General features: G+C 65.5%; 90 protein-coding genes and 1 tRNA gene. 33 read left to right on the plus strand and 58 right to left on the minus strand.

The window, feature by feature from the left end:
• Positions 1-26: 26 nt before the first annotated feature.
• The 9 genes from CH276_RS01020 to CH276_RS01060 all read right to left on the minus strand — a co-directional run bounded on the left by CH276_RS01020 (position 27) and on the right by CH276_RS01060 (position 8,032).
• Positions 27-224 carry a hypothetical protein gene (locus CH276_RS01020; RefSeq protein ID WP_094628624.1) on the minus strand — a complete coding sequence of 66 codons (198 nt, stop codon included), beginning with the start codon at positions 222-224 and terminating at the stop codon, positions 27-29.
• 112 nt (positions 225-336) lie between these two features.
• On the minus strand, positions 337-747 hold the full coding sequence (locus CH276_RS01025; RefSeq protein ID WP_094628626.1) for a DUF2752 domain-containing protein: 411 nt from the start codon (positions 745-747) through the stop codon (positions 337-339).
• A 19-nt stretch (positions 748-766) separates the two neighbouring features.
• Positions 767-1,108, minus strand: a complete 342-nt coding sequence (locus CH276_RS01030) for a cupredoxin domain-containing protein (protein WP_094628628.1) — start codon at positions 1,106-1,108, stop codon at positions 767-769.
• Positions 1,109-1,130: 22 nt separating this feature from the next.
• Positions 1,131-2,105, minus strand: a complete 975-nt coding sequence (locus tag CH276_RS01035; RefSeq protein ID WP_094628630.1) for a HEAT repeat domain-containing protein — start codon at positions 2,103-2,105, stop codon at positions 1,131-1,133.
• Between the two features lie 9 nt (positions 2,106-2,114).
• The gene (locus tag CH276_RS01040) at positions 2,115-2,759 is read right to left on the minus strand and encodes a HEAT repeat domain-containing protein (RefSeq protein ID WP_094628632.1); all 645 of its coding nucleotides are present in this window, start codon (positions 2,757-2,759) and stop codon (positions 2,115-2,117) included.
• Positions 2,760-2,793: 34 nt separating this feature from the next.
• Complete coding sequence (locus CH276_RS01045; protein ID WP_094628634.1) at positions 2,794-4,851, minus strand: FUSC family protein; 2,058 nt, start codon at positions 4,849-4,851, stop codon at positions 2,794-2,796.
• A 21-nt stretch (positions 4,852-4,872) separates the two neighbouring features.
• Entirely contained in the window at positions 4,873-6,165 is a 1,293-nt protein-coding gene (locus CH276_RS01050) for a GAF domain-containing protein (protein WP_094628636.1), read from the minus strand.
• 44 nt (positions 6,166-6,209) lie between these two features.
• Entirely contained in the window at positions 6,210-6,977 is a 768-nt protein-coding gene (locus CH276_RS01055) for an acetoin reductase (protein WP_094628638.1), read from the minus strand.
• Positions 6,974-8,032, minus strand: coding sequence for a 2,3-butanediol dehydrogenase (locus CH276_RS01060; RefSeq protein WP_045198533.1), 1,059 nt, complete (start codon positions 8,030-8,032; stop codon positions 6,974-6,976). The genes CH276_RS01055 and CH276_RS01060 overlap by 4 nt, the downstream gene beginning before the upstream one ends.
• Before the next feature lie 182 nt (positions 8,033-8,214).
• On the opposite strand from CH276_RS01060, the gene CH276_RS01065 reads away from it, so the two are divergent.
• A complete protein-coding gene (locus CH276_RS01065) occupies positions 8,215-9,330 on the plus strand; it encodes a hypothetical protein (RefSeq protein ID WP_094628737.1) in 1,116 nt (371 codons plus the stop codon).
• A gap of 34 nt (positions 9,331-9,364) precedes the next feature.
• Here the strand turns inward: CH276_RS01065 and CH276_RS01070 are convergent, their stop codons facing one another.
• A complete protein-coding gene (locus CH276_RS01070) occupies positions 9,365-10,150 on the minus strand; it encodes a hypothetical protein (protein ID WP_094628640.1) in 786 nt (261 codons plus the stop codon).
• A gap of 237 nt (positions 10,151-10,387) precedes the next feature.
• Between CH276_RS01070 and CH276_RS01075 the strand changes: the two genes are divergently transcribed.
• Positions 10,388-12,229 (plus strand): flavin-containing monooxygenase, encoded by a 1,842-nt coding sequence (locus tag CH276_RS01075; RefSeq protein WP_094628642.1) that lies wholly within the window; start codon positions 10,388-10,390, stop codon positions 12,227-12,229.
• A 94-nt stretch (positions 12,230-12,323) separates the two neighbouring features.
• Here the strand turns inward: CH276_RS01075 and CH276_RS01080 are convergent, their stop codons facing one another.
• From CH276_RS01080 to CH276_RS01110, 7 genes are all read right to left on the minus strand, one after another.
• Complete coding sequence (locus CH276_RS01080) at positions 12,324-13,688, minus strand: NAD(P)/FAD-dependent oxidoreductase (RefSeq protein ID WP_094628644.1); 1,365 nt, start codon at positions 13,686-13,688, stop codon at positions 12,324-12,326.
• 63 nt (positions 13,689-13,751) lie between these two features.
• Complete coding sequence (locus tag CH276_RS01085; protein ID WP_094628646.1) at positions 13,752-15,224, minus strand: carboxylesterase/lipase family protein; 1,473 nt, start codon at positions 15,222-15,224, stop codon at positions 13,752-13,754.
• Positions 15,225-15,269: 45 nt separating this feature from the next.
• A complete protein-coding gene (locus CH276_RS01090; RefSeq protein ID WP_094628648.1) occupies positions 15,270-16,274 on the minus strand; it encodes an aldo/keto reductase family protein in 1,005 nt (334 codons plus the stop codon).
• A 22-nt stretch (positions 16,275-16,296) separates the two neighbouring features.
• Positions 16,297-17,532 (minus strand): hypothetical protein, encoded by a 1,236-nt coding sequence (locus CH276_RS01095; protein ID WP_094628650.1) that lies wholly within the window; start codon positions 17,530-17,532, stop codon positions 16,297-16,299.
• Between the two features lie 7 nt (positions 17,533-17,539).
• The gene (locus CH276_RS01100; protein WP_094628652.1) at positions 17,540-18,004 is read right to left on the minus strand and encodes a MarR family winged helix-turn-helix transcriptional regulator; all 465 of its coding nucleotides are present in this window, start codon (positions 18,002-18,004) and stop codon (positions 17,540-17,542) included.
• The gene (locus tag CH276_RS01105) at positions 18,001-18,600 is read right to left on the minus strand and encodes a DJ-1/PfpI family protein (protein WP_094628654.1); all 600 of its coding nucleotides are present in this window, start codon (positions 18,598-18,600) and stop codon (positions 18,001-18,003) included. Before CH276_RS01105 ends, CH276_RS01100 begins: the two co-directional genes overlap by 4 nt.
• 40 nt (positions 18,601-18,640) lie before the next feature.
• Positions 18,641-19,285 (minus strand): hypothetical protein, encoded by a 645-nt coding sequence (locus tag CH276_RS01110; RefSeq protein ID WP_094628656.1) that lies wholly within the window; start codon positions 19,283-19,285, stop codon positions 18,641-18,643.
• 92 nt (positions 19,286-19,377) lie between these two features.
• On the opposite strand from CH276_RS01110, the gene CH276_RS01115 reads away from it, so the two are divergent.
• On the plus strand, positions 19,378-19,737 hold the full coding sequence (locus CH276_RS01115) for an ArsR/SmtB family transcription factor (RefSeq protein ID WP_032395205.1): 360 nt from the start codon (positions 19,378-19,380) through the stop codon (positions 19,735-19,737).
• Positions 19,734-20,771: a TIGR03086 family metal-binding protein gene (locus CH276_RS28840; protein WP_094628658.1), complete on the plus strand. Its 1,038-nt coding sequence runs from the start codon at positions 19,734-19,736 to the stop codon at positions 20,769-20,771. The genes CH276_RS01115 and CH276_RS28840 overlap by 4 nt, the downstream gene beginning before the upstream one ends.
• On the opposite strand, the gene CH276_RS01125 is transcribed toward CH276_RS28840, so the two are convergent.
• The 4 genes from CH276_RS01125 to CH276_RS01140 form a co-directional block, all read right to left on the minus strand.
• Entirely contained in the window at positions 20,768-21,751 is a 984-nt protein-coding gene (locus tag CH276_RS01125; protein WP_094628660.1) for an ABC transporter substrate-binding protein, read from the minus strand. The two genes, CH276_RS28840 and CH276_RS01125, sit on opposite strands and share 4 nt — an antisense overlap.
• Positions 21,752-21,795: 44 nt before the next feature.
• A complete protein-coding gene (locus tag CH276_RS01130; protein WP_441344201.1) occupies positions 21,796-22,941 on the minus strand; it encodes an acyl-CoA dehydrogenase family protein in 1,146 nt (381 codons plus the stop codon).
• 69 nt (positions 22,942-23,010) lie between these two features.
• Positions 23,011-23,832 (minus strand): SDR family oxidoreductase, encoded by an 822-nt coding sequence (locus tag CH276_RS01135; protein ID WP_032395207.1) that lies wholly within the window; start codon positions 23,830-23,832, stop codon positions 23,011-23,013.
• A 72-nt stretch (positions 23,833-23,904) separates the two neighbouring features.
• Positions 23,905-24,726, minus strand: coding sequence for a sulfurtransferase (locus CH276_RS01140; protein WP_094628664.1), 822 nt, complete (start codon positions 24,724-24,726; stop codon positions 23,905-23,907).
• A gap of 65 nt (positions 24,727-24,791) precedes the next feature.
• Here CH276_RS01140 and CH276_RS01145 point away from each other — a divergent pair, with 65 nt between their 5' ends.
• Complete coding sequence (locus tag CH276_RS01145; RefSeq protein ID WP_176459061.1) at positions 24,792-25,937, plus strand: NADH:flavin oxidoreductase; 1,146 nt, start codon at positions 24,792-24,794, stop codon at positions 25,935-25,937.
• 33 nt (positions 25,938-25,970) lie between these two features.
• Here CH276_RS01145 and CH276_RS01150 read toward each other — a convergent pair whose 3' ends face one another.
• Positions 25,971-28,151: an HNH endonuclease signature motif containing protein gene (locus CH276_RS01150; RefSeq protein ID WP_176459062.1), complete on the minus strand. Its 2,181-nt coding sequence runs from the start codon at positions 28,149-28,151 to the stop codon at positions 25,971-25,973.
• A 141-nt stretch (positions 28,152-28,292) separates the two neighbouring features.
• On the opposite strand from CH276_RS01150, the gene CH276_RS01155 reads away from it, so the two are divergent.
• Complete coding sequence (locus tag CH276_RS01155) at positions 28,293-28,565, plus strand: hypothetical protein (protein WP_176459063.1); 273 nt, start codon at positions 28,293-28,295, stop codon at positions 28,563-28,565.
• Here the strand turns inward: CH276_RS01155 and CH276_RS01160 are convergent.
• Entirely contained in the window at positions 28,562-29,344 is a 783-nt protein-coding gene (locus tag CH276_RS01160) for an IclR family transcriptional regulator (RefSeq protein ID WP_176459064.1), read from the minus strand. The two genes, CH276_RS01155 and CH276_RS01160, sit on opposite strands and share 4 nt — an antisense overlap.
• A gap of 143 nt (positions 29,345-29,487) precedes the next feature.
• Between CH276_RS01160 and CH276_RS01165 the strand changes: the two genes are divergently transcribed.
• Both CH276_RS01165 and CH276_RS01170 read left to right on the plus strand, forming a co-directional pair.
• On the plus strand, positions 29,488-30,249 hold the full coding sequence (locus CH276_RS01165; protein ID WP_045198502.1) for a CoA transferase subunit A: 762 nt from the start codon (positions 29,488-29,490) through the stop codon (positions 30,247-30,249).
• Complete coding sequence (locus tag CH276_RS01170) at positions 30,246-30,887, plus strand: 3-oxoacid CoA-transferase subunit B (RefSeq protein ID WP_094628668.1); 642 nt, start codon at positions 30,246-30,248, stop codon at positions 30,885-30,887. Before CH276_RS01165 ends, CH276_RS01170 begins: the two co-directional genes overlap by 4 nt.
• A gap of 68 nt (positions 30,888-30,955) precedes the next feature.
• Here the strand turns inward: CH276_RS01170 and CH276_RS01175 are convergent, their stop codons facing one another.
• Positions 30,956-31,804 (minus strand): aldo/keto reductase, encoded by an 849-nt coding sequence (locus tag CH276_RS01175; protein WP_094628670.1) that lies wholly within the window; start codon positions 31,802-31,804, stop codon positions 30,956-30,958.
• Between the two features lie 54 nt (positions 31,805-31,858).
• Between CH276_RS01175 and CH276_RS01180 the strand changes: the two genes are divergently transcribed.
• From CH276_RS01180 to CH276_RS01200, 5 genes are all read left to right on the plus strand, one after another.
• Positions 31,859-33,532, plus strand: a complete 1,674-nt coding sequence (locus CH276_RS01180) for a phospholipase D family protein (protein WP_032395214.1) — start codon at positions 31,859-31,861, stop codon at positions 33,530-33,532.
• Between the two features lie 104 nt (positions 33,533-33,636).
• Complete coding sequence (locus CH276_RS01185; RefSeq protein ID WP_254923841.1) at positions 33,637-34,530, plus strand: 1-phosphofructokinase family hexose kinase; 894 nt, start codon at positions 33,637-33,639, stop codon at positions 34,528-34,530.
• On the plus strand, positions 34,527-35,276 hold the full coding sequence (gene surE / locus CH276_RS01190) for a 5'/3'-nucleotidase SurE (protein WP_094628672.1): 750 nt from the start codon (positions 34,527-34,529) through the stop codon (positions 35,274-35,276). Before CH276_RS01185 ends, surE begins: the two co-directional genes overlap by 4 nt.
• 94 nt (positions 35,277-35,370) lie before the next feature.
• Positions 35,371-36,423, plus strand: coding sequence for a M4 family metallopeptidase (locus CH276_RS01195; RefSeq protein ID WP_032395217.1), 1,053 nt, complete (start codon positions 35,371-35,373; stop codon positions 36,421-36,423).
• 10 nt (positions 36,424-36,433) lie between these two features.
• Positions 36,434-36,715 carry a protealysin inhibitor emfourin gene (locus CH276_RS01200; protein ID WP_052049464.1) on the plus strand — a complete coding sequence of 94 codons (282 nt, stop codon included), beginning with the start codon at positions 36,434-36,436 and terminating at the stop codon, positions 36,713-36,715.
• A gap of 14 nt (positions 36,716-36,729) precedes the next feature.
• Here the strand turns inward: CH276_RS01200 and CH276_RS01205 are convergent, their stop codons facing one another.
• The 3 genes from CH276_RS01205 to CH276_RS01215 are packed head-to-tail and all read right to left on the minus strand — an operon-like array spanning position 36,730 to position 39,811.
• On the minus strand, positions 36,730-37,389 hold the full coding sequence (locus CH276_RS01205) for an NADPH-dependent F420 reductase (protein WP_094628745.1): 660 nt from the start codon (positions 37,387-37,389) through the stop codon (positions 36,730-36,732).
• Between the two features lie 37 nt (positions 37,390-37,426).
• Positions 37,427-38,917: a flavin-containing monooxygenase gene (locus tag CH276_RS01210; RefSeq protein ID WP_094628674.1), complete on the minus strand. Its 1,491-nt coding sequence runs from the start codon at positions 38,915-38,917 to the stop codon at positions 37,427-37,429.
• Positions 38,918-38,944: 27 nt separating this feature from the next.
• Positions 38,945-39,811 (minus strand): SDR family oxidoreductase, encoded by an 867-nt coding sequence (locus CH276_RS01215; protein WP_045198492.1) that lies wholly within the window; start codon positions 39,809-39,811, stop codon positions 38,945-38,947.
• A 73-nt stretch (positions 39,812-39,884) separates the two neighbouring features.
• Here CH276_RS01215 and CH276_RS01220 point away from each other — a divergent pair, with 73 nt between their 5' ends.
• Entirely contained in the window at positions 39,885-40,529 is a 645-nt protein-coding gene (locus tag CH276_RS01220; protein ID WP_032395220.1) for a TetR/AcrR family transcriptional regulator, read from the plus strand.
• A gap of 8 nt (positions 40,530-40,537) precedes the next feature.
• Here the strand turns inward: CH276_RS01220 and CH276_RS01225 are convergent, their stop codons facing one another.
• Positions 40,538-41,539, minus strand: a complete 1,002-nt coding sequence (locus CH276_RS01225; protein WP_045198491.1) for an EamA family transporter — start codon at positions 41,537-41,539, stop codon at positions 40,538-40,540.
• A gap of 39 nt (positions 41,540-41,578) precedes the next feature.
• Here CH276_RS01225 and CH276_RS01230 point away from each other — a divergent pair, with 39 nt between their 5' ends.
• Together CH276_RS01230 and CH276_RS01235 are read left to right on the plus strand one after the other, a co-directional pair.
• The gene (locus tag CH276_RS01230; RefSeq protein WP_032395222.1) at positions 41,579-42,112 is read left to right on the plus strand and encodes a CGNR zinc finger domain-containing protein; all 534 of its coding nucleotides are present in this window, start codon (positions 41,579-41,581) and stop codon (positions 42,110-42,112) included.
• Positions 42,113-42,210: 98 nt separating this feature from the next.
• Positions 42,211-42,492: a hypothetical protein gene (locus CH276_RS01235; protein WP_094628676.1), complete on the plus strand. Its 282-nt coding sequence runs from the start codon at positions 42,211-42,213 to the stop codon at positions 42,490-42,492.
• A gap of 44 nt (positions 42,493-42,536) precedes the next feature.
• Here the strand turns inward: CH276_RS01235 and CH276_RS01240 are convergent, their stop codons facing one another.
• The 4 genes from CH276_RS01240 to CH276_RS01255 are packed head-to-tail and all read right to left on the minus strand — an operon-like array spanning position 42,537 to position 48,007.
• Positions 42,537-43,988, minus strand: coding sequence for an aldehyde dehydrogenase family protein (locus CH276_RS01240; RefSeq protein WP_094628678.1), 1,452 nt, complete (start codon positions 43,986-43,988; stop codon positions 42,537-42,539).
• Positions 43,989-44,005: 17 nt separating this feature from the next.
• A complete protein-coding gene (locus CH276_RS01245; RefSeq protein WP_094628680.1) occupies positions 44,006-45,550 on the minus strand; it encodes a carotenoid oxygenase family protein in 1,545 nt (514 codons plus the stop codon).
• On the minus strand, positions 45,543-47,162 hold the full coding sequence (locus tag CH276_RS01250; protein ID WP_254923842.1) for an FAD-dependent monooxygenase: 1,620 nt from the start codon (positions 47,160-47,162) through the stop codon (positions 45,543-45,545). The genes CH276_RS01245 and CH276_RS01250 overlap by 8 nt, the downstream gene beginning before the upstream one ends.
• A 59-nt stretch (positions 47,163-47,221) precedes the next feature.
• Entirely contained in the window at positions 47,222-48,007 is a 786-nt protein-coding gene (locus tag CH276_RS01255; RefSeq protein ID WP_045198486.1) for an IclR family transcriptional regulator, read from the minus strand.
• Positions 48,008-48,154: 147 nt separating this feature from the next.
• On the opposite strand from CH276_RS01255, the gene CH276_RS01260 reads away from it, so the two are divergent.
• Genes CH276_RS01260 through CH276_RS01275 form a run of 4 tightly spaced genes read left to right on the plus strand, consistent with a single transcriptional unit; the run spans position 48,155 to position 52,011 of the window.
• Positions 48,155-49,741: an MFS transporter gene (locus CH276_RS01260; RefSeq protein ID WP_094628682.1), complete on the plus strand. Its 1,587-nt coding sequence runs from the start codon at positions 48,155-48,157 to the stop codon at positions 49,739-49,741.
• A 1-nt stretch (position 49,742) separates the two neighbouring features.
• Positions 49,743-50,246 carry a DUF3237 domain-containing protein gene (locus CH276_RS01265; RefSeq protein ID WP_217901348.1) on the plus strand — a complete coding sequence of 168 codons (504 nt, stop codon included), beginning with the start codon at positions 49,743-49,745 and terminating at the stop codon, positions 50,244-50,246.
• A gap of 1 nt (position 50,247) precedes the next feature.
• A complete protein-coding gene (locus CH276_RS01270; protein ID WP_094628684.1) occupies positions 50,248-51,180 on the plus strand; it encodes a VOC family protein in 933 nt (310 codons plus the stop codon).
• Positions 51,181-51,183: 3 nt separating this feature from the next.
• Positions 51,184-52,011 (plus strand): fumarylacetoacetate hydrolase family protein, encoded by an 828-nt coding sequence (locus CH276_RS01275; protein WP_094628686.1) that lies wholly within the window; start codon positions 51,184-51,186, stop codon positions 52,009-52,011.
• Positions 52,012-52,043: 32 nt separating this feature from the next.
• Here the strand turns inward: CH276_RS01275 and CH276_RS01280 are convergent, their stop codons facing one another.
• The 3 genes from CH276_RS01280 to CH276_RS01290 form a co-directional block, all read right to left on the minus strand.
• Positions 52,044-53,270, minus strand: coding sequence for an AGE family epimerase/isomerase (locus CH276_RS01280; RefSeq protein ID WP_094628688.1), 1,227 nt, complete (start codon positions 53,268-53,270; stop codon positions 52,044-52,046).
• Positions 53,271-53,274: 4 nt separating this feature from the next.
• Positions 53,275-55,005 (minus strand): diguanylate cyclase domain-containing protein, encoded by a 1,731-nt coding sequence (locus tag CH276_RS01285; protein WP_094628690.1) that lies wholly within the window; start codon positions 55,003-55,005, stop codon positions 53,275-53,277.
• Between the two features lie 182 nt (positions 55,006-55,187).
• The gene (locus CH276_RS01290; RefSeq protein ID WP_094628692.1) at positions 55,188-55,745 is read right to left on the minus strand and encodes a dihydrofolate reductase family protein; all 558 of its coding nucleotides are present in this window, start codon (positions 55,743-55,745) and stop codon (positions 55,188-55,190) included.
• A 25-nt stretch (positions 55,746-55,770) separates the two neighbouring features.
• On the opposite strand from CH276_RS01290, the gene CH276_RS01295 reads away from it, so the two are divergent.
• Positions 55,771-56,220: a manganese catalase family protein gene (locus tag CH276_RS01295; protein WP_254923843.1), complete on the plus strand. Its 450-nt coding sequence runs from the start codon at positions 55,771-55,773 to the stop codon at positions 56,218-56,220.
• 55 nt (positions 56,221-56,275) lie between these two features.
• Here CH276_RS01295 and CH276_RS01300 read toward each other — a convergent pair whose 3' ends face one another.
• Entirely contained in the window at positions 56,276-57,367 is a 1,092-nt protein-coding gene (locus CH276_RS01300) for a spore photoproduct lyase family protein (RefSeq protein WP_094628694.1), read from the minus strand.
• 114 nt (positions 57,368-57,481) lie between these two features.
• On the opposite strand from CH276_RS01300, the gene CH276_RS01305 reads away from it, so the two are divergent.
• The 4 genes from CH276_RS01305 to CH276_RS01320 are packed head-to-tail and all read left to right on the plus strand — an operon-like array spanning position 57,482 to position 61,484.
• Positions 57,482-58,579, plus strand: coding sequence for a DNA alkylation repair protein (locus CH276_RS01305; RefSeq protein WP_094628696.1), 1,098 nt, complete (start codon positions 57,482-57,484; stop codon positions 58,577-58,579).
• A gap of 21 nt (positions 58,580-58,600) precedes the next feature.
• Positions 58,601-59,728, plus strand: a complete 1,128-nt coding sequence (locus CH276_RS01310) for a LolA family protein (protein ID WP_094628699.1) — start codon at positions 58,601-58,603, stop codon at positions 59,726-59,728.
• Positions 59,725-60,675, plus strand: coding sequence for an ABC transporter ATP-binding protein (locus tag CH276_RS01315; protein ID WP_094628701.1), 951 nt, complete (start codon positions 59,725-59,727; stop codon positions 60,673-60,675). Before CH276_RS01310 ends, CH276_RS01315 begins: the two co-directional genes overlap by 4 nt.
• Positions 60,672-61,484, plus strand: a complete 813-nt coding sequence (locus CH276_RS01320; protein WP_094628703.1) for an ABC transporter permease — start codon at positions 60,672-60,674, stop codon at positions 61,482-61,484. The genes CH276_RS01315 and CH276_RS01320 overlap by 4 nt, the downstream gene beginning before the upstream one ends.
• Here the strand turns inward: CH276_RS01320 and CH276_RS01325 are convergent.
• Positions 61,474-62,283, minus strand: coding sequence for a lipase family alpha/beta hydrolase (locus CH276_RS01325; protein ID WP_094628705.1), 810 nt, complete (start codon positions 62,281-62,283; stop codon positions 61,474-61,476). The genes CH276_RS01320 and CH276_RS01325 overlap by 11 nt on opposite strands.
• A 57-nt stretch (positions 62,284-62,340) precedes the next feature.
• Positions 62,341-62,940, minus strand: a complete 600-nt coding sequence (locus tag CH276_RS01330) for a TetR/AcrR family transcriptional regulator (RefSeq protein WP_094628707.1) — start codon at positions 62,938-62,940, stop codon at positions 62,341-62,343.
• A 117-nt stretch (positions 62,941-63,057) separates the two neighbouring features.
• On the opposite strand from CH276_RS01330, the gene CH276_RS01335 reads away from it, so the two are divergent.
• Positions 63,058-63,816 carry an enoyl-CoA hydratase/isomerase family protein gene (locus tag CH276_RS01335; protein WP_032395235.1) on the plus strand — a complete coding sequence of 253 codons (759 nt, stop codon included), beginning with the start codon at positions 63,058-63,060 and terminating at the stop codon, positions 63,814-63,816.
• A gap of 52 nt (positions 63,817-63,868) precedes the next feature.
• A complete protein-coding gene (locus CH276_RS01340; protein ID WP_094628709.1) occupies positions 63,869-64,660 on the plus strand; it encodes a maleylpyruvate isomerase N-terminal domain-containing protein in 792 nt (263 codons plus the stop codon).
• Positions 64,661-64,726: 66 nt separating this feature from the next.
• On the opposite strand, the gene CH276_RS01345 is transcribed toward CH276_RS01340, so the two are convergent.
• From CH276_RS01345 to CH276_RS01355, 3 genes are all read right to left on the minus strand, one after another.
• Positions 64,727-65,776: a zinc-binding dehydrogenase gene (locus CH276_RS01345; protein ID WP_217901350.1), complete on the minus strand. Its 1,050-nt coding sequence runs from the start codon at positions 65,774-65,776 to the stop codon at positions 64,727-64,729.
• A gap of 102 nt (positions 65,777-65,878) precedes the next feature.
• Positions 65,879-65,954: transfer RNA gene (locus CH276_RS01350), tRNA-Thr, on the minus strand.
• A gap of 66 nt (positions 65,955-66,020) precedes the next feature.
• Positions 66,021-66,716 (minus strand): SDR family oxidoreductase, encoded by a 696-nt coding sequence (locus CH276_RS01355; protein WP_094628753.1) that lies wholly within the window; start codon positions 66,714-66,716, stop codon positions 66,021-66,023.
• Positions 66,717-66,804: 88 nt separating this feature from the next.
• Between CH276_RS01355 and CH276_RS01360 the strand changes: the two genes are divergently transcribed.
• The gene (locus CH276_RS01360) at positions 66,805-67,323 is read left to right on the plus strand and encodes a CGNR zinc finger domain-containing protein (RefSeq protein ID WP_094628711.1); all 519 of its coding nucleotides are present in this window, start codon (positions 66,805-66,807) and stop codon (positions 67,321-67,323) included.
• On the opposite strand, the gene CH276_RS01365 is transcribed toward CH276_RS01360, so the two are convergent.
• The 4 genes from CH276_RS01365 to CH276_RS01380 all read right to left on the minus strand — a co-directional run bounded on the left by CH276_RS01365 (position 67,320) and on the right by CH276_RS01380 (position 72,593).
• Positions 67,320-68,507 (minus strand): DNA polymerase III subunit delta', encoded by a 1,188-nt coding sequence (locus CH276_RS01365; RefSeq protein ID WP_094628713.1) that lies wholly within the window; start codon positions 68,505-68,507, stop codon positions 67,320-67,322. The two genes, CH276_RS01360 and CH276_RS01365, sit on opposite strands and share 4 nt — an antisense overlap.
• A 44-nt stretch (positions 68,508-68,551) precedes the next feature.
• The gene (gene topA / locus CH276_RS01370; RefSeq protein WP_094628715.1) at positions 68,552-71,545 is read right to left on the minus strand and encodes a type I DNA topoisomerase; all 2,994 of its coding nucleotides are present in this window, start codon (positions 71,543-71,545) and stop codon (positions 68,552-68,554) included.
• Between the two features lie 109 nt (positions 71,546-71,654).
• Positions 71,655-72,242: a hypothetical protein gene (locus CH276_RS01375; RefSeq protein ID WP_032395242.1), complete on the minus strand. Its 588-nt coding sequence runs from the start codon at positions 72,240-72,242 to the stop codon at positions 71,655-71,657.
• Between the two features lie 147 nt (positions 72,243-72,389).
• Positions 72,390-72,593 (minus strand): cold-shock protein, encoded by a 204-nt coding sequence (locus tag CH276_RS01380; RefSeq protein WP_005248460.1) that lies wholly within the window; start codon positions 72,591-72,593, stop codon positions 72,390-72,392.
• A gap of 403 nt (positions 72,594-72,996) precedes the next feature.
• Here CH276_RS01380 and CH276_RS01385 point away from each other — a divergent pair, with 403 nt between their 5' ends.
• From CH276_RS01385 to CH276_RS01395, 3 genes are all read left to right on the plus strand, one after another.
• Complete coding sequence (locus tag CH276_RS01385; RefSeq protein WP_176459065.1) at positions 72,997-75,366, plus strand: DEAD/DEAH box helicase; 2,370 nt, start codon at positions 72,997-72,999, stop codon at positions 75,364-75,366.
• A gap of 266 nt (positions 75,367-75,632) precedes the next feature.
• Complete coding sequence (locus CH276_RS01390) at positions 75,633-76,169, plus strand: FAS1-like dehydratase domain-containing protein (RefSeq protein WP_094628717.1); 537 nt, start codon at positions 75,633-75,635, stop codon at positions 76,167-76,169.
• Positions 76,170-76,251: 82 nt separating this feature from the next.
• The gene (locus CH276_RS01395) at positions 76,252-77,514 is read left to right on the plus strand and encodes an alpha-hydroxy acid oxidase (RefSeq protein ID WP_094628719.1); all 1,263 of its coding nucleotides are present in this window, start codon (positions 76,252-76,254) and stop codon (positions 77,512-77,514) included.
• 233 nt (positions 77,515-77,747) lie between these two features.
• Here the strand turns inward: CH276_RS01395 and CH276_RS01400 are convergent, their stop codons facing one another.
• The 7 genes from CH276_RS01400 to ssd all read right to left on the minus strand — a co-directional run bounded on the left by CH276_RS01400 (position 77,748) and on the right by ssd (position 82,353).
• Complete coding sequence (locus CH276_RS01400; protein WP_094628721.1) at positions 77,748-78,113, minus strand: Rv3654c family TadE-like protein; 366 nt, start codon at positions 78,111-78,113, stop codon at positions 77,748-77,750.
• A complete protein-coding gene (locus CH276_RS01405) occupies positions 78,110-78,442 on the minus strand; it encodes a TadE family type IV pilus minor pilin (protein ID WP_230596755.1) in 333 nt (110 codons plus the stop codon). Before CH276_RS01405 ends, CH276_RS01400 begins: the two co-directional genes overlap by 4 nt.
• A 2-nt stretch (positions 78,443-78,444) precedes the next feature.
• Positions 78,445-78,648 (minus strand): DUF4244 domain-containing protein, encoded by a 204-nt coding sequence (locus CH276_RS01410; RefSeq protein ID WP_176459066.1) that lies wholly within the window; start codon positions 78,646-78,648, stop codon positions 78,445-78,447.
• Between the two features lie 63 nt (positions 78,649-78,711).
• Entirely contained in the window at positions 78,712-79,281 is a 570-nt protein-coding gene (locus tag CH276_RS01415; RefSeq protein ID WP_094628723.1) for a type II secretion system F family protein, read from the minus strand.
• Complete coding sequence (locus CH276_RS01420) at positions 79,281-80,060, minus strand: type II secretion system F family protein (protein ID WP_094628725.1); 780 nt, start codon at positions 80,058-80,060, stop codon at positions 79,281-79,283. The genes CH276_RS01415 and CH276_RS01420 overlap by 1 nt, the downstream gene beginning before the upstream one ends.
• Positions 80,057-81,241 (minus strand): TadA family conjugal transfer-associated ATPase, encoded by a 1,185-nt coding sequence (locus tag CH276_RS01425; RefSeq protein WP_094628727.1) that lies wholly within the window; start codon positions 81,239-81,241, stop codon positions 80,057-80,059. Before CH276_RS01425 ends, CH276_RS01420 begins: the two co-directional genes overlap by 4 nt.
• Positions 81,238-82,353 (minus strand): septum site-determining protein Ssd, encoded by a 1,116-nt coding sequence (ssd, locus tag CH276_RS01430; RefSeq protein ID WP_094628729.1) that lies wholly within the window; start codon positions 82,351-82,353, stop codon positions 81,238-81,240. The genes CH276_RS01425 and ssd overlap by 4 nt, the downstream gene beginning before the upstream one ends.
• 334 nt (positions 82,354-82,687) lie before the next feature.
• On the opposite strand from ssd, the gene CH276_RS01435 reads away from it, so the two are divergent.
• Entirely contained in the window at positions 82,688-83,533 is an 846-nt protein-coding gene (locus tag CH276_RS01435) for an HAD family hydrolase (RefSeq protein WP_254923844.1), read from the plus strand.
• A 403-nt stretch (positions 83,534-83,936) separates the two neighbouring features.
• Here the strand turns inward: CH276_RS01435 and CH276_RS01440 are convergent, their stop codons facing one another.
• From CH276_RS01440 to CH276_RS01460, 5 genes are all read right to left on the minus strand, one after another.
• Positions 83,937-84,683 (minus strand): hypothetical protein, encoded by a 747-nt coding sequence (locus tag CH276_RS01440; RefSeq protein ID WP_032395248.1) that lies wholly within the window; start codon positions 84,681-84,683, stop codon positions 83,937-83,939.
• A gap of 40 nt (positions 84,684-84,723) precedes the next feature.
• On the minus strand, positions 84,724-86,397 hold the full coding sequence (locus CH276_RS01445) for an ABC transporter ATP-binding protein (RefSeq protein ID WP_094628731.1): 1,674 nt from the start codon (positions 86,395-86,397) through the stop codon (positions 84,724-84,726).
• A gap of 1 nt (position 86,398) precedes the next feature.
• A complete protein-coding gene (locus CH276_RS01450) occupies positions 86,399-87,337 on the minus strand; it encodes an ABC transporter permease (protein ID WP_094628733.1) in 939 nt (312 codons plus the stop codon).
• Positions 87,330-88,253 carry an ABC transporter permease gene (locus tag CH276_RS01455; RefSeq protein ID WP_094628735.1) on the minus strand — a complete coding sequence of 308 codons (924 nt, stop codon included), beginning with the start codon at positions 88,251-88,253 and terminating at the stop codon, positions 87,330-87,332. The genes CH276_RS01450 and CH276_RS01455 overlap by 8 nt, the downstream gene beginning before the upstream one ends.
• A 147-nt stretch (positions 88,254-88,400) precedes the next feature.
• On the minus strand, positions 88,401-90,023 hold the full coding sequence (locus CH276_RS01460) for a peptide ABC transporter substrate-binding protein (protein WP_254923845.1): 1,623 nt from the start codon (positions 90,021-90,023) through the stop codon (positions 88,401-88,403).
• Between the two features lie 444 nt (positions 90,024-90,467).
• Here CH276_RS01460 and acs point away from each other — a divergent pair, with 444 nt between their 5' ends.
• Positions 90,468-92,411: an acetate--CoA ligase gene (acs, locus tag CH276_RS01465; protein WP_045198427.1), complete on the plus strand. Its 1,944-nt coding sequence runs from the start codon at positions 90,468-90,470 to the stop codon at positions 92,409-92,411.
• Positions 92,412-92,452: 41 nt separating this feature from the next.
• Here acs and CH276_RS01470 read toward each other — a convergent pair whose 3' ends face one another.
• A complete protein-coding gene (locus CH276_RS01470; protein ID WP_254925915.1) occupies positions 92,453-94,297 on the minus strand; it encodes a glycosyltransferase family 39 protein in 1,845 nt (614 codons plus the stop codon).
• Positions 94,298-94,516 lie beyond the last annotated feature (219 nt).

Below are 94,516 nucleotides of genomic sequence, written 5' to 3' on the forward strand. Positions count from 1 at the left end.
GCGGGGGGCGGGCGGGGCGGGGTCGGTCAGGGCACCCAGTGCCGTGCGGCGATGTCGTCGATCACCGGATCCCCGTCCTGTGCCGTGTCGAGTGCGTCGAGGTCGTCGCGCAGGGCGTTCAACCGTGGGTCGTCTCCCTCGGCCTGTTCGGCGGCGGTGCCTCCGTCGTCGGCGAGTTGTGCGAGGAGTTTTGCGCGGACGCGATCCCGCAGAGAGTCGCTCATTCGTCGTCACCTTTCTTGAACACGCGGCGGGCCGTGGGGATGAGCGCGATGAGCACGCCCACCAGCACGATGATCGAGAAAATTTCCAGCAGCACAGCTACTCCTAGTTGTGTCAGGTCGGGGCGATCGCGGTGCCCCATGGGGTGTTGCGCACCACGGTGAAGACGGCCAGCAGGGCGAGCATCACAGCGGCAGCCAGCCGATTCGGGCCAGGCAACGTCAGAGGCATCTGCATCCAGCGAGCCCTGAGCCACAGGCCCCACAGTCCGACGGCCACGACGACGCACATCACCGCAACGACATTGCTCGACGCGGCCGCGGCGACGTCTCCGCGAGTGAGGTCACCGAGCGCCCGGGTCGTGCCGCATCCGGGGCACCACAGTCCGGTCAGAGCGTGGAACGGGCACGGAAGATACGTGGATGTGCGTGGGTCGCGGACGTGCAGCAGTACTGCCCCACCGACAGCGGCAGCGGCCACGCCGAGGGGTGCGGCGATGCCGCGTCCTCGGGTCGGTGCCGTCATGCCCCTGAGCCTAGGAGTTTCAGGGCTCGACGACGATGGATGCCGTCATGTCCGGATGCGGAGTGCAGTGATACGTGAAGGTGCCCGCGGTGTCGAAGGTGTGCGTGAACTGTCCGGTTTCCATGATCTGACTGCGAAACGAGTTGTCGTCGGCGACGACGTTGTGGGCCATGCCGCGGTCGGCGAACACCCAGGTGACGGTGTCTCCCACCGAGATCGTCAGTGTCTTCGGCGAGTACATCCGATCGGCGACGGTCACCTGGTTCTCGGCAACGGGTTCGGCAGGTGCGGCGGGGGTGGTTGCGGTGGAGCACGCCGTCAACGTGATCGTCAGGACTGCGAGGAGTCCGAAAGCCTTCATACCGTCGACGGTACCCAAAGGGTCATTCCCGTCGGCCGAGCACGTATTCGGCCGTCAGCGCGATCGAGCGGTCGGTGTCTCGGGTCAGCTCCCGCAGGGCGCGCGAGGCTGCCTTCCCCGGAATACTCGCCAGTGCCTGGGTCACTCGCAGCCGCGTCGACGCATCACTCGGCCCGTCCATCAGTGCCGCCACGATCGAGTCTGCGGGTCCCAGCATGCCCAGGGCATCGGCGGCGTCCACGTCGTTGGTGCCCTCGAAGACCATCTCGATCAGCGTCGGGATCGCGTCGGCCACCCCGCGCGCACCGAGTTCCAGCGCCGCGATCCGCCGGACCTGGTCGTCGTCGTGAGTGAGCGCCTCTCGCAGCACGTCGGTGGCGTCGGGGTGAGCGATCTCGACGACGGTATCCACCGCGCGGCGTCGAATCTGGGGGTCCGGTGAACCGAGACCCTGCCGGAGCACCTCGAGAGAATCGCCGCCCGACTGCGCGAGTGCCCATCGAAGTGCCCCCGCGACGTTGGGCGCAGGCTCACGCAGCACGGCTTCGGCCAACGCGTCCGCCGGGATGGGCCGATCGCCGACCGAGGCCAGCGCCGCTGCCTGTCGGGTCCCAGCACTGACCGACTGCAGGTCACCGAGCAGCGCGACGGTTCCCAGTACGTCTTCCCAGTCCTCCGGCCGCGCGTCGCCGATTCGACGCAACCGCGTGAGCAACTCGGTATCGCGCGCGATTCGCTCCTCGGCTCGGGCGGCGAGCTCGTCGACGAGTCCGGAGGCCGCGAAACTCGGGTCGTCGAGGGCGCGACCGACGTCGCTCAGCGACAACCCGAGCGAACGCAGCGACTCGACGTGGAACAGGCGTCGAACATCCTCCGGCGCGTATTCGCGGTAACCGGTGCTGCTGCGCGAGGTGGGGCACACGAGCCCCAACCGGTCGTAGTGCCGGAGCATGCGCGCACTGACGCCCGACCGCTGCGCCACCTCACCGATCAACATCGCTCCATCTCACCCCGTCGTGTCGTCTACGCCAAGGGCATCGATGCGCTTGGCCTCGAACACTGCGAACCCCGCATCCGGGTCGCGGAGCAGCGCCTCGGTGGCCAGCGCGTGGGCACGAATCGAATCATTCGTGCTCGACGCGGCCCGGCGCACCATCGGTTCGATCACCGATCCGAGCGCAACCAGCGCACGGCTCAGGCTTCGCTGAACGTCGTACCCGCCTCGACCGAGTTGGGTACCCAGCATCGCCGCCAACTGCCCTTCACTACCGATCGGCACCAGGACCACCGCGGCTCGCCATGCGCTTCGTGCCACCTCGTCGTCGGGGTCGGAGATCAGATCCTCAGTGATCACCGGCCGCGCCGACGGGTCCTCGATCTTGGACAACGTGTGCAGCGCCTGGCTGCGAGCCAGAGCTCCACCGGATCGCACCTGATCGATCAGCCGCGGAACCGTCAGCGACGCGGGATGGCGAATCAGGGCCCAGGTCAACATCTCCCGCACCTGAAAATCCGGTTCGACGGCGCACCGCTGCACCAGGGCGTCCAGAAATTGCGGATCCGGTGTCGTACCGATGTCGAGCGCGGCCCGCAGCCGGGCCGACGGATTGCTGTGCTGAAGTGCCCCACCTACGAGATTCATCGAGTTCATGACGGTCAGCCAAGACCTTGTCACGGTGTGAAGGTCAAGCCCGAGTCAACACATCGGCGAGTGTTCGGTTCATCGTGTTCAGTGCCCGCACCGCGCCGCGCAGCGGACCGGGCGCGTTGGTCGAGGTGAGCAGTACATCCAATACCGTTGTCTCGGTGATCTTCTCGGGCGGTTCGACGTGATCCCCGGCGACAACTGCCTCCACCTGGCGTGCGGTCTCGCGTACCAGGGCCGCGGCGTCGCGTAGAGCTCCGGCGGTCTCTGCCGAGGGTGCCGTGTCCGGGTCGGCACGCGAGGCCAGCACACCGGCCCGGGCCAGTGCGTGCGCTGACCGACCGCTGACGGCCAGCACCCGCAACAGTCGCTTCGCGCCGCGTCTGCTGCGGGTCGTCGGCCCGAGTACCAGCGGCTTACCGGACGTCAGAACGTCTTTGAGGGCGTTGTCGAGTGTGCGCGTCGACGCCACCAGGTCGGTTGCACCTCCCGGCGCGAGAACGGATTCGACACTGGACTCGATCAACGCATCCAATTGCTCGAGGTAGGTGTCGACGTTGCTCACCAATGTCTTTCGGGTGCTGGTCGAGAAGATGAAGTAGGCCGACGCCATTCCGACGGCACCACCGACAGCAGTCTCGACGATGCGAAGCTCGAGCACCTCGATACTGAACGTGCCGAGCAACCCGTAGAGCATCGCGAGCAGGATGGTCACGAAGAACGACAGCAGCGCATACGCGACCGTCACCAGGTAGAACGCGAAGAAGACGCAGACCACGATCAGCACCAGTTGCACGGGCTGGTTGCTGCCCACCAACGCGGCGATCACCACCCCGGCGAGCACGCCCGCAATCGTTCCGAGAACGCGTTGGCCTGCCCGCTTGAGGATTTCACCTCGAGTCGACGCCCCCGTGAACACCAGAAAGGCCGTCAGCACCGCCCAGTACCAGCGGTCGGGAGAGACGAGTTCGCCCAGTACCGTTGCGGCACTCGTGGCGACGGCTACCTGAACGGCGGCCTTGGTGCTGGGATGCAGACCACTCGGGGTGTCCTCGGCCGCGGGTTCGGACGGGCCGATATCGGGGGCCGTCGACGCCGAGACGGCGTTGGTGGTGATGTGATGAATGGCTATGTGCGCCTGGACGGCTCGCTGCGCGGACACCGTCGCGATTCCGGCGGGGGTGGACGGATCGGCCCGCTCGGCCGCTGCAGCCGCCAACCGTCGAGCGGCCCGCAGCTGCTCCGAGGACGGCGTGTTCTGCAGACACGATCCGAGCGCGGTGGTCGCCTGCCCCAGGGCCGTCGGCCACGGCTTGGTGGGATCGAGAGCCCACAGTGAGCTGACGAGTTGCTCGGTCGCGATCTGGGCGTCGAACACTCGGAGCGACAGATCGGCGCTGGTGACGCTGAGCAGCTGTCCGGCATCGTGTCGGTCGAGCCAGTCGTCGATCATCAGTGCGGTGTTGCCGAGCCGGTCGAGTCTGCGGCGCACCAGGTTCAGGTCGCGGCTCTGCCCTGCCGAGGCCGCCTCGAGCACCGAGGCCGATACCGCTCGCATCGCGAACAGCAATCGGCGCACCTCCACGACCGGCCGGTCCGGGAAGACGACGGCCCGCACGAACAGGGCGATCAGCAAGCCGCCGAGGATGGCCGCGATCAACATCGGCAGTTGCTCCGGTGTCGCGCGCAGGAACAGTGCGAAGAAGTACGAAATGAACGACACCATCCCCAACGCCGTACCGCGAGGGCCGAATCTGCGCACCCACACCGCCGTGAAGAGGACCGCGATGAATCCGACGTCGGCAACCTTGCCGAGTTCGGAGAGCAACGCCGCCAACGTCACAGCCGCCGACGCAGGCAGTGCCATCAGCGCGGTGGTGATCAGCCGACTGCGTTGATCTCTGTCCTTCACCGCCGCCGACGCCTGCATCGCCACGACGGTTCCGAGCATCGCCACCGTCACCGGTTGGCCGATGGCGCGTGTGGTCAGCACCAGCGTCACCATCGCCAACAGCACCGTCAGCGTCGTAGCCGACGCACTGCGCAGCCGTACCTGCCCGGGGTCCGAGGCGTCGAGGATCCGGGCGAGGCGCTTCATTCCCCGATTCTGCGCTACGGCTCAGCCCCGTGCCGCCCGGATCGCAGGAGCCGACGAATGCGGGAGCAACCGACTCATCTCCGACGGCGTGATCACCTCAACGGTCGCCGATTCGTCCAACCGATACGGCTGCGTGGAGATGATGCCGGCGAGGTGTTTGCGCAGCCGCGACATCTCGGCCCGCACCGTAATCGCGCGGCCGTCGTCGCCGAAGAGATCGGCCGCCATCTGTGAGGCGGTACGTCCTTGGCGATGGGTGGCGAGCAGGTACATGATTTCGGCGTGCCGGGGTGTCGGTTCGTGGGTCCACTCCCCCACCTCGCTGCGCACTTCGATGCGAGGCTTCTGCGAATTGCGCAGGTCGATACGGATTCTCGTCGATCCGATGTCGGCGGCGCCGGAATCCATCGTGCTGGTGGGTCGGACGAGCCATCCACCGGGCAGGGGTTCGAAGTCGCACACGCCCAGGGTCGGCAGCCAGAAGCGTCCGGTCGCGAGATCCTCGGGCAGCAGGATGCGATTGCGCAGCGCTACCGATTCGACGGCCGCGACCCAGCCGTTCGCGTCGACGGCCAGGGCCGGGGATTGCAGTCGCGCGAGCATCGGTGCGGCCACCGACCGCAGTCGATCGAGTGTGCTCCGGTGCAGTTCTCGCAGTTGGGATTCGGCCAATCGTGCGACGGCGTCGACCAGCGCGATAGTGGTGGGGTGCACCGTTTTGGCCGGCCCACTGACGTCGATGGCGCCCAACACCTGACCGGTTCGCGGATCACGGATCGGCGCGCCGGCGCAGGTCCACGAATGATGGCTGCGCACATAGTGTTCGGCCGAGAAGATCTGGACCGCGCGGCGTGAGACCAGGGCAGTTCCGATGGCGTTGGTACCCACCGAATCCTCGGCCCAGTTCGCGCCCTCCACGAAGCCGAGGTCGTCGGCCCGGTCCAGCACCGAGGTCGATCCGCTGCGCCACAACACCCTGCCGTGCCGATCGGCGACCACGAGAATGTTGTCGCCGTCCTGCACCACCGACTCCAGTCCGCGCGCCAGGTCGTCGAGGATGTCGAACAATCCCGATTCTCGACGGCTGAGCTCGAGGTCGGAGACGTCCATCTGCGTCTCGGCGGGGTTACCCAACTCCGGATCGATACCCAGGGTCTGCAACCGCCGCCACGAGTCCCCGATGACCTCGCGGGGCCGTGCGGGCGACTTGCCGCCGGTCATGGTCGCGTCGTACACGGCCGTGAGAATCTGCGCGTAGCGGCGCGGGTCTTCGCCGGCCGCCAGCGCAGGTTCGGGGCCTGTCGACTGCGTCATCACAGCCAATTGTGCTCCAGCTCACAAATCGGAATGAACGGGGGTCACCGATAGACCAGACCACCGTCGATCAACGGTGCCTGGCCCGTCATGTAGTCCGAGTCGGGCCCGGCGAGATACGAGACGAACGCTGCGACGTCCTCGGGCGTCTGCGCGCGACCGAGGGCGATACCGCCGACGAATTTGTCGTACGTCTCGCCTTCGGCGGCACCGGTCAACTCGGCGAATCGCTTGTCGATGGTGACCCACATGTCGGTTCCGACCACACCGGGGCAGTACGCGTTGACGGTGATTCCCTCGGCGGCATACTCCTTCGCCGCTGCCTGGGTCAGGGCACGAACCGCGAATTTCGTTGCGCTGTAGACCCCGAGCATCGCGAACCCGTCGTGACCGGCGATCGAGGACGCGTTGATGATCTTGCCCTTCTGACCTAGAACCTTGAATTTCGCTGCGGCAGCTTGGATTCCCCACAGCACGCCGTCGACGTTGACGGCCCAGATCTTCGCGACGTCCTCGGGGCGCACATCGTCGAGTGGGGCGACCTGCGCGATGCCCGCGTTGTTGACGATCACGTCGAAGCCGCCGAGTGCCTCGTTGGTGTGTTCGACGGCGGCGAACACCTGATCGCGATCGCTGACATCGGCCACGAATGTCGTTGCTTTCGAGCCTGTTCGACGCACCTCGTCGGCCACGTCTGCAATCTTGTCCTCGTTCAGGTCGGCCAGGGCGATGTCGTGGCCGTCGTTCGCCAACCGCAACGCGATGGCCCGGCCGATGCCCTGCCCGGCGCCCGTCACCAACACCGCGCTCATGACGCTGCTCCGGTGGAGGGGTCGACCAGGACCTTCATCTTGGTGCCCGCATGCAGCGCCTCGAATCCGTCGTCGATGACGCCGTCGAGCGTGATCTTGTCCACCCACCCCGTCGTGTCGTAGTGGCCCTGGCTCATCAGGTCGATGACGGCCTCGTAGTCGGCGGCGGTGTAGCAGAGCGAGCCCTGAATCCGAGATTCGTTCATCACCAGCTTCTGCAGCGGTGTGGTCAAAGGCTTTTCGTAGATCGCGACGCTGACCAGCGGCTTGCGCGCTCCGATGCATCCGAGCGCGGTCTCGACGGCGGGTTGCACGCCTGCCGCGTCGTAGATGGCGTCGGCCCCGTTGCCGTCGGTGAGGTCGGCGATGAACGCGGGGACGTCGACGGCCGTCGGATCGAGTGTCTTCGCACCGAGTGCTTCGATCGATGCCCGACGCGTCGGCGACGGTTCGACGACGTAGACGTTGTCGAGACCCTTGCCGCGCAGGGCGAACCACAGTCCGATGCCGATGGGGCCGGCTCCGAACACCATCGCGGTGTCCTCGGGCTTCGGATCTCCCAGTGTCGCAGCGTGATAGGCGACCGACATCGGTTCTACGAGGGCTCCGAGTTCGAGCGAGACGTTGTCGGGCAAGGCATGGATCATGTCGGTGGGCACCACGGTGTATTCGGCCATTCCGCCGTCGGACATCAGTCCGTGGAAACCGATCTGCGCGCAGATGTTGTAGTTGCCGGCCCGGCACGGTCCACAGTGGCCGCAGCGGTACAGCGGCTCGATGGCCACGCGGTCGCCCACCGCGATGCCGGTCACGCCCTTCCCGAGCTCGGTGACCGTTCCCGAGAACTCGTGGCCCAGCACCAGCGGCATCTCCTGTCCGGTCAGCGGATGCGGCGAGGTGGGGATGAAGATGGGGCCCGCGTAGTACTCGTGCAGGTCGGTTCCGCAGATTCCGTTGAACCCGACCTTGACCTTGACTTGGCCTTCACCGGGACTGGGCTCGGGAACGTCGGTGATCTCCACCTTGTTGGGTCCGTAATACACAGCTGCGCGCATCGGTTCTCACTCCTGACTGGATCGGATATGCACACAGGTCTATGTGACCCGGAGCACAAGCGCCAGGGTTGCAGCGCGTTGCAGTGCCGCGGCCGGGCTGCAACCTGCCGCAACCCTGACGCGCGATTGTGATCGAGCTCATAGTGACGGCGACACTGTCGCCTCACGGAAACGAGCACCACATGACCGCAACCGCAGATCGACCTGTGAGAAATCCGAAAATCGATACCCCACAGGGCAACTGGCTCCTGTTCGGAATCGCCAACCTGGCCGTCGTAGTCGTCGTTTCTCTGGCGACCTGGTATCTGCTGGCCGACCCCACCACCAGCCCGTGGAACTTCTATCCCCTCCCGTTCAACGCGGCGCTGTTCTGGGCAATTCTGTTCATCGTGTTCATCGGATTCGATTGCGAGTTCGCCGGTTTCGACTCCCTGAAGCAACCGGTGCGCGGGCTCGCCATCCTCGTCTCCACTGGCGTCTTCGCCGTTGCGGTCACCTGGATCCTCGGCAACGGGCTCGGTGCGCTGTATCCGGATTTCGCCGGCTCTCGTGCGGGCGGACTGGGATATTTCGCTGGTGCTCTGTTCGTACTCTTCGGATTCGGCACCTGGGTGATGGTGGTCCTCAACTGGCAGCACTGGCCGTGGACCGTACTGCGTATGAAGCAACCGCTGATCGGGCTGTGCGAGATCGCCTTCGTCGCCGTCCCGACTCTCGCGTTGTACTTCGTGTTCGGATTGCCCTCGGTCTCGCTCTCGGCCACAGATCCTGTGATGTCCGTCGACACTGCCCTGGGTTGGTTCTATTCGATCGTCGTGTCGGTGATCCTCACCGGCCAGACCCTCGACAACTGGCCGTGGAAACTGGCAGGCGGCGGCGGACGTACCGCACTGGCGGCAACGGTCGGCAACGCCGTTCTCGGTACGGCGATCTACTTCCTGATGGTTCCACTGGCGAAGCTGCTCGTCGGGTCCGATGCCACGGCCGAACTCGGCTCCGTGATCAACCAGTTCCCTGCGCAGATCGGCGTGTGCTGGGCGTTCTGGATGATTTTCTGGGCCAACGGCTTCGGTAACCGATTCCCAGCGGCGGGGCGCGCGATGCTGACATTCGCCCTGGCCATCGGCACGTTCCTGGCCTACTACTTCGTCCTCGCCGAGCACATCCTGCACGAGCCCGCGGTTGCCGCCGGTATCTCTGGGAACGCGCTGGGGTTCGTCGACTGGCTGGTGCTGTGGACGTTGATCTACGTCGTCGGATTCCAGTCGTTGGGGTTGAAAAAGCTGTCGGCCGGCTGAGTTCGATCGGGGTACTCCACCACCGAAGACCCGATCAGTCGTCGAGCGCTGGACACTGAAATGTCAGTGCGGCCCTGATGAACTCGACCCGATCCCGTTTGATCTGCAGAAGATGTTCATCGGTTTCCTTCTCCAGTCGCCCGAGGATGTCCTGCAACTCGATCACATCATGTCGGGCACTGCGCCGATTCTCCGGAAGCTCACCCGGCTCCACGGGAGAGGCAAGGTAGTCGAGGCGGTCCTGCAGCGAGTTCCGGTGCATCGCTCTCATGAAGTCGACGGCACCGGCAGCGTTGTCCTCGGATTCGGCCAGCTCCTCATCGGCCCTGGCCAGGTAATCGACAGTATCGCCCGACATCTCGATGTCGGTGCAGAGTCGACGGCCCAGACTGCGCAAGAACCCCGGGGTCGAGACCACCGACTCGAACTCGCTGGACGACAGGCCTGCCTTCCACTCGAATTCGAGACCGCACGTGGCTGCGGCGAATTGCGCATCGCCGCCGGCAGGTGTGTTCGGGTACAGCAAGGCAGTCTTGCTTCCACCGGGTACGAACGCGCTCAGACGGCGCACGTCGAAAGGGTCGTCGGGCTGACCGTTACGCCAGTAGAACTCTTCCTCGAATTGCGTGCGCACTTTGCCCCGCACCCGCAGATACGGCGTGTGAAGAAGCGCGTCACCCATGACGGTCAACGTCGAGTTCTCGCCGACGGAGTCGATGCACGGGACCAACGGAGACCGTGTGCCGGAAGCGACGGCAGGCTCGTCCTGTGATGACGAGGAACACCCTGTCAGAGCGACCAGAACAAGAGCTGCAGCCATACGACGAATCATTGTTTCCCCCCGGAAATTTCTCGAACTCTAACGCCCCAGTCAGCGGGACGTGAAATACAACCCAGTGCGCCTGTCGCAAATCGGAAAAATCCGGTGCAGACGACCGCGGTGAGCGCGGTCGTCTGCACCCGATTCGCACTGCAACCCACTGCAACTCTGGACCCCTGCGCGCATCAGGAGTGTGCTGGGTCACATCGCCGGAACCACGAATCGCTAGGAGTTTTCATGACCCAGACCATCGAGCCGATCGAGATCACCCGCACGCACACCCCGCAGGAACGGGTCGACGCCTGGCTGTCGAAGTTCGAGGAAGCCCTGGTCGCACGTGATATCCCTCGCGTTGCCGGCATGTTCGCCGTCAGCAGCTTCTGGCGCGATCTCGTGACGTTCACCTGGAATCTCAAGACCGTCGAAGGCCGTGACGGCGTCAGCGACATGCTGTCCGAGCGCCTCGACGACACCGATCCCACGGGCTTTCACACCACCGAGGTTCCCGACGAGGCGGACGGCGTCGTCTCGGCGTGGATCGAGTTCGAGACCGCCACGAGCCGCGGCAAAGGACATCTGCGCCTGACGGTGGACGCGGACACGGGCGACGACGTGGCCTGGACGTTGCTCACCACGATGCAGGAGCTCAAGGGATACGAGGAACGGCAGGGCAGGACTCGCATCAAGGGTGCGGTGCACGGCTCGAATGCCGACACCCAGAACTGGGCGGAGAAGAAGGAGATCGAGGAGTCCGAGCTCGGTTACAGCGTGCAGCCGTACGCCCTCGTGATCGGCGGAGGCCAGGGCGGCATCGCTCTGGGCGCGCGGTTCCGGCAGCTCGGTGTGCCCGCGATCGTCGTCGACCGCGCCGACCGTCCCGGCGACCAGTGGCGCGGACGTTACAAGTCGCTGTGCCTGCACGATCCGGTGTGGTACGACCACCTCCCCTACCTGCCGTTCCCGCCGAATTGGCCGGTGTTCGCGCCGAAGGACAAGATCGGCGACTGGCTCGAGATGTACACCAAGGTCATGGAGGTGCCGTACTGGAGCAAGACCACCGCGAAGTCCGCCACCTACGACGAGGTGGCGAAGGAGTGGACGGTCGTCGTCGATCGCGACGGTGAGGAAGTGATTCTGCGGCCCAAGCAGTTGGTGATGGCTACCGGAATGTCCGGCAAGAAGAATATTCCGAACTTCCCCGGCATGGACGAGTTCGAGGGCGAGCAGCATCATTCCAGCGAACACCCCGGTCCCGACGCGTATGTCGGCAAGCGCGTCGTGGTGGTCGGTTCCAACAATTCTGCGCACGACATCTGCAAGGCACTGTACGAGACGGGCGTCGACGTGACGATGCTGCAGCGCTCGTCGACGCACATCGTCAAGTCCGATTCACTGTGCGAGATCGCGCTGGGAGATCTGTACTCCGAGCGGGCCGTGGAGTCCGGAATGACCACGGGCAAGGCCGATCTGACGTTCGCTTCCTTGCCCTATCGGATCATGCACGAGTTCCAGATTCCGGTGTATCAGCAGATCGCGGAGCAGGACAAGGACTTCTACGATCGGTTGGAGAAGGCCGGGTTCCAACTCGATTTCGGTGACGACGGATCCGGTCTGTTCATGAAGTACCTGCGGCGCGGCTCGGGCTACTACATCGACGTCGGCGCATCTGAGCTGGTCGCGGACGGGAAGATCAAACTCGTTGCCGGACAGGTGGAACGGATCAGCAAGACCGGCGTCGTACTCGACGACGGCACCGAGCTTCCGGCGGATCTCATCGTCTACGCCACCGGCTACGGCTCGATGAACGGCTGGGTCGCCGATCTGATCGATCAGGAGACCGCGGACAAGGTCGGCAAGTGCTGGGGACTCGGCTCGAACACCACCAAGGATCCCGGTCCGTGGGAGGGCGAGCAGCGCAACATGTGGAAGCCGACGCAGCAGGAGAACTTCTGGTTCCACGGCGGCAATCTGCATCAGTCCCGGCACTATTCGCTGTACCTGGCACTGCAGATCAAGGCGCGCTACGAGGGCATCGACACCCCGGTCTACGGGTTGCAGGAAGTGCATCACCTGCGGTGACTCATGTGAGCGGAAGTTCGTAGCCTGCTACGAAATTCGGAGTGGAGCCTGCGGAACGACCGCAGGCTCCGCGCTCACGTGCGGCGCAGCCGCTCTAGTCGTACAGATCGATTGCCTGAGCCTTCTTGATCAGCGCATCCTCGGATCGCACCTGCGCGAGGTTGACGACCCGAGTCGGCAGCACCGAGGAATACAGCCAGTCCGTCGCCACCCGCACTCGGGCGGAGACCGTCGGCAACGCGTAGAGGTGATATCCGCGCGCGACGAACTTCGCCACCGGTCCGGTCAGCGGAATGCCGAGTGGTTTTGCGACACCGTCGAATCCGCCGAGGTCGGCGACCAACCCCAGATCCTTGTGCTTGTACGGACGTGCCTGCCCGACGCCCATCGACGCCGCGACATTGCGTGCGACGGCAACGCCCTGCCGCTGGGCGTGCTGAGCCGTCGGTGGTGTCGGCTTCGACGGGTCGGCGGCGAGGTCGGGGACTGCGGCCGCGTCGCCGATCGCCCAGACTTCCGATACGTCGGGGACGGTCATGTCCGCCCGCACGACGAGGCGTCCGCCCGCTGTCGGTAGACCCAGCTGCGCGATGAGAGGGCTCGGTGCGACGCCTGCTCCCCAGACGAGAGTTCGGGACGGGATGACCTCGTCGTCGGTGAGCGTCACCGACGTTGCGGTGGCCGAGGCCACCGACACACCGAGCCGCACGTCCACACCCCTGTCGGCGAGCACGGCGAGCGCTTCTCGACCGAGTCGCTCACCGAGCTCGGGAAGTACCGCATCGGCCACGTCGACGAGCACCCAGCGCACCTCGTCGGGGTCGACGGTCGCCCATCGGGATGCGATACCGCGAACCCAATTCTGCATCTGGGCAACGAATTCGGTGCCGGTGTAGCCCGCGCCCACGGCCACCACGGTCAACCGCTCGGCGCGTTCGCTCCGGCCTTCAGGGGTGTCGGGCAGGGCATCGGCCGCGTCGAGTTGCGCGAGCACATGGTTGCGGATGTAGACGGCCTCGCTCAACGTCTTGAGCCCGTACGCGTGCTCGTCGACGCCGGGGATGTCGAACTGCTTGGTCACCGAACCGGGCGCGAGTATCAGCTTGTCCCACTCGAGCGTCGACTCACCGTCGGGGCCGGTCACCGTCAGCTCACGCGCCTCGAAATCGACGGTGGTGACGTGACCGAGCACCAACTTGACGCCCGGCAGTGCCTGACGAGTGGAGACGGCGATGTCCCGCGGATCGAGCACACCGGTGGCAACCTCGGGCAGCAGCGGACTGTAGAGCAGGTAGTCGGTGGGAGCCACCAACGTCAGCACGGCGCGGTCGGGCCCCAGCAGCTTCGTCAGCCGCTGCAGAGCGTTGAATCCGCCGAAGCCGCCACCGACCACCACGACGCGAGCAGGCCGCGCGGGGGCCGGAGAACTCGAACCGAAACCGGGAAGGAATCTGCGCATATCCGAGATTAACCCGACGGCGGGAGGCCTCGCAGACGACGTTCGGAGGTTGTGGAGCGGAGGTCAGCGCACCCCGTCCCACACCGCGCGTGTCGCCGGCCTCGGATCGAGGGCGACGCCGGGCTCGTTGCCGAACATCATCACGGCGCGGTCGGTGCCGTACGAGTCCCAGCCGGGGGTGCCGTCGCGCACGAAGTCGACCCAGGCGCGGTGCATCAGGTCGGCCACCTGCTGAGGCGGGTTCGGTCCCGTGATGCGCGAGGTCTCGGGCTTGTGCAACATGTCGAACACGAACGGGATCTCGAGTGCGTGGCAGGCACCGAGGGCACCGTCGAACAGCGATGAGCGCCAGGTGAATTCGTAGACGAAGGCGTTGCCGGAGCGGGCTTCGACCAGACGCGTCGCCGGGATACGGAAGAACCAGTCGGTCATGACGGCGATCATCAGCTCGCCGGCAGAGGCGTCGGGAAGCTGTTCGCGGTACTTCTCCAGCGCCGACGCATCGGCTCGGTACCCGGCGAGGACCATCTTCACGTAGTCCTCGGTGAGGTGCGGGACCAGCCCGGCCGGGACGATGAAGAAGGCGTGCTCTTCGCTGGTGGTCCCGATCAACACATCCACCTGCGCGCTCGCGCCGTCGCCGATACGCGAAAAGGGCAGTGCTGGAACGATATCGCCGTCGACGTACGGCTCGAAGGCCATCACGTTCAGGGCCAGCTCACCCCACGCTCCGGTCGGGGCCTCGGCAGTGATCCGATCCGACAGTTCGCGTTGAGCGTCGACCAACGCGTCCACCGGTACCGAACCCAGGCCGTCGACCGTGGCCTCGACGCCGAGCGAGGCCGCCAACGCCGCGGAGACCTTTGCGGCTGTCTCGGCGGTGATGACGTGGTGCCCGGCTCCGCTTTGCAGAATCGCCCGCTGGAAGAGCCCGTCGGCACGGGGCATCGACATCAGGGTGCCGACGCTCATCGCCCCGGCAGATTCTCCCGCGATGGTCACCTTCGCGGGGTCGCCGCCGTAGGAGGCGATGTGGTCACGTACCCATTCGAGCGCCGCGACCTGATCGAGCATTCCGCGGTTGGCCGGGGCACCGTCGATCAGTGCGAAACCGTCGACTCCGAGGCGGTAGTTGATCACCACGGCGACGACACCGTCCCGGGCGAAGGCGGAACCGTCGTACGTGGGAATGGCGTTGCTGCCGTTGACGAATGCGCCGCCGTGGATCCAGACGAAGACCGGTGCCGATCCCGCGACGTCGGGGGTGAAGACGTTGACGTTGAGGCACTCTTCGCCGGGTACCACCGGCTCGCTGAGGATCTCGCTGGTCGGCGGCCGGTAGCCCACCTTGGGGACGGTGGCCCCGAGTTCGAGGGCGTCGCGCACGCCGTTCCAGGTCGGCGGCGGCGAGGGTGCCTGGAATCGGCGGGGCCCGAACGGGGCCTCGGCGTACGGAACTCCGAGGAACGAGATGATGCCTGCGTCGGTCCGACCGCGAACCTGGCCCTGAGGTGTATCGACGGTGATCGTGTCCATACCTCATTACTACTCTGTTCGGATCGGACCGACGCCCTCAGGCGGTCAGACCAGACGTGCCTCGGGTGAACCCGTCTTGCCCGGGTCGCGCTCGACGGAATCGCCGAGGGCGTCGTCGATCTTGGCGAGCACGTCGGCGTCGAGCGTCACTTCGGAGGCCTTGATGTTCTCGGCGATCTGCTCGGGGCGGGAGGCCCCGACGAGTGCGGCGGCGATGTTGTCGTTGGCCAGTACCCACGCAACGGCCAACTGCGCCATGGTGATTCCGAGATCGTCGGCGATCGGCTTCAGCTGCTGCACTCGGGTGAGCGTCTGATCGTCGAGGTAGCGCGCGATCATCTTGTCGCCGCCCTTGTCGTCCTTGGCGCGAGAGCCGTCGGGCAAAGGCTGACCGGGGAGGTACTTTCCGGTGAGCACGCCCTGGGCGATGGGCGACCAGACGATCTGCGAGATGCCCAGTTCCTTCGACGTCGGGATCACCTGATCCTCGATGACGCGCCACAGCGCCGAGTACTGCGGCTGGTTCGAGATGATCGAGAAGCCGTTCTGGCGGGCGAGTTCCTGACCGGCCCGGAGCTGGTCGGCGGTCCATTCGGAGACGCCGATGTAGAGCGCCTTGCCCTGGCGGACGACGTCACCGAAGGCAGCGATGGTCTCTTCGAGCGGGGTCTCGACGTCGTAGCGATGCGCTTGGTAGAGGTCGACGTAGTCGGTGCCGAGCCGACGCAGCGAGGCGTCGATGCCTTCGAGGATGTGCTTGCGAGAGAGTCCGGTGTCGTTGGGACCCTTGGGCCCGACTGGGAAGTAGACCTTGGTGAAAATCTCCAGCGATTCCCGACGCTCGCCCTTCAGCGCGTCACCGAGGACGGCCTCTGCCGCCCCATTGGCGTACACGTCGGCGGTATCGAAGGTGGTGATGCCCGCATCGAGCGCCGCGCGCACGCACTGGGTTGCGATGTCGTTCTCCACCTGCGATCCGTGCGTCAACCAGTTGCCGTAGGTGATCTCCGAAATCTTCAGTCCACTGTTTCCGAGGTATCTGTAAGCCATACAGAAAACGGTACTCCGGTGGTCAGTTCGATAGTGGCCGACGACCGAGAGCCCACATCCCGACGCCGCAGAGGACGACCGTCGCGACGGCCGCACCGGTCGACAACCACAGCTCGGTGCTGGGCCAACTACTGTGCACGACAGACGTCAGCGGCATATACGCCGTCCAGCCGTAGGTGACCACCATCGGCACGGTGATCGCGACCGGCACCGCGAGGCCGAGGGTCGCCGGTGCAGGGTCGGCGGGTGTGCACGCCACGTAGAGGTAGGCCGTAGCAGCCGGAAACACGATCAGAGACGCCACATAGTGAACGTTGTCCAGCGGCGGCTGCGCGAACAGTGCCGTCGCGCAGACCACCGCCAGAACTCGGACACCGACCATCGGACGCCCCCAACGCAATCCGAGTGCAGCGCCGGCCACAACCGACAGTGCGATGACGGCCACGAGTCCGAGTGTCCAGACCCAGTCCGAGGCACTGATCCCCACCCCCGACGTGGTGGTCGAGGCGAGCAACACGGCCGTTCCGGCGAGAACCGTCACGCCACCGCGACCCGGCAGCAAGCCGGCCGCCCCGAACAACACGGGTACGACGAAGAGACCGAAATACCACCGGCCACTGAACCCGTACTCACCATGGAACACGCTGTGCCCGAACAGCATATCGAGCAATAGCCCACCGATCGCCACCAGCAGTATCGCCGAGCCCGTGCGAACACCACGATCGGTGGCCGGGCTGTGGGCCTGGCTTTCGACGCGAGCCGCCCACGCCGCTGCCAACCCCACGAGCACGCAGAGCACCGGCACGACCACCGGTGTACCAAGCTCGGATTCGGCGAGGTAGTCGGCGTAACGCCGTGGAATGCCTGAGTACTGCAACGCTTCGATCGCGCCTGTGCTGAGCAGTCCGAGAACGAACGACGCGGCCAGCAGCGCCTGACGAACTCGTTCGCGATTGGCATGTACTGCGCTGCATCCCAACAGAACTCCGCCTGCCACCACCTCGACGAAGTCGGACGAGAGCAGCAGCACCGAGCCACCGATGGCGACAGCAGCGGCGACGGACAGGCCGGCCAGAATACTGCGCCGACGAACGAACATCGCCAGACCCGACGCCAGAATCACTGCCACCGCGACTCCTCCGCCGCCACTGGAGAACAGCACCCCGCCGAAGCCGGCGTCGCCGAGGATATCGATCCCGTCCGGCTGCATCGACAATCCTGCCAGCAATCCGGTCAGCAGTACCCCGAGCGCAGTCATGCCCGAATTATGCACTGCCGCCGCGATAGTGCCGGGATGCCGCCAGGATCTTGCCGAGGGTGGCGGAGAAGGCACGCAGTTCACTCTCTCCCACCGCGGCTCCCACCGCATCGGACCATGCATGTTGCGCATCCCACAGCTGTGCAACGGTGTCCCGCCCCTTGGGAGTGGGTTCCAACAGCTTTGCGCGCTTGTGGTTCGGGTTGTCGACGTAGACGGCCCAACCTTTGTCCACCAACAGGTTTGCCGTCCGCTGCACGCTCTGCCGCGCCAACCCGAGCCCGACGCGTCGCGCGATGTCGGCGACCGATAACGGCTCGTCCAGGGTGGCACCGAGAACCTGCCACCACGCCGGCGTCAGACCCGTCGGCTCGGTGATGTCGTGTGCGGCAGCGAGAAATTCGCCGTTGAGCTCGAAGACGGGCAACACCAACTCTGTCAGCGCATCGCCCTCGGGTGTGCGATGCTTCATGCGTTCACGAGCTGGTCGTAGTACTTGCGATCGCCCGTCTTGTAGAGGCCGTACCAGGCATCGACGACGGGCTGCGGAAACACGTTCAACCGCTCGAATACCAGCTTCGCGAACTCGAGCGGGTTCACGCCTCCCGCGGTGATCACTGTGCCGTCGGACACTGCCTTTTCTTCTCGGTAGTGCTCGTCTCCGCTGTATTGCTCTGCAGCAGTTAGGAATTCGGCAGCATTGGACGTATGTGGCCGGTCATTGAGCAGCCCGGTCCGAGCCAGCCCGTAGGTGGCACCGCAAATCGCCGCGATCGGTTTCCCCGCCGCAACCAGTTCGGCGGCCAGCGTCAGAACCGTGTCGTGCCCGGAGTCCCAAGTGTCCGCACCGGGCAGAATCAGGGCATCGAGGGTCGGAAGATCGGCGACCGAGACGTCAGGAACGATGCGGACACCTCCCATCGTTGTGACAGCCTCCCCGGTCTCGGAGGCAATGATCAGCCGGTTGGCGTCCGGGTCTTGTTCACGGGCCATGGCAAGTCCGGCGATGAGGTATCCGTACTCCCAGTCGGCCATGGTGTCGGTGGCATAGAGCGCAATGGTGGTCATCGGAACGTCCTCGCATCGATTGACAGGATGCTGTCAATCATCACGCGATTGACAGCAGACTGTCAATACCCGGAAGCACCCGAGTAGCTCGCTCGCGTGGACCCACCTCGTCGAGATAGATCCGGCACGCCGCGTGATAGCGCTGATCGAAGGCTCTACCTGCCGCTTCCGTGCCGCCGAGCGCATCCGCATCCCTGGCGACACCTCGGGCTCGCGCGAGTTCGATGGGGGTGTCGACGAAGACGGTGTAGTCCCAATAGTCGGGCAGCGGCGGCCGATGGAGAAATGTTCCGTCCACGACCACGATCGCATCGGCAGGCACCGATTCCAGCGCATCGTCGACCGGCTCGTCGGACGCCAGATCGATGATCCGCCGCCGAATGGAATTGCTTCCGTTCGGCCCCAACGGAATCAGCACGTGTGTTCGGAGCGCGTCGAAGTCGTAGGCATCCCGGTAGTAGCCGAGGGCCGACGCCCGACCCTGTCGGTAACGGTGGGCGCGCCGGTGATGAAAACCGTCCATCGTCACATGCATGGACGGACGACCATGTGCTGCAACAGCATCCACAAGCCATCGTGCGCACGTGGACTTACCGGAAGCCGTCACTCCGTCGATGGCCACCCGTAGCGGATGGCCCGGAGCATGGGAGAGCACGTCTCGCACCATGTCATCACCGACGCTCATGGGGCCAGGGTAGGCGATCCCTTTATCAACCAATTGGTTGACTACGTTCGGCGGGCGGCCTATTCTCGGCGGCACCACACAGTGAGGACACCATGGACGATCGAACTGAGCAGCTCAACAGGACGTTCGCTGCCTTGGCCGACCCGACGCGACGCGACATCGTCGCTCGACTCGCCGGGGCGGATGCGAACGTCAGCGAGCTGGCCGAGTCGTACGACATCAGCCTGCAAGCGGTGTCGAAGCACGTGAAGGTGCTCGAAGCGGCCGGATTGGTCACCCGCAGCAAGGATGCCCAGCGTCGTCCGGTGCATCTCGACGCCGAGGTGTTCGGCCTGATGACGAAATGGATCGAGCGTTATCGCCAGGAAGCAGAGCAACGGTATCGACGCCTCGATGCCCTGCTGGAAACCATCGCAGACGACAAGACCACCGAGACGAAGGAAGTGTCATGACCGCGCACGAAACCGAGATCGTTGCGGACGAGAAAGTCCCCACGATCGAGATCATTCGAGAGTTCGATGCGGCACCGGAGCGGGTGTTTCGCGCTCACATCGACCCCGAGCTGTATCGCCAGTGGGTTGGTCCGCGATCGTTGACGACCCGAATCCTGAAGTGGCAGGGCCACACCGGAGGCGCGTGGGCGTTCGCCAACGACCGTGACGGTGAGGAAATTGCCTCCTTCTTCGGCAGCTTCCACGAGGTGCGCCCGAACGAACGAATCGTGTGGACCTTCACCTACGAGGGCCAGCCAGATTCGGTCGCGCTCGAGACGCTCACGTTCGAGAACCGCGAAGGCGGGGGCACGCTGCTCAGAGTGCTCAGTGTGATGTCGGACTTCGCCTCTCGCGACGGCATGCTCTCCAGTGGAATGGACGTAGGCGTGAAGGAGGGCTACGACAAGCTCGACGAACTGCTCGCGCAACGAACGGGGCCGGCTGAGCAGCACCTGCAGGACGCGGCAGCCTTCACCGCACTCGTCCTGTTCGCGTCGCCCGAGGACTGGTCACGCCCGAGCCCGGTATCAGGCTGGGCCGCAATCGATGTCGTGAAGCACCTGATCGTGTGGTCTCGCGGTTTTCTCGCCGGCGGGGCCGGTATCGAACTGCAGACCCTGGACGTCGAAGCCGACCCGGCCGCGGCCTGGACCCAGCACGTCGCCGACATCCAAGCAATTCTCGACGACCCCGCCGGCCGGATTCTGAGCAACCCGCACACCGGAGACATGCCGGTGGACAAGGCGATCGAGATGTTCTATACCGCCGACGTCTGGATGCACTCCTGGGACCTGGCGAAAGCCCTTGGCCGAGAGCCTGATCTGGGTCAGGAGCGCTGCGCTGTAGCCCTGGAGGCCATGCGACCGATGGAGCAGATGTTGCGGGACAGTGGGCAGTACGGCCCCGCCGTCCCTGTCGCCGACGACGCATCCCCACAGGACAAGCTGATGGCGTTCATCGGCCGGGACCCGGCTTGGTCACCCCGGAGCTAAGTCGCCACCGCCTCGAGTTGTGGCCGAATCTTGTTCAGCGAGTGCTCGACCGACGCCTTCGACGGTGTATTGAAACCGACGACCGTAGCGTAGTCCACCACGGCTACTCCACCACCCGCCGCCGCAGGCAGAGTCGAGAATCCCGGAAGCTTCTCCAGGTCTTCCCGCGTTCCCCCGTTGGGAAGCATAACGACCAGATCGGCCGTCAACACGTCGAGACGCTCGGGGCTGAGCACGATGCGTCCGTGCGAGATGTCGGGTGAATCGACCAGACTCGGCGGCACACTGAGCCCGATGCTGCCGAACACCTGGGCAGCGCCGTCTTCGGGGTCTGCGACGACAGCAAGCTGCTGGGAGTCGAAGACGAACTGAGAGAGCACCGCTGTCTTTCCGTCGAGTCCCGGATAGTCCTTCTTGATGTCGTCGGTGACGGCGTGGCCCTCGTCGATGATTCGCCGAGCGTCGTCTTCCCGATCGAGCACAAGGCCAAGGGTCTCGATCTGCGATTCCCAGGTCTCGACCCTGTCCGACTTGGGCAAGATTGTCGGTGCGAAATCCGCCAGACCTGCATACGGTTCGATCGACGCGATCCCCGACACCAAGATCAGATCCGGCTGCAGCGCCGCGATCTGCTCGGTCGGCACCGCACCGTCCATCTGGCCGACTGCAGCCGGGTCGAGCATCTCGGCATCGGAACTCACTGCCGACTGCCAGGGGTAGAGCCCACGTTCGTCGCCGTTCGATCCGGCAGAGACGTACCCGACGGGTTGCACATCGAATTCCAGCAGCGCGTCGACCCACTGCTGCCCGAAGGCGACTATGCGCTCCGGCGTTCCCGTGATCTGTGTCGGCCCGGCAAGTGTGTCGATCGTGACGGTGCGGGCGTCGGTTCCGGCGTCGTCGGCTGCCCCGCTACTGCACGCGACCAGCGCCGACGCGGTTGTCAGAACGAGCACACACCCCAGGAATGTCCGTTTCATCCGCAGAAGTTAGCACAGGCTCACCTTGCTACGGTGGGCTACCTTCACAGGTATTTCTTCAGCTCCATCTTCGCGATCGACATCTTGTGCACCTCGTCCGGACCGTCGGCGAGCCGCAGCGTGCGGATGTGCGCGTACATCATCGCGAGCGGGAAGTCGTTGGACACTCCGCCTCCGCCGTGAACCTGGATGGCACGATCGATGATCTTCAGCGCCATCTCCGGTGCCGCAACCTTGATGGCGGCGATCTCGGTACGCGCTTCCTTGTTCCCGACGGTGTCCATCAGGTACGCGGCTTTGAACGTGAGCAGTCGAGTCTTCTCGATCTCGATGCGCGCCTCGGCGATCCAGTCCTGAATGTTCGAGCGCATCGCCACCGGCTTGCCGAACGTCACTCGCGATACCGCACGGCGACAGAGCAATTCGAGTGCACGCTCGGCCACGCCGATCGTGCGCATGGCGTGGTGGATCCGGCCCGGCCCCAAGCGGGCCTGGCTGATGGCGAAGCCCTCACCCGGCCCCTTCAGCACATCCTTCGCCGGCACCCGCACGTCCTCGAAGAGCACCTCGGCGTGGCCTTCGCGGTCGATGTACCCGAACACCGGCAGGTTGCGCAGCACCGTGACACCGGGTGCGTCGATGGGTACCACCAGCATCGACTGCTGGCGGTGCGTAGCCGCCTCGGGATCGGTCTTGCCCATCACGATGAGCACCTTGCAGTTCTTGTGCATCGCATTGGACGTCCACCACTTGCGCCCGTTGAGAATGAAATCGTCACCGTCGCGCTCCATCTTCATCGCGATGTTGGTGGCATCGGAGCTGGCCACGTCGGGCTCGGTCATCGCGAAGGCAGAACGAATGGTGCCGTCCAGCAACGGCTTCAAGTACTTCTTTTTGTGCTCGTCGGTGCCGAAGAGCGTGAACACCTCCATGTTGCCGGTGTCCGGAGCGTTGCAGTTGCATGCCTCGGGAGCGAGCAGGCTGCGGCCCATGATCTCGGCCAGCGGTGCGTATTCGAGGTTGGTCAGGCCCGGACCCCACTCGGGATGCGGGTGGAACAGATTCCACAGTCCACGCGAGCGCGCTTCCTTCTTCAGGTCCTCGATGATCGGCGGCTGGAAGTGTGGGTCACCCGACTCGAGCATCTGCTGCTCGTACACTGCCTCGGCCGGATAGATGTGAGAGTCCATGAACTCCAACAGATCCGACTCGTACTTCTTCGCGCGGTCGGAGGTCTCGAAAAATGCCACGGTGGGCCCCTATCGGTTGTTGTCGAGCAAGCTGTCCTGGTAGCGACGCATGCCGCGCAACCACCGGTCGTAATCGGCACCCTTGTTGCGGTACATGTCCAGTACGTTTTCGTGCGGCAGGATCAGGAACTGCTCGCGGTCCATTGCGTCGAGCACCACATCGGCGACGTCGAGCGGTTCGAGCACGGCACCGGCACTGAGAACCGCGGCAGTTGCCGCCGCTCCCAATGCATCTCCGGATTCACGTCCCTCGTAGAGCAGTTTGGTGTTGACACCCATCGGGCACAGGCAACTGACACGGATGCCACGGTTGCCGTAGGTGACGTTCATCCATTCGGCGAATCCGACCGCCGCGTGCTTGGTCGTTGCATAGGTCGCCGAGCCGATCTGGGTGAGCAGACCGGCCGCGGACGCGGTGCTGACGAAGTAGCCCTCGCCGCGTTCGAGCCAACCCGGCACCAGCAACTGCGCGGCGCGAATGTGCGCGCGCACGTTGACGTCGAACGAGAGGTCCCAGTCCTGCTCGGCGGCGTCGAGTCCGGGTGCGCCGCTGATGCCTGCGTTGGCGAAGTAGAGATCGACGGGTCCGAACGAATCCTCGGCCACCGCGATCAGCCGTCGAATGTCCTCGCTGTTCGACGCGTCCGCCGCAGCGGCGACGGCCGTTCCCGGCCGATCGCGTTCGATGGCGTCGACCACGGACCGGGCCGTGGACTCGTCGAGGTCGGAGACGACGACGCGTGCCCCGTGTTCGGTGAGCCGGGCAGCGATGGCACCGCCGATTCCGCCACCACCTCCGGTGACGATGGCAACTCTGCCTTCAACCTTCATGCCCCAGGTATAGTTGAAGTCAGTTTCAAGTTCAACCCTGGTTGCATGAACGCGCTGGTCAGGGAACGTGTCTCACGCCCGTGGGCGCGCCGGATCGGTGATCCATCCCGACCACGACCCCGGGTACAACGCCGCATCGATACCCGCCAACTCGAGCGCGAGAATTTGATGTGCCGCAGTCACCCCCGATCCGCAGTAGACGGCGACGTCCTTCCCCTCGGGTACGAGTCCACCGAATGTGCCATCGAGTACCTCGGGAGGCAGGAAACGCCCATCCGCATCGACGTTCTCGGTCGTCGGACGATTGACCGCACCGGGGATGTGACCGGCGACGGGATCCACTGGCTCCACTTCTCCACGAAACCGTTCGGGTGCGCGGGCGTCGAGCAGGATGTTGTTCTGCGCGAAGTCGAGCACGTCGTCGACATCGAGAACGCGCGCGAGCGATGGTCGGGCGGTGAACGATCCGGCCGCCACGATCGACGGCTCGGTCCCGATCGGAAATCCGGCTGCGACCCACTGGGCGAGGCCACCGTCGAGGACCCGAACGTCGCGGTGCCCGAAGTAGCGCAGCAGCCACCACGCGCGCGCCGCGGCCGTTGCTGGGCCTGCGTCGTAGACCACCACGGAGGAGTCGTCGTCGATCCCGGCACCGCGCATCGCTGCGACGAACGTCTCGGCGTCGGGCAACGGGTGGCGTCCGCGACTGTCCGGCGGAGCCGCCAGCTCCGCGTCGAGGTCCACGAATTGCGCGTTGGGGATGTGGCCGGCTTCGTATCCGGCTCGGTCGCTGCCGGTGAGGAGCGTGAATCGGACGTCGAGTAGGACCGGGCCGCGCCCCATCTCGAAGAGGTCGTGCAGTTCGGCGGCAGAGATCAGCGGCGAAGGGCTCATAAGGCTTCGACGCTAACAGCCTCGCGTCGGGAATAGCTCGGTGTCGATGCAGGTTGCCCGCAGGCGTGACCGAAACTGCATCCACAACACAGCATCTGTCCACCGCCGGGCTTTTCGAGCCGTTCGAGGTCAAATCGCTGAAGCTGCGCAACCGCTTCGCCATGGCCCCGATGACGCGCGCTTTTTCCCCAGACGGCGTCCCCGGTCCCGATGTGGCCGAGTACTACCGCAAACGCGCTGCCGGTGGCACGAGCCTCATCATCACCGAGGGCACCTACATTCCCGATCCCGCCGCCGGCCCGCACACCCGCGTCCCGCGGATCTACGGTGACGCCAGCCTCGAGGGCTGGAAGGGCGTCGTCGACGCCGTGCACGCCGAGGGCAGCGCCATCATCCCGCAGCTGTGGCACCTCGGCGTCGAGCGCGGCACCGAACCCCGCCTGTTCCCGGACGTCACTACCGTCAGCCCGTCGGGGATTGCACTCGACGGTTCTTCGGTGGGTCGAGCATTCACCGACACCGACCTCGAGGAACTCACCTCGCAGTGGGTACAGGCCGCGGTCAACGCGAAGAACACCGGTTTCGACGGCCTGGAGCTGCACGGCGCGCACGGGTATCTGCTCGACGAATTCCTTTGGGCCACAACCAACGTACGCGACGACGAGTTCGGCGGTTCCCTCGAAGCTCGGACGCGCTTCCCGGCGCAGGTCGTCGCCGCGATCCGCGCCGCGGTGGGCGAGGACTTCGCCATCGTGTACCGATTCTCGCAGTGGAAGAGCAATCACTTCGACGCCAGGATCGCGCAGAACCCCGAGGAACTCGGACGAGTCCTGACTCCCCTGGTCGACGCCGGAGTGGACATCCTGCACGCCTCGACCCGTCGCCACTGGGATCCGGCATTCCCGGAGCTGGACGGCAACGACGGAAAGCTGGGCTTGGCCGGGTGGACCCGCAAGCTCACCGGCGTACCGACGATCACTGTCGGTTCGGTCGGCCTCGACTCGGTGTTCACCTCGGCATGGTCGGAGGACGCCGCATCCGGTGTCACCGGACTCGACGCGCTGGTCGGTCAGTTCCAGGACAACGAATTCGATCTGGTGGCCGTCGGACGTGCGCTGCTGTCCGACCCCGAGTGGGTGAACAAGGTCGGAGACGGCCGCGTAGACGAGCGCATCGAATTCACCCGCGACCACATTCAGCACCTGATCTGACCCAGCGGGTACTGGTATCCACGGCAGCATCGCCTAGAACGGCGGTGCTGCCGTGTCGTCTGTCTCGGGCTGTTGGTTGTCTGGCGGGTCGGGGTAGGCGATGATTTCGGAGTTTCTCGGTTGGGTGGGGATGTGTGGTCTGAGGTCGTTGCCGAGGATGGGGACGGCGGTGCTGTTGGCGGGCAGGGTGATTCGGGTGGTCTTCGATGTCGATGTCCACAGGATCGCTCCGCCGGGGAGCATGACGGCCTTCCAGTAGCCGGCGGTTTTGACGCAGTGGTGGTACTCGCACAGGCACTGCAGATTGCCCACGGTGGTCCAGCCGCCGCCGAGGGGGTTGCTGTGGTCGAACGGGTTCACGTGGTCGAGTTGGCAGCGGGCGGCGGGGCGGTGGCAGCCGGGGAAGCGGCAGTGTTTGTCGCGAAGGCGGACGGCGGCGGTGGTGAGGGCATCGGGTCGGTAGTTCAGGGCCCGGTCGGTCAGGGGGTCGCGGGGTACCGAGTTGCCGAGGGTGGGGTCTGCGGCGATAGCGGCTTCGAGTGCGGCAGCAAGGGAGGCGTTGCCGAGATAGAGGCCGGCGGGTGTGCGGGTTACCGATGTGTGGATCGTGCGGTTGTTGGGCCGGATTGCGAAGGGCAGGTCGAGGGCAGAGCTGTGCCGTGTGCCCCTGCCGACGGGAGTGTGGGTACAGAACAGCGCTGCGGCGGAGGTCAGCGATTGCGTCCGCCGTTGCCTGTCCGCGCTTGCCCCGATCTCGGTCTCGGTCTCGGAAGGAGCTGGATCGGCCGCTGAACGGGCAGGGGTGTCCCCCGCGGGATCCTCCGTCTGATGATTCTCCGTCTGGTCGTGCATCGAAGTCGGTGATGTCGCCGTCCCCGGTTCCGGCGGGAGAATTGTTCCTCGCGTGGGGCTTGTTGTCGGTGGTGGTACTGGTGTCGGTGGTGGTACTGGTGTCGGCGGGACCGTCCCGGGTCGCTCTGGAGCGGCCCCTGTTTCGGTTCGGTCGGGTGCAGTGCCGGACTCCGGTGAGAGCATGGGCCCAGGCGCTTGCGCGGGGATCGGTGCTGCATCGGTGTCGACATCGACGGAAGTGCCTGTGGACGTGCAAGTCTCGGGTTCCGACTCGATCTCGGTCTGGGGCTCCGGGTTGCTGTCGGTGCGGCTGTGGGTCTCGGTAGCGCGTGTTCCCGACGCAGCGTTCGTCCCTGAGTCGGCGTCCGTGTCCGTGTCCGCTGTCGCTGCCGACCCTGGGTCCTGTTCCTGAGCTCGGGTTTTCGGTGTTCGTTCCCATTCCCCGGTCTCCGGGTTCTGCACAGCCAGTCCGAGTTTTTCAGCGAGGGTAACTGCGTCGGTGAGCAGGATCTGCCACTGACTGTTGCGCGCCAACTCCCGAGCGAGGTCAGGATCGATGGAACCGTGCCCGGCCAGATACGCCGGGTTCGCGAGCAGCCCGATCAGGGTGGCTATATCGACGGTGACCATCGTCAACGGCACCCGCCGATCGGGCAACGCCGCATCCGCCTTGGGGCAGTCCTCCCGTCGGCACAGGCACGCCAAGCGGGGTTCGCCGTGCATGCGGGCCATGAACGCATCGCACAGTCGTTCCTTCTTACCGCGCGGGTCTTTCGGGCACAAGGTGTCGGCCATCTCCTCGAGCAACTGCCACGCAGCGGCAGCTTCCGGGGCGGTCAACTCCGCCCGGATCCGGGCGAGTTCCCCGGCCGGGGTGTAGGTGACGGTGCGGAACCTCTTCGCGAATTCGCGTAGTGCTGCTGCTTCTTCCGGGGCGACCCGGAACAGGATGTCCCAGATCTCCTTCTCGAGTGGACCCGGTGACAACCGATGGGCTGCTTCGACGACCTCGGCTTCGACGGAGGTGACGATGTCGTCGGAGAGGTTGTCGAGGATCCGGCACACCGTGCGCACCCGCGGAAGGTCGATCTCCCCGGTCTCGAATGCTCTACGCAGCAGTGGGAGTCGGGTGTGCAGGGCGACGCCGACCGAGATATACGATTCGGCGACCGTCGCCGAGCACCCCAACGCGACGGCCATTTCGGTGCGCCCGTAGCGGCTGTAATGCTTGTGCTCGGTGTCGTGGGTGATCCAGCTCCGATGGACCTCGTAACAGGCGGTGATCTTGCGGGCCGCCTGCCGATTCTCCGCACGCGCAGCAGCAGTCAACGCCTCCAACGACACGATCGGTACAGCACCCATCTTCCACCCCCCGGTGAGCCGAAACAAGAACGCCTGTTCGAACAAGAAGAACAGTAACCCGGGCCACCGACAAGATTGCTGGAGCCGAACAGCAGGCGACTGACCTGCCATTGTTCGCCGCGTCGTTCTACACTCCACCCCATGAGCGAGCCTGATTTCACGGCGTCCGAGATGGCCGAGTTGCGAGCTCGGGCACACGAGGGCGATCACGACGCCCTCGACCAGTTGGTCGAACTCGCAGGTTCTCGAAACGACCTCGACGAACTCCGCTCTCTCGCCGATGCGGGCAGCAGCGATGCCGTCGACATCCTCGTCGAGCTCGCCGGTGAACGCGGCGACCGCGAGGAGTTGCGGAGGTTGGCCACCGCAGGCAGTCAGGACGCCGCGGACATTCTCGAAGAGATGGACAGTTAGCCGGGGCCGGGACGCTCCCCCAATTGCACGGTGAGTCGATGGGCGGCGTCGAGCAGCAGCTTGCCCAGCTCACGTCGCCGATCATCACGGAATCGCGTCTCGACACCCGTCAGGCTCAGCGCCCACGCAGGACCTCCGGCACGGTCGAACACGGCAGCACCGAGACCCCAGCTACCTTCCACCAGCAATCCAGGGTTCACGGCGAACCCCGTTGTCCTGGTGAGTCCCACGCGATGTCGAATCGCGTTGTCCGAGTGCGTCTCTCCCCACTCGGGAACCAAGTCGACTCCACCCAGGTACTCGTCCACCTCCCGATCGGGAAGGTGAGCGAGAATGGCCAGACCTGCGGACGCCACCCCGAGCGGAAGCCGAATGCCCTCGTACAACACGTGCGAACGCAACGGAAAGCTCCCCTCCACTCGAAGCAGGCACACGGTCTCCGCTCCGCGCCGGACCGACAGGAACGCACTCTCTCCGCTCTCGGCAGCCAACGCCTGCACTATCTTTCGAGCCTGGTCGGTGATGTCGTAGCGCAATGCCGCCATCGACCCGAGCAGGTAGATCTCCGGGCCCAGTGACCAGTGGCCGGTGGCGGCGTCGCGGTCGATGAACCCTTGGTCGGCCAGAGACGCCAAGAGGCGATGTGCAGTCGGTCGCGCAATACCGGTCGCCCGAGCGAGCGCGGTGGTCGAGGCACCCGACGGCTCCTCGCTTCCCGCCGCGCGCAGCAACGAACAGATCTTGCCGATCACACTTGCGTTGGCTTCCGCTGAGGTCACCCGCCCATACTACGTCCACTCAGTGGACGCCGAGCCCGCATCCGTTCACCGAACGAGCAAAAACCTGCATTCGCCGGATCCATATACACAGCTCAGGTTCACTGGGTGCAACGTTTGCTCAACGAACACATCAGGAGCTGCAAGTGACTGGAAAGACCTACGCGTCCGCCGCCGAGGCGGTCGCGGACATCGGCCGAGGAGCGACCATCGCGGTCGGTGGCTTCGGATTGTGCGGCATCCCCGATGCCCTCATCGAGGCCATCGCGAACACCGACGCCACCGAGCTCGAAGTGTTCTCCAACAACTGCGGCGTCGACGGCTACGGGCTCGGAATCCTGCTGGCAGCCGGACGCATTCGCCGTGTCACCGCGTCGTATGTCGGTGAGAACAAGGAGTTCGCCCGCCAGTACCTCGCCGGCGAACTGGAGGTCGAGCTCACCCCGCAGGGCACGCTCGCCGAGCGACTTCGCGCCGGCGGCAACGGTGTTCCCGCGTTCTTCACTCCGGCCGGAGTGGGCAGCCCCATCGCCGACGGCGGAATGCCGTGGCGCTACGCCGCCGACGGATCCGTCTCGATCGCGTCGCCGCCCAAGGAAACTCGGGTGTTCGGCGACAAGCGCTACGTTCTCGAGGAGTCCATCAATGCCGACTTCGCACTGGTGCACGCCGAGATCGGTGACACCGCAGGCAATCTCGTGTTCGACAAGACGGCGATGAACTTCAACCCCCTCGCCGCGATGGCAGGCAAGATCACCATCGCGCAGGTCGAGAATCTCGTCGAGCCGGGCGAGATCGATCCGGCCCACGTACATCTTCCCGGAGTGTTCGTCCAACGTGTCGTGCACACCGGGCCACAGGACAGGCGCATCGAAAAGCGCACCGTCAGTTCAGGAGTTCGAGCATGAATACAGGGTGGACACGCGACCAGATGGCCGAACGCGCCGCAGCGGAAATGGTCGACGGGGAGTACGTCAATCTCGGCATCGGACTGCCGACGTTGATCCCGGGGTACCTCACCGACGCGGTCAAGGTCACCCTGCACTCGGAGAACGGCATCCTCGGCACCGGGCCGTACCCCACCGAGGACGAGGTCGACGCCAATCTCATCAACGCGGGCAAGGAGACGGTCACCGTCAATCCCGGTGCCGCGTACTTCGATTCGTCGTTGAGCTTCGGCATGATTCGCGGTGGCCACATCGACACCGCCGTGTTGGGCGGCATGCAGGTCTCACGCACCGGCGACCTCGCCAACTGGATGGTGCCCGGCAAGATGGTCAAGGGCATGGGCGGTGCGATGGACCTCGTGCACGGTGCCCGGCGCGTCATCGTCGTCATGGAACACACCGACCGCGACGGGAACCCGAAGATCCTCGACGCCTGCACTCTGCCGTTGACCGGACAGGGCGTCGTGAATCGCATCATCACCAACCTCGCCGTCATCGACGTCGTCGGCGACGGTACCCTCGCACTGGCCGAGCTCGCACCCGGTGTCACTTCCGAAGAGGTCACCGCCGCAACGGGATCCGCACTCACGATCCCGTGACACAGATGTCGTGATACCACTGTGGGCTCGAACGTATCGACAACGTTCGAGCCCACAGTTCGAGGTATCTAGTCCGGAATCATGTCGAAGGTGTCCGGGTTAGGGCCGTTACGACCCTGTTCACCCTTGTCCAGGGCCGTGATGGCGTCGACGTCGGTGGAGCTGAGCTCGAAGTCGAAGATCTCGAAGTTGGCCTTGACACGCTCCGGCGTCACCGACTTCGGGAAGATGATGTTGCCCCGCTGAATGTGCCAGCGCAGCACCACCTGAGCGACGGATTTGCCTGTTGCGTCGGCGATTCGCTTCAGTTCGGGGTCGTCGAGAACGTTTCCCTGAGCGATCGGCGACCACGCCTCGGTGGGGATGGCGTGCTCACGGCCGTAGGCCCACACGTCGTTGTTGACGAAGTACGGGTGCACCTCGATCTGGTTCACCGCGGGGACCGTCTCGGTCTCCTCGGCCAACCGGTCGAGGTGGGCGGGCTGGAAGTTGGATACGCCGATGTTGTGGGCGCGCCCGTCGGCGACGAACTCCTCCAACGTCTTCCAGGTGGAGACGAAGTCGCCGTCGTAGCGAGTCGGGAGCGGCCAGTGGATCAGAAAGAGGTCCACGTAGTCGGTTCCGAGGTCGCTGAGGGTCTTGTCGAATGCCGTTCGCGCGTCGTCGGGCTTGTGGAAGCCGTTGTTGAGCTTGCTGGTGACGAAGACCGACTCGCGGTCGAGGCCGGAATTGCGAATACCTTCGCCGACCTGCTTCTCGTTGCCGTACATCTCGGCCGTGTCGATATGGCGGTAGCCGATTTCTAGTGCCGTTTCGACAGCCTTCGCCGTCTCGTCGGGATCGATCTGGAACACGCCGAAACCGAGCTGCGGGATCTGCTTGCCGTTTCTGAGCGTGACGTTGGGTACCTGAGTCATGACGCTCGGGTGCCCGCCCTCTCGGTGCTTCAAACCGGATGAAATGATGCGGTCGTGATAGTGCAGCGCATCCGGCGCGTCGTCGACCGTGTCTCCGAAAGCCTCGGCCGATCCTCCTCAGCCTTGATCTCTCCGGAGCGGCACTTCGACCCCGCTCATCCGTGGTTCCTCACTGCCACCGAACGCGGCAACGACGACACTCGAATCACGGCTTGGACGGAGGGCAACCGCGTCCAGAATCTCGTGCACGGCAAGACGTACTTCGCGGCGTTGGCGAAGGCGCTAGAGAAGACCGAGCGCGACGATCTGGTGCTCTTCACCGACTGGCGCGGCGACCCGGAGCAGATGCTCACCGACGACGGCGTGACCGTCGAGGATGCACTCGCCGACGTCGCGCACCGCGGTGGTGTCGTCAAAGGCATGGTGTGGCGCTCGCACATCGAGACGCTCGGTTTCACCGGACCGAAGAATCGCAAGCTCGCCCTTCGCCTCGAGGAGGCCGGTGGCGAGGTGATCCTCGACCAGCGCGTGCTGGTGACCGGAAGCCACCACCAGAAGTTCGTGGTCGTGCGGTACGGCAGGAAAGATCTGCCCGACATCGCGTTCGTCGGCGGAATCGATCTGGCCCGTGCCCGACGCGACGACGCCGATCATTTCGGTGATCCGATCTCACGCCCCTTCCCGCCCGAGTACGGGGAGATCCCGGCCTGGCACGACGTGCAGGTGCAGCTCGAGGGCCCGGCGGTGCGGGACGTCGAGGACGTCTTTCGCGAGCGGTGGGAGGATCCCGCAGCCCTGTCCCGACTGCCCTGGCACGCGATACCCGACATGATCCGAGGCGTGACGCGTGAGCCGTCGGAACTGCCGCCTGCGGCACCGGCTCCGGAACCTCGGGGCACGTGCTCGGTGCAGCTGTTGCGCACCTACCCCAGGCGGCGTCCCGCCTACCCGTTCGCGACCAAGGGCGAGCGCAGTGCAGCCCGGGCGTACGCCAAGGCACTCGACCGCGCCACCGAATTGATCTACATCGAGGATCAGTACCTGTGGTCGGTCGATGTCGCCCGCGTGTTCGCGGTTGCGTTGCGTCGCAAGCCGAACCTGAAGCTGGTGGTGGTGGTTCCCAAGCACCTCGACGACGACAGCGCACTCACCATTCCCTCTGCGCTGCTGGGGCACTCGGCCGCGCTCGAGGTCATCCGCGCTGCCGGCGGTGATCGCGTACTGGTTCTCGACATCGAGAACGACCGCGGAATACCTGTGTACGTGCACTCGAAGGTCTGCATCATCGACGACGTGTGGACCGCGGTGGGCTCGGACAACTTCAATCGTCGTTCGTGGACCCATGATTCGGAGCTGACGGCGGCCATCGTCGACGAAGAACGCGACACCCGCGAGCCCCTCGACCCCGCAGGCCTGGGCGACGGTGCCCGTACCCATGCCCGCAACCTGCGCCTGGAGCTCATTCGCGAACACCTCGGCCGGGCCGATGGTGACGACGCCGACCTGGTGGATCCACAGCAGTTCTTCGATGCGATCTCGGCCTGTGCGACGGCACTCGACGAATGGCACCGCAACCCGTCCTCGGGCCCGCGCCCGACCGGCAGGCTGCGCCGACACGAGATCTCCGTGCCGCCCGTCTGGCAGCAGCGACTCGCTGCGTTCGCGTACCGGCTGTTCGTCGACCCCGACGGCCGCCCGATCGGAATGCGCCTGCGCCGCCGCTTCTGACGTGCTTGCCGTTTCGGACCTGACATATCGGGCATTCGCCCTCGATGCCTCCCTCCCCTCGCGAACTCAGTGCTCTCGTCTTCGCCCCATCCCCACTCTTGACGGTGACCCTCGACCGAGCCCCCAACGGCAACACCGAACTGCACGTGCACGCAGGCGGCCAAGGCCATTGGATCGCCCGGATGGCCACGGTGCTCGGCCTCGACGTGACACTGACGGGAGTGTTCGGCGGCGAGATCGGGGGCATTCTTCGCGACATCGTCGAGCGGGAGGGCATCACCGTCGTCTCCGTCGACATCGGCCAGGAGAGCGGCTCGTACGTTCACGATCGCCGCAGCGGTGAGCGCGAGATCCTGGCCACCGTCGACCCGCCGCCGCTGGCCCGGCACGCCCTCGACGACCTGTTCAGCGCCGCCCTCGCAGCCGGTGCCCGCAGCGACGTCGCCATTCTCGGCGGACCGCACGAAGACGACATCGTTCCGCCCGAGGTGTACGAGCGGCTGTGCGCAGACCTCACCGCCCTGGGCAAGACGGTGGTGGCCGACCTCTCGGGACCGACCATGATCGCCGCGCTCGCCGGCGGCCTGACGGTGCTCAAGGTCAGCCACGAGGACCTCATCGCCGACGGCCGGGCCGAGTCCGAGGACCCGGCGCACCTGATCGACTCGATGCGGCAGATGCACGACGACGGCGCGGAGATCGTCGTGATCTCGCGGGCCGGAGATCCAGCTCTGGCGCTGGTCGACGGCGACGTGCTCGAGATCGTCACGCCGGGGCTGCGCATGGTCGATCACCACGGAGCTGGCGATTCGATGAGTGCAGGCATCGCCGCGGGGCTGGCTCAGGGACTGTCGGTCCCCGAGGCGTTGCGACTCGGCGGTGGAGCGGGCACGGCCAACGTCACGCGCCGTGGCCTTGGTAGCGGGCGACGCGACCTGGTTCTCGGCCTCACCGAAGCGGTGGAGGTTCGTCCGTACGAGAAGGCAGGCAAGAAATGAGAGCCCTGATCACCAACGACGACGGCGTATCCAGTGAGGGCATCGCCCTGCTCGCACGCGTGGCAGTGGAAGCCGGTCTCGACGTCGTCGTCGCCGCGCCGCACGAGGAGCGCAGCGGGGCCAGCGCGTCCTTGACGGGCATGGGCGTCGACGATCACCTCGGTATCGGATCCGTCGCCATTGCCGGTCTTCCCGACGTCCCGGCATACGCGGTGCAGGCGTCACCCGCTCTCATCGCGTTCGTGGCCACCCGCGGGGCGTTCGGCGACCCCCCGGATCTGGTGCTCTCCGGAATCAATCACGGACCGAACACCGGTGCCGCCGTACTGCATTCGGGCACGGTCGGAGCCGCGTTGACGGCACTGACGCATCGGGTCCCGGCAATGGCGCTGTCGTCGATCGCCACGGAGCCTACCCATTGGGCGACGGCCGAGCACGTGGCCCGCATCGCGGTGACGTGGATGATGTCCCACGGCCCGTCCGATGCCGTCGTCAACGTCAACGTCCCGGACGTTCCGCTCGCGGAGTTGGCGGGAATCGTGCCCGCATCTCTGGCCCGCTACGGCGCGGTCCAGGCCGAAATAGGCGATCGCGGGGAGGATTTCGTCACCGTTCGTTTCGACGAGATCCGAGCCGAGGACGACGATTCCGACGCGTCGCTGTTGGCCCGCAACTGGGCGACGTTGACGGCGATCCGTCCGCCCAGCGAGGTGGAGGGAATCGACCTGTCTGCGATGCGCAGCTGACCTGTTTCGTTCGAGCTCACCGAGATGTGTCGGTGAGCTCGTGCACACTGGGAACCATCACCGCACATGCCACGGACCTAGGGGGTCACCGCGTATGACGTTCCATTCTGTAGTTCCACCGTTTCTGCTCGAGCGGCTGCAGGGGCCGGGTGCTCGCGCCACTCTGCTCGCCGATCGTGAGATGCGCGCAGGCCGCGAGGTGGTGCAGGCTCGCACCGCCATCGCCCCGCGCACCGGCGGCACGCTCGAGCGCACGATCTCCGACGCGCAGTCCACTCGTGATCTACCCGGCCGGCAGGTACGTGCCGAGGGCGAGGATCCCACGGGCGATGCCGCGACCGACGAGGCGTACGACGGCCTCGGTGCCACATACGCGTTCTTCGACGAGGTCTACGGCTACTCGAGTCTCGACGGAAGCGGCCTGCCCCTCGACGCGACCGTGCACTACGGCCAGGACTACGACAACGCGTTCTGGGACGGCTCGCGCATGGTGTTCGGCGACGGTGACGGTGAGGTGTTCGCTCGATTCACCGTCTCGCTCGGCGTCATCGCACACGAACTCGCGCACGGGTTCACGCAGTACACCACCCCGCTCGAGTACAAGGACCAAGCCGGCGCGCTGAACGAGTCGATCTCCGATGTGTTCGGCGCATTGGTCGAGCAGTACACGGCCGGGCAGAACGCCGAGGACGCCTCGTGGCTGATCGGCGAAGGCCTGTTCCTGCCTGCAGTGCAAGGTAAGGCGTTGCGCTCGCTGCTCGAGCCCGGAACCGCCTACGACGACGACGTGCTCGGCAAGGATCCGCAGCCGGCCAGCATGGACGATTTCGTCGTCACCACCGAGGACGACGGTGGCGTGCACATCAATTCGGGTATCCCGAACCGTGCGTTCGCCGTTGCGGCCACCACGCTCGGCGGTCCGGCCTGGGACCGCATCGGGCAGGTGTGGTTCGACACGATGACCGTCGGCGGACTGTCCCCGACAGTCGATTTCGCCGGGTTCTCGGCCGCGACCCTCGCCGCAGCAACCAAGCGATTCGGAGCCGGTTCCGACGTTGCCGAGGCCGTGGCCACGGGTTGGTCTACCGTGGGGGTGAAGACAACAGGGCTCGAGTCCCTACCGAAGCCGAGCGACGATCGGGTGTGATCGAGAGCAGATGAGCCTGCGCATCGAGGTACTGCGAACCGGTGGTGTCGCCGGGATGTCCAAGCGCGGCGTCGTCGAGACCGACGAGCCGGAATGGCAGTCGTTGGTCGAGGCCGCGCAGCCGTACATCGCCGATCAGCAGGCCGCCGATCCGGCCGAGTCCAACGCCCGCGACACCTTCGTGTGGAGTGTGTCGGTGGGTGAGCACTCGTGCCGGGTGGGCGATTCCAGCCTGACCGGCCCGCTACGCGACCTCGCGGAGCGCACACTCCGCGAGGGTCGCGTCCGGTAGCGCGAGAACCTCGTTCAGGCCTTCCACTCCGCACTGCGTTCGTCGGTCGCCTGACCCAGCGCCTCGACGAGAGCGTCGATTCCGAAGTCCTTGCCGTACGACGGCGTTCCCGGCTGCTGACGCCACGACCGGGCGAGGGTTCCGCCGTCGACGGGGTCGAATCCGAGCTCGTCGATGACCGAGAAGACCAGCTTCTTCGAATCGTCGTCGTCGCCTGCGATCGGTAGTGCGATTCGACCTCCGGTCCCAGCGGGCACACCCTTCTCGAGCAGGTGCTTGTACCAGATTCCGTTGAACGCCTTGATGACCGGCTCGCCGAGTTGCTGAGAGACCCACACGCTTTCGGGCGTCCCACCCTCGATGTCCTCGATCAACCCGTCCCGCTGCTGCGGGTAGTAGTTGTTGGTCTCGATGATCGGGGCCCCGGGCTTGCGGGCGGAAGCAATTCCCGGAGCGAGATCGGGAACGTTCTTCTGCGGAATGCTCAGCAGCACCAGGTCTGCGTCCTGCGCGGCCTCCGCGGCCCAGACGGCCGTCGCTCCGGTCTCCGCTGCCAGGTCCGCCAGCGTTTCCGGGTCACGTGAATTCGAGAATCTGATCTCGTGACCGAGCGCCGCCCAACGCCGAACGAGGGTGCCGCCGATCAGTCCACTTCCGATGATTCCAATTTTCATATCGAGAACCAACACACTCGACCCGAAACAATTCCCGTCAGGATCCGATCGAGACCTTCGCGCGCGGACGGCCGAACTTCATGGCCTTGTCCACCACCTTGCCGTAGCGCAGTACCGGAAGGTCGCGGAAGTAGTTCATGCGCAGCTTCCACGGGGTCTCGCTGCCCTGCCTGGGGAAGTTGTCCACCGCCCGCAGAACGTAGCCCGCGGCGAAGTCGAGGAACGGTTCTTCGTCGATGGACGGGTCGCGCTCGAGTTCGACGGTGCTGTATCCCTTCTCGTCCATGTGCGCGAGCAGTCGCATCACGTAGTTCGAGACCATGTCGGCTTTGAGCGTCCACGAGGCGTTGGTGTATCCGACGACGAAGGCGAAGTTGGGGATACCGGTGAGCATCATGCCCTTGTAGGCCATGGTGCTGGGCAGGTCGACGTCCTTGCCGTCGACGCGGAACGTCGCGCCGCCCAATGCAGACAGATTCAATCCCGTTGCGGTGACGACGATATCGGCATCGAGGTGCTGGCCGGACTTCAGCTTCAGTCCGGTCTCGGTGAACGTGTCGATGTGGTCGGTGACGATCGAGACCTCGTCTTTGCGAATCGAGCGAAACAGATCGTTGTCGGGCACCAGGCACAGCCGCTGATCCCACGGGTTGTAGGACGGGGTGAAGTGGGTGTCGAGGTCGTATCCCTTCGGCAGCCACCCTTCCTGCATCGTCCGGATCCGCTTCTTCATGAACTCCGGGTACTTCTGGCTCAGGGTGTAGATCAGCATCGCCATGGATACGTTCTTGAGCCGAGTGGCGCTGTACGCCAATTTCTTCGGCAGGCGCTTGCGAAGGGTCAGCGCAATCGGATCCTGCGACGGAAGCGAGAGGACGTAGCTGGGCGAGCGCTGCAGCAACGTGACGTGCTCGGCATCGCGAGCCAGATTGGGGGCCAACGTGATTGCCGTGGCACCACTGCCGATCACGACGATCTTCTTGCCGGACCAGTCCAGATCCTCGGGCCAGTGCTGCGGGTGGATCACCTGGCCGCCGAACTTGTCCTGTCCGGCGAACTCGGGACTGAAGCCCTTGTCGTAGTCGTAGTAGCCGCTGCAGGAGAACACGAACGACGCGGTGACCGTGACCGTCTCGTTCGTATCGCTTCGATGCGCGGTCACCGTCCAGAACTGCTGCTCGGACGACCATTCGAGAGCGACGACCTTGTGATGGAACCGGATGTGCTTCTCGACGCCTGCTTCTCGCGCGGTCTCGACGATGTAGTTGCGGATGTCGGTGCCGTCGGCGATGGATTTCTCCCCCATCCACGGCTTGAAGCTGTATCCGAGGGTGTACATGTCGGAGTCGGAGCGAATTCCGGGGTAGCGGAACAGATCCCACGTTCCCCCGATAGCGCCGCGGCTCTCGAGAATTGCGTAGGTCTTGCCGGGCAGATCGTGCCCGAGGTGGCGCGCGGCACCGATCCCGGACAGGCCGGCACCGATGATGAGGACGTCGACCTCGGGAGTGGGCAGTACGGCAGTCATGTCAACGATTCCTTCGATGTCTTTCGATCAGCTGGTCTTGTTGCGAGCGCTCTCGGACCTGCCGAGGCGGGCCACTTCCTCGTCCATCTTCGGCAGGATCGTCGGCACGTGTTCGAGCATGCTGCGATCGCCGACCCGCGAGGTGATGACGGCTTTGAACCACGACGCTGCTCCCACCCACCGCGGCACGTAGACGCGACGCTTGCGCTTGGCCAGGCCGTCGACGAAGGCGTCGACGCACTGGTCGACGGTCATCGTCTTGCCCAGCGGGCCCGGGAGCACCGCGAGCAGATCCTGGAATGCGGTGAGGTCGGACTTGGCGTCCTGCACCATCGGCGTATCGATCCAGGCCATGTGTGCCGAGCCGACGTCGACGCCTCGGTAGTTGACCTCGAGCCGGAGCGCATTCGCAAAGTGTTCTGCTGCAGCCTTACTGGCGTTGTACGCGGCCAGGCCGGGGCACGGGGTGAACGCCGCGAGCGAGGAGACGACGAGGATGTAGCCGTTGCGTTCGATGAGCGACGGCAGCGCAGCGCGGACGGTGTTGAACACGCCCATCACGTTGATGTCCATGACACGTTGGAACGTGGCGGGATCGACCTGCATGATCGATCCGTAGCTGGCGATTCCGGCGTTCGCGAGCACCAGGTCGATGCCGCCGTACGCCTCGATTCCGCCGTCGACGGCCCGCTGCATGTCGTCGAGGTTCCGGACGTCGGCGACGAACGCGGTTGCCTTCAACTGGGCCGCGACCTCACGGAGCGGGGCTTCGTCGACATCGACGAGGATCAGCTGGGCACCTCGGCCGGCGAGCGCCCGCGCGGTCGCGGCACCGATCCCCCGTGCCGCCCCGGTGATCAGAACGACCTTGTTCCGTAGCGTCGACGCCGCCATGTGCTCCCCCTCGATCGGAATGCTTGTCTGCGAACACTTTGCATCTGATACCGAGCGGTGTCAAGATCTGTCTGTGACCATCCCTCACAGTGAAGTCGGCCGCACCTACCGAGGTGCCGATCCTCGGCAGCGGCAGCAGGAGCGTCGGATTCGCCTGCTCGACGCAGCCGTCGAAGTCTTCGGCACCACCGGCTACCGGACCGCAACCGTGGAGAAGGTGTGCAGCGAGGCGGGCCTGACCAAGCGCTACTTCTACGAGTCCTTCACCAACAGCGAGGACCTGCTGATGGCGACCTACGCCCGCGCCACCGACGCCATGCGCGAGAACATCCTGGCCGGTGCCGCCGCCGAGGCCGACTCCACCGAGCAGGTGCTTCGAGCCGCTCTCACCGGCTTCTTCACCTTCGTCGCCGAGAATCCGAAATCTGCGCGCATCGCCTTCGTCGAGATTCTCGGGGTCTCGTCCACCGTCGATGCGCTCTACCGCAAGACCACGACCTCGTTCTCGGAGACCGTGCTCCAGGTGGCCGAGGCGGTCGGTTCCGGCCACGGGCTCGCCGGGCCGAACCGTCGAACACTGGCCATGGGCCTGGTGGGCGCGGTCCTCACCATCGCCCAACAATGGCTGCTCTCTCCCGAGCGCGAACCGTTGGATTCGGTGATCGCCAGCGCCCACACCATCCTGGCCGCAGTGGTCTTCGGCCGCGTCGACGGTTGAGCGTCAGGTCACGGCCTGCTCTGCAGCGGCTCCACCGGCTCCTCCGCCGTGGCTCGCTCGCCGGACTTGACGACGACCACGCCGAGCAGAACCAGTGCGCCACCGGCCAATTGGATCGGTGCCGGAGCCTGACCGAGCAGCAACCACGCGAACACAAGTGCGGCAACGACTTCCATCAATCCCATGAACGACGCCAACCGTGACCCGAGGCGTCGGCCCGCGGCGATCCCGAGGACGTAGGCCAGTGCGGCCGTCACGACGCCGAGGCCGATGATCGGGACCCACCACGGCACAACCGCATCGACGAAGGTGACATCGGTGAGCGGGGCGGCGAACGGGACGATACCGATCAGCCCTGCGACCAACAGGATGAGACCACCGGTGAGCAGGCCGGCCCCGGCGAGCACGATCGGCGGGAGTCCGTTGCTCTCGTCCGCCGACAGCACCCAGTAGACGGCCGCACCGGCCATCGAGCCCAGCGCCCACAGCACACCGACGGTGTCGACGTCGGCACCGGAGATCAGGTCGAGCACGAGCACCAGACCCATCGCGGCCAGCAGTGCGCCCACCACGGTCAGCCGACCCGGTCGCTGTTGGTGACGGAACCACATCCAGCCGATGACGGCCACAGGCGAGGTGAACTCGATCAGCAGCGCCACCCCCACCTCCATCCGTCCGACGGCGTTGAAGAACGCGAGCTGGCAGCCTGCCACCGCAAAAGCTCCGTAGGCGAGCAGCAGCTTCCAGTTCTTCGCCAGCAGGCTCCATCGCCCACGCAACGCGAGAATCGACGGAATCAGCAGGACGGCCGCCGCCAGCAGGATTCGCGCGGTCACCGCAGCCCCGGCCGTCCAGCCGGCGTCGAGCAGTCCCGTCGCGAGCGACCCGGAGAGGCCGAAGGACGCCGCCGAGAGCAGCGCGAAACCGAGTCCCGAGAGTCGACGCGACCGCGCCGCAGCGTCGTGGGTGGCCGCGAGATCTACCTGCGCGTCATGAGTGTAAGCCGTCATGACATGTGACAGTAGGGAGTGACTTGGTAAGGTGTCAACATGCTTTTTGCTCATGACGCGGAATTGTCGTTGCTGTCCGCCGTGGCCTTGGTCAATTCGGCCGAGGACCCGGACACGCTGACCACGCGGGAGCAGCTCGCCGAGTTCTTCACCGAACAGGGGTACTCCGGCCGGTTCGACGGCGACGACGCCGAGCTCGAGGCGGTGAGGGCGCTGCGGCCGACCCTGCGCGCACTGCTCACCAGCAGCCGCGACGACGCCGTGGTGGAGGTGAACCGTCTTCTCGCCGAGTCCTCGGCCCTGCCCAGGCTGGTTCGTCACGGAGATCTCGACTGGCACATCCATGCCGTCGCCGACGACAGTCCCCTCGTGACCCGCATCGTGGTCGAGACCGCGATGGCCATGATCGACGTCATCCGGGCAGACGAGCTCTCGCGCTTCGACGTCTGCGCCGATCCGGACTGCAACGGGCTGGTGCTCGACCTCTCACGCAACCGGTCGCGTCGGTTCTGCAGCACCACGTGCGGCAACCGCGCGGCCGTTGCCGCGTATCGAGCGCGCAAGGCCCAGTAGGACCGCGGGGCTTAGTCGATCGGCTTTCGGGTATTCCACGATCGAACTGATCGAAAGGAATTACTCCCATGGTCGAGAAAAGGCCTCCCGTATCAAGCATGTCCAGAGCTGTCGTCAACATGTTGGCCGTCGTACTGATCTTTGCCGGAATTGCCGCAATCGGCGGCCTGATCGCCGCATTGGCCGGCGGCTTCGAGGGTTGGGCCATCGTTGCGGGCATCGCGGTAATCGCGCTGTTCGCCGGCGGATATCTGGCCGTACGCGAGGGCGCTCGTCGTCGATCCAGCGAGTCCACGCAGGTCGTCTACGCGCCGGACCACACCGACGAACTGTTCGACGTCGACCCCAACACCGGCGAGCGGACCCCGCACCGCGACTAGCGTTTGGATGCGGGGCCGCTGCAGGTTCGAAACGGCTGTGGGGCTCAGAACGGATATCTCTGGATGTCCGACTGCATCGTGACCCACTGCAGGTCACAGAAGGTGTCGAGGTTGACGGTGGTGCCGAAGTGCCCACCCGAACCCGAGGCCTTCACGCCACCGAACGGAGCGACCGCCTCGTCGTCGACCGTCTGATCATTGATGTGTACTGCGCCGGAACGGATTCGGTCCGACAACTCGTACGCCGCGAACGGATTCGCGGTGACGATCGCAACGGACAGGCCGTATTCCGATGAATTGATGATCTCGATCGCCTCGTCCACGGTGCGGTACGTGGTGATGGGTGCGACCGGGCCGAAGATCTCCTCGGTGAACGCCGGCGAATCCTTCGGCACGTTGCCGAGCACGGTCGGCCGATAGTGGAGACCGTCGAACGTTCCGCCTGCAGCCAGTTCGGCACCGGCCGTCACCGCGGACTGCACGATGCCGTCGACTCGCTTCAGTTGGTTCTCGTCGATGATGGGCCCCAACGCATTCGACGGGTCGGTCGGGTCTCCGACGGTGATGCGTGCAGCGATCTTCGCAAGCTCCGCGGTGTACTGCTCGGCGAGATGCTCGGGAACGAGGTGCCGGCCCGACGCCATGCAGATCTGCCCCTGGTGCAGGAACGATCCCCATGCGCCCGCCGATGCGGCGGCCTCGATGTCTGCGTCGGGCAGCACGAGGAACGCGTTGTTCCCGCCGAGTTCGAGGTGGACCTTCTTCAGTAGTGGCGCTGCAGCTTCCGCGATTCGCCGGCCGGCTGCCGTGGACCCGGTGAACGAGATGCACGGGACATCGGGGTGCGAGACGAGAGCGGCTCCCACATCGGCACCCGAGGGCAGTACGTGCAACAGACCGTCCGGCAGGCCTGCTTCGGCGAAGATCTCGGCGAGGATCAGACCACCCGAAATCGGCGTTCGCGGATCGGGTTTGAGAACGACGGCATTGCCGACGGTCAGAGCAGGTGCGACCGACCGCATGGACAGTACCGAGGGGAAGTTGAACGGACTGATCACGCCGACGACGCCCATCGGAACGTAACGCCCCACCGAGAAACGCGATTTCGCACTCCGCAGCACCTGCCCGTAGGGCTGCGACGCGAGAGCGGCGGCCTCGGTCAGCTCGGCGAGAACCAGTCCGATCTCGGCCCCCGCCTTGCCGTGACTCGATCCCGATTCGGGAACCAACCACCGCGTCAGACGCTCGGGATCGTCCGCGAGAAGCTCCGCGGCCCTCGTCATGACCGACGCTCGCTCGGTGTACGGCTTGGCGGCCCATTCCTTCTGCGCACGTGCAGCTTTCGCGACTGCTCGATCGAGGTCGGCGACGTCGGCGGCACCGACGGTGGCCACGACCGACCCGTCGGACGGCGCGGTCACGTCGAGGGTTCCACCACCGCCGTCCACCCATCCGCCGTCGAAGATCTTTGCCGTCCACGCCTGTGTGTTCGCCATGTCAGTCCTGCTCTTTCCTACTCGGTGTTCTTCGTTCGTCGAGGTTGGGCTGCGATCGCTGCGTCGAGCACCTCGGCCTCGGCCCAGGATCCGTGGAATGCGAACGGCACTCGGACGGGGAGCTTGACGCGTGCGAGTGGTTCGCGGGTGAACGAGTCGGCCTCGTGCACCAATAGTTCGGACAGACCGGACGCCGGATTCCACCACAGGGTCAGCAGGTAGCCGTCGTTCTCGATGCTCGCGCCTCGACGCTGAACGAAGACCGGTTCACTGGGGCTGGTCAATCCGTCCGGTCCTTCGAGCACGATCGTCTGTCCGGTCGAGAAGTCATGGCGCGCAAGCCCATCCGTCAGGGTCAGCGGCGACAGGCTTCGGGTGGTGGCGAAGTAGCCGAAGCGATTCTCCTGGCCCAGCCACGCGTCGTTGATCTTCGGGAACTCGCCCGCCACCCCGCTGTGCATGTGCTGGGTGGTCGTCCTGGTTGCGGTATCGAGCACGAACCGCCAGGCCATCGCGGGTGGAAACCAGGAATGCGAGTCGATCGGCTCGTCCGAATCGTCGGCCGGATTGCCCAGTCGTGCAATGACGTGCAGGTCTACCACGATTCCCGTGGCAGTTTCGTGGGCGTTGAAGAAGTGCGTCGGGGCCAGCATCAGGCCGGTGTCGTACCACGTGACTTCGTGGGTTCGACGGTCGAGGACGGCGAACCTGCTGCCGTTCGGTGTAGCCGATTCGTCCCAGAGCACCCCGGGCCGCCCCGCCATGATGCGGTCGAGGCGGAACTGGTTGGGCGAGATCAGGAAGATCGCGAGGTGTTCGCTCACGATGTAATCGTGCACCATTGCCGGACAGCCCATGTCGAAAGTGACGGTATCGACGACGGTGCCGCTGGTATCGGCCTCGTACCACGTCAGATTCGGCCCGATGGCAGAGTAGAAGAGCATGTTGCCCGTCGACGGTTCGATCTTGTAGTGCGCTGTGCACAGGATATCCAGTGCGCCACCGAAATCGTACGTGCCCTGCGTGTCCAAGCTTTCGGGGTGCATCGAATGCGGCAGTCCGCCTTCGTAGTACACCAGCAGGTGGTCGGCGAACAGGCCGACGTTGGTATTGGCGACGCTCTTGGACGGCGGTGCGCCAACGGGCAGATCCCGCTTGGCCTTGCCCGAGCCGTTGACGAAACCGCTGTACAACGCTTCACCGGCCTCGACCTCGATCTTCATGGTGTCGGTGTGCACCCACTTCATCCGGAACGACGCCTTCCCGTCGCGGATATAGGTGCCGGCGACTCCGCCGTCGCCTTCCCACCAGTGGTAGCGGTCGGTGTCGAGCGGCTCGAAGCGGGGGTTGTCGGCTACCCGGAACAGGGCGCCGGCCAGGTCGTCGGGCAGTTTCCCGATGACCTCGAGGTCGAATGCCTCGGTCTCCTCGTGCCACGGCGCGAACGGACCGTTCAGAAACTTGTTGGACGTGTTCCAGTCGACATCCGCCTCGTGGCGCGCAGTCGCAGGCGCGGTCCGTCGGACCAGTGTCGTCGGGAGCGGGGTGGGTAGGTCACGCATAGCTGACGCCTTTCGTCTCGAGACAGGACAGTTCGGAAGGGCTCGGGGAAGATCCGGTCCACGACGCCACCGCGGCTCGAACGTCGTCACCCTCGTGCGGAAGCCACGCGGCCGCGACGAATCGGTCGGGCCGGACGAGAACGAATCTGCCGGTGTACGTGCGCATCTCGTCGTCCAATCGACCGTCGACGTCGAGCAGTACGTTGACGTCGTCGATTCTCGGTGCCGTGCGATCGGTGGGCACTGCGGCCTCGACGGCGTGCAGGCCGCGCGCGATACCGCGGGCACGGGACCAGTCCCCCGCGTCGTGCACGTCGATTCCCATCAGCGCCCAACCGGTTCCGAGAATCTCGTCGAGCGGGCGGATGGTTCGGGTCGCCGAGTCGAAGGCCAGGGGTTGCCCGATCGCACTCCCGGTGTCGTCGCCGGGGAGTACGAGTCCGTCGGAGAATCGGTACGACGGGCGGTAGGCCATGGTCTCGAACCAGCGTCGCCCGTTCTCGGTGGCCAATGCGGCTCGGACCAACTCGTCGCGCCTGGCCGCGACACGAGGATTGGTCGTCATCACCACGCGGCCCAACCGCTCGGACGCGCGAACCACCGCGGCGGCGTGCGGGCCACGCTCGGATCGGTATGTGGCCAAGACGCTTTCGTGCAGACAGCCGTCGAGCACCCCGGCCAACTTCCACGCCAGGTTCGCGGCATCACGAATGCCGGAGTTCAGACCCTGACCGGCGAACGGGGGCATCATGTGTGCGGCGTCGCCGAGCAGGAAGCAGCGCCCGAGCTGCCATCGGTCGGCCACGAGACCGTGGAAGCGATAGTTGACGGCTCGTTCGACCTGAGCGGGTGTGATCGGGCGGTAGCGCGAGACGAGTCTTTCGATGAGCTCGAACGGTGGCGAGTCGGTGGCCGTGCCCTCGCCGTCGAACAGGCGGAATTCGTATCGACAGCGACCGTCGAGTCCGGGTACCACCACGTGCGGCCTGCTCGGATCGGCATGGTGCATTCCGTAGCGCTCGATGTGAGGGTCGCCGAGCGTGTCCACCACCAACCACAATTCCGGATGGCTGCGTCCGGTCATGCCGATCTTCAGCAGGTTTCGAACCGTGGATCGTCCGCCGTCGCTGCCGAGGAGGTAGCGGGCGCGCACCGTGCGTCCACCCGCTTCGATGGCCACGGCGTCCGCGTCCTGCACGATCGAGGTGACCTCGGTGTCGAACCGTACGGTGACATGGTGTGCCGTATGCAGAGCCGCTGCCAGCACGCGTTCGAGATCCGGTTGCGCGAACGGGTTCTTGAACGGGTAGCCCAGTCGGTAGGCGCTCTCCGCGCCACCGTGGAAGAGCGGTTCGTCGTCGAGGCCGTAGTAACGAGTTCCCGTGCCCGGCACGACGATCGGCAGAATTCGGTCGATGACGCCAGCCTGCTGATAGGTGCGCAGTGCCTCGTCGTCGATGCTGATCGCTTTGGGTTCGTCGCTCGTCGTCGAACGACGCTCGAGAACGATGACGCGGAGCCCTCGTGCAGCGAGCAGCAGGCCCGCGGTCATCCCGACCGGACCGGCACCGCAGATCGCTACGTCGTAGAGGGTGTCGAATCTCGTGTCCACACCACCAAGGTAGCGCGCATCACGTTAAATAGGAATGGTGTCCCATAAAATAGGACACGCTACGAGCTGACGACGGCGAGCCTCGTCGACAGAGTCTCCGCCGCGGCCCGCACTGCGGTGACGAGCACGTCGGTCCGATCCTCCGGAACACGACGTCTGATCGCGACGATGCTCAATGCCGCTGCCACCGAACCGGACTCGTCGAAGATGGGTGCGGCGATTCCCATCGCATCCGGGTCCACCTCCGCGACGGTGACGCCGTAGCCGGTGGTGCGGATGCGCTCGAGGCGATCGACGAGGCGATCGACGTCGGTCAACGTCCGATCGGTGAAGCGTTGCAGCACATGCCGACCCAGGATCGAGCGGATCTCCTTCTCCGGCAGCCAGGCCAGGAGCGTCAACGCCGACGCACCGGCATTGATGGGCAGCCGACTCCCACGCTCGTAGCTCAGACGCACCAGCTGCTTGGCCCCCTCGCACCGCTCGATGCACACAGCCGTGTCGTCGACGAGCCTGGTGAGCAACACGGTTTCCCCTACCTCGTCGGCCAATTCACGCATCACGGGTTGGGCGATCGTCGTCAATCCGTAACCGCGCCTGGCCAATCGAGCAAGTTCGAGTACTGCGACACCCAACCGAAAGCCGCCATTGGGAGCTTCCTCGAGAAACGATGCGCCGACCAACGTCTGCAGATATCGGTACGCCGTGGAGCGCGCACTGCCCAGGGCCTCGGCGACATCGTTGGCGCTGATCTGCAGGCGATCCTCGGTGAACATTCCCAGGATGATCAGCGCGCGGTCGGCCGTGCTGTTGCGTTCTCGGTATCCACTCGTCTCGGGAGCCATGTATCCATCCTAGTTCTGATTGTCAGGACTGCAGTGTCATCAAACGGATCTTCGCCCTTGACAGCTGTGATCCAGGCCATGAACACTGTCCTGTATTAGACAACAGTAGTCCTGCTTTACAGGACATTCCCTCAGGATGAGGAACCCATGAACCCCACCCACCAGAAACTGGATCGCGGCACGCTCATCGCCTGTTGCCTCGCGATCGGCGTCGCCCAGATGGGCGTCTCACTCGCAGCGCCCATTCTCGGCGTGATCCAACGCGACCTCGGAGCGAGCGCAGCGGCGCTGGCCTGGATCCCGGCCGCGTTCATCCTCCCCACCGCCATACTCGAGCTGAATTTCGGCGTACTGGGCGACATGTTCGGCCGCAAGAGGCTGCTCGTCTGGGGCGGCGTGCTCGTCTTCGTCGGCGACGTCGTCGCCGGAACGTCGGGAACCCTGACACAACTGATCGCCGGGCAGGCCATCGCCGGACTCGGTGCCGCCGCAATCTTTCCCACGTCACTGGCCATGCTGGTCTCGGCAACCCCCGATCGTCAGGAGCGAGCCCGCGCTCTGTCTCTCTGGGCGGTCAGCCTGGCGTTCGGTGCCATGATCGCTCCGCTGATCAGCGGCTTCGCGGCCGAACACTTCAGCTGGGGCTGGTCGTTCGCCATTCCCGCCGTTCTGGGTCTCGTCACCGCCGTGGTCAGCGCCGCGGTGATCGTCGACTCACGTCATCCCGCCGGACGCGGACTCGACTGGCCGGGCCAGATCACCATCGCCGTCGCCTTGCTCGCCCTGCTGTATGCGGTGATCCAGGGCTCCGTGGACGGCTATTCGAGCCCCGTCATCGTGGGTGCCTTCGTTCTCGCGGTCGCCGCAGGCGTCGCGTTCGTCGTCAGCGAGCAGCGAGCGCGCACCCCGATGCTGAATCTCGCGCTGTTCCGTACGCCTGCCTTCGCGGCGGCTGCGCTGATCGGTTTGCTCGCAATGTTCGGCTTCATCGGAACCGCTTACGCGCTCAGCGTGAAGCTCGAAGCGATCCTGCACGTCAGCCCGCTGCAGGCTGCAGTGCCGTTCGCTCTCATCCAAGCCGTACCGCTGCTCCTCACGCCACTGCTCCCGCGCCTGTTGATGCGCGTCGCGGCCCGCACCCTGTTGGTCACCGGACTGTCGGCATTGGCCGTCGGTCAACTCTGGATGGCTCAGCTACCCGGCGACTCCACCTCGCTGCTCGCGATGACCGGCCCGATCCTGTTGCTCGGCACCGGCTTCATCACCATGTTCACCGCACTGACGGCCGTCGCCGTCGGAGCCGTCGCCATCGATTACGCCGGAATGGCCAGCGCGGTAACCAGTCTCGTTCGCGAGACCGGGCAGAGCCTCGGGCCCGCGATCGTCAGCGCCGTGGCGTTCGGAGTTGCCGGAGCCACCCTGACCTCCACCCTGTCCGACGGTTCCCTCCCTCCCGAGGCGGTGGGCGTGGCATCCGGCGTCGCAGAGCAGGGCGGGCCGTTGGCGGTGGCCAACGCCGACCTCGGTCCGATCTCGGATCTGGTTGCACCACTTGCCAGGACGGCGCTCGAGACCGGCCTCGACATCGGCATCTACGTCTGTGCCGGAGCCACCGTCCTGGCTGCGCTCATCGCCCTCGTCATTCCCGGCGGAGCCCCCAGGGGACTCGATGCTGCTCCGATCGACGCGGCAGCATCACCTACGGCCGGGCGACTGCTGCCCGCCGGTGAGTGACATGTCCACGCCCACTCTCCATCACGTCTTCACCCTCGACGTCGAGCTGGCTCCCCCCGTGGTGATCGGGTCGACCCCACACGGAATGCGTCGGGTCATCCCGATCACCGGCGGCCGATTCCAGGGACCGGCCGGATCCGGGACGATCCTGCCCGGCGGTGCGGACTGGAACCTGGTGCGCACCGACGGCGTCACCCACCTGTGGGCTCGCTACACGATCGTCACCGACGACGACGTGACCATCATGGTCACCAACGAGGGCTGGGGCACCCAGGACGATGCCACAATGGAGCGCATCTTCGCCGGCGGTGGTGCCGACATCGACCACTGGTACTGCTCCACCAACCCTCGCTTCGAGGTGGCCGATCCAGGTTGGAAGTGGTTGAACCACAGCGTGTTCCTCGGCCACTTGGAACCGCCCACCCGCGGCGACCGGGTGCGTATCACCGTCTACACCGACGCCCCCGTTCCCACCCCATCGACGCCCCGAAAGGCGGATCACTGACATGACCACTCCCACCCGGAACAGACTGCAGGAAAGTGGAGCCGTGGGCACACTGCGCCGGACCGCCGTCTCGCACCTCGGCTTCACCGTTTCCGACGTCGCCGCCACCGCCGACTTCTACGGCCGCACCGTCGGCCTGACCGTGCAGGAGGAGCTCGCAGGCGGCGGCCTGCGCCTCGGCTGGGGCCTCGGACACCACGTTCTGGACCTCACCGAGGGTCCGAAGGCACTGTCTCACTACGGCTTCGAGGTTCGTGATGCCGACGGTATCGCCGGGATCACCGCACGATTGAAGGACGCCGGCCACGACGTCACGGATCTGGATCCGTCCGTCCTCGACCATGCCGTCGGCGCACCGTCGGGCATCTCGGTGACCGACCCCGACGGCACCACGGTGCATTTCCACGGACCGGTCGCGCGCCAGGGTGAGAACGCTGCCGATCCGGGACGACGCCCGATCAAGTTCCAGCACACCACTCTCGGCACCGACAACGTGGCGCAGATGGTCTCGTTCTTCGTCGACACCGTCGGATTCCGCATCTCCGATCAGCTCGAGGACGGCAAGTTCGCGTGGCTGCGCAGCGACCGCGATCACCACACTCTGGCCGTCGTCGAGAACGGTGTGCCCGGCGATCTCGACCATTACTCCTACGACCTCGCCGAGTGGGAGGACTTCAAGTCCTGGTGCGATCGCCTCACCGAGATCGGTGTCGACGTCGTCTGGGGCCCGGGACGCCATGGCCCCGGCAACAATCTGTTCGTCTTCTTCGACGATCCGGCGGGCAACCACATCGAGCTCTCGGCCGAGATGGAGAAGTTTCACGACGACCGAGCTACGTACGTGACGCGGCAGTGGCGTCCGGTACCCGCGTCGGTGAATCTGTGGGGCGGACAGCTGGCGAGCTGGCGCAAGACGAGCGAAAGCGAGATCTGAGCTATGGCTTACATCAGCTACGAGCACAACGGTATTCGCGGAGTCGGCGAGGTCGACGGGGATTCGCTGATCCCGCTGCAGGGAATCGACGCACTCGGGCGAACCAGTTCGCTCGAGGCACTTGCCGGGGCAGATCGCCTGACCGGGGAGCGTCTACCGATCGGCGACGTGCGCGTCCTCCCGGCTGTCACCGACCCCGCCCGAGTGATCTGCGTCGGACTGAACTACCGCGACCACATTGCCGAAACAGGACGCGAGTTCCCCACGTACCCGGTGATGTTTCCCAAGTTCGCCTCCAGCCTGATCGGGGCCTACGACGACATCGCCGTCCCACCGGAGAGTTCCGAGGTGGACTACGAGGGCGAGATGGCCGTGATCATCGGACGCGCGGGCCGCCGCATCACCGAGGAGAACGCACTCGATCACGTTCTGGGTTACACCGTCGCCAACGACATCACGATGCGTGATTACCAGTACAAGACGCATCAGTGGATGCAGGGAAAGGCCTGGGACGCAAGCACTCCCCTCGGCCCGTACGTCGTCTGCCCCGAAGAGGTCGACCTCGCGAGTTGCGGCATCCGTACGATCGTCAACGGCGAGAAGGTACAGGAATCGGATCTGTCGCAGTTGCTGTTCACGGTGCCGAACCTGATCGCAACAATCTCCACGTTCACCACCCTCGAGCCCGGTGATGTCATTCTCACCGGCACGCCCGGCGGAGTGGGCTACCGCCGCAAGCCTCAGCTGTTACTGAAGCCGGGCGATCACGTGAGTGTGGAAATCGACAACCTCGGGTCGGTGAGCAACCGATTGGTGGCGGAGGTGCACTGACATCTGTGCGTCTGCGCTGCCTGTGGCACTCGTCAGTCCGAATCGGGCTGCAGCGCAGCCAACATGCTCGTGTTCGGCGCATGTCGGCTGATCCACGTCGCTTGGACGGCGTGGTAGAGATCGGGTTTTCCGCTCCACACCGTTGCCGCGGGAACGTTGTGGGAGTCGAGTTCGTGATGCCAGGAGCCGTCGACGCGGTCGACGAAGTAGTCGGCCGCAACGTCCCACCACGTTCGATAGTCGGTGCCGTACCGTTCTTCTCCCGTAACGCGTCCGAGAGTCGCGGCTGCTCCGATCGCCTCGCACAACACCCAGTGCAGTCGACCCGTGACAACCGGCTGCCCTGTCCAGTCCGTGGTGTAGACGAACCCGGGGGTGGGCCCGGGCTGCCAGCCGTCGACGGCAGCCCGGTCGTAGAGGGACTCGGCCGCGTCGACGTAGTCCCGCCCGCCCGCAACGAGACTTGCCTGCACGAGGAGTCGCGCCCACTCGAAGCCGTGGCCGACGGTGGCACCGTAGGGCTTGAACTGGTTCGCTACGTCGTCGCGGTTGTACTCGAGCTGCGGGATCCACTCTGCCGTGAAGTGCTCCGGGACGCGCCACTCGTTGGCCGCGGACCATCGACATACGTTGTCGCAGATACGCAGTGCACGTTCGCGCCAGAGCTCGGGCGCACCGGCGTCGGCGGCGGCCAGCAGCGCCTCGACCATGTGCATGTTGGCGTTGATGCCGCGATACGGATCGAGCTCGGACCAGTCGACAGTCCAGGTGTCCGAACACATTCCGTACCGTTCGTCCCAGAACCGAGAGTCGACGATATCGAGTGCCTCGTCGAGAAGTTCCCGGCCACGTGCGTGACCCACCGCGGCGGCAGCCGACGCGGCGAGCACTACGAAGGCATGCGTGTACGCCGATTTCACTGCATCGGGCGAGGCCGCGTCGGCACTGGACTCGAACCAGCCGCCGTTCGTGCTGTCCCGCAACGTGGTCGACAGTCCGTCGAAGACGCGATCGGCTCTCCTGCGGGAACCCGGTCGGCCCTGCACGGACCCGAGAAAGTGCACATGCGCCATCCGAGCGGTGATGTACGTATGCGCCGGATGGTCGAGGTCGGGGTTACCGCGATCGTCCAGCCACGCCGCGCCTCCGGCGGGGTGGTCGAGTGTGGTTCCGAAATCCAGAAGTCGAGACGACTCGGTGTCGAGCCACGATCGATGAGAGGGCAGTGTCCACCAGTTGCCGGGGTCTGCTGGAGTCATGCGTTCATTGTGCTGTGCCCGCGATCGCCTGTTCGGCGGACGCGACAGTTCCCTCCGAATCGTCGAACAATTCGATCCGATCCTTGCCGCTCTGCTTGGCCCGGTACATCGCGGAATCCGCGTCCCGAAGCACATCCTGAGCTGTGGCACCCCTGCGGGCCACCACCATTCCGATGCTCGCCGAGACCTCGTACTGCCGTCCCTCGAACTCGATGGCCGAGGCCAGCGCGGCCCTGATCCGCGCAGCCACGCTGCCCGCGAGTCCGTCCGCGTCCGAGGCCGGGTCGTCCATCTGGGCGTCGAGGACCAGGACGAATTCGTCACCGCCCACCCGGGCGATGAAGTCGTCGCTTCTCAGTATCGCGCGCAGACGCCGTGCCACCTCGACCAGCACCGCGTCGCCCGCAGCATGTCCACCGCTGTCGTTCACGCTCTTGAAACCGTCCAGGTCGCAGAACAGCACCACCGCCGCGATGCCGGTGCGCGCGCCCCGATCGATCGCAGAGCCGATCCGGTCCAACAGCAGCATGCGATTGGGCAGTCCCGTCAACGGATCCTGCAGCGCCGCACGTTCGAGAGCACGCTCGGCCTCGACGACGTCGGTCACCTCTCGGAGGACCGAAAGCACCTGCAGCACCTCACCCGACGGCCCCCGGCGAAAGGGCGTGGTTCGACGCGACAACCACCGGGTCTCACCGCCGAGGCCACGCACTCGGTACTGAGTCGTGAGGCTTTCCCCGTCTGCCAACGATGCAGCGGCCCGGTCGGCCGCCGCAACGATGTCGAGGTCCTCCACAAGCACCTCGATGTCGGACGAATCCTCGGCACCGTCGACCGTCGAATCTCCGCCGGGCCGCCCCTCCGGATCACCGGCGGTCGCGGTACCGATCAACGAGCGGAGGCTGCGCGACGCCCACGTCAGGTGCCCCGTGTCGACGTCGACGACCGTCGCGATATCCGGCGACGCGGTCAACACGGCGTCCCGGAATGCTCGCGCACGATCCAGCTCCGCCCGCGCCTCACGCTCGGCCGTCACGTCCTCCGACAGCACCATGGCACCGACGATGGCATCGGCCTCGTCGCGCAGCGGCCGGGCTCGAACCTGGAAGACTCTTCCGGTCCCGGCGCTGACGGAATCGAAGGAGGATTCCTCCCCTGCGACAGCTGCCCGGTAGTACGGCGCGGCGTGCGCGAAGACCTCCGGTGGCACCGTGTCCTCGAGCAACTTCCCTTCCATCCGGTGCGGGTCGTAGCCCTCCGCGACCAGATCGGCACCTTCGACCAGGACGAATCGAAGGTCACGGTCGACGATGAACACCGTCGTGTGGGGCAGATTCGCGGCGAGCTGACGGTACCGAGCCTCACTGGCATCGTCGAACATCGCCGGCGAGCGAAGCAGTGGCCCGTAGGAGCGGCGCATTCCGAGATACACAACACCCGCCAACGCGGTCGACAAGGTCACTGCGACATCCAGATCGCCGCCCATGGACTCCCGCATGATCGCGATCGTTCCGCCGCCTGCATGTTCGCTGTGCCCGGCCCCCGCGAGCAGGTGAACCGCATGCAACACATGGTGAGCCGCGCAGGTGGTGAAGATGGCGGCGGTTGCCAGCGCCAATCGATTCTTTCGAAGCTGGGCGGTGCGACGCAGCCCACGAACGATGAACAGCACGATCCCGAGATACGCCGACGCTGTGATCGCGTTCAGGATCACGACCCAGAGCCAACCGCTCATCCGACGGACTCTCTGTCGGTCGCGTCCGGGACCGCGTCGGAGTGGGAGTGCGGCATGTGCGGCATCGATGACCTCCGCGGGGTCTGAACTGCTGGGTGTGGGCCGAACCGACCAAAGCGGACGAACCACCCGCCGGTGTCGTGCCGCGAGGGTATCTCAATCCGGCCCGTACCTGCGAGATGTCAGCGAGACACGCTGTAACGCAGATACAGCCACCCCGACTCGGCGAACACCTTCTGCTCCGCGAGTGTCAGGTCGAGATGGTGACCGACCGGAAAGTACGGTTTGCCACCGCCCAGGATGGTCGGCAGGAGGATGACCTCGAACTGATCGATCTCGTCGACCAGCGAGTCCGCCAATGCGGCACCGCCCACGGCCAATGTCCCCTCGGTCTCGCGTTTCAGCCGCTTGACCTCGGCGACCGCGTCGGCACTGCGCACCAACCGGCACCCGTCGGCCACCGAATCGAGAGTGTCGGAGAAGACGATCCGCGGGGTGTCCACATACAGTCGCGCGAACTCCGCCTCGACGTCGTCACCCTCCGCTCGTAGCGGGTCCGTCCAGTAGTCCTCCATGGCCTCGTACAGTCGACGCCCGAACAGAAAGGCAGTAGTGGCTTCCGTCTGCCGGTTCGAGAATCGATGGGACTCCTCGTCGGGCACGGAGAAGTCGAGACTGCCTGCGGAATTCTCGATGAAGCCGTCGAGAGAAACGTGCATGTTGTACGTCAGAATTGCCATGTCACTCCTGAAATCCGATGGGGTCGTGGGTACTGACCTCGACGAGCCCGATTTGTCACCGGGCGCCGGGCAAGGAATAGATCGCCTGCACGACGGCCATGCAGAGGGGCCCAGGGTTCGAGTGCAGGCAGAGGGGGCACTGCCGGTCGATTCCGTCGGCAACCCGTGGAGCGGTAGCTACGTGTACAACTCCGGCAACCTGGTCCTCGACCTGATGTACGACCTCATGCTCGAGTCGACCGGTTGCCTGCAGAAGTGCCGCATGTACGAGATGACCGCCAACAAGGCTGCGCGATCGACCATTTCGTACCGGATCGTGCGCGAGCAGGCACCCGAAGGCGTTCCGATGGAAATCTCACCGGAACGGCTCGAGGAGTTCGCCCCGGGACTGGACACCGACCTCATGGAGCTGATTCAGCAGACCGCCGAGATGGAGATGGCCGACATCGACGCCACGTTCGGAAAGATGAAGTAAATCATCCTCTTTCGCAGCCCGGCCTCCACCGCACACCGATGGAGGCCGGGCTTCGTCACGTCCAATAGAGAAGCTGCGCGTCGGGGAGCACGGACCCCAGTTCTTCGACGAACCATGTGCGCATCTCGGTCATCGTGTCCTTGGGGTAGACGTACTTCACGCCGCCGAACTTGTTTCTCTTTGCTGTGCGGGCACTTTCGTCCATCTCGAGCTTGGTCCCCGGATACCAACTCAACAGCACGTCCTTGCTGGCCGGCGTGAATCGATGGGTGATGATCTCGGCAGTCAGGTCGAGATCAGGGACATCGTGCAACGCGTCGGCGACGTTCGAGAGCAGTCGACCGTATTGTTCGCGCCACTGCGGTATCGGCATGATCGGAGCGATCGTCAGCCCCACTCGATATCCGGCGAGAGCCAACCGTCTCAGCGACTCGATCCGAGCGGGCATCCTCGCGGTTCCACCCTCGAATCGGTGGGCGATGTCATCGGCGTTGACCGACAGTCGAACTCGGGTTCGTCGCCCGTGATCGAGCGTCACCAACTCGGTGACGTCGTCGAACTTGGTGGTGAAACGCAGCGACACGTCGTCGCCGTAGGTTCCTGCACCCACCCTGCGTACGGCCTCGGCGAGTGATCCCGTCACGTGCTCGATCCCCAGAGGATCGGTGTAGCAGGACAGTTCGAAGGTGGTGCCCTCGTGTCCACGCTCCTCGGTCCCGGAGGTGATGGTGCCACGGCCGGCATGGGTGCCGATACCGGCCAGGACGTCGACGATGTTGGCGAACACCCTGGTGATCGGAGGCCCGGACAACGAGCCCGCCAGATAGCAGTACTGACAGTGCGCCGGGCACCCCTTCGCCAGATCGATACGCCAATCTGCACTCGGCGGAATCGGTTGTGGCTTCAGCACACTCGGTGGTGCCACCACCACCGCCATCGTCGTCTTGGCACGCGTATAGGTCTCCCGCTCGGACTCACCGCGCAGGCCGGTCAGACGGTCCCCCGGCAACACATCGATCTCGGTCACTCCGGCTGCTTCGCATCGACGGATGATCTCCGCGGTATGGGGAAGCTCGGACGCAGACCGGGTGACCAGGACACGCGAGGGCGTCCACAGTCGAGTGGGGGCAGAGAGAACGTTGTCCATTACCTCTGGTCAACGTCCGGGGGCGGTCGATCCTTCCCGCCAACTGCAGTTCGGACGCTGCCCGACTCGGCTCCGGTGATTCCGCGACTCATGGATCTCGGGTAAGAAGCTCTCATGCCCTTCGCCGACGAACTCATCGGCCCGGACGCGGCTCGCACGCTGCTTCGGACCATTCGCAACGCCGCACCGAGTGCAGATCTGTCCTTGCTGACGGGATCGGTCGATCAGTTGGGACCCCTCGCGCTGCGGGCGCGCGCCGATCTACTGCGCGACGCGCTTCTCGTGGGATTGCCCGGCGATTACGCAGAGTTCGCTCGGACCATCCGACGGGCCGCCGAGGATCCGGATTTCCAGGGCTGGTCGATCTGGCCGGTCACGAGCGCCGTGGCGACGAAGGCCGTCGAGGAGCAGACCTCGGCCGCGTTCGACGACGGAATGTCGCTGCTGGCCGAACTCACCGGCAGGCTCAGCTCCGAGTTCGCCGTCCGCACGTTCCTACGAGCCGATCTGGATCGGGCTCTCGCCATCGCGGCGAATTGGACTCGATCACCGGACGAGCACGTGCGGCGTCTGGCATCGGAGGGCACACGCCCGTATCTGCCGTGGTCGGTGCGTGTCCCCGAGATTCTTGCGCGGCCCGGCGTCACGGTAGCGATCCTCGACGAGCTCTACCGGGACGACAGTGACTACGTTCGGCGGTCGGTCGCCAACCACCTCAACGACTTCAGCCGGGACGTCCCGGACTTGGTCGTTCGGACCGCGGCGCGGTGGCTCGACGACCCGGACGCGCACACCGACCGGCTCGTACGACACGCACTTCGGACGGTGATCAAGAACGGTGACACCGACGCACTCGCCCTGCTGGGGTTCGCGCCCGCCGACTTGGAGGTGACAGGCCCCACCCTCGACGTTGCGGAGCTACGAATCGGCGACAGCGTGCGCTTCGATGCGTCGATCCACAATGTCGGCACCGAACCGGCCAAGGTCGCGATCGACTACATCGTCCACCACACCAAGGCCAACGGTGGAGTGACGGGTAAGACGTTCAAACTGACGACGAAAACGATCGCGCCCGGTGAGGGCGTCGACGTTGCACGGCAACACTCCTTTCGAGCGTTGACCACACGGAAGTACTACCCCGGCCCGCACTCGATCGAGCTCCAGATCAACGGTGTGAGTTACGGTCTCGCGAATTTCGTGCTCGTCGACTGACGCGAGCTTTGTACTACCCACATGCAGCACAACGGGTACGTCCGTACGGTCGATGAGGTGCACAAGAAGTGGCGGTGGCTGGCGGTGGTGCTCGGCATCGCCGTGCTCGTCACCACGCCCGCGGTGATCGAGCGCTGGCCCGTCGACGCGTCGGACATCAGTGCGGCCGAACTGCTCTCCCGCGTCCAGTCCTCGACCGCGACCCCGTACTCGGGCTACGCCCAGGCCGTCGGCGGTGTCACCCTCCCCGTCACCGACGGTCTCGGCGGACTTCCGGATCTGTTGGGCGACACCACGACTCTGCGCGCTTGGTATCGCGCCCCGGACAGCTGGCGCGTCGACACCGTGCGCCTCGCCGGTGAGCGCGGTCTCTACCGGAGCCCGGCTCGGCTGTGGAGCTGGGACTACGAACAGAACACGGCCGTGGTGACCCCCGTCCCCGAGCCGAGTCTGCGCCTGCCTCGCCAAGCCGACCTGCTACCCCCGGAGCTCGGGCAGCGGTTGCTCAGCGAGGCGACCGCCGATGAGGTCACCCGGCTGCCCGCCCGTCGGATTGCCGGCCGCGACGCCCCCGGCCTGCGGCTGATCCCCAGCGAACCGCAGAGCACGATCACCGAGGTCGACGTGTGGGCCGACCCCGACAGCGGGCTTCCACTGCAGGTCGACGTGCTGGGCGACGGGGTCACTCGCCCCATCGTCAGCACCGCGTTCCTCGACTTCTCCTCCGCGACCCCGGACGCGGACACCGTCCGCTTCGTCCCGCCGCCGGGTACCGATGTGCAGCAGCAGGACGGTCTCGACATCGCCTCGTTCGCCGACGGGATCGACTCTGCCGGTCTCCCTTCGACACTGTCGGGACTAGATCTGAGGGACCGCGGAGTCCAGGGCGCGGTGGGAATCTACGGCCGCGGCGTGACGGAGTTGATCGCCGCTCCGCTACCGCGTCGCGCCGCGCGCGGGCTCGTCGACCAGCTACGGGCCGCGCCGGGGGCGGTCGTCAGCGGTAGCAGCGTCGCACTGACGATCGGCCCCCTCAACGTCCTGATCACCGAGCCCAGCGCCGACCGGCGTCGCTACCTGCTCTCCGGCACCGTCACCGCGCAAACCCTGGCCACGGCCGCCCAGCAGCTCGAAGGAGCAGCCACATGATCCGCACGACCGGCCTGACCAAGAGTTACGGATCGGTGCGGGCAGTCGACGGCGTCGACCTCGACGTGCGCGCCGGCGACATCTACGGCTTCGTGGGTGCGAACGGATCCGGTAAGACGACGACCGTGCGGATGCTGCTCGGGCTCGTCCTGGCGACCTCCGGGCAGATGCAGGTGCTCGGCGAGGAGATGCCGCGACGACGCAGGAGCGTGCTGCCGCGGGTGGGGGCGCTGATCGAGAACCCCGCCGCCTACCCCAACCTCTCCGGACGACGGAATCTCACCTTGCTCGACGCAGCCGGGCCGGGAGGTTCCCGGCGCACCAGGACCGCCCGCGTCGGCGAGGCCCTCGAACAGGTGGGACTCGGCGGGGTGGGACGGAGGCCGGTCAAGCAGTACTCGCTCGGAATGCGGCAGCGTCTCGGATTGGCTGCGGCACTGATGCGCACCCCCGAGCTGCTGATCCTCGACGAGCCGACCAACGGTCTCGACCCACAGGGAATCCTCGAGATTCGGGAGTTGCTCCTGGGCCTGCATGCGAAGGGCACCACCGTGTTCCTCTCGAGCCACCTGCTGGCCGAGGTGGAGCAGTTGTGCGACCGCGTGGGTGTTCTCGATCGAGGTCGCCTCGTTCTGCAGGATCAGCTCGCCGCGTTCCAGCAGCCGACCGGTCGGGTGCTCGTGACCACCCCGGACCCGGCCGAGGCCGTCACCGTGCTCTCCGGAATCCAGAACGCGACCGTGTTCCACCGTGAAGGGCAGCAGCTCGTGATCGAACACCCGGACTCTGCCCTGCTCAATCGGCTGCTCGTCGAAGGCGGCGTCCGGGTGAGCGAGCTGACCCCGCAGCAGATGAGTCTGGAGCAGTCCGTGTTGGCCGTCACCGGTGCCAGTGCCGACCGCGTCGACGGTCCCGTCCGCTCCACCGAGATGGAGGTGACCGCATGATCGGCGTCGAGCTGCGCGAAATGCTGAGCCGACCCCGCACGTGGGTCGTCATTCTCCTGCTCAATCTGCTGCCCACCGTCGTCGCGGGTCTGTTGGCCCTCACCGACGTCGGTCCGCGGCCCGGCGAAGGCCCCGCCTTCCTGTCGGCGGTGCTCACCAACGGTCAGCTCTTCCCGCTCGCCGCGCTCGCCATCGTGCTTCCGTTGTTTCTTCCTGTCGCTGTATCGGTCATCGCAGGCGATGCCGTTGCCGGGGAGGCCCAGGCCGGCACCCTGCGCTACCTGCTCGCGCGCCCGGTGGGACGCACCAAGCTACTGGTGGCGAAGCTGATCTCGGTGGCCGCCTTCGTGCTGCTGGCGGTGGTCATCGTGGCTGCTGTCGCGTACTTCGTCGGCACGACGCTGTTCGACGTCTCGACCGTTGGTGGCGTCGCCAGCGTGTCCGGCACGGTGCTGACCGATCAACAGGTCGCCGTGCGGACCGTCATCGCCGTGCTCTATGTGACGCTCTCGATGCTCGGAGTGGCGGCCATGGGCCTGTTCCTCTCGACCCTGACCGACTCCCCGCTCGCCGCGACGCTCGGCGCACTGGCGTTCCTCATCGCCAGTTCGCTGCTGCTGACGCTGGACGCCGCCGATGCCATCGCGCCGTACCTCCCGACGCGATACTGGTTGGCTTTCGTAGACCTCTTCCGCGACCCGGTGCCCACGCGGGACCTGGTGCGCGGCGTCGGGTTGCAGGGCGTCTACGTCGTCGTGCTTCTGGGTGCGGCGTGGGCGAACTTCACGACCAAGGACATCACGAGCTGAGACGGCTGCAATCGGCTGCGCCGAGCTGGGTGGTGGAAGCGCCGTCCAACTGGGCGGACACGATTGCGCCGACGAGAGGATCGCGGGGCAGGTTCCCGTGATCGACGGTGGAGTCCGCACACACGCTCTGCACGGGGATGTCGATCGCTCCGTCGAGTCGGGCCGAGGACGGCGGGGTCACCACCTGATCCAGTTCGGTCCACACCGACACCCACTGCGGCCCCTCCGGCGTCTCGTCGCCGGAGTTCAGGGCGGTGAGCACGGAACTGTCGGGGACGAGCTGCTGACAGGCCGTCGGGCATTGGTCGGGCAGGACCTGGGACGCCAGAGCGGCCACCTGGGTGCCGTGATGTGGGGAGCCGAGGGTCACGATGCGTCGAGCCTGCTCGACGCCGCCCATATCGGTGGCCCAGATCCGGGCCACCACCCCACCGGCGGAATATCCGACGACGTCGACCGACGTCGCTTCCGTGCGAGTAAGGGCTGCGTCGACGGCGTCGCGCAGGGTCTGCGCCTGCACGGTCAGGTCGCCGACGCCGCCGTCGGGCAGGGCCACGACGGTCGCGTCGCGGCCGTTCTCTCGTAGTTCCGCCGCAAGCACATCCAATGCATCGGTGGACCCGCCGAACCCGGGGACCAGCAGCACCGGGCCGGGAGCGGACTGGTCGACGCTCGCGACGGGGTCGCTCGTGGGGCGTGATGCGACGAAGGCCGCCACGGCCGCGAGAATTCCGACCAGGACGAGAGCGAGTACGACGAATACGAGACGACGGCGCGCGGGAGCGAGGGAGGCGAACACTCCATCCAGTGTGCCTGCGGGTCCGATGTCCCTCGCCGGCGCGACCGAGATCTCGACTCACCGAACTGGCGGTTGCTCGGTTTCGAAGCGATCGATGAGGCCGCGGGCTGCTTCCCGCGCAGCATGCGCCCAGGACGGCCCGGGTTCGGCGTAGGCACTGGCCATAGCGCCGTCGTACAGGGTCGTCAGCTGGAGGATCAGCATTTCGTCCGAGCTTGTGACACCGAGTGGCCGCAGAAGTTCTGCGAACAGATCCCGCACCCATCCGCGATGCCCCAGATTCACTTGATGCCCCGGCGCATCCGGTGCCGACTCCGCCTCGGCGTTGATGAATGGACAGCCTCGAAAATCGTCCGTCCCGAACCATTCGCCGAGTAGATCGAAGACCGACAGAGCCTTGTCGGTCGAGCTTCCCCCGCGCACTGCGAGCTGCTCGGCGACGTGCCGCTGCCAGCGGTCGCTGCGGCCCTGTAGGTATGCCGCGACCAGGTCGTCCTTGGTTCGGAAGTAGGTGTACATGGTGGTCTTCGAGACACCGGCCTCGTCGGCGATCAGATCGACCCCCGTTGCATGGATCCCGCGCTCGTAGAAGAGCCGATCGGCGGTCGCGAGGACGCGCTCGAGTCCCGGCCGGCGGCGAGTCTTGACGGTGGTCATAGCGCAAGCCTACCCGCCCTGAACAGATCTGTTCAGTTAGCGCTTGACAATATCTGAACCGACCTGTTCACTCAGCTATGCGAACAGACCTGTTCAGTTAGAGACGAAAGGCGCTCCATGACCACCCCGGCTTACTTCACCGAGTACGACAACTTCGCCATCACTCGCGACGAGGATGGCGTGCTGCTCGTGCGCCTCCACACAGGCGGCGAGGCACTGACCTTCACCGGCCGAACCCACGAAGACTTTCCGGCGCTGCTCGAGCAGATCGCGCTGGACGGCGACAACAGGGCGATGGTGCTGACCGGCACCGGCGACCACTTCGTGAAAGACATCGACGGCCCGAGCCTCGGGGAGATCTTCAAACCGGCCGCTTGGGAGAAGACCCGCGTCGAGGGTGCGAAGGTTCTCCAGCGCCTGGTCGAGCTTCCACTGCCGGTGATCGGTGTCGCCAATGGCCCGGCGACCATCCACTCCGAGTACCTGCTGCTGACCGATATCCACATCGCTTCCGAACAGGCCACCTACGGCGACTCGCCCCACCCGGCCTTCGGCATCACCGGCGGCGATGGCGTGCAGGTGGTGTGGGAGGAGATCGTCGGGACCGCTCGCGCCAAGTGGCTGCTGTGGACCGGCGAGTCGATCGACGCGAAGACCGCACTGCAGTGGGGCGTCGTCAGTGAGGTGCTGGCCCACGACAAGGCGCTCACACGGGGCCTCGAGATTGCGCGCGGCCTTGCCGCCAAGCCGGCACTCTATCGAACCCTGCAGAAGCAGACCCTGAACCGGAACCTCCGCAAGCGAATCGTGCAGGACGTGCCGTTCGGTATGGCACTCGAGGGCCTCACCGCCGCCGACATGCCGTACCAGGTCTGACGTATCAGGCCTACCCGAGTTCTGCACCCGCCATCACCGACCGAGGAGAACAATGCCCCAATTCGACCACACGACGCGCCCCTCACGAGACTGGCTACACGCCCTCCAGACCGCCTCGAACGATCTACGACACCTGGTCGACGGGCTGAGGACGGAAGATCTTTCGCTGGCGTCTCGTGATGGGGACTGGACTGTCGCGCAGGTTCTCTCGCATCTCGGCAGTGCCGCCGAGATCTGCACCGACCTGGTACGCCGCGGGCTGGCCGGTGACCACCGCGGCCCGCAACGAGACGAACTCACCCCGATCTGGGACCGCTGGAACGACCTGTGCCCTGCCGAGCAACGGCTGCAGTGGCAGCGAGCGGACGCCGCCCACCTCGAACTGCTCGCAGGCATCACCGTCGAACAGGAGAAATCGCTACGGGTCCCCTACTTCGCCGGCCCGATGGACCTGACCACGTACCTGGGCTACCGGCTCTCGGAGCACGCTCTGCACGGTTGGGATGTCGCGGTGACATTCGACCCGTCGGCGACGGTCGGCCAACTCGACCTCGTGTGGCAGCGGATCGACATGATTGCCTCTCGCTTTCACGACGGTGCCGTCCGGCAACGACTCGCCGCGCGGCAGATCCTCCTGTTGCACAGCGACCACCGCGATCTCCTGGTTGTCGACGACGAGGTCCACATCGAAACCGGAACGGATCGCAGTGCACCGAGCACTGTCACCGCCACGTCCGACGTCACGACCCGGCTCGTCTACGGCCGCCTCCGTCCCGAGGACGACATGGATATCAGCGGCCCGACGGCCCGCGACGATCTGGTACAGCTGTTCCCCGGATTCTGAACGCACCGGGGATTCGTTGTACAACAGTCTCATCGAGATGGCTCCCGTCGATGTCGTCCCCTCTCACTACGATTCGATCCGGTCGACGATGACCGGCGGAACGAGCACGAACTTTCCGACGTGGTTCTTCTCCAGGAAGCGCTGCTGCGCTACAGCGATCTGCTCGAGGGGAAACGATTCGGCCAGCAACGGACGAATCTCACCGGCCTCGATGTACGACACGAGGTTCGGAAATACATCCTCGTCCCACGCCGTGCACCCGAGGAGCGTCAGATCGTTCAGGTACATCGTGCGTAGGTCCAGCTCGACGACGGGTCCTGCGATCGCGCCGGAGGAGACGTAGGTTCCCCCGCGAACGAGGAGGTCGAGCAGAGGGCCGAAACCGTCGCCTGCGACGTTGTCGATCACCACATCGACGCTGTGCTTGCCGAGGGCGGTCGCCAGGTCCTCATCGCGCCCGTGGACCTCGTCCACGCCGAGTTCGCGGAGCTGGTCGTGTTTGGCGCGGCTCGCGACGCCGATCACGCGCGCGCCGCGCCGAACGGCGAGTTGCACTGCGGCAGAACCTACTCCACCCGACGCGCCGGTGATCAGCACCGTCGACTCCGGGCGGACTCCCGCGCGAGCGATCATGTTCTCCGCCGTGCCGTACGCACACGGGATCGTCGCCAGCTCCGCGTCGGTCCACCCGCAATCGACCACGAAAACCTCGCTCGCCGGAACGACGACGAACTGGGCGAACGCACCGTCCATGTCCGAACCCAACCAACGCGTCTCGCCCGACGAAAATCCGTCGACGCGCATGCACGATCGAACCAGGACCCGGCGACCGACGATGGACTCGTCGATACCGGGACTCGCCCACACCACCCCGCAGCAGTCCGCGCCCTGGATCAACGGAAACGGCGTCGCGTCGTTCCATCCGCCGTCGGGGTACCAGCCCACGCGTGTGTTGATCTCGGTGTTGTTCATCCCCGCCGCCAACACGCGAACGAGCACCTCACCCGGACCCGGCACGGGTCTCGGCACCTCGGACACGACGAGCTTGTCGTATCCCCCGGTGCCGGTGGTGACGATGGCTGTCATCAGGTCACCGCGGGCGCTGTCGGTATGCATGAACTGATCTTGCAGGACCGACGGGGCGAAGGGACGATCCGGCGCTGAATCGAACAACCACAAAGGCCCCCGACACGCTGATACGTGTCAGGGGCCTGCTGGTGGAGCCGCCTAAGAGAATCGAACTCTTGACCTTTTCATTACGAGTGAAATGCTCTACCGACTGAGCTAAGGCGGCGTGCCTTTCGGCGTTGGTGAGTCTAACGGAGCATCACGTCGAAACGAAAATCGCCTCCTCGTGCGATCAGCCTGCAAGGCCGAGTCCTTCCGCCGGCCCGCTCAGGATCGACTTGACGTGCCTGGTCACGTCGTCGGCGAGCACTTCGGTCTCGCCGGCCTCGACGGCGTCGAGCACCTGGCGCACCACGTCGCGTGGGTCGTTCTTCGGGACGTCGAGATCGGCGATCATGTCGGTGTCGGTGTATCCGAGATGCACCCCGACGACGAGGGTTCCCTGCGGTGCGAGCTCGAGCCTCAGTGAGTTGGTGGCCGACCAGATCGCCGCTTTGGATGCACCGTAGGCACCCGCGCCGCCGAGCCAGGACAGCACCGAGTGGATGTCGACGAGCGCGCCGCCTCCGTTGGCCTTCAGGATCGGGGCGAATTCCTGCGCGATTCGCAGGGCACCGAAGACGTTGGTCTCGAACACCGCGCGAATGTCGTCGATCGACGTCGTCAGCAGCGGAGTAGTACCCGGCGCACCGGCATTGTTGAAGACGATCGACACGTCGGACGCGATATCGCCAAGCGCTGCAACGGAATTGGTGTCGGCGACATCGAGGGCAACCGGCACCACCCGAGGATCGGTGTCCTCTCGCGGATTTCTGGCTGTCGCGTAGACCTTCGCGGCCCCACGCTCGAGCAACGCGTCGACCGTCGCCTTGCCCAGACCGCGCTGACCGCCGGTCACCAACACTGTTGCTCCTAGAATCGCCACCATGGCGGTCACCCTTCGAGACAGAGGTCAAATGCTTTTGATTCTGTCATTCATAGTTGACCGACACGACATAGTCAAATACAGTTCAGTTATGTCACTGTCTCCGACGGAGCGCTTCCGACTCGCGCCGGCACCCGACGGCTTGCAGGTGGTTCAGGATCTGCTCAACACGCGGGCCATCGATGCCTACGACCTGCCCGACCTCATCGCAGACGGCAGGTCAGCATCCGCTACCTGGGGGACGTCTTTGTCGGACACAGACGCAGCCGCTCTACGGATACTGAGATCCGATGTGGAAGCGGCCATTGCAGGCGATATGGCTGCGCAGCCGGCAGTGCGAGTCGAGCTCGTTCCGGGTACCGACGGCACCGTCCGGCTCTCCCCCACCGGCACCGGGTCCGACCGGATCGCGTCGCAGATCTGGTCGGAAGTGCTTCTCGCCCAACAGGCGGACACGTGGCGTCGACTCAAGCGTTGCAAGAACGAGGCGTGCGGATCCGCCTTCTACGACCGCTCCCGCAACAACAGTGGCGTCTGGCACGACGTGAAGACCTGCGGCAACATTGCCAATCTTCGGGCCTCGCGGGCCCGCAAGAAGACGCAGGACTAGCGCAGTACGTCGCCCAGAGTTGCGACCATCGCATAGATCGCGAACTTCGGTTTCGCGTTGACCGCCAACGACTCTCGGCATTCGAGGATCGCTTCGATGCTCTTCAACAACGCCTCGGGTGGGACGGCTTTTGCCATGCGTTCGACCTGCTCGGCCATGTCGGGGTGCGTCGCGGTCGCGGTCGATCCGTACGAGCGAGCGAGCGCATCTCGATACAGGCCCACCAGATCCATCAGCGCGCGATCGAGTGAATCGCGACCGGTTCGGGTGGCACGCGACTTCTGCCGCTTCTCCAGATCCTTGAGCACCCCGGCCGAGCCGCGCAGCGCACCCGCCGCACCCTTACCGGTACCGCCCGCACCCAGAGCCGTCCGCAGCTCCTCGGTTTCGGCCTCGTCGCGCGAGGCACTCATCTCCTTGGCCTCGTCCTCGGCGGCCTTCACCAACTCCTCGGCCGCGAGGTAGGCCTGATTGGGCCGAGCCGCAGCCGACGCCAGAGCCAGCGCACGTTTGCGACGCGCCCGCGCGTCCTCGTCGGTGGCGAGTCGACGCGCTCTGCCCACGTGGCCGCCGCTGATCGATGCGGCCCACTCCGCCGTCTCGGCGTCGAGCTTGTCGCGCGTCTGCAGCACCTGCGCGATCGACGGCACCGTGGGCGTGACCAGCGAGACGTGCCGGCAGCGCGAGCGCAGGGTCACCGAGATGTCCTGCGGATCGACCGACGGCGCACACAGCAGGAACACCGTCCGCGCCGGCGGCTCCTCGACCACCTTCAGCAACACGTTTCCGGCACCTTCGGTGAGTCGGTCGGCGTCCTCCACGACGACCACCTGCCACAATCCGGTGCTGGGTCGACGCGAGGCGATGGAGACGATGTCTCGCATCTCCTTGGTGCTGATGCTCAAGCCCTCGGGCACGACGCGTCGCACATCGCCGTGGGTTCCGGCCATCGTCGTCGAACAGGCCTGGCAGTGCCCGCACCCCGGAACGCCCTCGGTGGTGCACTGCAATGCCGCGGCGAAGCACAGGGCGGCGATGGAACGACCGGACCCGGGCGGGCCGGTGAACAGCCAGGAATGCGTCATCGCCGACGAGTCGACACCGGTGCGAGCCGCCACCGCTGCCGCCGTCAGATCGGCCTCGACATCTTCCTGACCGACCAATCGATCGAACACACCCGCCATGCACGCAACCCTAGTGGTTGGGGCCGACAACCCGAACCCGCGAGCTATTCGCTGTCGGTCTTCTTGGCCGGAGCCTTCTTGACCGGTGCCTTCTTCGCGGCAGTGGTCTTGGTGGCCGTCTTCTTCGCAGCAGCTTTCTTGGCCGGAGCCTTCTTCGCAGCGGCCTTCTTCGCCGGTGCCTTCTTGGCAGCCGCCTTCTTCGCCGGTGCCTTCTTCTTCACCGGTCCGCGAGCACGCCTGTCCGCCAACAACTCCGACGCGCGATCGTCGGTGATCGACTCCACGTCGTCGTCCTTGCGCAGGCTGGCGTTTGTCTCACCGTCGGTGACGTACGGCCCGAAGCGACCGTCCTTGATCACCATCGGCTTCTCACTGATTGGGTCGACGCCCATCTCGCGTAGCGGCGGCTTGGCTTCACCCTGACGACCGCGACGCTTGGGCTCGGCGTAGATCTTGAGCGCCTCTTCCAGCGTGACGGTGAACATCTGATCCTCGTCGGCGAGCGAGCGAGAGTCGGTGCCCTTCTTCAGATACGGGCCGTAGCGACCGTTCTGCGCGAGGATCTCTTCCTTGGACTCCGGATCGACTCCGACGACACGCGGCAGCGACAGCAGCTTGAGTGCATCGTCGAGCGTGATGGTCGCCAGATCCATGGACTTGAGCAGAGAACCGGTGCGCGGCTTGGGGCCGGTCGCCTTCTTCGCAGCCGCCTTCTTGGCCGGTGCTTTCTTGGCCGCGGCCTTCTTCACCGCGGTCTTGACCCCGCCGCCGCCATCACTGTCGTTGCCGGACGGCACCGGGACGATGTCGGGCTCGGGGGGCGTCGGTTCGGGCTCCGGCTCGGGCAGGATCTCGGTGACGTAGGGCCCGAAACGACCTTCCTTGGCGACGATGTCGTGACCGGTCAGCGGATCGACACCGAGCTTGCGGCCCTCTTGCGGTGTGGCGAACAGCTTTTCGGCGAAGTCGATCGTCAACTCGTCCGGCGGAAGATCGTCGGGCAGGTTGGCGCGCTGGCTGATCGGATCGCCGTCGGGATCGTCGTCGTTGCGCACCATGCGCTCGAGGTACGGGCCGTAACGGCCTACGCGCACATGGATTTCGCGACCCTCGGAGTCGTCGAACAAGCGAATGGAGTTGATGGTGCGCGCATCGATCTCTTCGAGATTCTGGCCCACCATCTTCTTCAGACCACCGGAGCGGGCCACCGAACCCTCGGCACCGGTGTCGCCGCCGAAGTAGAAGCTCTGCAGCCAATTGCCGCGTCGCTCACGGCCTCCCGCGATGGCGTCGAGGTCGTCCTCCATCCCTGCGGTGAAGTCGAAGTCCACCAGACGCCCGAAGTGCGCCTCAAGCAAGGCAACCACCGAGAACGCCACCCACGACGGCACCAGTGCACTGCCGCGCTTGTAGACGTACCCGCGGTCGAGGATGGTCTTGATGATCGACGAATACGTCGACGGCCGACCGATGCCCAGTTCCTCGAGCGTCTTGATGAGCGACGCCTCGGTGAATCGCGCGGGCGGGTTGGTGGTGTGGCCGTCGGGATCGAGCTGGGTGGCGGTGACGGCCTGGCCCTGAACCAGGGCAGGCAAACGGGATTCGGCGTCGTCGGACTGTCCGCCTGCCTGATCGTCGACGCTCTCCACGTAGGCCTTGAGGAAGCCGGCGAACGTGATGGTGCGACCGGATGCGGAGAACGTGCACTCCTCGCCGGTTCCGGCCGTTCCGGTGATGCGCAGTGTCAGCGTGGTGCCGCGAACATCGGCCATCTGCGACGCGACCGTGCGCTGCCAGATCAACTCGTAGAGTCGGAATTCGTCGGTCTGCAGGGCCGAGTGCAACTGACCGGGCGTCTGGAAGACGTCACCGGACGGGCGGATGGCCTCGTGGGCCTCCTGCGCGTTCTTGACCTTGCGGGTGTACTGCCGCGGCGAGGGATGGACGTACTCCGGCCCGTAGAGCTCGGTCGCCTGTGTGCGTGCCGCGGAGATCGCCGACGCCGACAGCGTCGTCGAGTCGGTACGCATGTAGGTGATGTAGCCGTTCTCGTACAGCCGCTGCGCGACCCGCATGGTGCGCTCGGAGCTGAAGCGCAACTTGCGGGCGGCTTCCTGCTGCAGCGTCGACGTCATGAACGGCGGGTAGGGCTTGCGGGTGTAAGGCTTGTCCTCGGCGGACGCGACCGTCAGATCGACGCCCTCGAGAGCCTCGGCGAGGCGTCGGGCACGGGGTTCGTCGAGGACGGTCACTGCGTCGGACTTGAGCTTGCCGTCGGCCCCGAAGTCGCGACCGGCGGCGACGCGATTGCCGTCGACATTGACCAGACGGGCACCGAAACTGCGCGGCGTTGCCTCGGCTCCGGCGTCGAGCGTGGCGGAGATGTCCCAGTACTCGGCGCTGCGGAAAGCCATTCGCTCGCGCTCACGCTGGACGACGATGCGGGTGGCGACGGACTGCACTCGGCCTGCCGAGAGCTTCGGCATGACCTTCTTCCACAGCACCGGGCTGACCTCGTAGCCGTAGAGACGGTCGAGGATACGACGCGTCTCCTGGGCGTCGACCAGGTCTTGGTCCAGGTCGCGGGTATCGGCCGCGGCGGCGAGGATGGCCGGCTTTGTGATCTCGTGGAACACCATGCGTCGAACGGGGATCTTGGGGTTCAGGGTCTCGAGGAGATGCCAGGCGATGGCCTCACCCTCGCGGTCGGGGTCAGTGGCGAGATAGAGCTCGTCGGCCTCCTTGAGCAGGCTCTTGAGCTCGGCGACCTTGCCCTTCTTCTCCGGCGAGACGACGTAGAGGGCCTCGAAGTCGTGGTCGACGTCCACGCCGAGACGCGCCCAGGGCTCACCCTTGTACTTCGCGGGAACGTCCGCGGCACCGCGGGGAAGGTCGCGAATATGGCCGACGGAGGCCTCGACGACGTAGTTGCTCCCGAGGTACGGGGCGATCTTCTTTGCCTTGGTCGGAGACTCGACGATGACCAGACGACGTGGCTCGGCGGAGCTGTCCCCCGTGCCGTTGTTACGTGCTGCCACCTTGCTGCCGAACCTTCCCTAGTGCGTTTTCACAGGCAGATTTGCCTGTCCCACTACTAACAGACTGACATACGTCGGCCAAATACTCGCAGATCAGTCACAGATCGTTCTACTCGGCGTGGGGCCAATTGGTACGTGCGTCCACGTTCTGTGGAGCCTCGCCGACGTTCTCGGTCAGTCGCAACAGCCGACGTCGACCGGTGATTCGGAGGCCAGGATTGGATCCGCGCGTGCCGATGAGCGTCGGCGCGATACCCGCGCGCATCAGTGACTGAGCCAGGACGGCGTGCGTCTCCGGGGCATGGGGATCGAGGCCGAGCACGTAGCGCTCCCCCTCGGCCTCGGGACGACCCGATGCGAGCACCCAGGCGCGCAGTTCACGGGAACCCGGTACCCAACCGGGCGGGACGGCCTTGACAGCGCCCTTGGTCCACAGAGACGCCAATGCAGACAGTTCGGGCACCGACGCGGTACGCACCAGCGGTCTGTCCTCTTCCGACCGACCGAGCTCCGGCGTCAGACCGCATTGCTCGATGAGTTCGGCGATGGCATCCGCGCGCCACTGCGCGTCGACCACGACGGAGATACGGGCCGATCCCGAGGAGGTGACGACATGCCCGGTGGCAGCCAGCAGCCCGCTGAGATCGGTCACCGCGGGCGGTAACGACTCGGCAGAGAAGAAGGACAGCTGGTTCACAGCATGGACATTAGGACATCGGCGTCCGCGCTCACGGCTTTCGACGCTCCCCGGTGGTTCGCCCGAACGAAACATCCCCCTTTCCCATCGCCTGTAGTAGGCCGATGGGAAAGGGGGATGAGTATCTCGACTCCGAAGAGAAGAGAATCAGACTGCGCGAACGCCCGTGGCCTGAGGACCCTTGGTGCCCTGTCCGACCTCGAACTCGACGCGCTGGTTCTCCTCGAGGGTGCGGAAGCCGCTGCCCTGGATCTCGGAGTAGTGAACGAAAACGTCAGCGGAGCCGTCTTCTGGTGCGATGAATCCAAAGCCCTTTTCGGCGTTGAACCACTTCACAGTTCCCTGTGCCATGCTTTTCCTTCTCTTTCTAACACCGGATTCGATGGAGCGCACTTTCGATCCATCGGGCCGGTTCCGACCGCTGCACTTGTACGAATCCCCCTCAGGATTCCCCCTGATGGACGAGCTCTCCCAGTACCGCGCCCGCAACATAAGATCCTGCGAAGCGTAGAACGAACACAGAAGCTGCGACCGCGTCAAGTGAACCATGAACTCCGCGTTCGCAACAGTCGAAAACCGACCCTTTTCGAACAAATTGCCCGCGTCGGGGGAGCACACACCGCCGGACGGGCGAAATACCACTCTCACCAGGGCTCGAGCGGCCCGTTTCGCGTCCGCGATAGCATGAGGACCCCAGGTCGCATCGAGCTCGAACGGGTGGCCAGTAGATCGAACGAATGCATGGAGACCGGCAGTGAGCGACAAGCATCCGCTGGGCGGTGCGGATGTAGAGACTTACGGGCAGCGGTTGCTGGATCGGGTGCTGGCGGGCTCGCCCGCGAACAAGAGCCCGCTGACCCACGTCGCGGAGCTGCCGGCACGGGCCTCGCAGTTCGCCTCCTGGCCGTCGTGGGTCGGCCCGGAAGTGGTGCAGGTGATCACCTCTCGTGGGATCACACAACCGTGGACGCATCAGGCACGTGCGGCGACTCTCGCGGCCGAAGGCAGTCACGTGGTGCTCTCGACCAGCACGGCGTCGGGCAAATCGCTGGCATATCAACTCCCGATTCTGACGACGCTGTCCGCCGATGCCCGGGCGACCGCGCTGTACCTGGCTCCCACCAAGGCCCTCGGTGCCGACCAGCTACGCACCACTATCTCGATCACCGACGAGTTACGTTCGTGCTCAGACGAACTCGCCGAAGTGTTCCCCAGCGCGTACGACGGTGACACGCCGATCGAGATTCGCCAGTGGGCACGCGCCAATGCGCGGTGGATCTTCACCAATCCCGACATGTTGCATCTCGGCATCCTCGGCTCGCACGAGCGATGGTCGCGGTTCCTGCGCAATCTGCGCTACGTGGTGGTGGACGAATGCCATTACTACCGAGGAGTTTTCGGATCCAACGTCGCTCTGGTGCTACGCCGGCTACGACGCCTGTGCGCACGGTACGGAGCATCGCCGGTATTCGTTCTGGCCAGTGCGACGACGTCCGAACCGGGGCGAGCAGCCAGTCGCCTCATCGGAGCGCCGTGCGCGGAGATCACCGAGGACGGATCCCCGCACGGAGCACGCACCGTCGCACTGTGGGAACCGCCGCTGCTCGAGGAGATCACCGGCGAGAACGGTGCGCCGGTTCGCAAGTCGGCCGGGGCCGAGGCGTCGCGCATCATGGCCGACCTGTTGGTGGAGGGCGCGCGAACCCTGGCATTCGTGCGGTCCAGACGCGGAGCCGAAGTGACCGCTCTGGGTACCCAGCGAATTCTTGCCGACGTCGATCCGCAGTTGGTACGACGCGTGGCCGCCTATCGCGCAGGGTATTTGGCCGAGGACCGGCGCAAGCTCGAATCCGATCTGTCCGACGGCACCCTGCTCGGCGTGGCCACCACCAATGCGCTCGAATTGGGCGTGGACATCGCCGGTTTGGACGCGGTGATCGTCGCCGGCTTTCCCGGCACCGTCGCGTCGTTCTGGCAGCAGGGCGGCCGGGCAGGACGACGCGGGGAAGGCTCGTTGCTGGTACTGGTGGCGCGTGACGATCCCCTCGACACGTATCTGGTGCATCACCCGGCGGCCCTGCTGGACAAGCCTGTCGAGGCCACCGTCACCGATCCCACCAACCCGTACATCCTGGCTCCGCAATTGCTCTGCGCTGCAGTCGAACTACCGATCACCCTCGTCGAGGCCGAGGAGCTGAACGCGGAATCGGTGCTCGAGGAACTCGAGCTGAAAGGCTACGTACGCAAGCGTCCGCACGGGTGGTTCATCACCCCCGAAGGACAGCAACTCTCGCCGCACGGCGCGGTCAACATTCGCGGCGGCACCGGGGTGCAGGTGGCCATCGTCGACGGCGAGTCGGGCCGCATGCTCGGCACAGTCGACGGGGGAAGAGCGCCCGCCACCGCCCACCCCGGTGCCGTCCACATCCACCAGGGCGAGTCCTTCGTCGTCGACGAACTCGATCTCGATGCCGGTCTCGCACTGGTGCACGCCGAGCAGCCCGAATGGAACACCTCGGCGCGCGAGATCACCGACATCTCGATCACCGCGGTGCACGAATCCGTCGACTACGGCGAGGTACGCGTCGCGCTGGTTCAGGTGAACGTCACACATCAAGTCGTCGGATATCTGCGACGCCTGCTCTCCGGCGAGGTACTCGATTCCATCGAACTCGACATGCCCGCACAGACTCTCGACACCCGAGCCGTCATGTACACCATCACTCCGGAGTTGCTCGAGCACAGCGGAGTTCCGTACGAACGATTCCCCGGATCACTGCACGCCGCAGAACACGCCGCGATCGGATTGCTGCCACTGGTGGCGACCTGCGATCGCTGGGACATCGGCGGAGTGTCGACGGCACTGCACCCCGACACCGGCCTGCCGACGGTGTTCGTCTACGACGGTTATGACGGCGGAGCAGGCTTCGCCGACCGCGGTCACGTGGCCATCGCCGACTGGCTCTCGGCTACCAAGGACGCCATTGTTTCGTGCGAATGCCAAACAGGCTGCCCGTCCTGTGTGCAATCACCCAAATGCGGAAACGGCAACGATCCACTGGACAAAGCCGGAGCTGTTCGAGTGTTGACGGCGGTGTTGTCGGCCATCACTCGGGAGGGGTGAGCCGGCCGCCCCAGTTCGGCCGCAAACGCGCGCGCATTCGCTGAACGCGAGCAAAATTGTCGCCGGATCGGGGCGGATCTGCGCGCACCTGGCAAAAGCGCGCGCGTTTGCGAACCTGCGGCGGGGCGCGCCCTGGCGAATCTCCAGCACACCGCCGACTCCACTGTGATCGTTCGCAAATATGCGCAACCCTGACGACCTGTCAGTTCTGAGTCTGTTCCAATGTCGATGACTCGACAAAGCCGGAGGACTTGTGGAGGTCCGACATGCCTGTGACCGATCACGTGACGGGCCGGTATGCAGCGGCTGTTCCGGCCATCGTGGAAAAGGTGGGTTGTCACTATCTCCCGCCGCAGGACTACGAGATCGGGCGTGAACAGATTCGAGAGTTCGCCCGGTCCGTCCAGGACGACCATCCATCGCATCACCTCGAACGTGCCGCAGCCATTCTCGGCTACGACTCGTTGATCGCCCCCGTCACGTTCGTCAGCGTCATCGGCACGCGGCTGTTGCCCGAACTGTTCGAGCACCTGCTGATCGGCTACTCCGTGAGCGACGTGCTGCACACCGATCAGCAGATCGTGCTCCGACGACCGTTGCAGGTGGGCGACCGGATCAACTCCGACCTGTGTTTGGAATCGTTTCGACAGTCCTCGGGCAGCGACGTGATGGTCACCAGCAACACCCTCACCGACGCGTCGGGAATCGAAGTGATCACCTGTCGAACCACATTCGTGGCCAGGACCGGTGGATACACCGAACCCGCGATGGCCACTTCGCTCCGCACTCTGATGCGGAGCTGACGGGGCACCACCCTGCGCGTCGCTGCCGGGACCTCGGGTGGTGTGGTGGGAGGAGATCCGCCCACAGAATCGAGACCATGACATGCCCATCACCCGGCAGATTCCCAAAGCTACCGACCTGCGCGAGGTCCTCTCGTTCAAGAAGCCCGATCTGAACCTGCGCCGCCGACGCCTGAGCGCGGCACTCACCATCGACGATCTCCGCACCATCGCCCGTCGACGCACCCCGCGCGCGGCGTTCGACTACACCGACGGTGCCGCCGACGCCGAGATCTCACTCTCGCGAGCTCGTCAGGCCTTCCGCGACGTCGAATTCCATCCCTCGATCCTGCGGGACGTCTCCCACGTCGACACCTCGACGACAGTGTTCGGTGGGCCGTCCGCGCTCCCGTTCGGCATCGCGCCGACGGGATTCACCCGCCTGATGCAGACCGAGGGTGAGTACGCCGGGTCTGCCGCAGCCGGAGCGGCTGGAATTCCGTTCTGCCTCTCGACCCTGGGCACCACGTCGATCGAGGACGTCAAGGCCACCAACCCGAATGGGCGCAACTGGTTCCAGCTCTACGTCATGCGCGACCGCGACATCTCGTTCGGGCTGGTCGAACGCGCCGCGAAGGCAGGCTTCGACACACTGCTGTTCACGGTCGACACACCGGTTGCAGGAGCTCGCCTGCGCGACAAGCGCAACGGGTTCTCCATCCCGCCGCAGTTGACCGCGTCGACGATCGCCAACGCCATTCCGCGTCCATGGTGGTGGTGGGACTTCCTCACCACGGCCAAGCTCGAGTTCGCGTCACTGTCTTCCACTGGCGGCACGGTCGGCGAGCTGCTCAATTCGGCGATGGATCCGTCCATCTCGTTCGAGGATCTCGACGTCATCCGGGAGATCTGGCCCGGCAAGCTGGTCGTCAAAGGTGTTCAGTCGGTGGCCGATTCGGCCCGTCTCGCCGAACTGGGAGTCGACGGCATCATCCTGTCGAACCACGGAGGCCGACAACTCGATCGCGCTCCTGTCCCCTTCCACCTGCTGCCGCAGGTCGTGCGCGAAGTCGGCTCCGACTTCGAGGTCGCCGTCGACACGGGCATCATGCACGGTGCCGATATCGTCGCCTCCATCGCGATGGGGGCGTCGTTCACACTCGTCGGCCGGGCGTACCTGTACGGCCTGATGGCCGGAGGTCGCGCGGGCGTCGACCGCATGATCGAGATCCTGCGCGAGGACATCGTGCGCACCATGCAACTGCTGCAGGTCAATTCGATCGCCGAGCTCACCCCGGACCACGTCACTCAACTGACTCGATTGGCCCCACTGCAGCCCGGGGCCCGCACCGTTACTCCACACTGACCGCTGAAGTCGGACCGTCGGGGCCCCGGTTCGCGGCCGGGTTGGAGGTCCCGGTTCGACGCAAACGCGCGCGCATTCGCTGAACGCGCGCGGAATAGCCGGCTCGAACGGGGCGATTCCGCTCGCACCTGACAAACGCGCGCGCATTTGCGAACCGAGGCGGGCGCGCCTGACAAACGCGCGCGCGTTTGCGAACCAGGGCGGATCCAGACGGGTCCCCGGCGGACGTCCGGTCACCCCGGACCCGCCCGCGCCGAGGCGATGGCGTCGGACATTCCGAAGCGACCCAGAAACACCGGCTGGCCCACCGTGACGATCACGTCCCACTCGTTGATCGTGCACTCCCGCAACTGGGTACCCATGCGCACCGCCAACCCCCGCGCCGTCTCGCACGCATCGGCCACCCCACGATCGAGAGCCCCCGCACCAGCCAGCGCCGCGAGATCGGCCGCCGACTGCGCCTGATGACGAGCACCCACCGCCGAGCCCACATGAATCACCATCACAACGACGGCGATCAACGCCGACATCGCCAGCGCCGCCAACACCGTCGCCCCGCCCTCGTCGTCTTGTAGCGCCCTCCCGAAAGCGGGCCTCATTCCGCTGCAACCGGTTCCGCAGCAGCAACCGCCTCAGCCGACAATGTCAACCCCGGCAGCGGACTCTCCACCTCCACCCGCGCGACGAAGAACTCACCGTCCTCGGTCACCGTCACCCGAGCACCGTCGGGCCCGACCCGTTGCCCCACCGAGACAGCCTGCGCACCATCACCTCTGGCCGCCAACCGAGCAGCTTCTCTGGCGGCATCGACGCACCCGATGTGCATCGTCACCGACACGATCGCCCCGATACACACCACGATCACCGCGACGATGGACGCGATCGCGAACGCCGCCTCCACCGTCACGGCCCCGTCATCATCGCCCAAGATCAGACGGCAGTGTTCAACGCTCGATCGATGATCCCCGTCAACGCCGTCACGATGCTGTTGCCGGTCACCACCGTGTACAACACCGCCCCGAACGCCGCGGCCGCGATGGTGCCGATGGCGTATTCCGCGGTCGACATGCCGTCGTCCTCCACGCCGAACAGCATGATTCGAGTCTTCAACTCCTGCAGTACATTCTCGATCATCTCGATTCCCCTCCCTGTTCTCCGATGCAGCATCTCCGCATCGGACACTCGAGTACGCGGCGGTCACAGCAGACCGCCGCCCAGTACGTTGCCCGCCAGTCCGATCACCACGGGGATGATGCCGAGGCAGATGAAGGCAGGCAGAAAGCACAGCCCCAACGGCCCGCTGATCAGCACACCGGCACGCTCGGCGGCAGCAGCCGATGCGTCTTCGGCCCGGGTTCGTTGGGTCGCAGCGAGTTCCGTCATCGCCGACGCCATGGACGACCCGGCTCGGGCAGATCGCCGTGCCATCCTCGCCAGAGCCTCGGTCTCCGGATCCTGTGCGACGGCGTCCCACGCTGTGGTGGCGTCGGCTCCGAGTTCGAGCAGATCGGCGGCCTTGCGCAACGCGACACCGAACGAGATCGGAGCGGAATGTGCTGCTGCCGCAGCGGCAGTCGCCACGGGAAGGCCCGAACGTAGGCACGCTGCGAGCAGATCGAAGGTCGTGGCCACCGCGAGTGGGTCGGGGGCCGGCGCATCGTCGGCGTCGGCATTCGCACGACCGTCGGGTGTCAGCCTGTGCAATCCGCTCGCGACCGTGGGCAGCGTGATCAGTGCCGTTGCCAGACAGAGCAGCGTTGCCCACATCAGGTCGTCACCTTGCCGGTGATCGCGTCGGTCCACAGCAGTCCCGCGCAGCCCAGGGCCGTGCCGATGAGCAGCAGCATTCCGCCGAGCCCGCCGCCGAGCAGGATCTGCAGTGGATTCGCTCCCATCAGCTGACCGAGCGCGACTCCGAGGATCGGTAGACCGGCCAGGACCAGCGCGGTGGCGCGGGCTCCAGCGAGCGCTGCGTCCGTTCGTTCGCGAAACCGTCTACGCCCCAGCATGTCCTCACGGGTGGCGTCGAGCAGTTCGGCGAGCGCGAGTCCGTGCTCATCCGCCACCCGCCACGCTGCGGCCAATCGGGCCAGCTCCGCGTCGAGCAACGAATCGGACGCAGCGATGCCGTCGGCAGCCCTGCCGCCCAGCCGGGCCCGAGACGCCGCACCGCGCAGTGCCGTCGACGCGATGCCTCCGCATTCGTCCGCCGCAACCGCGCTGGCCGTGGCGGGATGGGATCCGACGCGGAGCTCGCCGATGACCACCTCGACTCCGGTTGCGAGCCAGTTCAATTCCTCGGCCCGCCGATCGCGTTCGAGTCTCCGACGATAACGCCGCCATCCGGTGCCACCCGCCACCGCCGCCGCGCTCACGGCCCAGAACCCGCCGAACCACCACACCGTCCCTGCCACGACCAGAGCGCAGCCGGTCGGCATCAGCCATCGCGGCGCGCTCGACGCCGTTCGTGCCTCCCGCGGCAGCCGACGAAAACTGCTCGGCCACAGTACGACTGCTGCAGCGAGGGCCACGAGCGCGGCCGTCATCGGTTGTCACCGCAGCGGCGATCGAGCAGTTCGAGGAGTCGACCTCGACCCGGCGTCGCGTCGGCAGCCACCGACCAGGCCGGAGCGATGTGCACACGCCCGGTGGGATCGACGTCGACCACTCCGATCTCACGCAGTCGTCGGGTACCGTCGGCGCTGCGGTGGACGTGCAACACCACCTGAACCGCCGCGGCAAGTTGGCTGTGCAGCGCGTCTCGACCCATTCCGCCCAGCGCGGCAAGGGCTTCGAGCCGGGCAGGCACCTCCGCCGGGGAGTTCGCGTGGATGGTTCCGGCTCCGCCGTCGTGACCTGTGTTGAGCGCCGTCATCAGGTCGATCACCTCGGCCCCGCGCACCTCACCGACCACGAGACGATCGGGCCGCATCCGCAAGGCCTGACGCACCAGCTGCCGCACCGACACCTCGCCGACGCCTTCGACGTTGGGTGCGCGGGCCACGAGACGAACAACGTGCGGATGGGCCGGTGCCAACTCGGCCGCGTCCTCGACACAGACGATCCGTTCGGACGGATCCACTTCGCCCAGCAGCGCAGCAAGAAGGGTCGTCTTCCCTGCCCCGGTACCGCCGACGACCAGGAAAGCCAAGCGACCGAACACGATTCGACGCAGTAGCTCGTACCCGTCCTCGGTCACGGCTCCCGATGCACGGAGAGCGGAGAGTCCCTGCGTCGCGGGTCGCAGCACCCGGAGCGACACGCACGTTCCTCCGCTCGCCACCGGTGCCAGCACAGCGTGCAAGCGGACGCCGAACGCTCCCTGCCCGACGCCGGGCAGTCGGCCGTCGACCCATGGCTGCGCGTCGTCGAGTCGACGGCCGGCCGAGAGGGCGAGCCGTTGCGCGAGCCGGCGAACGGCAGCCTCGTCGACGAAACGAACTCCGGTGCGCTCGAGTCCGCGCCCACGATCGATCCACACCTGATCCGGTGCGGTGACCAGAACGTCGGTCACTCCCGGTTCGGACAGCAGCGGCTCCAACGGCCCCGCGCCGGTCAGCTCGGTTTGCAGAACCCTCAGCGCCGCAAGCATATCGGTGTCGCCGATGACCCCGCCTGCTTCCGCTCGAATGGCTGCGGCGACGGTGGCGGGAACCGGAGCGTCGGCCGATGCAGCCAAACGATCGCGGACGCGGTCGAGCAGATCCGCGGTGACGACGGCGCTCATGCCGCCCTCCGCTGCCCACCGGGCTTGTGCGCGAACGTATCGAGCACGGCGTCGGCTGCTGCGGCCAGCGGCGAACGACGGCCCAGCACCAGACCTCCTCGTTCGAGGCGCTCGGCCAGTGCAGGCTCGGCCCGCATCGACGTCAACAGCGGAAGCCCGAGGGCGACGGCGATGTCGTCGGCCCTCAGCCCACCCGGAGCCGGCCCACGAACGACCAGTCCGACATTGGCATTTCGATCCACCACGTGCGCGGCCACCGCCTCGGCCGACGTCACGGCGCGCAGCTCGGCCGGAAGTACCAGCGTGACGAGGTCCGCCGCGGCATACAGAGCGTCGGAGACGTCGCTGGGATGACGCGGGGCGTCGCACACCACGAGATCGCCCGCTGCGCGTCCTGCATCGAGTACAGCCGCCACTGCGACGGCAGAGAGTCCGATACCTCGGCCGTCGGCTCGGCCCAGTGACAGCACCGACATTCCGGAGCGGGAGGGCAGGGCCCCGTGCAGAGCGTCGGCGGAGACTCGGCCGCCCTCGACGACCAAGCCGGACCACCGCAGACCTGGAGCGTTCTCCCAACCGAGCAGCAGGTCCAGGCCGCTGCCGTACCGGTCGCCCTCGACCACGAGGGCACGTCGACCCGAACGGCTGCTGCACAGTCCGAGTGCGGCCGCGAAAGTGGATGCGCCCGCGCCACCGCGAGCGCCGACCACAGCGATCACGCCGCCGTCTCCGGATGGTGCCGACGCGGGTTCGCCGAGTATCCGCACGAGTGCGTCCTCGTCCCACGGCAGGGCGATCACATGCTCGGCACCGAGCGATGTGGCGATTCGCCAATCGTCGAGCGTCGGCGGTGCGGCCGTGACCAGAATGACGCCCGCGCGTCTCGGAAATCCCGTCGACAGTGCCGTCTCTGCGGACGCGAAGTCGACCAAAATAGATCCGCAACGGTCCCACATCGAACGTGTCGAGCCGATACCGACCAGTAAGTTCTGCTCCTCCACAACACAATCCGCGGCCGCGGCGATTCGGTAGACGTCCTCGCGCAGTCCGCGAAGCTCGATCGACATCGTCACTGCCGGGTGCGCGGTCCGCTGCCGCGAGTCCGTTTCCATGCGCCAAGCGTGCGTGAGAATCTGCTCGAGATGCGCGCGACTTGGGGAAATGTGGATAGATTCGGGCCTGTGGATGAATACCGGTACTGCTGTACCAATTTTCGACCTACCCCAGAAAAGAGGACGACCCTCGCCAGGGGGGGAGGAGGCGAGGGTCGTCTGGTTCAGCCCCGGGGGGTCGGGCTGAACACCGCCCGGAATGAACCGGGCTCGTAGAAAATACTACACCCGTGGACGTCCTTGTTTGCAAGTTCAACCGTCGGCTTTTCTCGACCGCGTCGAACCGAGTCCGCCAGTGGCACCGCGCAACATCCACCGGTCACCACCGGCCACTATGGTGACAAACGTGACCCAGAGCGCGAGCAACGACGACGTCCCGGCCGGCCGACGCGCAGCGCGCGTCGCGGCATTCTTCGACCTCGACAAGACGATCATCGCCAAGTCCAGCACTTTGGCATTCAGCAAGCCGTTCTTCGATCAAGGACTCATCAACCGGCGCGCCGTTCTGAAGAGCAGCTACGCACAATTTCTGTTCCTGCTCTCCGGAGCCGATCACGACCAGATGGAGCGCATGCGCGCACACATCGCGAGCATGACCGCAGGCTGGGACGTCGAACAGGTGCGAGCAATCGTCGCCGAAACGCTGCACAACATCGTCGACCCCCTCGTGTTCGCCGAAGCCGCCGATCTCATCGCCGACCACAAGCTCCGTGGACACGACGTCGTGGTCGTCTCGGCGTCCGGTGACGAGATCGTGCGCCCCATCGCCGAGCTGCTGGGGGCCGATCACAGCATGGCGACGACGATGGTGACCGTGGAGGGCAAGTACATCGGCGAGGTCGACTTCTACTGCTACGGCGAGGGCAAGGTCGACGCCATGAACTCCCTGGCCGCGCAACATGATTACGACTTGGCGTCGAGCTACGCGTACTCGGATTCGATCACCGACGTGCCGATGCTGCGCGCAGTCGGGCATCCCACGGCCGTCAACCCCGATCGTGCACTGCGCAAGGAAGCGGCCACCCGCGGATGGCCGATTCTCACCTTCTCCAACCCGGTCTCGCTGCGATCACGAATCCAGACCCCGTCGGGCAAGACCGTAGCAGCAAGCGCCGCAGCAGGTTTCAGCGCTCTCGCGGCCGGCGCGATCACCTACGGACTGCTCCGAAGAAAAAGATGACGTCCAACCCCTTGATGTGAGGAGCGTCACGGGGTACAAATGACGTACGGAAGAACGGAAGGCCAAGAACGAATCGGAAGAGAAGATTCGCTCTCCCGACCGGGATTCCCAGCACGGACACCGGCACCCACGCGGAGCTTGCCACCTAATGGCAGAAGCGCTGTGGGCCTGCGACATTCGTCAGTGATCAGCAAGAACCCTGCACCGGTTGCAGGGATGACCTCATCACCGTCGAATTCTCGCCGAGGCCACGTGGTAGTCCATCACAGCCCACCTGTGCACGCTTGGTAACCAGGCGCTCCGTGCTAACGGGCGGCGACGTCGACGCAAGTCGGCATCGCCGCCCTTTTATATGCTCACTACCGCAGGCTCCGCTCGCGGCCCATTTATATGCGCACAACTCCTACTGAGCAGCTTCGGCAATCGAAGTCGCTTCTGCCGCACCGGCTTCGAATGCCCCGCAGCACAGGATCACCCAACTACCGACGCCGGTTGCCGTACCCTCCGCGAACCCCGTCGCGCCGTCTCGGTAGGCATTCGCCCGACGCATCCAGCTCACCTCCGGCACTCCCAGGTTGTGGGGGTCGAATCCCGACGAGGCTGCCACCAGTCGCGATGCAGCCCGCGCAACGATGCCGTCGGCCGATCCGAAAGCTTTGAGTGTCAACAGTTCACCGTGGACCACCGCCGCGATCACCGGTGCCGGTGCAGAGGTTCCGCCGGTCACCAGTTGAGCGAGCAGGTCGAGTCGCTCGCCGACACCTGCATCGCTGCGGGGACGGCCGAGCTCGGAGGCGTCGTCGACGAGGTCGGCTGCGGCCAACAGGTGCAGTCGTGCGAGGGTCTGCAGCGGTGCGCGCTTCCACGTCGAGACCGTGTTCTGCAATGCGTCGCCGTCCAGGGCAGCCGCGACTCGCAGCGCACCCGCCAGAATGGGGTCGCCTTCTTCGCCCTCGCGGGGGAAATCCATCGAACCGCCCTCGAGCGTCGACGACGAGCGAGCCGCACGGACCGCGGCCTCGGCGGCGGTGGCCGGCCATCCCCGACGATTGGCCTTGTGCCGATGCACCGCGCCCAGAGCGTCGCGCGCACGTTCGGCGGAGTCGAGAACTCCAGGTAGTTCCAGCAGTGGGGCGAGGGGGTCCGTCACGACAGACGACGGTACCCCCTCCCCCACTCGGCGTTGTCGCCTACTTCGCTCCGGCCGCCAACAGCTCGGCGCGCGCCTGACGACGCTTGGCCTGTTCGGCCGGGTCCGGCACCGGAACGGCCGCGAGCAACCGCTTGGTGTACTCGTTGGTCGGACGACGCAGAATCTGATCCGTCGTACCGAACTCGGCCAGCTTGCCCTTGTTCAACACCGCGATGCGCTTGGCCAGCACCTCCACGACAGCGAGGTCGTGACTGATGAACAGGCATGCGAACCCGTACTCGTGCTGGAGTTCCTTGAACAGCTCGAGCACCTTGGCCTGCACCGACACGTCGAGCGCAGACGTCGGTTCGTCGGCCACCAGCAGCGTCGGCTCCAGGGCGAGTGCCCGCGCGATACCGACTCGCTGACGTTGACCGCCGGACAGCTGGTGCGGGTAGCGGTTGCGCATGGTCCGCGACAGGTGGACCCGGTCGAGCAATTCCTCGACCTTGCGGTTCCGCTCTGCAGCACTGTGCTCGGTATGCAACAGCATCGGCTCGGCAATCGACTGTCCGATCGGCCAGCGTGGGTTCAGCGACGAACCCGGATCCTGGAACACGATGCCGACCTTGCTGCGCACCGACCGCAGCTCACGATTCGACAGGTTGGTGATGTCGACCCCTGCGATCGACAACGAGCCGCCGGTGAGCTTGTTCAGTCCCACCACGGCCTTGCCGATCGTGGACTTACCCGAGCCCGATTCACCGACGAGCCCGACGACCTCACCCATCTCGATGTCGAGGCTGACCCCGTCGACGGCCCGGAACACGGTGCGGCCCGGATACTCGATGACACCGTCGACGATGCTCAGTGCCCGGGTCTCCTCGACGGCACTCGGCTCGGCGATCCTCCCGGCGGTCACGGCCTCGATGCTGCTGCCCAGGTGCGGAACCGAGGCGAGCAACTGCTGCGTGTACGGATGCGACGCGTTCTTGAAAATAGTGTGCGCAGCATCGGTTTCGACGATGACGCCGTCCTTCATCACCGCGATGCGATCGGCCATGTCGGCCACCACGCCCATGTCGTGAGTGATGAGCACGATCGACGCATCGATTCGGTTACGCAGGTCTCGCATCAGGTCGAGGATCTCGGCCTGCACCGTTACGTCCAGAGCCGTGGTCGGCTCGTCCGCGATCAGCAGGGACGGATCCGAGGACAGCGCCTGGGCGATCATGGCGCGCTGACGCTGACCGCCGGAGAGCTGGTGCGGGTAGAAGTCGACCCGCGTCTCCGGATCCGGCATCTCGACGAGCTTCAGGAGTTCGACGGCCCGCGCCTTGGCTTCCTTCTTCGACAGCGAGGTGTGCGCGCGGATGGCCTCGGTGATCTGCCAGCCGATCGAGTACACCGGGTTGAGCGCCGTCATCGGTTCCTGGAAGATCACCGCGACGTTCTTGCCGCGGATGGGTGCGAGCTGCTTCTCGGGTAGCCCGACCAGTTCTTTCTCGCCCAGCTTGATGCTGCCCGACACCCGCGAATTATCGGCCAGCAGGCCCGGGACGGCCATGGCCGTCGTCGACTTGCCGGATCCGGATTCACCGACGATGGCCAGCACCTCGCCGGAGGCGACAGTGAACGAGACGGTGTCGACCGCCTTGCGCCAGACCTTCTCGACCTCGAACTCGACCGTCAGATCGGTGACACTCAGAACGGTGTCCTTCGCAGTACTCATGTCAGTTCCGTTTCGGATCGAGTGCGTCACGGAGTGCGTCGCCGAGCATGATGAACGCCAGCACCGTGACGGAGAGGAACGCGGCCGGGAACAGCACCAGGTGCGGTGCCGTCAGGAACACGTTCTGACCGAGGTTGATCTGCAGGCCCCAGGAGATCTCGGGAGCTTGCAATCCGATTCCGAGGAAGGTCAGCGTCGCCTCGGCCGCGATGAACGTACCCACCGAGATGGTGGCGTAGATGATCACCGGAGCCAGAGCGTTGGGCAGGATGTGTCGCACCAATATGCGGTAGGTCGACGCTCCCAATGCCTGTGCAGCCTGGACGTATTCACTGTTCTTGATCGAGATCACCGACGATCGCACCAGACGCATCGCGGTCATCCAGCCGAAGGCCACCAGCGCGAGCGAGACGGTGAAGATGGTGCGCTGGGCGGTGACGGTCAGCAGGATCAGGGCACCCAGGAGTAGCGGAATGCCGAAGAACACATCGGTGAAGCGCGCCAGGATGCTGTCGGTGATTCCACCGAAGTACCCGGCGAGAGCACCGATGAGGACGCCGATGACCAGCACTCCGATGACCGAGAGCACACCGATGGACAGCGAGATCCGAGCACCGTAGATGACGTTGGCGTAGTAGTCGCAGCCCTGGACGTCGGTACCGAACCAGTGTGCAGCGCTGGGAGTCTGACGGGAATCGGACAGCGAACACACTCGCGGATCGATGCCGCGGGCAAACAGCTGCGGGAACACCGCCATCACCAACAGCACCAACAGCAGGAACGTGCCGATGATGAAGAACGGACTCTTCCGCAAAAACTTCCACGCGTTGCCCCACAGGCTGGCCTGACCGACCAACTCGACGGCCTCGCCGGTGACGACGTTCCCGGGCTGGCCCTCCTCTGCGGCGTGCTGAGCTGCGCTCGAATCTTCTTTATTCATAGCGAATCCTTGGATCGAGAACCGCGTAGAGAACGTCCACCACGAGGTTGAAGAAGATGTAGAAGAACACGAAGAGCGTCACGATGCCGACGACGACGGCACCTTCCTGACGGGCCAGGCCGTCGTAGATCGCGCGACCGAGACCGGGCAGGTTGAACACCGTTTCGGTCACGATGGCACCGCCCAGCAGTCCACCGACGTCGGCACCGATGAAGGTGACGACGGGAATCAACGAGTTGCGCAGCGCGTGCCGAACGATGATGCGGCGGTTGCTGATTCCCTTCGACTTCGCGGTGCGGATGTAGTCCGCGGCCATCGATTCGGCGACCGATGTCCTGGTCAACCGCGCGACGTAGGCCATCGACAGCGATGCGAGCACGAGGCCGGGAAGCAGGAAGCTCGACCAGCCGTCGTTGATGCCGGAGATCGGGAAGAGCCCCAACTTCAGACCGAGGGTGAACTGGGCGATGAAGCCGAGAACGAACACCGGGACCGACACCAGCAGCGTCGTCGAGATGAGCACCAGGTTGTCGAAGAACGATCCGCGCTTGAGGGCGGCGAGCACACCTGCGGCGATGCCCATGACGGTCTCGATGACGACGGCCACGATGGTCAACCGGACCGTGACCGGAAGTGCCCGCTCGATGGTGTCGAGGACGGGGCGTCCGGAGAAGTCGGTGCCGAAGTCGCCCTGGAAGAAGCCGCCGATGTACTTGAAGTACTGCACGAAGAGGTTGTCGTCGAGGTTGAAATCTTCTCGCAGCTGGGCGACGACGCCCGGTGCGAGGGGACGATCTCCGGCGAGGGCGCGGATGGGATCACCCGGCAGCGCGTAGACCATCGCGAAGATCAAGAACGAGGAGCCGATCAGGACGGGAATCGTCAGCAGTAATCGGCGAGTGATGTAGCGACCCACTGTGTGTCTTCTCCTTGAACAAGGGACGAACCTGCGCCTCGGGTCTTGCCGGCGCAGGTCGGTGTGGGACTCATGCGACCCACGGTTGAACGAGACCCGGTGGGTGGCAACCGATCATGCTCGGCTGCCACCCACCTGGGTGCGTCGTCAGCTGACTACGACGTCCTCGAGAACGATGTTGCCTCGGTTGTCGATCTTGACGTCGGAGACGCGATCGGACCACACGGCCTGGTTCAGGCCGTAGAACAGCGGAGTCGCGGGCATCTGGTCGATCAAGATGTCCTCTGCCTTCTGGTAGTCCTCCGTTGCAGCGTCGATATCTGCAGCGTTGTTTCCTTCTGCCAGTGCGGCGTCGAAGGCCGGATCGTTGAAGAAGGTCGCGTTGCTACCGGCCGGCGGCAGAGCCGACGCCGAGTACAGCGGGGAGAGGAAGTTGTAGATCGACGGGTAGTCCATGATCCAGCCCGAGCGGAACGGACCGGTCATGCCCTGAGCGTCCTGCAGCGGCAGGTACTGGGCGAACTGCAGATCGCCGCGCAGTGCGTAGTCGACACCCAGGTTCTCGCGAAGCTGGTTGCCCACGGCGGTCATCCACGAGTCGTGACCTGCTCCGGCGTTGAACCACAGGTCGACCGGCTGGCTACGGTCGAAACCGGCCTCGTCGAGCAGACGGTTGGCCTCGTCCGCGTTGAGCTCACAGGTGGCACCGCATGCATCCTCGCGGTAGCCGTCGACCACGGGAGAAGCGAAAGAGTTTGCGGGGGTGCGGGTGTCGGTGAAGATCGCGGTTGCGATGGCCTGACGATCGATGGCCATCGAGAACGCCTTGCGCACGTTCGGATCCCGGAACCGCGGGTCGTACGTCGGGAAGCCGAGCGAGGTGATGTCCGGGCGAGCGCGCTCACCGTACCGGTCACCGAACGTGTCGCGGGCGGTGGCCCACGCATCCTCGGGCAGGTCGAGCATGACGTCGAGTCCGCCGCCCTGAACGTCGTTGTAGCCGGTGCTCACCTCGGTGTAGACCTTGAAGTTGACGCCTGCGGACTGGGCGGGGTTGTCGCCTGCGTAGTCGTCGTACTTGGTGACGGTGAAGCCCTGTCCCGGAACGAAGTCCGAGTCGGCCTTGAACGGACCGTTACCGATCGGGCGGGCACCGTATGCCGTCGGGTCGGCGTAGAACGCCTCGGGCAGTGGGTCGAACGCGGTGTAACCGAGAGTCAGCGGGAAAATGGCGAACGGTCCGGTGAGCTTGACGGTGAAGGTCGTCTCGTCGACGACGTTCAGACCGCTCAGTTCGGTCGCGGTGGGCTCGGCGGTCTCGCTGCCCTGCAGATCTGCGTAGCCTTCGATGTTCTCGAAGAAGTACGAGGCACCGAATGCGTTGGTGCTCAACGCGTTGTAGCTCCAGGCCTTGGTGTAGGACTCGGCCGTGACGGGGGTGCCGTCGTGGAACGTCCAGCCGTCCTTGAGCTTGACGGTCCAGGTGGTGTTGTCCTCGGATTCGACGGACTCGGCAACGCCGTTGTACTCGACGCTGTTGTCCTCGTCGTTGAACGTGACCAGCGGAGTGAAGAGGGCCTCGAGGACCTGGCTGCCTTCGCTCTCGGTGGTGTTGCCGGGAACCAACGGGTTCTCCGGCTCACCGATGTAGATGCTGTAGATCCCGTCGGAACTGCCACCGGAGCTCGAGCCGCCACCGCCACAGGCGGCGAGCAGGCTCGCACTCATCAGCACAGCCGTGGTGACGACCGCGGCACGTTTGATACGCAAGAAAATCCTCCATCCAGATGTGAACACGGGGTCATCCGTGCTCAGTTCCTCGGGCGCGACGCCCGGGGATTCGTGGGCGACCGCATGGCACGGCAGGTGGGCCGTTCCAACGATCTGATGGGATGGACTTTAGACACATCCTGAAACGAACATGTGAACTCCCCCAACTTTTGCTGACCCGTGAGTAAGCCGGAAACATGATCGAAACGTTTCGGCAAGTCGATTTCTCACAGTTCGGACATCCTCGTCGCCACGGGTGCACGCCGACGGCCCCGATGACCGCCCAGCGTGCAGAAACTACCGATCACCGCAGATCAGGGGGTTGCAGGCGATTGCAACGGTGCGATCGCCATCACATGTGACTACCCTCACAAGGGGCTCGAGACAGGCACGGGAGTGCAGTTTCATGAGCGAAATGCACCGGACGAAAGTGAGCTATTCGAGATGACGACCAGTACCTCCGGAACCGACGAGACCGCGGTTGCCTCCTACGCGCCGTCGGCCGAGTTCACGGCTACGGCGAACGCCGGGGCCGAGCTCTACGCCGCCGCCGAAGAGGACCGACTCGGCTTCTGGGCCGAACAGGCTCGCCGACTCCACTGGCACACCCCGTTCACCGAAGTACTCGACTGGTCCGACGCCCCCGTAGCCAAGTGGTTCGCCGACGGTGAGCTCAACGTCGCCTACAACTGCGTCGACCGCCACGTCCTCGACGGACACGGCGACCAGGTGGCCATCCACTGGGAAGGCGAGCCAGGCGACAGCCGCGACGTCACCTACTCCGATCTGCTCGCAGACGTCAGCCAGGCCGCCAACACCCTGACCGAACTCGGCCTCGTCTCCGGCGACCGCGTTGCGATCTACATGCCCATGATCCCCGAGGCGATCGTCTCGATCCTCGCGTGCGCACGCCTGGGCCTGACCCACTCGGTCGTCTTCGCCGGCTTCTCGGCCACCGCACTGCGCTCACGCATCGACGACGCCGAAGCCAAGCTCGTCATCACCACCGACGGCCAGTGGCGACGCGGCAAGCCCGCACCCATCAAGGACACCGTCGACGAGGCCGTCGACGGGGCGGCTTCGATCGAACACGTCCTCGTCGTCAAGCGCACCGACTCCGACGTCGCCTGGACCGACGGACGCGATCTGTGGTGGCACGAGACCGTCGCGAAGGCATCGAAAGAACATGAGGCACAGCCTTTCCCGGCCGAGCATCCGCTGTTCATCCTCTACACCTCGGGTACGACGGGTAAGCCCAAGGGCATCATCCACACCTCCGGCGGCTACCTGACGCAGACCTCGTACACCCACCACAACGTCTTCGACCACAAGGCAGGCAAGGACGTCTACTGGTGCACCGCCGACATCGGCTGGGTCACCGGACACTCCTACATCGTCTACGGCCCGCTCTCCAACCGCGCCACGCAGGTCGTCTACGAGGGAACGCCCAATTCGCCCGACGAGCACCGGCATTGGAACGTCATCGAGAAGTACAAGGTCTCGATCTACTACACCTCTCCCACCCTCGTGCGCACGTTCATGAAGTGGGGCAAGGAAATCCCCGAGGCCCACGATCTGTCCTCGATCCGTCTGCTCGGTTCCGTCGGCGAGCCGATCAACCCCGAGGCGTGGCGCTGGTTCCGCGACGTCGTCGGTGGCGGCAGCGCACCGATCGTCGATACCTGGTGGCAGACCGAGACCGGCGCGATCATGATCTCCCCGCTGCCCGGCGTCACCGCCACCAAGCCGGGCTCCGCGATGGCCCCGCTGCCCGGTATCTCCGCCAAGATCGTCGACGACGACGCCAAGCCACTGGGCAACGGCGGCAACGGTTATCTCGTCCTCGACGAGCCGTGGCCGTCGATGCTGCGCGGCATCTGGGGCGACATGGACCGCTACAAGGAAACGTACTGGTCGCGCTACGCCGAGGAGGGCTGGTACTTCGCCGGTGACGGCGCCAAGTACGACGAGGACGGTGCCCTGTGGGTCCTCGGCCGCGTCGACGACGTCATGAACGTCTCCGGCCACCGCATCTCCACCTCCGAGGTGGAGTCGGCCCTGGTCAGCCATCACAGTGTCGCCGAGGCCGCAGTGGTCGGTGCCGCCGACGAGACCACCGGGCAGGGCATCGTCGCATTCGTCATCCTGCGCGGCGGCGAGGAGAACACCGGCGATGCGTTGATCGCCGAACTGAAAGCTCAGGTCTCCAAGGAAATTTCGCCGATCGCCAAGCCGCGGGAGATCTCCATCGTTCCCGAGCTGCCGAAGACCCGATCGGGCAAGATCATGCGTCGCCTGCTGCGCGACGTGGCCGAGGGCCGCGAACTCGGCGACGTGTCCACCCTCGTCGACCCGAAGGTGTTCGAGGCGATCACGAAGGGTCGCTAGCGCTCCCATGTGAGTGAAACTTCGTGGCCTGCTACGAAGTTTCACTCACATGCGGCGCAGCCGCTCAGATCGAACACCGTGTAGTCGCCGACGGTTTCGGGTGTGAAGGTCGCTGTCACCCAATCAGCGATCGCCGACGGTCGGTCCTTGTCGGTGCCGGCGATGAAGTAGTGGATTTTCCCGGCTGCCACGTCGGCCCGGAACTGGTCGAGCGTGGGCGATGGGTCGGTTCCGGAGAACCCGCCCACCGGCATCACCGGGTCGTCGGTCGCGAGCTGTAGGCCCGCGGCGGCGTTGGATCCGATCGTCGCCGCCACCCAGGTGTAGTGCTGTGCATCGGATTCGAGCAGCCCGGTCAGTTCGTCGTCCGGTGCCTGGGCAGTGAAGTGCGCCGAGTGCCCGGCATTGTCGTCGCGCACTCCGGTTCTGGACCCTGCCGCCTCGGACGGAATCGAGGGGCCCGCCGATGGACCTCCCCCACTGTGCGGGGTGACGACAGTGTCGGCGACATACGCGACCGGCCCCGCCAACGCGACAGCCAGAGCGACTGCTCCCAACGCCATCGATGCCTGCCGAGATCCCCGGAACAGCAGCGCGACGGCCACGATCACTCCCGCTGCCAACACGCCCCACCGCAGCCACGGCACGAAGTCGGGAGTGCGGGCGAGAAAGACGAACGACGTTGCCGTGGTAACAGCCGAAACGAGCGCGAGAATCACACGCGCCCAAACTCTCTCGCGTCGCACCCACAGTTCACGCAGGGCAGCGCCGACGATCGCGGCGATCGCCGGCGCGATCACGATCGTGTAGTACGAGTGGAAGGTGCCCGACATGAAGCTGAACACCAGCGAGCACCCGACGAGCCACAATCCCCACATCACGAACCAGGCGCGAGCGAAGTCCCGTCGAGGAGCTGTGCCGCGCATGATGATTCCCGCCACCACGAGCACCAGCGCAGCCGGAATCAGCCACGAGATCTGACCACCCTGGGCATCCGCGAACAAGCGGGTGATTCCCGTCTGCGCACCGTGCCCGGCCGGGCCTGCACTGCCCGAAAACGACTCCGCGACGCCGCCGTGTTCGTTTCCCGTCAGTCGGCCCAGGCCGTTGTAACCGAACGTCAGGTCCAGAATGCTGTCGGTCTTCGACCCGCCGACCCACGGCCGGTCGGCAGCCGGAACCAACTGGACGATCGCGACCCACCACCCGGCCGTCATGAGCACAGCCGCACCGGCCGCCAGTAGCTGGAGAAGTCGAGCGCCGAGCCTCGGTGGACCGAACGCCGCGTACGTCACGGCAAGAGCCGGCACGACGAGGAACGCCTGGAGTTGCTTCGTCAGAAACCCCAGGCCGACAACAGCTCCGGTGAGCACCAACCATCGAGTTCGCCCGTCCTCGAGCGCGTGAAGCATCGCCCACGCTGCCCCCAATAAGGTGAGGGTGAGAAGGGCGTCGGGATTGTCGTAGCGGAACATCAGGGCGAAGGTCGGCGTCGTCGCCAGTACTGCGCCCGCGATCGATGCGGCCCCGTAGCCGAATCGACGGGCGACGATCGCGTACATGATTCCCACGCTCAGCACCGCCATCAGCACCTGCGGTAGCAGCAGCGACCACGAGTTGAGGCCGAAGATCCGCACGGACAGTTCCATGATCCACAGCGACGCAGGCGGCTTGTCCACCGTGATGGAGTTCGCGGCGTCGGACGAACCGAAGAGGAAGGCCTTCCAGCTCACCGAGCCGGCTTGAACGGCGGCTGCGTAGAAGGAATTACCCCAGTGCTCGCGGTTCAGATCGAGGGCGTAGGCCCCTGCGGTCGCAACGAGAAGGGCGGCGAGAGTGGGCATTGCCCAGCGCGGGCGAGCGATGTCGCGTTCGAGGACGGTCACAGTCGATCACTGTTGCCCCCGATCCTGAGGATGTGCGATCAAGTTGCTGACAATCGCCCGTCAATCGTCGCAGCGGACGAAAAGAGCGGACCCACGTGAGCGGAAATTCGACCCCTGCTACGTGTGCTGTCTTGATACATGTGGGACACGGGTGTCTCGATACATGTGAGACACGATTCTAAGCGGCGGGGCGGGGGAGTTGTCCTTGGTAGAGCTTGT

Source organism: Rhodococcus sp. 06-470-2 (assembly GCF_002258235.1).
Lineage (GTDB): Bacteria > Actinomycetota > Actinomycetes > Mycobacteriales > Mycobacteriaceae > Rhodococcoides.

What these genes read in the sequence shown, in the direction of transcription:
- CH276_RS01020 (WP_094628624.1), bottom strand. Translation starts at nt 224, where the DNA reads ATGAGCGACTCTCTGCGGGATCGCGTCCGCGCAAAACTCCTCGCACAA.
- CH276_RS01025 (WP_094628626.1), bottom strand. Translation starts at nt 747, where the DNA reads ATGACGGCACCGACCCGAGGACGCGGCATCGCCGCACCCCTCGGCGTG.
- CH276_RS01030 (WP_094628628.1), bottom strand. Translation starts at nt 1,108, where the DNA reads ATGAAGGCTTTCGGACTCCTCGCAGTCCTGACGATCACGTTGACGGCG.
- CH276_RS01035 (WP_094628630.1), bottom strand. Translation starts at nt 2,105, where the DNA reads ATGTTGATCGGTGAGGTGGCGCAGCGGTCGGGCGTCAGTGCGCGCATG.
- CH276_RS01040 (WP_094628632.1), bottom strand. Translation starts at nt 2,759, where the DNA reads ATGAACTCGATGAATCTCGTAGGTGGGGCACTTCAGCACAGCAATCCG.
- CH276_RS01045 (WP_094628634.1), bottom strand. Translation starts at nt 4,851, where the DNA reads ATGAAGCGCCTCGCCCGGATCCTCGACGCCTCGGACCCCGGGCAGGTA.
- CH276_RS01050 (WP_094628636.1), bottom strand. Translation starts at nt 6,165, where the DNA reads ATGACGCAGTCGACAGGCCCCGAACCTGCGCTGGCGGCCGGCGAAGAC.
- CH276_RS01055 (WP_094628638.1), bottom strand. Translation starts at nt 6,977, where the DNA reads ATGAGCGCGGTGTTGGTGACGGGCGCCGGGCAGGGCATCGGCCGGGCC.
- CH276_RS01060 (WP_045198533.1), bottom strand. Translation starts at nt 8,032, where the DNA reads ATGCGCGCAGCTGTGTATTACGGACCCAACAAGGTGGAGATCACCGAC.
- CH276_RS01065 (WP_094628737.1), top strand. Translation starts at nt 8,215, where the DNA reads ATGACCGCAACCGCAGATCGACCTGTGAGAAATCCGAAAATCGATACC.
- CH276_RS01070 (WP_094628640.1), bottom strand. Translation starts at nt 10,150, where the DNA reads ATGGCTGCAGCTCTTGTTCTGGTCGCTCTGACAGGGTGTTCCTCGTCA.
- CH276_RS01075 (WP_094628642.1), top strand. Translation starts at nt 10,388, where the DNA reads ATGACCCAGACCATCGAGCCGATCGAGATCACCCGCACGCACACCCCG.
- CH276_RS01080 (WP_094628644.1), bottom strand. Translation starts at nt 13,688, where the DNA reads ATGCGCAGATTCCTTCCCGGTTTCGGTTCGAGTTCTCCGGCCCCCGCG.
- CH276_RS01085 (WP_094628646.1), bottom strand. Translation starts at nt 15,224, where the DNA reads ATGGACACGATCACCGTCGATACACCTCAGGGCCAGGTTCGCGGTCGG.
- CH276_RS01090 (WP_094628648.1), bottom strand. Translation starts at nt 16,274, where the DNA reads ATGGCTTACAGATACCTCGGAAACAGTGGACTGAAGATTTCGGAGATC.
- CH276_RS01095 (WP_094628650.1), bottom strand. Translation starts at nt 17,532, where the DNA reads ATGACTGCGCTCGGGGTACTGCTGACCGGATTGCTGGCAGGATTGTCG.
- CH276_RS01100 (WP_094628652.1), bottom strand. Translation starts at nt 18,004, where the DNA reads ATGAAGCATCGCACACCCGAGGGCGATGCGCTGACAGAGTTGGTGTTG.
- CH276_RS01105 (WP_094628654.1), bottom strand. Translation starts at nt 18,600, where the DNA reads ATGACCACCATTGCGCTCTATGCCACCGACACCATGGCCGACTGGGAG.
- CH276_RS01110 (WP_094628656.1), bottom strand. Translation starts at nt 19,285, where the DNA reads ATGAGCGTCGGTGATGACATGGTGCGAGACGTGCTCTCCCATGCTCCG.
- CH276_RS01115 (WP_032395205.1), top strand. Translation starts at nt 19,378, where the DNA reads ATGGACGATCGAACTGAGCAGCTCAACAGGACGTTCGCTGCCTTGGCC.
- CH276_RS28840 (WP_094628658.1), top strand. Translation starts at nt 19,734, where the DNA reads ATGACCGCGCACGAAACCGAGATCGTTGCGGACGAGAAAGTCCCCACG.
- CH276_RS01125 (WP_094628660.1), bottom strand. Translation starts at nt 21,751, where the DNA reads ATGAAACGGACATTCCTGGGGTGTGTGCTCGTTCTGACAACCGCGTCG.
- CH276_RS01130 (WP_441344201.1), bottom strand. Translation starts at nt 22,941, where the DNA reads ATGGACTCTCACATCTATCCGGCCGAGGCAGTGTACGAGCAGCAGATG.
- CH276_RS01135 (WP_032395207.1), bottom strand. Translation starts at nt 23,832, where the DNA reads ATGAAGGTTGAAGGCAGAGTTGCCATCGTCACCGGAGGTGGTGGCGGA.
- CH276_RS01140 (WP_094628664.1), bottom strand. Translation starts at nt 24,726, where the DNA reads ATGAGCCCTTCGCCGCTGATCTCTGCCGCCGAACTGCACGACCTCTTC.
- CH276_RS01150 (WP_176459062.1), bottom strand. Translation starts at nt 28,151, where the DNA reads ATGGGTGCTGTACCGATCGTGTCGTTGGAGGCGTTGACTGCTGCTGCG.
- CH276_RS01155 (WP_176459063.1), top strand. Translation starts at nt 28,293, where the DNA reads ATGAGCGAGCCTGATTTCACGGCGTCCGAGATGGCCGAGTTGCGAGCT.
- CH276_RS01170 (WP_094628668.1), top strand. Translation starts at nt 30,246, where the DNA reads ATGAATACAGGGTGGACACGCGACCAGATGGCCGAACGCGCCGCAGCG.
- CH276_RS01175 (WP_094628670.1), bottom strand. Translation starts at nt 31,804, where the DNA reads ATGACTCAGGTACCCAACGTCACGCTCAGAAACGGCAAGCAGATCCCG.
- surE (WP_094628672.1), top strand. Translation starts at nt 34,527, where the DNA reads ATGAGAGCCCTGATCACCAACGACGACGGCGTATCCAGTGAGGGCATC.
- CH276_RS01195 (WP_032395217.1), top strand. Translation starts at nt 35,371, where the DNA reads ATGACGTTCCATTCTGTAGTTCCACCGTTTCTGCTCGAGCGGCTGCAG.
- CH276_RS01200 (WP_052049464.1), top strand. Translation starts at nt 36,434, where the DNA reads ATGAGCCTGCGCATCGAGGTACTGCGAACCGGTGGTGTCGCCGGGATG.
- CH276_RS01205 (WP_094628745.1), bottom strand. Translation starts at nt 37,389, where the DNA reads ATGAAAATTGGAATCATCGGAAGTGGACTGATCGGCGGCACCCTCGTT.
- CH276_RS01210 (WP_094628674.1), bottom strand. Translation starts at nt 38,917, where the DNA reads ATGACTGCCGTACTGCCCACTCCCGAGGTCGACGTCCTCATCATCGGT.
- CH276_RS01215 (WP_045198492.1), bottom strand. Translation starts at nt 39,811, where the DNA reads ATGGCGGCGTCGACGCTACGGAACAAGGTCGTTCTGATCACCGGGGCG.
- CH276_RS01225 (WP_045198491.1), bottom strand. Translation starts at nt 41,539, where the DNA reads ATGACGGCTTACACTCATGACGCGCAGGTAGATCTCGCGGCCACCCAC.
- CH276_RS01230 (WP_032395222.1), top strand. Translation starts at nt 41,579, where the DNA reads ATGCTTTTTGCTCATGACGCGGAATTGTCGTTGCTGTCCGCCGTGGCC.
- CH276_RS01235 (WP_094628676.1), top strand. Translation starts at nt 42,211, where the DNA reads ATGTCCAGAGCTGTCGTCAACATGTTGGCCGTCGTACTGATCTTTGCC.
- CH276_RS01240 (WP_094628678.1), bottom strand. Translation starts at nt 43,988, where the DNA reads ATGGCGAACACACAGGCGTGGACGGCAAAGATCTTCGACGGCGGATGG.
- CH276_RS01245 (WP_094628680.1), bottom strand. Translation starts at nt 45,550, where the DNA reads ATGCGTGACCTACCCACCCCGCTCCCGACGACACTGGTCCGACGGACC.
- CH276_RS01255 (WP_045198486.1), bottom strand. Translation starts at nt 48,007, where the DNA reads ATGGCTCCCGAGACGAGTGGATACCGAGAACGCAACAGCACGGCCGAC.
- CH276_RS01260 (WP_094628682.1), top strand. Translation starts at nt 48,155, where the DNA reads ATGAACCCCACCCACCAGAAACTGGATCGCGGCACGCTCATCGCCTGT.
- CH276_RS01265 (WP_217901348.1), top strand. Translation starts at nt 49,743, where the DNA reads ATGTCCACGCCCACTCTCCATCACGTCTTCACCCTCGACGTCGAGCTG.
- CH276_RS01270 (WP_094628684.1), top strand. Translation starts at nt 50,248, where the DNA reads ATGACCACTCCCACCCGGAACAGACTGCAGGAAAGTGGAGCCGTGGGC.
- CH276_RS01275 (WP_094628686.1), top strand. Translation starts at nt 51,184, where the DNA reads ATGGCTTACATCAGCTACGAGCACAACGGTATTCGCGGAGTCGGCGAG.
- CH276_RS01280 (WP_094628688.1), bottom strand. Translation starts at nt 53,270, where the DNA reads ATGACTCCAGCAGACCCCGGCAACTGGTGGACACTGCCCTCTCATCGA.
- CH276_RS01285 (WP_094628690.1), bottom strand. Translation starts at nt 55,005, where the DNA reads ATGAGCGGTTGGCTCTGGGTCGTGATCCTGAACGCGATCACAGCGTCG.
- CH276_RS01290 (WP_094628692.1), bottom strand. Translation starts at nt 55,745, where the DNA reads ATGGCAATTCTGACGTACAACATGCACGTTTCTCTCGACGGCTTCATC.
- CH276_RS01300 (WP_094628694.1), bottom strand. Translation starts at nt 57,367, where the DNA reads ATGGACAACGTTCTCTCTGCCCCCACTCGACTGTGGACGCCCTCGCGT.
- CH276_RS01305 (WP_094628696.1), top strand. Translation starts at nt 57,482, where the DNA reads ATGCCCTTCGCCGACGAACTCATCGGCCCGGACGCGGCTCGCACGCTG.
- CH276_RS01310 (WP_094628699.1), top strand. Translation starts at nt 58,601, where the DNA reads ATGCAGCACAACGGGTACGTCCGTACGGTCGATGAGGTGCACAAGAAG.
- CH276_RS01315 (WP_094628701.1), top strand. Translation starts at nt 59,725, where the DNA reads ATGATCCGCACGACCGGCCTGACCAAGAGTTACGGATCGGTGCGGGCA.
- CH276_RS01320 (WP_094628703.1), top strand. Translation starts at nt 60,672, where the DNA reads ATGATCGGCGTCGAGCTGCGCGAAATGCTGAGCCGACCCCGCACGTGG.
- CH276_RS01330 (WP_094628707.1), bottom strand. Translation starts at nt 62,940, where the DNA reads ATGACCACCGTCAAGACTCGCCGCCGGCCGGGACTCGAGCGCGTCCTC.
- CH276_RS01335 (WP_032395235.1), top strand. Translation starts at nt 63,058, where the DNA reads ATGACCACCCCGGCTTACTTCACCGAGTACGACAACTTCGCCATCACT.
- CH276_RS01340 (WP_094628709.1), top strand. Translation starts at nt 63,869, where the DNA reads ATGCCCCAATTCGACCACACGACGCGCCCCTCACGAGACTGGCTACAC.
- CH276_RS01345 (WP_217901350.1), bottom strand. Translation starts at nt 65,776, where the DNA reads ATGCATACCGACAGCGCCCGCGGTGACCTGATGACAGCCATCGTCACC.
- CH276_RS01355 (WP_094628753.1), bottom strand. Translation starts at nt 66,716, where the DNA reads ATGGTGGCGATTCTAGGAGCAACAGTGTTGGTGACCGGCGGTCAGCGC.
- CH276_RS01360 (WP_094628711.1), top strand. Translation starts at nt 66,805, where the DNA reads ATGTCACTGTCTCCGACGGAGCGCTTCCGACTCGCGCCGGCACCCGAC.
- CH276_RS01365 (WP_094628713.1), bottom strand. Translation starts at nt 68,507, where the DNA reads ATGGCGGGTGTGTTCGATCGATTGGTCGGTCAGGAAGATGTCGAGGCC.
- CH276_RS01380 (WP_005248460.1), bottom strand. Translation starts at nt 72,593, where the DNA reads ATGGCACAGGGAACTGTGAAGTGGTTCAACGCCGAAAAGGGCTTTGGA.
- CH276_RS01390 (WP_094628717.1), top strand. Translation starts at nt 75,633, where the DNA reads ATGCCTGTGACCGATCACGTGACGGGCCGGTATGCAGCGGCTGTTCCG.
- CH276_RS01395 (WP_094628719.1), top strand. Translation starts at nt 76,252, where the DNA reads ATGCCCATCACCCGGCAGATTCCCAAAGCTACCGACCTGCGCGAGGTC.
- CH276_RS01400 (WP_094628721.1), bottom strand. Translation starts at nt 78,113, where the DNA reads ATGAGGCCCGCTTTCGGGAGGGCGCTACAAGACGACGAGGGCGGGGCG.
- CH276_RS01410 (WP_176459066.1), bottom strand. Translation starts at nt 78,648, where the DNA reads ATGATCGAGAATGTACTGCAGGAGTTGAAGACTCGAATCATGCTGTTC.
- CH276_RS01415 (WP_094628723.1), bottom strand. Translation starts at nt 79,281, where the DNA reads ATGTGGGCAACGCTGCTCTGTCTGGCAACGGCACTGATCACGCTGCCC.
- CH276_RS01420 (WP_094628725.1), bottom strand. Translation starts at nt 80,060, where the DNA reads ATGACGGCCGCGCTCGTGGCCCTCGCTGCAGCAGTCGTACTGTGGCCG.
- CH276_RS01425 (WP_094628727.1), bottom strand. Translation starts at nt 81,241, where the DNA reads ATGAGCGCCGTCGTCACCGCGGATCTGCTCGACCGCGTCCGCGATCGT.
- ssd (WP_094628729.1), bottom strand. Translation starts at nt 82,353, where the DNA reads ATGGAAACGGACTCGCGGCAGCGGACCGCGCACCCGGCAGTGACGATG.
- CH276_RS01435 (WP_254923844.1), top strand. Translation starts at nt 82,688, where the DNA reads ATGGTGACAAACGTGACCCAGAGCGCGAGCAACGACGACGTCCCGGCC.
- CH276_RS01445 (WP_094628731.1), bottom strand. Translation starts at nt 86,397, where the DNA reads ATGAGTACTGCGAAGGACACCGTTCTGAGTGTCACCGATCTGACGGTC.
- CH276_RS01450 (WP_094628733.1), bottom strand. Translation starts at nt 87,337, where the DNA reads ATGAATAAAGAAGATTCGAGCGCAGCTCAGCACGCCGCAGAGGAGGGC.
- acs (WP_045198427.1), top strand. Translation starts at nt 90,468, where the DNA reads ATGACGACCAGTACCTCCGGAACCGACGAGACCGCGGTTGCCTCCTAC.